This is a genomic window from Nonomuraea sp. NPDC049709 (assembly GCF_040674815.1).
In the GTDB taxonomy this organism is placed as follows: domain Bacteria; phylum Actinomycetota; class Actinomycetes; order Streptosporangiales; family Streptosporangiaceae; genus Nonomuraea.
Window position 1 is genome coordinate 166,486 of record NZ_JBFANM010000001.1, and the last position, 101,938, is coordinate 268,423.

The window sequence follows — 101,938 nt, forward strand, 5'->3', positions numbered from 1 at the left end:
CGGCGATGAGGACATACCGGTCACCCCCGATCGCTGGATGGGCACCAGAGACCGCAGCTGGGGCATCAGGCCCGTCGGCGAGCCCGAGCCGCCCGGCATCCAGGCCAAGAACTCCGGCACGTTCTACTGGCTCTACACGCCCATGCGGTTCGACGACCACGCCATCCTCTGCATCATCCAGGAGGACGAACGGGGCCGGCGGATGCTGGAGGAGGCCGTCCGCGTGTGGTCCGACGGCCGGGAGGAGGAATACCTCGGCAGACCGGAGTACCGCCCGGTCTACGCCCCCGGCACCCGCGACGTCGTCGAGGCCACGATCACGTTCGCGCCGCCCGGCGGGAAGCCGTTCGACGTGCGCTGTACGCCGCTGCTGCCGGTGCATCTCATGGTCGGCACCGGCTACGGGCTGGAGCAGGAGTGGCGCCACGGGATGTACCAGGGCGAGGGGCCCGTCGTGCAGGGCGTGACGTACCGGCTGCCCGACGACGCCGCCAGGATGTGGGGCCTGGTGGACGCCGTCGGGCGCTTCGAGTACGACGGGCTCGTGGGCCACGGGCTCTACGAGTACTGGGCCCTGGGGCCGCACCCGTCGTTCACCGGGTGACTACTCCGGCTTCTTGCAGATGATCTTGACGGTCTTGGCCAGGCCCTCCGGCGGGGCCTGGCCGTCGCCGAACTGGACCATGTCCCCCGGCTCGGCGGGCAGAGCGGGCAGGGCGGGCACCGCCTCCGCCTTGTCCCCCGGCTCGAGCACGTGCTTCTTGATCTCACCCGGCTCCACGCCCTCAGGGAGAGCCTCGACCTTGACCGCCTCGGAGGGAGTGCCGTCCGGCTCGACGGTCACCTTCCCGTCGCGCTTGACCACGATGCCCTTCTTGGCCGGCAACGCCTCCGTGAGCTCGATGGTCGTGCCGTCGCTGGTCGTGCAGACCGCCTTCGAGCCGGCCGTGGGAGCGGGCTCGTCGGCCATGGCCGAGCCGGCCAGGCCGGTGATGGCGAGCACGGCGACGGCGCCGAGCACCGCGAGACGACGCTTGAACATGGATTCTCCTCAATGGGGTGCGATCGAACGCCCCGAGCCTGGCGCGTGCTACCTGAAGCGACCCTGAAGAGGCCCTAAATGATCTTCAGGTTGGCTTTAGGTCCACTGAGGCACTCTGGACAGCGTGCGAGTCTTATTGGTGGAGGACGAGGAGCGGCTGGCCGACCTGGTCAAGGGCGGGCTGGCGGGCGAGGGCTTCGCGGTGGACGTGGCCCACGACGGGCGCGACGGGCTGTGGATGGCCACCGAGAACGCGTACGACGTGATCGTCCTGGACGTGATGCTGCCCAGGATGAACGGGTACGCCGTCTGCTCCAGGCTGCGCGAGGCGGGCGACTGGACGCCGATCATGATGCTCACGGCCAAGGACGGCATCTACGACGAGGCCGAGGCGCTGGACAACGGGGCCGACGACTACCTGGCCAAGCCTTTCTCGTACGTGGTGCTGCTGGCCAGGCTGCGCGCGCTGGTGCGGCGGGGCGGGCGGGAGCGGCCGGTGTCGATCAACGTGGGCGACCTCGTGATCGATCCGGCCGGGCTGCGCTGCCGCAGGGGCGAGGTGGACATCGGGCTGACGCCGAAGGAGTTCGCGGTGCTGCACGCGCTGGCGCGCCGGCCCGGAGAGGTGGTCTCCAAGAGCGAGCTGCTGGCCCAGGCGTGGGACTTCTCCTACGACGGCGACCCGAACATCGTCGAGGTCTACATCAGCGCCCTGCGCCGCAAGATCGACCTGCCCTTCGGGAGGACGACGCTCATGACGGTCCGCGGAGCCGGGTACCGGCTGGAGGCAGCGTGATCCGGCCGCGGATACCGGCGGGACTCGCCTCGCTGCGGCTGCCCGCGCCGGCGACGGGACTCTCCTCCGTGCGGCTGCGGGCGACCGCGGCGGCCACGCTCGTGGTGGCCCTCGCCCTGGGGGTGGCGGCGCTGGTGCTGGTGGTGGTGCTGCGCAGCAGCCTGGTGAGCAGCGCCGACGCCGAGGCGGCCAAGAAGGCCTCGGAGGCGGCACCGTACGCGCAGACGCTGCAGATGGGGCCCTTCAGCACGGAGCCGAAGAGGGCCCTGGCCCCCGGGGACATGGCGCCGGCCGCGAAGCTGGAGAAGGTCAACGGGCAGGTGTACCTGGTCGACGGGACGGTGGCGCGGTTCGTCGACAAGGACGTCCTGCTGACCGAGGAGAAGGTGGCATCGACCGCGGAGTGGGCCCAGCCGGGCGAGTACGCCGTCGCCGGGGTCAAGGTGGCCACCGCCGCCGGGCCCGCCATGGTGTGGGGTCGGGCCTCACTGGAGGGCGCGGAGCAGGCGCTGCACACGTTGTACGGCATGCTGCTGCCCGGTGTGCCGACCCTGCTGGCCGTGGTGGCCGGGATGACGTGGTTCTCCGTGGGCCGGGCGCTCAACCCCGTGGCGGCGATCCGGGCCAAGGTCGCCGACATCACGGCCCGCGACCTGAACCAGCGGGTGCCCGTACCGCGCTCGAAGGACGAGATCGCCGCGCTGGCGACCACCGTGAACGGCACGCTCGACCGGCTGGAGACGGCCGTGGAGCGGCACAAGCGGTTCGTCGCCGACGCCGCGCACGAGCTGCGCAGCCCCATCGCGACCCTGCGCGCCCGGCTGGAGCTGGCCGAGCCCAGCGAGCTCACCAAGGAGGCCCTGGCCGACGTCGAACGCCTGCAATCCCTGGCCGCCGACCTCCTCCTGCTGGCCAAGCTGGACGCGGGCGAGCCGCTGCGCACGAGGGAGCTGGACCTGGGCCAGGTGGCGGCCGAGGCGTCGCTGCGGGCCAGACGGCGGCCGGAGGTGCGGGTGGAGCTGGAGGTCGAGCCCGACGTGGTGATGAAGGGGTCGAGCGCGCACCTCGACCGCCTGGTGACGAACCTGGCCGACAACGCGGTGCGGCACGCCGCCTCGACCGTACGGGTGCGGGTGGCCGCCGAGGCGGGCCGGGCGGTGCTGGAGGTGCGCGACGACGGCCCCGGCATCCCGCCCGAGCAGCGGGAGGCCGTGTTCGACCGCTTCACCAGGCTGGACGAGGCTCGGGCCAGGGACGCGGGCGGGGCCGGGCTCGGGTTGCCGATCGCACGTGACATCGCGCTCCTGCACGAGGGGTCACTCGCGTACGACGGCTCCGGGTTCGTCGCGCGGTTCCCCCTGCACGGCGGTTAGGCCCCGGTCAGGCCAGCCGGGCCGGGCACCCGAGCCGGGTTCCGATGCGGGCCAGGCCGTCGGCGAACGCCGTACGCGTGCGCTCGTCGAACCCGATGAAGAACCGGTTGGCCAGCGGAACACCCCAGCGCATCCACTCGGCCACGTTGTAGACGCGGTGCACCACGCGCGTGCCCTCCGGGTCGGGGGCGACCGACCACTCGCCGCGGTACCACCAGCCGCCCTGGTAGGCGACGGTGTGCTCGCCGAGCTCGACCTTCATCTCGTGCTCCGGGCGGTCGCCGAGCAGGATCCGCCACACCTGCTCCACGGGCGCCTCGACCACGCCGGCGACCTCGGTGATCAGCGTCTTCCTCATGGCCGGCTCACCCGGGTGTTCTGGAAGGAGGCGAAGCGCCAGCCCTCGGGCGTGCGCAGCGCGGTCAGCGTGATCACCGAATCCCGGCCGGGGTCGGGCCGGCCGTCCACCGACGAGGAGCCGCCCGAGATCACCAGGGCGACGTCCTCCGTGAGCGGCCTGATCACCGGCTCGCCGCCGCCCCCGGTGAGCTTGATCGGGGTCTTGAACAGCTCCCGGTGGGTCTCCTCGATGGCCTGCCTGCCCCGCAGGTGCAGGCCGAAGAACGTGATGTAGTCGGCGTCCGCCGTGAAAAGGCCGGCGTAGCCCGCGGCGTCGCCGGCGTTCCAGGTCTCGGCCATCCGCCCGAGCAGGCGGACGATCTCTGTGGACATGGCACTGCTCCCTCTGTCGCGGCGCCTATCCTGTGAATGCGAGTTCGGGCAGGGCAGGCGCCTTGTTCGGATTTCCGGCCGCCGGGGTGTTGGCGCACCCTGGCGGCCGTTTCTTCTCCTACATCTCGATCGTGGTCTCCCAGTCGAGCTCGCCCTTGTCGAGGCGGTCGAACAGGTCCTTGATCCACTTCAGCTCGGCCGTGTAGAGCGCCCGCTCGATCTCGACCTCCAGCGTGAGGATCGCGGGCAGGCCGCTGTCGGCCACGGCGCGGAGGTGGGCCTCCATCCCGGCCAGCAGACCCTCGATGGTGGCCGCGCGGGCCCGGAGCGCGCGTTGCGCCTCCGTGAGCGGCAGGCAGCCGATGAGCGAGACCGCCGCGACGAACGCGCGCCGGTCGGGGTCGGGCTTCTCCAGGAGCTGCCGCAGCCGGGTGCGCAACTCCTCGCGGCCCTCGCCGGTGATCTCGTAGACCGTGCGCTCGGGCCTGCGGCCCTCGCGGCCGGTGCCGGCGGGGGCGATCAGCTCGTCCTTGGCCAGCCGCTCGACCGCGTGGTAGAGGCTGCGGGGCAGGCCGGTGATGTAGTCCTTGTGCGTGTCGACGATGAATCGGTGCAGCTCGTAGGGGTGGCTGGGACGGACGCTGAGCAGGGCCAGCACGGTCAGGCCGACCAGGTCGTGGCGTCTCGCCATAGCGCCTCCCTCCATATTGCAAAATGCACTATAACGCGGGCGCGCCGAGTCTGTCGAGCGGGTGAGAGGAGGGGCGAGGGGAGCGCGCGAGTCCGGGGAAGCGGGCGGATCCCGGGGAGCGGGCGGGTCCCGGGGAGCGGGCGGGCGAGGGGGACGGGCCGTGGGGTCAGGTGTCGAGTTGCATGAAGGCGCGGGCGATGGCCTGTCGGGAGACGTCCTCGGGGTAGGGGAAGTGCCTGATCACGTCGCGCAGCCCCTCCACGTGGGCCCGCTTGGCGAGGTCGGCCACGAGGGCCAGCTCGGCGTGCTGCGCCTGCGCGTACGCCCGGTCCACGACCGCGCCGTGCCCCGGCACGATCACCTGCTCGGGCATCTCCGCCAGCATGCCGGCGACGGTGGCGGGCCAGTCCAGCGGGTACGAGTCACCGAACGCCGGCGGTGCACCCTCCTCCACCAGGTCCCCGGCGAACACCACGCCCGCGTCCGGCACGTGCGCGACGATGTCGTTGCTGCTGTGCCCGAGCCCGAAGTGCCGCAGGTGCACGATGCGGCCGCCGATGTCCAGGCCGGCCGCGGCCGTGAAGGTCTGGTCCGGCGGCACGATCGTCACCTCCTCCAGCTCCTCGCGCCGCTCCGGCCGGTGCTCGATCAGGCCGGCGCGGTGCTCCTCGCCGTACGTCTCGATCTCCTCGGCGCACCTGGCGTGGGCCCAGATCTCGGCGGGGCGGAAGAGCGCGTTGCCGAAGTAGTGGTCGAAGTGGGAGTGGCTGTTGACGACCGTCCACGGGTAGGCGGTGACCTTCCGGATCGCCGCGATCAGGTCCGCCGCCTCCCTGTGGGAGCCGCGCGTGTCGAGCACCAGGCAGTGCCCGTCGCCCACGATCAGCCCCGTGTTCAGGTCGAACGACTGGTGACGCCGGACGTAGACCCGGTCGCCGACCTCCTGCCACTGCTCGTTCATGCCACTCGACTTTACTTTTCGGCCCCACTTTTGTCGTGATCAATCCCTTAGGTACGTCAGCACCGCCAGGACCCGCCGGTGCCCGTCGGCCGCGGGCGGGAGGTCGAGCTTGGTGAAGATGTTGGCGATGTGCTTGGCCACGGCCGCCTCCGTGACGAACAGCTCCTTGGCGATCGACGCGTTCGACCGTCCCTCGGCGATCAGGCCGAGCACCTCCTGCTCGCGCGGGGTGAGCCGGCCCAGCGGGTCGCGCCGCCGCCTCAGGAGCTGGCGCACCACCTCGGGGTCCACCACCGTGCCGCCGGCGGCCACGCGGTCGAGGGCGTCGACGAACTCGCGAATGTCTCCGATGCGGTCCTTGAGCAGGTAGCCGATGCCGGCGCCGGCGCCCGACTCGAGAAGCTCGGCCGCGTACGTCTGCTCCACGTACTGGCTGAGCACCAGCACCGCCAGCTCCGGGTGCCGCGCCCGCAGCTCCAGGGCGGCCCGCAGCCCCTCGTCGGAGAAGCCCGGCGGCATCCGCACGTCGGTCACCACGGCCTCCGGGCGGTGCTCGGCGACGGCCTCGATCAGGGCCGGCGCGTCGCCCACGGAGGCGACCACGGTGTGGCCGAAGCGTTCGAGCAGCCCTACCAGGCCCTCACGGAGGAGGACGGCGTCCTCGGCGATCACCACGCGCACGGGCTCTTCATCTCCATCATGGTCATGTGCCGGGAATCTCCACCCGGAGGAGGGTCGGGCCGCCAGCCGGGCTGGACAGTGACAGTCTCCCGCCGACCACGGCCAGCCGGTCCGCCAGCCCGGTCAGCCCCGTCCCCTTGCCCGGATCGGCACCGCCGATGCCGTCGTCGCGTACCTCGACGACCAGCGTGCCGCGCTCGACCCGGCCGGTGACCAGGCCGCGGCCGGCCCGGCTGTGCTTGGTCAGGTTGGTGAGGGCCTCGCTGACGACGTAGTAGGCGGTCACCTCGACCGGGGCGGGCAGGCGCCCCGGCAGGTCGATCCGCACGTCGACGGGCACGGGAGAGCGCCCCGCCACGTCGTGGACCGCCGCCGCCAGCCCCCGGTCGGTGAGCACCTGGGAGTGCACGCCCCTGATCAGCTCGCGCAGCTCGGCCAGCGCCTGCTTGGCCTCGTCATGGGCCTGCCCGATCAGCCGGCCCGCTTCGGAGTCGCCGGGCAGGTCCAGCCTGGCCAGGCCGAGCGTCATCGACAGGGCGACCAGCCGCTGCTGGGCGCCGTCGTGCAGGTCGCGCTCGATCCTGCGGCGCTCCACCTCGAACGCGTCCACCAGCCGCGCCCGCGACCGCAGCACCTCGTTGAGCTCGGTGCTCTGCGGGGCCAGCATCGCCCGCACCATGGCCCCTCGGGCGCCGCCCCAGGCGGTGATCGTGTACGCGGCGACGGGGAACAGCAGGAGGCCGGCGACGAAGGCCAGGACCCCGATCAGCGGCGCCACGCTGGGCTGCAGGATCGGGGACAGGGCCAGCACCAGCGGGCCGCCGATGGTGAACACCAGCATGACCAGGTCGATCCACCACATCGCCAGCACGGTCATGATCGCCAGCCCGGCCTCCCGCCTGCGCCGGTCCGGCGCCATGGGGAGAGGGGCGACGTCGACGAGGCGGAGCCGGAGGCGTTCGAAAGGGGTGATGAGCGGGACGAACAGGGCCAGGGCGGCCAGTCCCGCCGCGATGCCCAGCGCCGGGGAGACGAGCGTGCCGCTGACGGCGGCCGCGGCCGTGAGCCCGGCGGCCACGCCCGGGACGACGCTGGACATCAGGTACGCCGCGCTGCGCCACGGCCAGGCCGAGGCGAGGAACGGAATGGGTCGCTGAGTAAGGGCTTCCAGCGCGGTCCTGTTGAGCACATTGTGACCGTATCCGCTGGTGACAGGGACGGGCACTAGTGCTGGGTGTAGGTTTCACGGTGGTGCCGCTCGGAGGCGGCCGGTCATTCGTACGGCGCGTAACGCGAATCCAGTCGGCCGTTTCCCCCGCCGGCCGGGGAATTAATCCGGTTTTCTCCGGCCTTTCTGGCGTAGGGCAGGACGCCTATCTGGAATTCGTCTTCGTAGATGATCGTGCCGGGATCGGGCGAGCGTACGACGTCGTACGGCACGGCATATCGATGGAGGAGGTCCTCCAGGGGGGCCAGGGCGGCGATGAGGTCGGTCGCGTTCGGCTTGAACCACGGGACCGCGCGGACGGTGTTTCCGTCGGCGTAAAAGGGTGGATATGGCAAATGGGCGAGGAACCAGTCGTCCACCTCCGTGAACAACTCATCGTCCTCCGGGGTGAGGCGGCCGCCGTGGCGGAGGTGATGGCAGGCGGCGAAGATGCCCACCGGCACGCCCAGCCGTCCGTAATAGCGGACCTGGAACCGTACATAAAGGCGGCCGTTGACATCGCGCGCAGCTTTCCGGTTTCCATTAGTCACATTCTCGGTTTTACCCCGCCGGATCGCCGCGCGCACGAAATACACACCCCGCGGATATGTTTGTCGAACGCCGGAGTCAGGCTTTCAACCGGTGGTGGCGGGCAGCAGGAGGGGCTCGGCTGCGGCGCGCAACTCCGAGCTGAACGGCGCCGGGCGGAAGGTGGCGGGGTCGAGGTTGACGTTCACGCGGTAGCCCTCGGCGTGCACGACCGAGCGATCCGGGGACAGGACGCGGAAGCCGTAGACGCCGCTGGTGCGGCCCATGCGGTCCATCCAGAAGTCCACCAGGACCTCGCCAGCCCCCACGATGGGCGCGTTATAGGTGATCTTGAACTCGCGTACGGCGAGGTAGACGTCCTTGAAGCGGGAGACCGCCGGGTCGAAGTTCCAGCCCTGCTCGGCCCAGAAGGCCGAGATCGCGCGCTCGACGAGCAGGGCGTAGCGCGAGTTGTGCAGCAGGCCCATGGCGTCGAGGTCGTCGAAGTGGACCTGGGCGGGACGGGTTTCCGGCAACGTTCAGCCCTCCGGGAGGAGCGTGGGGTCGGTGGTCAGGGCCCGCAGCCGCCGCAGCACGGCGCGACGGGCCCGGTCGTAGGTGCCGCTGTCGCCGCCCAGCAGGCGCGAGTGGGTGATCGAGGCCTCGCCGAGCGCGTCGATCTCGTACGCGAGCTGCGCCGTGTCGGTGTCCGCCAGCAGCTCGCCCAGCTCCACCGCCTCGCGCACGACCCGCTCGACCAGGCCGAGCCAGTCGGTCAGCGCCTTGGCGACGCGCTCGCGCACAGGCCCGGGGCGGTCGTCGAACTCGACCTGGGCCACGAAGAAGAAGCAGCCGCCGGGCAGGACCTTCGCCTCGTAGAAGCGCAGGCGGGCCTCGTGGAGGGCCAGGACGCGGCCCACGCCCGGCGGTGTCAGCAGCGCGGGCTTGACGATCTCGTCCACCCACTGGCGGGCGGCCCATTCGACGGCGTCGAGCTGGAGCTGCTCCTTATCCCGCCAATGGGCGAAAAATCCGGACTTGCTCACCCCAACGGCGGCGGCCAGCCTGCCCAGGGTGAGCCCGTCGAGCCCGTCCACCGAGGCCAGCGACACCGCCTGCGCGAGTATCGCCTCCCGGCTGCGCCGGCCGCGCTCGCGCCGGCCGTCCTCTCTGGTCTCCGCCATGCCACGGAGTCTACATGAACGACCGATCGTTCATATATCTGCCTCCACGCTCCCCCGCCGCCCGAACCGGTCCGCCACGGCGTCGAACATCGCCACCGCCCGCCCCGGGTCCGTGACCTCCGACACCGGCGTCCCGAGCTGCGGATCGAAGCACTCGAGCCCGGACTCGCGCTCCACCACGGACGCCACCTCGTACAGCAGCCCGAGGACCCGGCGCGCCTCGTCGCCATGGGTCCAGTAGGGAACGCTCATCTCCCAGTCGCCCTCCCAGTGGTTCACCGAGATGCCGGTCGCCTCGTGGTCGAGCTCCCAGTTCGGCGGGTACTCCACGATGCGCACCTCGCCGAGCAGCTCGCGGGTGCGGGCGACGATCTTGTCCCAGGCGGCGAGGTCGGGCGGCAGGGGCTCCTCGCGCTCGTCGATCGCCTCCAGCGCCGCGTCCCAGGACTGGCCGGGCTCGCGGCGGGCGAAATAAAGGTCGTAGCTCATGCCGGACGAAGGTACTAGCCGGGGCCGGCTCCGGCGGATCTACAGGGTCCCGCTACGGCCGGAACTCGAGGCCCTCGAACGTGCCCGAGGTGCGCCACCGGTCGATGAAGGAGAAGTACGCCATCGCCCCGTGCGGGTGGCCGACGAAGAGGCTCCCCCTCCTGCCGAGATCCTGGCCCTCGTTGTTGTAGTAGCCGGGCGTGCAGTCCGGGGAGCCCAGGAGCCGGCCGGCCCCCGACAGGAGCAGCTCCACCCAGGCCTCCTCGGCCTCCGCCGTGGCCTCGACCTCCGCGTAGCCGTGGTCGAGGGCATGCCTGACCGTCGTGGCGATGGTCCTGCCCGCCTCCGTCAGGTTGTGCGGGATGTTGGAGATGAGGTTGGCGCCCTGCGTCGGCTGCACGAGGAAGGCGTTCGGGAAACCGTGCACGTGGATGCCGTGCAGCGTACGCATGCCCTCCGCCCAGTGGTCCGACAGCTTGGCCCCGTCGCGCCCGGTCATCTCGTGGCCGGCGCGGCGGGTGTAGTCGGTGCCGACCTCGAAGCCCGAGGCGTAGATGACGCAGTCGACCTCGTACTCCCGGCCCGCCGCCACCACGCCCTTCTCCGTGATCCGCTCGACGCCCTTGCCGTCAGTGTCGACGAGGTGGGTGCCGGGGACGTTGAACGCCTGAAGGTATTCGTCGTGGAAGCAGGGCCGCTTGCAGAGCTGGCGGTACCAGGCCTTCAGCCCCCGCGCGGTCTCCGGGTCGGCGACGACGGCGTCCACGCGGGCGCGGATCTCCTCCATCTTCTCGAAGTCCGCGTCCTCGAACGCGGCCAGCATGTTCTCCTGGGTCAGCTCCTCGGGCGGGATCGCCCCGATCTTGCTGCGGAAGCGGCGGGAGATGTCGGTCCAGCCGTCCATCACCAGGTCCTCGTCGGCCGGGCCGCCGGTCTGGTTGGCCGTGAAGTTCTCCAGCCAGCGCTGCTGCCAGCCCGGCGTCGCGATCGTGGCGAACCAGCCGGGGTCGATCGGCCGGTTGTCCCGCACATCCACGCTCGACGGGGTGCGCTGGAAGACGTACAGCTCCTCGCAGGCCCGCGCCAGGTGCGGCACGCACTGCACGCTCGTCGCGCCCGTGCCGATGACGGCCACCCGCTTGCCGGCCAGCCGGTCCATGGGCGCGCCCGAGGGGTCGCCGCCCGTGTAGGCGTAGTCCCAGCGGCTCGTGTGGAACGAATGGCCGCGGAAGTCCTCGATGCCCGGGATGCCGGGCAGTTTGGGCACGTGGAGGGGGCCGATGCCCATGGCGACGAACTGGGCGGTGAACGCGTCGCCGCGGTTGGTCCGCAGGGTCCAGCGTGAGCGCGTCCCGTCCCAGGTCAGGTCGACCACCTCGGTGTGGAACAGCGCGTTGTCGTACAGGCCGAAGTGCTTGCCGATGCGGCGGCAGTGCTCGAGGATCTCGGGGGCGTGCGCGTACTTCTCGGTCGGCATGTGGCCGGTCTCCTCGAGCAGCGGCATGTACACGAGCGAGGCCGTGTCGCACTGCGCGCCCGGGTAGCGGTTCCAGTACCAGGTGCCGCCGAAGTCGCCGCCCTTCTCCACGATGCGCACGTCCTCGATCCCGGCCTCCTTCAGGCGGGCGCCGGTGACGAGCCCGGCGAAGCCGCCGCCGATGAACGCGACCGTCACGTGGTCGGTCTTCGGGGCGCGTTCGGTGACGGGGGTGTAGGGGTCGTCGAGGTAGTGGGCGAAGCGGCCGGTGAGGCGGAGGTACTGGTCGTTGCCGTCCGGTCGGAGCCGCTTGTCGCGCTCTTCGCGATATTTCCGGCGAAGGGCGTCCTTGTCGATGCTGGGACGGTCGGCGACGGTCATGCATCCCTCCGGAGGATTGCGCGGGACCATACTCAATTCCAGAATGTCATTCGGTAATCTCCGCGACAAGGCTCTCCGGTCGGCAACGGCACCAGCCGATCGGCGGGTTCTGTCCACTATTGTGGGGGCCCGTACCGTGGGGGTTCCGTAGGGTGAGGGCTCCGACACACGAGGAAGCGGATCTGTCTTGTCCCATCGCGCCCTGGTCATCGCCATGTTGCCCGCGATCGGGCTGCGCGTGCTCGCCGTCCTGGGCTTCCCTCCGGCGCTGCTGTTCTACGGCGACTCCTTCGCCTTCCTGCGCGAGGAGCTGACGCCCGGGACGACGCGGCCCTCGGGATACTCCCTGCTCCTGGCGCTGCTGCGGCCCGCGCACAGCCTCACCCTGGTGACCGTCCTGCAACACCTGCTGGGGCTGGCACTCGCGGTGGCGGTGTACGCGCTGCTGCGCCGCCGCGGCCTGCCCGGCTGGGGCGCCGCGCTGCTGGTGACGCCGCTGCTGTACGACGAGTTCCTCGTGCTCCTCGAACACATGATCATGGCGGACGCGATCTTCGTCGCGCTCATCACGGTGGCGATCGCGCTGATCGTCTGGCGGGTCACGCCCACGACGGCCGCCGTGGGCGGGTTGCTGCTCGGCCTGGCCGGGATCACCAGGACGGTCGGCCTGCCGCTGCTGCTCCTGACGGCCGCGTACCTGCTGATCAGGCGGTACGGCTGGCGTCCGCTGGTCGCGCTGCTGGTGGCCGGGGCGATCCCGCTGGGCGCGTACGCCACCTGGATGAAGGTGGAGAAGGACAAGTTCGGCCTGACCGAGGCCGACGGGAACTTCCTGTGGTCCAGGACCATGAGCTTCGCCGACTGCGCGGTGATCAAGCCGCCCGAGCGGCTGGCCGTGTTGTGCCCGAACATGCCGGTCGAGCAGCGACCCTATCCGCCGCACTGGTTGTGGGAGAGCTTCTCGCCGCTGCTCAAGGTGCCCGGGACGGCCAACCGGAACCAGCTCGCCGGGGAGTTCGCCAGGGCGGCGATCCTCGCGCAGCCGGGTGACTACCTCGGGGCGGTCGCGACCGATCTCAAGCAGTTGCTGCGCTGGGAGCGTACGGCCGTGGACGAGAAGACGCCGTACAAGCTTCCCTCCTCCGAGCGTCCGCTGAGCGAGTCGGTGCGGGGCGTGGCGGAGTCGTACGAGGGGGGTCCGGCGGCCACGCGGGTGGTGGAGCCGTTCGCCGGGTGGCTGCGGGCGTACCAGCGGTTCGGGTACGTGCCGTTCCCGCTGCTCATGCTGGCCCTCGGCGGGACGCTGGTGGCCGCGCTGGTCCGGCGGCGGTGGGACGCGCTGCTGCCCGGGGTCGCCGCGCTCGCGCTGGTCGTCTCGCCGCCGTTCCTGGCGGCCTTCGACGTGCGGTACGTGATCCCGGCGATCCCGCTGGTGTGCCTGGCGGTGGGGCTGACGCTCGGCGCCCGGACGCCGTTCAGGGCCGGCCGCGCAGATGGTCGATCATCGGCGCCCGCTGCTACGGTTTCACGTGTACAGCAGCGCTGACACGTGACGGGATGCCATGACCGAGGCCGGGCCGACGGGCGACGCCCTGGTCGAGATGCTGGCGGCGCTGGCCAACCCGCTGCGGCTGCGCATCATCGCTGAGCTGGCCGAGGGGCGCGACTACGTGAGCCACCTGGCCCGCGTGATCGGGGTGAGCGGCCCGCTGCTGCACATGCACCTGCGCCGGCTGGAGGCCGCCGGTCTGATCACCGGCAGCCTGGAGCTGTCGGACGACGGCAAGGCCATGAAGTGGTACGAGGTCACCGACTTCAGTCTGCACCTGACCGCGCCGGCGCTGGCCGAGGCGGCCAAGACACTCACCAGACCGGACCCGGAAGAGGGCTCCTGATGGCACTGTCCTGGCCCGAGGTGATCTTCTACCTCGGCGTGCTGATCCTGGTCACGTTCCTGATCAGCCTGTTCGTCGTGGGCATGTTCGACGCCCGCAAGGCCAGGCTCCAGGCCGACCAGGCCGACCAGGCCGACGACCTGCGCCGCCTCGTGCAACGGTTCGAGCAGCTGGCCGAGAACACGATGGACGCCCAGCAGCGGGTGGCCGCCGACCTGGCGGAGCTGCGCTCCCGGGCGGCGGCGATCGAGAAGATCTTACGGACGGTCGAGTAGCCGGTCACGGGCTGTTCGTGGTCGGTGGCGGGGCAGTCCGTGGGTTGGTTGCGGGGCCGTCACGGGGCTTTCGGGCGGTCTGCGGGCTCGAATCGGGTGACGTAGCGGCGCTGCCACGGGGTCTCGACCGCCTGTTTCGCGTAGTGCTCGCGCACGTAGGCGACCGCCTGGTCGTTCGGCATCCCGTCGAGCACGGCCAGGCAGGCCAGGGCGGTGCCGGTGCGGCCGCGCCCGCCGCCGCAGGCGATCTCGACGCGCTCGGAGGCGGCCCGCTCCCACGCCTCGCGCAGGGCCTCGGCGGCAGCCTCGCGATCGGTGGGGAGCCGGAAGTCGGGCCAGCGCACCCACTGGTGCTCCCACTCGACCTGCGGCGGGCGCTTGCCCAGGAGGTAGAGGGCGAAGGTGGGTCGCGGGCCGGGCGGCAGCGGGTGTCTCAGGCCCCGGCCGCGGACGAGGCGGCCCGAGGGCAGGCGCAGCACGCCGGCTGCGGTGGGCTCCCAGATCATGCCGCGAGGCTAGCCGTCCGCCGCGGCCCGGCCGGAGGGCTTCATCGCAGGGCGAAAACGGCCTGCTGCCCGGCCTGGAGGTTCATCGACGGCGGCAAGCCGGAGTTCCTCCGGGCCAGGTTGTGCAGGGGTCGGGGTCAGAAGAAGGTCACCGAGTGGTCGTTCAGGCGGTGCCGGTTGACCCACCAGAGCACCGCCTGGGCGCCGAGCAGGAGCGGGAGGATCGGCAGCGCCATCATCGAGAGCTGACCGATCGTGCTGGGCTCCGCCACCGAGCCCAGCAGCCTGCCGGCGATCAGCGCCCCGACGGCCGGCGGCACAGAAACGGCGGCCACGGCCGTCGCCGCGAATGCCCGGCCGTCGCGGCCGGCCCTGAGGGCGAGCCAGGCCACGGCGACGGAGGCCGGGCCGGCGAGGCCGAGGACGAGCGCGACGGGAGTGACACCGGCCGGCGCCACGAGCGGGGCCGTGCCGATGAGTGCCACCAGGAGCACGAGGACGAGGGGCGCCAGCCGCCCGGCCGTGCGCCTGGCCCGGTCGCGCAACTCCCCCGTGGTGCGGGCGGTGAGGAAGGCCGTACCGTGCAGGGCGAAGAGCGCCGGCACGGCGACAGCGCAGAGCAGCGCGTACGGACTGAGCAGCCGGAGCCCTCCCTCCCCCGGAACCTGCACGGCGTTGCCGAGGAAGAGCCCGGCCGAAGCGGCGAACACCACGCTCGCCACCGCCTGCGTCGTCTCCCATCGTGCCCGCCAGGCCCGCCCCGGCCGCCGCGCGCGGAACCACATCGCCGCGTCCCGCACCAGCCAGGCGGCGACCATGACGACGATCACGGGATACGCCACCGTGAACAGCCTGGCCTCCGCCTCCGGGAACGTCACCGCCAGCACCCCCGCGAAGGCGATCAGCCAGACCTCGTTGGCCAGGAAGAACGGCCCGATCGCCGCGACCACCCGGCGCCGGGCCGGCGCGTCGCCCCTCAGTACGCCCAGGAACATGCCCGCGCCGAGGCTGAACCCGTCCAGCCCGTACCATCCGCCCAGCAGCAGCCCGACGACGACCAACCAGACGACCTCCATCAGCGCTCCTTGGCCAGTTCTGCGGTGGCGGACTCGTCGGCCTCTTCGGGTTCGCCCAGTGCCCGCCCGAGGAAGAGGGACGCCGGGCCCCTGCGGGCGATCCGGCCGATCAGCACGTACCCGACGATCACCAGCGTGACGTAGAGGGCGGTGAAGACGATGAGCGAGGCCAGCACGCTCGTGGCGCTCACCGTCGAGACGGCCGCGCTCGTGGGCAGGACGTCGTAGATCACCCAGGGTTGTCGCCCGACCTCGCGGACCAGCCAGCCGAGAATGACGGTCAGGAAGGGGAGCGGGATCGTCCAGACACCGATCCCCAGCAGGAGCCGGCGCCGCTCGATCCGGCCCCGCCCGAGCAGCACGATCGGGACGAGGGCGAAGAGCACGTAGAGGTAGGCGACCGACAACATCACCGTGAGGGCGATGGGGACCCAGAGGGGAGCCAGGTAGTCCCCCGGGCCGTGCTGGGCGATCATCTCCGCCTGCGCCCGTTCGGCCTCGGCGCCCGCCGCCAGCTTCGTCGGCTGGTTGCGCACGACCCACAACACCGACGCGTCGCCGAACCCGATCGTGAAGAAGGTGGCGACGTACCCGACGGTGAGGCCGAGCCGCATGGAGGTACGGAAGAAGCGCACCTCACCGGTGCCCCGGCGGAAGTGCCACGCGCTCACCCCGGCCATGAGGAACCCGCCGACCATGAGGGAGGCGGGCAGGATGTGCCCCACGGCGAGGAGGGCGGCGGGGTTGCCGAACACCGCACCCGCGTCGACGATCCGCAGCGCCTCGCCGTCGTTCCGGAAGCCCACGGGGTTCTGCAGAAATCCGTTCGCGACGACGATGAGGTACGCGGAGCCGATCGCCGCGGCGGCGACGACGTAGAACGTCAGCAGGTGCAGCACCTTCGGCATCCGCCCCCAGCCGAAGATCCACAGTCCGAGGAACGTGGACTCGACGAAGAACGTGTAGAGCGTCTCCATCGCCATGGGCGCCCCGAAGATCTCGCCGGCGAAGTGCGTCAGGCCGCTCCAGTTGAGGCCGAACTGGAACTCCAGCAACAGCCCCGAGATGATGCCGAGGCCGTAGTTGACGAGATAGATCTGCCCCCAGAACTTCGTCAACCGTTCGTAGTGGGGCTCACCCCGCACGACCCAGACGGTCTGCAGGAACGCGATCAGTGGCGCGAGACCGAGTGTCAGGGCGACGAACAGGAAATGCATGCTCGTCGTCAGCCCGAACTCCAGCCGGGCCAGGGAGAGCGCGTCCATGCCTCAGCGCCGGGCCCGCCGGAACACCAGGAACTCGATCAGCAGCCCCAGCGCCGCGCCCCCGCCGAAGGCGATCAGCTCGTCCAGCCCGAGACCCTGGTCGCGGTCGATCAGCAGGGTGACGACCACGTTGCCGACGATGATGCCCGCGATGATGAGGACAACGAGCCGCACCGTCTGCGAGACCGACCCCTTGACCTGGTCCTCACTCATGAATGCCCCTTCCTGACGCCTGATATGTAGGCAGTCTACATATATAGCCCAGCGCCACACACCTCCCCGAGAACGGAAAGCGCCTTGCGACCCGCCCGCGGGTTGATGGATGTCGGCGACGGGAGGGGACAAGTGTCCGAGTGCGAAGAGTGGGGGCACGATCGAGGACGAAGCCGTCGCCGTTCAGTTCGGTGCCGTGTCGGTCCACTCCGTGACCTCGTACGTCTCGTACTCCGACACCTCGCCAGGCTGGTGGAAGCGGTCCGGCCGGCTCCCCACCGTCAGGCGGCGGGGCCGGCCGTCGTCGCCCGGCGGGAGGTTCCGGGAGCCCCGGGGTGGGGTGGCCACGAGGTCCCGCATGGCCAGCAGCGTTCCGTCGTCGGGGTTGATGATCCACTGGCGTCGGTAGGTGCCCAGTTGCTCGGGGGCGGTGGAGAGGCCGAGGGGGATGGTGGTCTCCAGCGGGAGGGATACCACCACTCCGGGGCGGCCCAAGGGATCGGTCGTCCTGCCCTCGACGCGGACGCCGGGCAGGGTGGCGAGCATCCGGAACGCGGCCGCCCGCACCTCCGGCGGGACGGGTGCCCCGGCCAGCAGCGCGCCGGCCACGTCGCTCAGGGCCCGGACGCGCTTGTCCTCCGGCAGGGCCCGGATCGGCTGCCTCGTGACCTTCGGGGCGTACGCCTCCCAGTCGCCCTCGATGTTCAGCAGGGCGTTCTCCAGCTGCTCCGGCTGGGTGGGAAGGGCGGCGAGCTGCCGCGGTGTCAGGCCGAAGAATCGTTGATCGGCGACCCTGCGGCACGCCGGCTCCCCTTTCGCGGCTTCCAGGAAGAGGGTGCGCTGTCCCTGCGGGGTCGGGACCCGTACCTTCATGGGGGACCCCGCCTCCTGCCATTTCCGCCTGTCGTGGGCGGTCCACGGGCGGGCGGGCAGGTCCTCGTGGGTGAGGCAGGCCGCGCCGCTCCGGCCGGTCCACGTGTCGTACCGCATCCTCGACTCGACCTTGTAGTGGTCCGCCGCGCTGTCGCCGACCGCGTAGATCTTTCCGGCGATGCGGGTGGTGTGCCAGTACGCGCCGAGCGGACCCTTCCGTACGTTGGCGGCGGCCACCAGCAGGGCGTTGCCGGGCGCGCGAGGACTCTCGCTCGACCGGGTCGGCCGGTCGCCGGGCGGCGTCAGGGGGACGGCGGCCATGGTCCCCGCGACCAGGGCGGCCGTCGCGATCGCGCTCACCAGGGGGATGCTGAGCGTGCGGCGGGTGCGGGGCGGGGGGACGGATCGCCAGTTCGTACGCAGGGCGAGGTGTTCGGGGGGCTCCTCGCGGGCCAGGGTCGTCCGCAGTTGCCGGAGCGCGTCGAGCTCATCCATCGTGATTCTCCCCGGGTAGGGCTTTGCGGAGCTTCGTCCGAGCCCGATGAATCTTGGCCTTGACGGTGCCGAGGGGCAGCTCCAAGATCGTCGCGATCTCGGCGTACGACAGCTCACCCCAGGCCAGCAGCAGAACGGCGTTGCGGTCCTGGGAGCTCAGTGAGGCGAGCGCCTTCGCCAGGCGAGGGCCGTACGCCGCGGCGGCCATCCGGTCGCTGACCAGCTCGGCGACGCCGTCCTCCGCGGGGTCCACGCCCGTTCGGGCGAAGGCCCGGTACATCCGGGTCTCCTGCCGGTGGTGCTTGGCGATCAGGTTGCTGGCGATGCCCCAGAGCCACGCGGCGAACTCCGCCCGCCCGTCGAACCGCCCCCGCTGCCGGAACGCGGTGGCGAACGCCTCCGCCACGACGTCATCGGCGAGCGCGAGCCCGAGGCGGCGCTTGAGGTAGGCGTGGAGTCGCGGCGCGTGGCGGCGGAACAGTTCGCCGAACGCCTCGGGATCCTCCAAGGAGGCGGCGACGATTTCCGCGTCGTCGAGCTTCTCCGCGGGCCGACTCACCACTCTCGCCGTAGCCATGGGGTGGTGGGTCCCTTCATGGGCGCTTCCTCCGTGTTGAAGGTGCTGGTCACCTTCTCTATCCCGAAGGGGGCTCGCGGGTTGCGTTCCTTCGTGGGGCCGCGTGGCAGGCGGTCATCCGCCCTGTGTGCCGTACCAGCGCCACTCGGTGAGTCGCGGACGGTCGGGAAGGGCTACGCGGCCGGTCGCCCACAGCAGGACCACCCAGGCGTCACCGTCGATGGCGACATGGGGAAAGAGCGTCCTCAGCACCCGCTCGCACAGCTCCCTCGGCGGTGACCACTCGACGTTCAGCCCCTGAGCGACGTCATGGGTGTGGACGAGGGTCTCGACCACGCCCATCGCGGCGAAGCCCGCCGGGTCCGACGGGCCGAAGACGTGGTAGGCGACGGTGGTCGAGGGGGCGGTGCGCAGGACGGACGTGAGCAGGCCGGCACACGCCTCCACGATGGCCATGAGGCCCTCGGGGCCCGCGGCCCGGTCGACGAAGATGACGTTCGCCGGTCCGCCGGACCGGTCGCTGCTCGTCCGGAACGGCAACAACGCGGACATCGGCGGCTTCGCCGGCCCGAACCTCGCGGCATAGGTGAACAGGTCGTCGGCCAGATGTTCGAGCGTCTCCCAGCACGTCCACTCCAGGGTGCCGGCCTTGGCCTCCCACGCCTGGGGGTCGGCGCCCCACAGAGCGTCGATGGCCAGCATGACGATTCGACGCACGTCCTCTCCGTCGACCGCCGTGTCCGCGCTGCGCATGCGGAGGATCGTAACAACGTGGGAGCTTCTGGTCTGGCCGGTGCGACCGTCAGGTGCGGCAGGTGCGGAGCATGTTGAGCAGGGCGGTCCTCTCCTTCCGCGTCACGAACAGCCGGTAGTGGTGCTTCACCGTGATCCACGAGGTCGCGTAGCGGCACCAGTAGGCGCGGCGCGGCGGGCGCCAGCTCTGCGGGCCCTGGCCGCCCTTGGCGATGTTGGCGGAGTGGCTGACGGTGATCAGTTCGGGGCGGGCGAGGTCGTTGGCGAAGGCGCGGCGCCGGGCCGGGCTCCATCTCTTGGCGCCGGAACGCCAGGCGTACGCCAGTGGCACGACGTGATCGACGTCCACCAGCTTCTCGCTCTTGAGGCGCTTGCCGTCGTACGGGCTGTACCAGATGCCCTTCACCGGGTGGCAGGCGGCGTTCCTGCGGACGCGCCGCCCGTCCCGCGCCAGGACCGTCTCGCGGATGTCGCACTTGCCTTTGTGGTGTCCCCACAGGGGCTGGAACCGCTTGCGGCTGTAGCCGCGGATGGATAAGGGCTTGGCGACCTTCAGCTGGGCCAGTTGGCGGGCGGCCAGGGCCGCGGCGCGGGATCGCTCGTACGGCTCCGCCGCCGCCTGCCCGGCGGCGAGGACCACGGTGATCGGACTGATCAGAAGAGTGAGTACGACGACCTGGACTGCCCGCGTCAGAAGGCTCGCGCTTTTCCCCATGCCTAGCGACATCCCCGCGGGCGCCGATGATATTCGGCCGCCGTTGCGGGAGGTCCAGCTCGACGCCGCGTTCGACCAGGACCCGCTTATCGTTTATCATTGTTATCGATGGTCGATATACGAGCGAAGGAGCCGGCCATGGCCAAACCACCGACGAGCATCCGGATCCTCGAACTGAGCGTGTGGCTGGGACTGGCTTTCGCCATGGTCGTGCTCCTGGGCGCCATCTACGCGATCTTCAGCGAGTCCAGGACCAGCACGCGTTACGTCTCCACCGACATCTACGCGAACGTCACCACGGCCGACGCCCAGGCGCCCCTGGCCAGCAGCCCTCCGGGCACCGTCAGCCTCGTCAGACCCGCCTTCAACGCCACCTTGACCATCACCGAGCCGACCCCTTGGCAGAGCTTCCTCCTGATCCTGCCCGAGCTGCTGCTGACGCTGCTGCTCTGTGTCGTCGCGGTGTTCCTTCTCCGGCTGATGCGCAGCTTCCACACGGGCGATCCCTTCACGCCGAAAAATGCCACAAGGCTCGCCGTGATCGGCTTTCTCGTGCTCGGCATCGCCGCGATCCCAGGGGTGGACGAATGGGTCCTCCGCATGCTCGTCGCCGGCACCCCGCTGCGGGGAACGGCCCTGCACGCCGCGGAGGACTACCGCTGGGCCATGTTCGTCGGGTTCGGCGTCCTCGCCCTGGCCGAGTTCTTCCGCCAGGGCAGCAGGCTCCGCGCCGACCTCCAGGGTCTGGTCTGATGCCACCCGAGGACGACCACCGCATCACCGTCCACCTGGACAAGCTGCTGGCCGAGCGCGGGCTCACCCTGACCGAGCTGGCCGAGCGGGTCGGTGTGACGATCGTGAACCTGTCGATCCTGAAGAACGGTCGTGCGCGGGCGATCCGCTTCTCCACGCTCTCCGCGCTCTGCCGCGAGCTGGACTGCCAGCCCGGCGATCTCCTTCACTACGATTCCCTCGATTCCCCCGACTCCCCCGATTGACCGGAGCGATCGAGCGCCTTCGCGGTGAGCGCTCCGCGCCCGCCCAGCCGCCACCCGGCCGCCACCCAGCAGGCGCCCCACAGCAGGAAGAACGGCGACCACAGCAGCAGATCCCAGCGCGCCAGTTCACCAGCCAGTGCCGCATGCCCGGGCGGTGCGGGACGTACCCCGGTCAGCAGCAACGTGTCCCCGACGAAGCCGAACCCCACGACCCCGACAGCCCGGGCGATCATGAAGATCCCCAGCGTCCATGTCACCGCGAGCAGCAGCCGGCGCGGGACGACCGCACCCCAGGGCCGTACGGTGGCCAGCGCGACGATGATCCCGGCCACCGCGGCACCCGCCAGCAACCAGTGGCTCGTCACGAACAGCGGATCACGGGCGAGCAGCCGCTCGCGCAGCCCAGGTGGCAGCGGATCCTTGTCTGCCAGCGCGCCGGCCCCCAACGCCTGCGCGAGCTTCATCGCTCCGTAGACCGCGGAGCACACCGCCGCCCCGTACGCACCCAGCCCTGCCCCATCACACCGCGCCCCATCACGCCACGCCACGTCTGGTCCTCACCACGTAGGACCTGACCGTCTCCAGGGACAGCCCGATCGCGACCGCCCCAAGAACCCCGTGGTACCACTGCCACCCCACGCCGATGCCGACGAACGCGTCCACAGCCATGGTCCCCCCGCCACCGACCACGGCCAGCAGCATCACGCCCAGGACGAACACCATCAACCCTCTCGGCACCCTGCGCCCCGGCGCCGTGACCGTGGCGACGGCCACACAGGCCGCGAGCACGCCGGACGCGCTCGCCAGCCACTGGCCCACGGCCGCGTCCATGAAGTAGCCCGCGGTCTCGGCCGCCGACACGGGCGGCCCACCGGGAAACCCGAGCCGGGCCTGCAGGGCGAAGGCGGCCTTGCCGGCGGCGTACCCGAGGAAGAGCACCGCCAGCGCGTACGCCGGCCAGCGTCGCGAACGTACCTGTGGACGAACGGAATCAGCCATGCCTGCGACCGTAACCACCGCACGCGCGACCGCACTCCCGTGCAAGGGGGAGGCACCTCCCCTGTACGGGGGAATTGCCGCCACGTCCTGGCTACTGGACGTCCAGGCGTCCAGGCGTTGCGTGGCCGGCGGCCGGTTCACGACGGGGTGAACGACCGCGGCCGGTTCACGGTGAGGTAGATGATCGCGGCCGTGAAGCAGAGCAGGGCGGTCCAGTCGTTGAGGCGCAGGCCGAGGAGGTGCGGGGAGGGGTCGATACGGAGCCACTCGATCCAGGCGCGACCGGTGGTGTAGGCGGCGGCGTAGACCGCGAATGTCCGGCCACGGTCGAGCCGGAATCGCCGTTCGGCCCAGACGACGAATCCGGCCACGGCCAGGTTCCACAGCGACTCGTACAGGAAGGCCGGATGGTAGGTGGCCGTGGACTCCATGCCGGGGGGCCGGTGGGCGGGATCGATCTCCAGCGCCCAGGGCAGGGTCGTCGGCCTGCCGTACAACTCCTGGTTGAACCAGTTGCCCCAGCGGGCGATCGCCTGGCCGAGCGCGAGCCCGGGAGCGACGGCGTCGGCGAAGTCGCGTAACGGGATGCCCCGTCGACGGCAGGCGAGCCACGCGCCGACCGCGCCGCCGGCGACGGCGCCCCAGATGCTGATGCCGCCCTCCCAGATCGCCAGGGCGCGCAGCGGTTCCCCGCCGGGACCGAAATACTGCTGCCAGGCAGTGGCCACGTGATAGAGGCGGGCGCCGACGAGGCCGAACGGCACGGCCCAGGTGGCGATGTCGCCGATCGTGCCGCTTTCGCCGCCGCGAGCGACCCAGCGGCGGCGGGTCACCCAGATGCCGACGAGGACGCCGAGCAGCATCAGGAGGGCGTAGGCGCGGATCGGGATCGGGCCGAGGTGCCAGACGGCCTGGGTGGGGCTGGGGATGGCGATCACGGGATCGAGTCTGGTTCCGGTACGGCGACGCGCACATCGAGCGGTCCGCCGATTCACTGATCAGTCGACTGGTTGATGGCGGGCAGACGGGCAGCTGATTATGTTCAGCGGTGTGGAGACCTGGGAGCGGTCGCGGCGCCGGTGGCAGCATGCCTTCTTCGTCTCGTGGCTGGTGCTCACCTCGGCCGGGCCCCTGACGGAGGCCGGCCAGGTGCTGCCGGTGGTGCTCGTCGCCGGCCTGGCCGTCTGGTACGCCGTGTGGTTCGTGCTGCGCACCCCGCCCTTGGACGACGTGCCGCTGCCGTACGTGCTCGGCGGCGGGCTGATCTGGCTGGGGCTGTTCGCGATCGACTCCTCCTTCCTGGTGGTCGCGCTGACCGTGCTCGTGCCGTACTGCATGGACGCCGTGCGGGTCGGTCGTGTCGCGGTGGTGTCGTGCGCCGGTGGCTGGCTGTGGCATCGCTTTCACGCGACCGGGGCGGTCACCTGGAGCGAGATCGCCATCGCCAGCCTGATCGCGATCAGCACGGCGACCGCGGTCGGATACTTCAGTTCGGTGTCGCGACAGAGCGCCGAGCGCAAGCGGCTCATCGAGCAGTTGCAGGCCGCGCAGGAAGCGCGGGCGGCGGCCGAACGGCAGGCGGGTGTGGCGGCCGAGCGACAACGGCTGTCCCGTGACATTCACGACAGCCTGACCCAGGGGTTCGCGAGCGTGGTGATGTTGCTGGAGGCTGCGCAGGCCACCCTGCCCGACAACAGGCATCTGACCCAGGCGTTGCGGGCCGCGCGGGAGAACGTCGCGGAGAGCCGCCGGGTGGTACGCGCCCTGCGGCCGGGCCAGCTCGACGAGTGCGGCCTGCCGGAGGCGCTGCAGGGACTGTCCGGCCGCCTGTCGGACGAGACCGGCGTCGACGCGCACACCGTGATCACCGGTACGGTCCGGCCGCTGGACGCCCAGGTCCAGGAGGAACTGCTGCGCGTGGCGCAGGAGGCGGTCGCCAACGCCCGCCGCCACGCCCACGCCGGTCAGGTCACGCTCACCCTTTCGTACATGGAGGATCTGATCGTGCTGGACGTCCACGATGACGGCGACGGCTTCGAGCCCTTACGGGCTGCCTCCGGACACGGCCTTTCGATCATGCGGGAGCGCATGGAACGCCTCGGCGGCACCCTTCTCGTGGAAAGTGCCCCAGGGGCGGGCACCACGGTCGTGGCCCGCCTTCCGGCGGTGGCGCTGAGCGGGGCACGATGACGATCAGGGTCCTGATCGTCGACGACCACCCAGTGGTCCGCGACGGCATCCGCGCGATGCTCGGCACCCAGGAGGACATGGAAGTGGTCGGCGAGGCGATCTCCGGCACGGACGCGGTACGGCTGGCGTGCGCCCTGCGGCCCGACGTCACACTGATGGACCTGCAGTTGCCCGAGATCGACGGCGCCACGGCGACCAGCCGGATCCGTGAGCAAGACCCGGACGCCAAGGTCATCGTCCTGACCACCTACGACACCGACGGCGACATCTCCCGCGCCATCCACGCCGGAGCCATCGGCTACCTGCTCAAGGACACCGGTCGGGAGCAGCTGTTCGACGCGATCCGGGCAGCGGCGCGAGGCGAGAGCACCCTGTCGCCGCCCATCGTGACGCGGGTGCTGTCGTGGGCACGCGCCGACGCGCCCGACACGCTCAGCGGCCGGGAGATCGAGGTCCTCGGCGCGGTCGCCCAAGGGATGAGCAACAAGGCCATCGCCGGACACTTGTGCATCAGCGAGGCCACGGTCAAGACCCACCTGCTGCACGTCTTTGCCAAGCTTGGCGTGAATGACCGAACGGCCGCGGTGACAGTCGCCGCTTCCCGCGGCATCATCCGGCTCGGCGGTTAGCGGACGACGACCTGCCCATTCTCTCGGCACTTGCCGCCGACCGGCCGGGCTACGAACCATGGCGGTCTTTCCGCATGCCGGGCTGAAGGGCTGAAGGGCTGAAGGGCTGAAGGGCTGAAGGGCTGAAGGGCTGAAGGGCTGAAGGGCGAGCGAACAATCTGAGCGTCAGGACGGAAACCACGCCCCCGCACTGCAGATCTGATGATTGCCTGTGTGGCGATCGCGAACCGGCTTCCTCTGTACACCTGCAATCCCAAGGACTTCAAAGGCCTTGATCACCTGCTCACCGTAGTTCCGGTGACCCGTCCGCAGTAGGCCGGAGCGTGAATGGAAACGCTCAAGAAGCGGCAGCGGCGGTCGAGGGTTTCGTGCAGGTTGACTGCTTGAGCTGCGATGCCTTTGTGGATGTAGTAGTAGTCACGGGCGCCATTCAGGTCGTCGAGCAAATCGTCCGGGCACAACTCGTACAGGTCTCCCCACCAACGACGCGTTGTAATCGGCCATGAAAATTCTTGGTCGGCGGCCACATGAGTCCGGGCCGATGGCCATGCGGGTCCTGACCGGCGGCCATCGGAAATCCTGGTAGATGGCCAAGGAAATCACTCGCTCGCGCCCCTGTGCCGCAGTACGGTCTAACACTTGGCCGGATTGGAGAGGAAACCGCAATGAGCTCCGCCACCTACGTCGAACCTGCTGAATCCGAACCCGAGATCGCGCTGGTCGGCGGTGACGTCACCGAGGGCGTCGTGCGTGTCGGCGACACAGTGCGGCGTCCGGTCGGCTTCAACGCTCCGCTCGTCCATGCCTTGCTCCGCCACCTGGAGGCGGTCGGGTTCGCGGGTGCTCCGAGATTTCTGGGCATTGACGCGGCCGGACGTGAGGTGCTGACGTTCGTCGCCGGCGAGGTCGCCGGACGGCCGAGGCCTGCGTGGATCGCCGACGAGGCGCGGTTGGCTTCGGTCGGCCGCCTCGTCCGGGCCTACGACGACGCGGCCACCGGTTTCGTCCTCCCCGAAGGGGTCCGGCCCTTCTCGGGGCTCACCGAGCTCACCGAGCAGCCGGACATGCCGCCCGCACCGCCCTATCCAGCCGAACTGGTCGGGCACATGGACTTCACGCCTGACAACATCGTGTTCAGGGACGGCGAGGCAGCTGCGCTCATCGACTTCGACCTGGCCAAGCCGGTCTCCAGGGTCGATGAGGTGTGCAACGCGATGCTCTATTGGGCTCCGCTGGGTGATCCCGTCGACGCCGATCCGCTGCTGCAGGACGTCGATGCGCCGCGTCGCTGCCGGATCCTCGCCGACGCCTACGGGATGTCGGATACGGATCGGTCCCGGCTCGTCGAGGTGGCCGTGCTGCGGTCAAGGCGGGCGTGGTTCTCGATGAAGCAGATCGCCGAGACCCAGGGCGGGGGTTGGGCGCGGATGTGGCAGGAGGGCGTCGGCGATCAGATCAAGCGGCAGGAGGCGTGGTTGGAGCGAAACGGCGCGGCGATCGAAACGGCCTTGACCGCCCCATAGGTTCGTTCGCGAGGGGAGCAACGACGATCTCACCGGCATCGGATGAGCGCTATCGAAACTCAGTGACATCGATTTCGCCCTGAAGGGGCCCGCCCGGCAAGCAGACCTACTCCTCACCCACGAAAGCCAACCGCCAGGAAGCTACCTGGCCACCCAGCAGGAGTTCTGACGACCACCGACCTGGATCACGCTGGCCGCCCACCCGGAAAACCTCGTGTCCGTTCACACGCGTCTTGTTGTCCCAGATCCGGTAACCACCGGGAACGCCTCTGGCAACGTAACGCCTCCTGCCCATGCTTTCGTCACCCTGCAATCCGCTGGTTCACAGCTCAGCGATCAACCACGTGACTCAGCGAACCAGGGTGAGGAACGAACCCTGGATCGTCGACTACTCCCCAGCACGTACGGTGGCCGACCATGCCCTGGCGATCGTAAGGGCCGCATCCGTGCGGCGGCGTGGCGGCCCCAGTCGAAGAACTCGGTCAATACGGCGCGGCGGCAGACGTTCGGCGCACGCCGGCCGTACCAACGAAGGCGCAGGCGAAGCCTGCGCCTCTCAAATAAGCGGGTCTGAGCGAAGCGAAGGCCTACAGGGGTCGAGGCTCCGGCTCGACCGGAAGCAACGGCTGAGCCCTGTGCGCGAAAGCGCCCCATGGGAAGACCGTTCTGCGCGCCGGAGGCGCGCCCCAGGAAGAACAGCCCGAGCGATAGCGAGGACCGCTCGGGGCGGGCATCAGCCAGCCCACCGTGTAACCAGGCAACGGGTGGGTGAGCCCGGCCCACCTACCCGACCCCTTCGATGGTGGAGCCTAGGAGATTCGAACTCCTGACTTCCTGCTTGCAAACGTGGGCCAGTCACCACCTGAAACCCCCATCCCGCAGCTCAGAGAGCAGTTCACGACTGGCGGCGTGTGCTCGTGTAAGGCCCCGTTGCTGTACTTCTCTGCTGTACAGCAGACCACAGCGACCCGCCTGTCCGGTGGCAAGCCGACCCGGAGCGCAGGGCCGCCAGGCCCGAGCACCGGAAGCGGCGCGGCAGCCCGAACGTCCGCTTTCCAGGCGGAGCAATCGTCCTGCTCAGCTAGTCGAGGCCATAGTCAGGCGAGTGCGGATGGTGGCGCGATGCGTCGGCGCGTGAGGACGTTACTGTCGCTACGACCTTGCCACCGATGGTCTGATCAGAGTCGAAGTCAGCAATCGTCCGATTCACCATCTTTCACCTTCCTGTTTGGTGGCTCAGATTTCTCCCTGATTCCTCCACTACGCGTGGAATGTCGCTAGGTTTTCATGAGCGATCCAAGAACATGCTGTATGATTTGGTCATGCTAAAGAAGCGTATTCAGCTATCTCCTACAGAAGAACTTGCCAGAGCTAGCATTGAGCAAACCCTCGGGGTTTCGGTTGTCCAGCATGATGATCAGTCCAGAACAAGCATGCACGACTTGCGGATCATTTACCCGGATCGCCCGCCCGCCCCGGTCGAAGTCACTTCCGATGTAGACGGTGAAGCGCTTGGGACCCTGAATAGCCTTCCAAAGTTTGATGATGGCTTTTGGGAGGCACCTAGCCTGCGTAACTCGTGGATTCTTCATACAATCTCGAAGCCACCGTTGAAGCTTTTGCACAAACAGGCGGAAGGCCTCTTGTCCACTCTAGAGAAATGGAACGTTTCGAGGTTTGACGAGTGTCAGGTGCAGACATGGGATGTCGACCGTCGTCATGGAGTAGTGGGGGCTCAGCACCGAGCCAACACTGCTCGCCGACTCCGCGCTCTGGGAGTCCGTAGCGGTGATGCGATACCTATAGGACCCTATGGCCCGCGGATCGGCTTAATGATGGAGCTCGGCGGTGGAGTCTGGGATTGGTCAGCCGACGCTATAGTGCAGTGGATAGACGCCTTTATGGCGGATACAGCCAATCAGGACAACCGATCGAAACTCGCTTCTACGGAGAGCGTCGAGGCACATCTAGCTGTTTACGCACACATGAACAGCGTTGATTGGCCTGTATGGCGATCTCTCGAAGATCACACAGAGCTCGCTACTGTCCCTACGATGCCTCCTACTCTTGTCGCCCCCATAACGCACCTATGGCTCATCCCAGCACCGTGGCACAAGACCGGAATAGCGTGGGATAAGAAGCGAGGTTGGTACCGATTTTCGCTGGCAATTTGATTGAGACTCCGGTTCTGTGGGAGCACCTCGTCCTTGACGTGCTACTCGCGTCGCTTGCACCCGCTACCTCAAGCGTTCAGGCGATCCGGAAGCTGCGGGTGGCTCCTTTACTCAGAAGTTGAATCCGTCCAAGGTAGCTGTAGAGCATCGAGCGGAGCTCGAGAGAGACTGAGGCGCAGGTCAGCCCGATTGAACGGCAGTCCCGAAACAAGAAGAACACGAACATACCCATCTAGTACTTCTATCAGGCCAATCGGGACGCCAGTAGAAAGCGGAAGCATCCAAGCGTTAGCGAGAATCTTATCGAGTTCGTCCAACCTAGCGGGAAATAGGGTGTGAATCTTCCATGGTGGAACATCCCGGTATTGAGTGCGAAGGGATCGCCCACCCCGACGCGAAGGGATTCTTTTTCCTGCAAGCTCTAGGGCGCGTAGCACCATCAACTCACATACGCCCATAACTAGAGGTTCAGGCTTCCCTGCAGAGATATCCGCTGGCCTATGAATCATTTTTCCTGCCTCCCCTTGGGGTAAGTGTAACTCTGATCAATATCCGCATCCAGACTCCACTTAATCTGAGCTATACCCGTGAATGATTCACCATAGTGGTGCGTGAGCTTGCTGGCCGCGCCGGTACACAAGCGCTGGCCGTGTGCTTGTCGCGGCATATCGCGCTGCGCCTGCTGCTACGTCTGCCGCTGCCACCGATGTAGGTGCCTCGCGTGCTGGGCGTGGACGACTTCGCGCTGCGCCAGCGTTACACCACCATGCTCATCGAGGCCGAGACCCACCGGCCGCATCGACGTGCTGTCCGGCCGCACTGCCGATGTCCTGGAGGCCTGGCTGCGTGCCCATCCTGGGATGCAGGTATCTGCAGACGGCGTCGAGCCCGGACTGCTTCATTACGAGTCAAGCGGAGAGTCGTGGTCGAGAGCCGGCGCCGCTGCTCAACCGTGTGACGCCGTACGGGACAATCAGGCTGGGTGAGGCGGCGTTGCTGTACTTCCCTGCTGTACAGCAAACCACAGCAACCCGCGTGACCGATGGCAAGCCGACCCGGAGCGCAGGGCCGCCAGGCCCGAGCACCGGAAGCGGCGCGGCAGCAGCATTTATTAGGTGGCCTTGATCAGATCGGTGAGCTCGGACCAACTAATGGCGACTGCTGAATTTGATGGAATCACGTCCATCCGTCCGAGCGCTGCCGCCCCAGAATGGATGACCGTAGAATATTGATTCTGCGTGCGCTGATAATATGCCCGCCTATCCTTACCTTCTCCCATCCAAGGCGGAAGTCCTCCCCCTCTTTAGGCAAGGGTGGATTCTCGATTTTTTCTATGAGCTCTTGCAGAGAAGCAGCTGGCAGAAGCGCCTCAACCAGACGTAGACTCGTTGAGGGAATATCCGATTCTGTGACTCTCGAGTCCAGGTAGCGGGCCGTCCCAACAACCCAATTCCAGCGGACGCTTTGAAAGTCTGGCCAATCGCCAGGAAATTTTATCTTGACCGTCCCGTCGATCTTGGCCCGAAGTCGCTCTATTTGCGCCCTACCTTTATCGATCGCATCTTCCTGCTTGCGTGCGTCACCCAGAGTCCGGGCGTCAACTGGCCATTTGGCTTCAACTATTAGGCCCCGCTTTCTGCTAGCATCAAGGGCGACTATATCGAGATCGCCCAGTTTTTGATTATTTGCGCTTAGGATCTTTACTCCCTCGGCCACCTGAGCACCCGGCACCTCGCGCAGGCGAGTTGCCCATCTAGTGCATAGGCCACCTAGGGCGACTCCCAATCTTCCCGAACTTGACGGATCGGCCGACGCTGCCCGAAGAACCATTCGCTCAACTAGCGAATCATGCAACAAGTGGGGTGTCATAATAATATGGTCAGCCCATGAAAGAAGTGGGGCAGAGAAAGGCGATCGGCCGCTCTCGCCCGAATAGGTTACTATATCAAGGAAGCGCGCAATTTTACTGCTGCCATTATTGTAGCGAGCCATCATCCGCTCGAGATCGCTCCTCTTGAATGCCGGATTAGCCATCTCAAGACTTGGATATCGAATAAATACCTCGGCTCCAAGCTCCGAGATTCCTTTGATTGTGGCAAGCAACGGGATCAATTCTTCAAGGGTTAGCCCACCAAGATCAGTGGTTCGCGGAACCTCCCAGTGCTGATTCTGCAGGCGATTCTTCGCACGTTGGACGAATATTCCCATGACCCATCGGGGAACGGTCTCCGAGTCTCGCGAACTGAAGGAAGTCATGCCGTTCAGAAACCTGAGCGCAGGTGCTATATCGGGACCGAAGTCCGTCGTCGGCTGTGCAAAGGTATCGATACCTTCCAAGAGGATGTCTAGAACCTCCATTCGCGGATTGCTAAATGGATCAACCCAGAAGCCGCGCCTATTTTGTGATATCTTCGCTCGCCCCGACCTACCTCCCTGCAGGGCAATATCGACAACTTTCCAATTGCGTGCCATATCAACCGCATCGGTTATTTCTGGCCCCAGAAGTTCCCGTCCTTCCGAATACTGATCGCCAAACTGAAACGCCCATTCCGCCAAGCGAGCTGTAGTAGACGCCCACCTGCCTCCAACTTCCCCATCGTCACCGATAGGACCGCCGTTCCTGACCCGTTCAATCTTTTCTGCGAGTCGCCTTTTAGACACCTCGGCCAGAACGCCAGGAAGAGCAGAGCGCCCCCACCGCCAGACCTCCAAGTTCGCTGGAGCGGACTGCGCGATATCTCTGATTCGCTCGAACGGCGATTGGGTCGTCATCTCGACACTCCTAGAACTTGCTCTTCTCCGCACGGACATCGCATACGATGAATGATGACCGAATTGAGCTTGCCAGCGCCAGCCATTAGTCTCGAAGATCCATTTGGCTGTAGCGCAACTGATCTACTCGACGGACCGCCCCCTGTTGGAGTCACAGCCTCACGGGATATGGCGGAATCGAAGTGGCAAGCCCCCATACAGTGCGGGGCGGTGCGGACCGCGACCGGCCGAAGAGCCGCAGCGCGGCCCGCGACCGCCCGACGCGCGGCAGGCCGCCGTAGGCGGGTTGCCCTTGAAAACCGTGGAGAAAAGTCTCATCCAGTTGATCTAGCATCGCTGTCGGGGCTCATGACCTGCGTGACACATCGTGCTCAGGACGTGCGTGACACTTCACCGAGTGTTGGTGGAGTTGAGCGTGGTCGAGCAGAGGTACCAAGCCGTGCTGCAGGTGTTATCCGGGGCGAGTGTCACCGAGGTCGCCCGCAGGTTCGGAGTCTCACGTCAGGCGGTGCATCGATGGCTGAGTCGATACCGCGATCAGGGCCTGGCCGGGCTGTCGGATCGTTCATCCCGCCCGCGCACGTCACCGAGACGGACACCGGCCGAGATGGAAGCGCTGATCTGCGAACTGCGGCGTAATCACCCTCGTTGGGGTGCTCGCCGGCTGGTGTGGGAACTGACACGCCGGGGCTGCCCTGGGCCGATACCGTCCCGGGCGACGGTGCACCGGGTGCTGGTGCGGCACGGCCTGGTGCAGGTCACCCCCAGAGGCCGGCGGCGGGAGGACTACAAACGCTGGCAACGCTCCGAGTCGATGCAACTGTGGCAGATGGACATCGTCGGCGGAATCATGCTGGCCGACGGCACCGAGTGCAAGGTCGTCACCGGGGTCGACGACCATTCCCGCTACTGCGTCGCCGCCACCGTGGTGGCCCGCCCCACCGGCCGGGCCGTCTGCCTGACCCTCGCCACGGCACTGAGCCGATACGGAATCCCTGACGAGCTGCTGACCGACAATGGCAAGCAGTTCACCGCCCGGTTCGGTCGCGGCGGGGAGGTGCTGTTCGACCGGATCTGCCGCGAGAACGGCATCACCCATCGACTGACCCGCCCGCACTCACCCACCACCACCGGCAAGGTAGAACGCTTCCACCAGACACTGCGGCGGGAACTGCTCGATGACCACGGCCCGTTCACCAGCATCGAGCATGCCCAGCAGGTCCTGGACGCCTTCGTCGACGACTACAACACCAACCGGCCCCACCAGTCTCTGGACATGGACCGCCCCGCCGACCGGTTCCAACCCCGCCACGATGACCAGTTGCCGCTGCGGCTGCCACCGGCCCTGCACGCCCTCCCCGATCCGCTAACCAGACCTGAGCACGAACCTCAGGCTGAGCGGGTGGCGATGTCGCCAGTGCAGGCCGAGACAGAACAGCTGGCGATGCCAGCTGACGGGACCGACCCGGTCAATCTGGCCGTGGAGTTCACCCGGGTCGTGCCCGCTTCGGGCAACCTGGCCGTCTGCGGACAGCAGTTCTGGCTCGGCACCCACCGAGCCGGACTCACGATCACACTGCGGGCCGATGCCGGCACCGTCGAGCTGCTGGCCGCCGGGGTCAGGATCAAGAAAGTCCCGTCCCGGCTCACGCCCCGGCACCTGCGGCAGCTGATCGCTGAGGGCGGCACCCCCATCCGGCCGGCAGCCAAACCGGCCCGCCCCGGCACCGGTGAGGTAGTCGAGGTCGACCGGACCATCAACGCCAGCGGCCTGGTCGCCCTCGGCGGCCGACAGTACCCGGTCGGCTACCAGTTCGCCGGACGCCGACTGACCGTCCGCATCGACGGTGCCGTGCTGCACCTGACCGACGGGCACACGCTGCTGCGCACCCTGCCCAACCCGCTCACCAGCGACGAGATAGCCCGTCTCCGGGACGCCCGCCCCGCCGGCCCCGAACCCCGCCCAGCCGCTGAGCCGGTCCTCGTGCAGCGGCGCGTCAGCAGCCGCGGCCAGCTCTCCATTGCGGGCCAGCGCATCCGTGTCGGCATCGGCCACGCCGGAGCGACTGTGACCATCGAGGACACCGACGGAACCTTCCGCATCACCCACGCCGGCCAGATCATCGCCGAGGTCGCCCGCACCACCACCAAGCCGATCGCCCGGTTCAAGGTCCGCAAACCCCAGCGCTGACAGAAAGGTGCTTTGGGATCGTGAACGCGACCGCAGCTTGCCCCTACAGTCCAGCTGGGTGCGTAGACAGCCAATCTGCATGGCGATTCTTCAAGACATCACGGTCATAGGCGGTGGGGGCGATGACGTCGGCTCCGCCGTCGTAGGGATGGTAGAGCCACCGGAGATCCAAAGGAGCGATGATCACGTCGATCAGTTCCTCGTCGGCCGCGCCCCGCAGCAGCGGATCCAAGGTCTGCGGGTCGAAGGAGGTCATGCTGACATAGAGCCTCGCTGCGACGTCGAATGGCGAGTCGTCGCCAGGCTCGATCGTCAGCCATGGGACGGCGTCCGGATGACGCGGATCGGGTGAGATCCTCCCCTCCTCGTCCTCGAAGTAGACGGCGATCGCATAGAGACCTTCGTGCGCCCCGAGCTCTCCAAGTACCCGGCGATGACGATCAAGGATGATCTCGTACTCGTCTTCGGTGTCGGCATACCGCTTGGACCCGGGAAGACTGTGGAAGCGGACCCATCGGTCGGCATGCCAGCCGCGGAGCTGATAGGCGATCGGACTTCTGCCCCACCGCGTGCGCCACGCAATGGTGAGCGACTCCACCTCGTCTTCCGTCACGATCATCCCTCTCTGGAAAGCAACAGCGGTCGGCCTTATTCTCAGCAGCAGGAGAACGATAGATCATCTAGCCGGAGTGTCACCCATCTCCCGAGCCGGATCTGTCGCACGGGTCCTGAGACCTGACATTGATCTAGCATCGCGTTGTGTTATCCCGGGACATGCTTGACGGATGAGTCCCAGGACATGGGCGACAGGTGCTGTTTTCGGCCAGTCTGGCGTGCGTCGTTGCGGCGTCGTGCGTCGGGAGGCCGGGATTGGCCCTGGTGGATATGTCCGTTGTCGAGCAGCGGTATCGGGCCGTGCTGGCAGTGCTGGCCGGCGGTTCGGTGACCGAAGTCGCCCGCGAGGTCGGGGTGGCGCGGCAGACGTTGTCGGGCTGGGTGTCGCGTTATCGGGAGTCCGGGCTGGGCGGCCTGGTGGACCGTTCGCGGCGGCCGCATTCCTCCCCGTCGCAGATGAGTGCGCGGGTGGAGGTGCTGGTGTGTGAGCTGCGGCGCCGGCATCCGCGGTGGGGTCCGGTGCGGTTGGCGCATGAGGCGGGCCTGCGCGGGGTGGATCCGCCGCCGTCGCGGATGGGGGTTTATCGGGCGCTGGTGCGCCATGGGCTCATCGAGCCCGGTGCGGGGCGGCGCAAGAAGGTGTATCGGCGCTGGCAGCGTGAGGCGCCGATGGAGTTATGGCAGCTGGACATCGTGGGCGGGCTGTTCCTGGCCGACGGGCGCGAGGTGAAGGTGGTCACCGGCGTCGATGACCACTCTCGCTTCTGCGTGATCGCCAAGGCGGTGGTGCGGGCCACCGGCCGGGCGGTGTGTCTGGCCTTCGTCGAGGCGTTGCGGGCGTTCGGGGCGCCGGGTGAGGTGCTGACGGACAACGGCAAGCAGTTCACCGCGCGGTTCGGCCACGGTGGTGAGGTGTTGTTCGATCGGATCTGCCGGGACAACGCGATCGTGCATCGGCTGACGCAGCCGCGTTCACCGACGACGACGGGCAAGGTGGAGCGTTTCCACCAGACGCTGCGCCGTGAGCTGCTGGATGATGCCGGCCCGTTCGAGGACCTGGAAGCCTTCCAAGCAGCACTCGATGCGTGGGTGGAGCAGTACAACACCGCCCGGCCGCATCAGAGCCTGGACATGGCGGTGCCCGCTGACCGGTTCAGCCCGGTGGGTGCTGCGGAGCGGGAGTTGCTGCCGCTGCGCCTGCCGGCGATTCTGACCGCCGCGCCGGATCCGGCTCCTGCTGCCGACGCCGCTGCTGCAACGCCCAAGCGAAAGAGCAGCGACGAGGACATGCCGGTGGACAGGCGGTCGACGAGGACGGCGGCGTTCTGGCCGGGCGGGCCGGTCGAGTTCGAGCGGGTGGTGCCGGCCAGCGGCAATCTGGGGGTGGCGGGCAAGCAGTTCTGGCTGGGTCCGGCTCGCGCCGGTCAGGTGATCACGTTCTGGGCGGATGTGAATGTGATCCATCTGCTGGTGGGTGGGGTGCGGTTGAAGAGCCTGCGCTCGCACCTGTCGACCAGTGATCTGGCCCGGTTGTTCGCCGATGGTGGCCGGTCGGCGGGGCCGTCGCCGCTGCCGCAGGCGGAGAACGACGCGGTGGTGGAGGTGGAGCGGACGGTGAACAAGCACGGCATGGTCAGTCTGGGCGGCCGGTATCTGCTGGCCGCCGAGATCCTGGGCGGGCGCCGGGTCACCATCCGGATCGAGGAGAACACGCTGATGTTCCTCGACCCTGACACCCGGCAGCTGCTGCGGGTCCGGCCGAACCCGCTGATCTGGGCCAAGTGCCTGCAGTTGCGTGGTGCTCGCCCGGCCGGGCCGCCGCCGGTGCCGGAGCGGTCACCGGTTACGGTGCAGCGCCGGGCGAACGCCTTCGGTGTGATCATGGTGACCCGGCAGAGGGTCGCGCTCGGGCGGTTGTATGTCGGCCGGGTGGTCACCGTGCATGTCAGCGACACCACGTTGACCATCGATCTGGACGAGGGGCCGCGTACGGTGCACCGCACCACCGATCTCCCGGTCCGTAACGTCAAAGCTCATCGGCCGTACAAGGTCGACCATGTTTCCTAGATCACCTGTCACTCATGTCGTGGGACAGAAACGTCAGGCATCTCATGGGACTAGACACAGTGCTGCCCAATGTGTGCTGCCCCAAATGATCTTGACGAGTTTCAGCGCACTCGGCCCTGGAGCAGTGCCTGCCACAATGCGTTACCGTCTCGGATGAGCATGCGGTGGGTCTCGAAGACCTTGTCAGCGGCGCAATCTGTGCGGCGTAGGAAGGACTGTCCGCCTGCGGCGCACAGCTCGTGGATGACGTCCTGGCAGTGGCAGGTCCAGGCGAGCGTCCGCCGTCGTGACTCCTTGCACGCCTTGAACCAGGTCAACCGTTTGTGGTTCGGCTCCGGCTCGGGAAGGTGCGGGGATAGGCAGTCGCTCATGTGGTCTGGGCGAGTGGGATGAGTGCCCATACGGTGCGTCCGGCCTCATCGCCGTGGACGCCCCACCGTGTTGTCAGGCTGTCCACCAGGTGCAGGCCTCGGCCGCTTGGGTCCGTGCTGTCGGCCTGGCGTAGCTGTGGGGTGGAGGGGCCGCCTTCGTCGTGGACGGCGACGATCAGCAGGGCGGTGCCTGCGTGGAGGCTTACGCCGAATCGGCCGGCGGCCTGGCCGCTGCGGGTGTGGCGGATGGCGTTGGTGGCGAGTTCGGAGATGACGAGTTCGGCGGTGTAGGTCTCGGGGCGGTCGCCGAGGTAGCCGGCGACGAACCGGCGCGCTTCGCTGATCTGGACCTTGGTGCCGGGAAAGTTGCGACACCAGCGGTGGATTTCTTGGCCGCTGTTCAGCGTCAGAGACATCGCCGATTCCTTGCGTTCATGCAGGTCAACGCCCTGCGATCCGCTATCAATACTTAAAGTACTAGTGCTATACTTCAAGTACAAGCGACTTGATGTACTTGCGCCGCACAATAAGTACTGGTCGAGTGAAGACATCCCGACCCCAGCCCGTTACGGCGACCCAGGAGGCGCGCATGTTCGGACTAATGGTGCGATTCACCTGCAAGGACGAGGAGAGCGCGGCGGCGTTCGACACCCTCGTTGGTGAGACAATCGAGGCGATCCGCCGGCACGAGCCGGGAACGATCGTGTACGCCTCACACCGGGTGGACGGTCAGCCGCTCCAGCGGATCTTCTACGAGCTGTACCGGGACCGCGACGCCTTCGACGCCCACGAGCAGACCGAGCACACCAGGCGCTTCCTGGCGGCTCGCGAAGACCTGCTGGCCTCGGTCGAGGTCGATTGGCTGGATCTGCTGAGTGGGAAGGGCACGACGTCGTGAGCATGGAGTATCAGCGGGCGCTCGGACGGCGCATCGCTCAGGAACGCAAACGGCGCGGCCTGTCGCAAGTGGAGCTGGCTCGGCTGGTGGACCGGTCGGTCGCATGGATCTCGCAAGTAGAGCGGGGCGTGCGCAAGGTCGATCGCATGTCCGTGCTGGAGAAGGTCGCCGAAACTCTGGACGTGCCGCTGTCGGAGCTGGCCGCTGAGGCGCCGGTGGTGGCGGCCACGACCGAGGAAGTGCCTGGTACGGCCGGGCTGCGGCTGGTGCTGTCCGGGGCACACTCGTTGTACGCCATGTTGCACGCCACACCGGTGCCACCGACCGACCAGCTCAAGCCACGCGTGGACCACGCCTGGGAGCTGACGCATCAGAGCCGCTACGTCGAGCTGACGGAGCTGCTGCGTGGGCTCGTCCCGACGCTGGAGAACGCGGTACGGTCCGCGCCTGCTGAGCGGCAGGCCGAGTTGTTCGAGCTGCTGGCAGTCACCTACCAGGCGTGTTCGGCGTCGTTGGCCAAGCTGGGTGAGCCGGAGGCGGCGTGGATCGCGGCCGATCGGGCCATCAGCGCGGCCGAGCGTGCCGGCAACCCGTTGATGATGGCGGCCGGGGCGTTCCGGCTGGGGTTCGTGTTCCTGGGGGCACGTCATTTCGATCAGGTGGAGGAGACTGCGCGGACCGCTGCTGAGGCGCTGTGGTTCCTGACCGATCAGGGCAACGTGGAAGCGATGTCGCTATGGGGCGGACTGACCTTGCAGCGGGCGGTGGCGGCTTCGCGGCTTAATCAGGCCGATGTCGCCTACGAGCACCTCTCGCGAGCACGCGAGATGGCCACGCGGGTCGGTGAGGGGCGCAACGACTACAACACCGAGTTCGGGCCAGCCAACGTGGCGCTGCATGAGGTGGCGGTGGCCGTGGAGGTGGGTGACGCCGGGCACGCGTTGCGGGTCGGAACCGCGGTGGACGCCTCGACATTGTCGGCTGAACGACGGGCGCGCCTGGCTGTCGATCTCGCGCGGGCGCATGCGCAGCGTCGCCAGGTGGACGAAGCGGTCGCGCGACTCCTGGAGGCCGAGAACGTCACGCCGGAGCAGATTCGCAACCACCGGGTTGTGCGGCAACTCGTCTCTGACCTGGTGTCCATGCAGGATCCGGCGTCCTCTGAGCTACGGGAGCTGGCCGAGCGAGTGGGCGCGTAGAAAAAGTACGTGTCCACGTACTCTAAGTACTAGCGATTACTCTCAGTATCAGATAGCGTTCGTGTTGTAGCTGGAACTCTCCGTAGTCGGAGGGTGGCAGCTCAGCACGAACGCTCTTCGCGTTTCAGGGGTGGATCAAGGGGGTCCGCTCACGAAAGGCGGAGAGAGGGCCACACATGAAAGTGGCCTGAGCGGGAGACCCGCCCAGGCCGGATGCGATAAGCACCCTAGTTGGCGCTTCGATGCTATCGCCTCCGAGCTGACGGCACGGCCTCCCTCGTCCTGAAACGCCTGATCAACAGGCCGACGAGAGGTCATACAGCCATGCGTACCGTCCCCATTCCTGTGGACGTCAGCAAGCTCACCATCACCTGCGTGAAGGCCCCGCGCCCTCGCGTGCTCAACAAGGACACCGGCGAGATCAAGACCGACAAGAACGGCAACACCGTCTACGAGGTCACGGTCTCCGTGGAGGACGAGTTCGGCCGGATCGAACTGGTCAAGATCGGTATCACCGGCGAACCGCCCATCAAGGCCGGCGACGCCGTCCACGCGGTCGGACTGCTCGGCTACGTCTGGGAGATCGCCGGCCGCTGGGGCATCTCCTACCGCGCGACCGCCCTGCTTCCGCTGCAGGAGGCCGCCGATGTCTGACCAGTTCTACGCGGTGCTCGCAGTCCTGGCCGCCTCGGCGGCCGGGCTGTGGGCCTGGCGCCGCTGGCACTACCGCTCCTTCTGGCTCGTCATCGGCTTCCCGATCACGGCCATCACCATCCGGGCGACCTGGCGCAAGGTCGCTCTCGGATGCAACCTCACCAAGAAGCGGCAACGCTTCTGGTTCACCACCGTCCCCGGACTGGTCGCCTCCACCGGCGTCGTCCGCGTCCGGCGCAAGTGGCAACGCATCGCCGTGGACACCAAACCGTTCATGTGGCTGCCCCTGCCGACCCGGCACGGCTGGCGCGTCACCCTGCACACCCTGGAAGGACAGATCCCGGCCGACTACGCCGAGGCCGCCGAACGCCTCGCGCACTCCTGGGGCGTGCACGCCGTGCGCGTCTCCTCCGACAAGCCCTGCCGGGTACGCCTCGCCGCCACCGTCCGCGACCCGCTGGTCAAGGTCGATGAACTGCCACCGTCCACCGAACTGCTCAAGGTCACGGTGGGACGGCTGGAGACGGGCAAGCCGTGGGTGATCGACTTCCGGACCGTGCCGCACTGGATCAACGCGGGCGCGACGCAGTCCGGCAAGTCCAACCTGGCCAACGCGCTCATCGTCGGCCTCGCGCCGCAACCGGTCGCCCTGGTCGGCTTCGACCTCAAGGGCGGCGTCGAGTTCACCCCGTACACGCCGCGGCTGTCCGCGCTGGCCACCACGCGCGCCGAGTGCGGCGGGCTGCTGGATGACCTGGTGGCACTCATGACCGACCGGATGGGCGTGTGCCGGATGGCCGGCGCCCGCAACATCTGGCAGCTCCCGCCGCACCTGCGGCCAGTACCGATCGTGGTCCTGGTGGACGAGCTGGCCGAGCTGTACCTGATGGCCGACAAGTCGGAGAAGGACGAGATCGCCAAGACCTCGACAGCGCTGCTGCGGATCGCGCAGCTCGGCCGGGCGTTCGGCATCTACCTGTTCTGCTGCGGCCAGCGCATCGGCTCCGACCTCGGCCCCGGCGTCACCGCGCTGCGCGCCCAGTGCTCCGGCCGGATCTGCCACCGCGTCAACGATCCCGAAACCGCCACCATGACCCTCGGCGACCTCGACCCGGCCGCGCTCGACTCCGCCCGCGCCATCGCCGCCGAGACACCCGGCGTCGCTGTCATCGCCAACCAGGACGGCCAGTGGTACCGCGCCCGCTCCTTCTACGTCAGCGAACAAACCGCGGAACGCGCTGCACAGACCTACGCACACCTGGCACCGCCCTGGGCCGAAGTGATGACAGCTCAACCCGTACCAACACCCGACCAGCAGACCGCCTGACCCGGTCCGCCGCCAAGAGGAGTTGAGATACGCCGCATCACCGCCCGGCTCCTCGACACCGGCCCCGTCCTTGTCCTGGCACTCATCGCGGGCGCAGGCTCGTTCACCCACATCCGCGACACCGCCTGCGAACACGGACAGACCGGCTGGATGTCCTGGGCCATCGCCATCTGCATCGACCTGACCTGCGCCGCGAACGCCAACGCGACAAGAAGACCCACCGGACCAGGCGCGGCCCGATCTCCTGGCCCGTCCTCGTCCTGACCGGAGGAATCATCCTGTCCCTGGCCGCCAACCTCGCCCAAGCCACACCAACCGTCTGGGGCTGGATCACCGCCGCCACCCCGGCCGGCGCCTTCCTCGTCGCGGTCTCCATGCTCGAACGCCGCTCCGGCTCCGCATAGGACGTCCCACAGACGTCCTCAACAAGCACACAGACGTCCCAAGTGACCACCGAGAGGTCCCGCCACGTCCCGAACGAGGACCAGCCGGCCCTGGCCCCGGCTCACGAACCCGATCGTCAGCACGACGTTCCCGCACCTGATCCGGCCCTGGTCGACTACGCCCGCCGCGTCGCCGACGAACACCTCGCCAAGCACGGCAGGCCAGTCACGGCGGACCTCATCCGTACCCGCTTGGGCGTGTCAGACCAGCTCGCCACCGACCTGCTCCGCACCCTGCGCACCGCTCCGGAAGCCGGCTGAAGGGGGCGCCATGAACGCTCACCCTCAGCCATCCGCACGAAGGACTACCGGCATGAACGATGTCACGGGCCACTACGGCTGCTGCACCTGCAACACCACCGGCATCTACGACGACCAGACCTGCGCCGACTGCCACGGCACCGGCATCGACAACCACGGCGCATAGCCGCTGTAGCGCCCCCCGCCTGGCCACACATCCGCCAAGATCCGCGCCAGGCCGGGGGCCATCCACACCAGAGTGACTGGATAGGACAGGACCCATCTTGCCCCACCTTGCTCACAGCCACGCCGTGGCTGGAATGATCCACCGGCTCAACCAACCCGACTACGACCGCTGGGCCAGCCAGATCAAGCGCACCGGCGGCTGCCGCCAGCCCATCCACCTGCACGGCAAAGTCGAACACTACGACCAGGCCACCGGCCACCTCCTGCACCGCTACAGCACCACCCAGGAACCGAACGGCGTCCTGCGCCTCCCGTGCAAGACCCGCCGCGCCTCCCGCTGCCCCGCCTGCGCCGAGGTCTACCGCGCCGACACCTACCAACTCGTCCGCGCCGGCCTCGTCGGAGGCAAGGGCGTACCCGAGACCGTCAGCAGCCACCCGTGCCTGTTCATCACTCTCACCGCACCGTCCTTCGGGGCTGTCCACGTGCGGCGGGAGAAGAACGGCAAGGTCCTGCCCTGCCATGCCCGCCGCGATGCCCAGCCCTGCCCGCACGGCATCGTGCGGTCCTGCACCGAGCGGCACAGCGCCGACGATCCGCGCCTCGGCGAACCGCTGTGCCCCAACTGCTACGACTACGACGGCTCCGTCCTGTTCAACGCCTCAGCCCCGAGCTGTGGCGACGCTTCACCCTCGCCTTGCGCCGCCGATTCGCCAAGCTCAACGGCTTGACCGTCAAGGCCCTGCGCGAGCACGTCAGCATCGCCTTCGCCAAGGTCGCCGAATACCAGCGCCGTGGCGTCGTCCACTTCCACGCCGTCATCCGTCTCGACGGACCCGACGGCCCGCACGCACCGCCACCCGCCTGGGCCACCGCCGATGCCTTGACCCAAGCCGTCCAGCACGCCGCAGCAGCCGTGACAGCGGTGGTGAAACCGCTCAGCCGCACCTTCCGGTGGGGCACACAGCTCGACGTCCGCCCCATCACCATGAACGGCGACCTCACCGAGCAGGCAGTCGCCGCCTACATCGCCAAGTACGCCACCAAGGCGGCTGAATGCGTCGGCACCCTCGACCGCCGCATCCAACCGCTCGACAACCTCGACGCCCTACCGATCCGCGAGCACGCTCGACACCTGATCGCCGCCTGCATGCGCTTGGGCGAGCACCCCGGCCTGACCGATCTGCGGCTCACCCACTGGGCCCACATGCTCGGCTTCCGCGGCCACTTCTCCACCAAGAGCCGCCACTACTCCACCACCCTCGGCGAACTCCGCACGGCCCGCGAGGAACACATGCGCGCCCGGGAGATCACCACGGGCCGCCTGCCCCTGTTTGACGAGGACGCCGTCCTGGTCGTCGCCCATTGGGCCTACGCCGGACAAGGGCTCTCCGCCGGCGAACAGCTTCTCGCCGCCGCCATCACCGGCCGGCGGACACCACACCTCGGGGGACCAGATGACCGCTGAACTGCTCACCGTCCCGGAAGCGATGGCCGCCCTGAAGGTCAGCCGCTGGACGCTCTACAACCTCATCCGCTCCGGCGAACTCCAGTCCATCGTCGTCGGGACCCGGTGCCGCCGCATCCCCGCCTCCTCGCTGGAGGCGTACGTCACCCAGCTCTGTGAGGAGGCCGCCTGATGCCCGCCAAGACCACCACGGCGACCCCGGACGAGCCCGAGCGCGGCCCTCGCAAGAGCCGGCGAACCCGGGCCAACAACGAAGGCTCGATCTTCCCGTACAAGAACGGCTGGGCAGGCTACGTCTGGGTCACCACCCCAGAAGGCAAGAGGACCCGGAAATGGACCTACGGCACGACTCGCGAGGAGACGCACGAGAAGTGGCTCAAGCTCCACGAGCTGGCTCGCAGGGGACCGGTAGTCACGAAATCGCCGAAGCTCTCGGACTACCTGGCGTACTGGCTCACGCACGTCGTGGAACCCAAGCTCGCGCCCAAGACGGTGGCGAACTACGAGATGTTCTCCCGGCTCTACATCACGCCAGCACTCGGCTCCAAGCGGCTCGACAAGCTGACCGTCCGCGACGTCCAAGCCTGGCTGAACAAGCTGCGCCGGTCCTGCCTCTGCTGTGACCAGGGCAAGGACGCCGCTCGGCCTGAGAGCCACAGCAACCCGAAGCGGCGTCGGCACTGCTGCGCCATCGGCAAGTGCTGCCGGTCGCTGCCCTCGGAGTGGACGGTTCACGACGCCTATATGACGCTGCGGGCCGCGCTGAGCAACGCAGTGCGTGAAGAGACGTTGACGCGCAACGTCGCCGCCAACGTCAAGATGTCGGTTCCTAGGAAGCGCAAGGTCAAGCCCTGGTCCGTCGAGGAAGCACGTGCCTTCCTGGAGTCGGCGCGCAAGAACGAGGATCCGCTGTACCCGGCCTACGTCCTGGTGCTCGTCCTCGGGCTGCGGCTGGGTGAGACGCTCGGGCTGCGCTGGGAAGACGTGGACCTCGATCAGGCCGAGATGACGATCGGCTGGCAACTCCAGCGCGTGGGAGAAAAGCTGCTGCACCGCCAGACCAAGACGGATGCGTCCGACGCCACTCTGCCCTTCCCGGAGATCGTCACGACGGCCCTTCGTGCCCGTCAACAAGCGCGCAACACAGCCCAGGAAGCGGCTGGAGACGCCTGGCAGGACACCGGGCTCGTCTTCACCACGGCCAGTGGCCGGCCCATCGAGCCGTCCAACTTCCGGCGCAGCTTCGCGAACGCCTGCACCAAGGCCAGCGTGCGCAAAGTCCACGTCCACGCGACCCGCAAGACCTGCGCATCCTTGCTCGTCGCTCTCGACGTCCACCCACGCGTTGCCATGCAGATCCTTCGCCACTCACAGATCGCAGTGACCATGAACATCTACAGCGAGGTCTCCTCAGAGGAGACTCGCAAGGCGCTCAAGAGGCTGGGCGACAGTCTTAAGTCGTAGACCTTCCCAGGGCCACCTCCCAAGCAGACGGGGTGGCCCTCCTGCTCAGCATCGACGCCTGCACCGTGGGCATCGACACAAGAGTCGCCCTCGACGCTCACAGTCTCCGCATCAAAGCACTGGCGAAGGCCAAGTATTCCAAGGCTTCCTGCTCCGAATCCGGAAGATCAACTCCATGGGCGCGAGGGTTACGCAAGCCTCCCATAGCGCCAACGAACAAGAATCGGAAGCCTTCTTGCTCGTCTTGAGCATTCCGGCCTGTATGGCGAGCCACGTTGATCGGCGGAGATGCAGAGCCGAAAGCCTTGTGCATCAATGAGACGCCTGAGTCATTGAGCTGAGCCTTCTGCTGTACCTCGTGCTCGACAGCCTGAAATGCAGCGAGAACAGCGCGACTGTAGTGACCGTCTGCAAACAGAGCGCCCGCTGCATCTGAGATCTTGGGATGTAGGCCGGGAAGCTCCACACGACGGCGGGACACCTGTGCATGCGTTCTCACGGTCTCGATGCTCGCCGTCACGTGGTGCGCGTGGGCGGGCACGCCGGGGGCATTGTGATATGTGACATTGACGACCTTGTACCGCTTCGTTTTCCCCGAAGGCAAGGGCTTTTCGATCAGGTCGCCTTCTTCTACGTCAGCGTCTATCCCGAACAGCGCTTTGTTCTCCTGGACCGCACCATAGACTTCGATCTGCTCCTCACCGTTGGCTCCATGGCGAATGAGTGTGAGCTTTTCACTCACTCGAGCCAGGATGCCGCCGGGGCGTTGAGGTAGGGGCATGAAGATCTTCTCCGTGACTCTCAGGACACATGTGCCGATAAGAACCGTAGGAAAATCCATGCTAAGGGGAGATCAAAGCGACTGCGCCATGCGAACCCAGACCCACGGTGATCTTCGAGCGCAAGCCCCGAGCTGTACTCCAGATGACTCGCCACCGATCAGCGACTGTGTGGGCCCGTAGCTGTACTCTGCAGCTGTACAAGATCAAGAAGGCCACTTCCCGATCACAGGAAGTGGCCTTCGAAGTGCAGTGGAGCCTAGGAGATTCGAACTCCTGACTTCCTGCTTGCAAAGCAGGCGCTCTGCCAACTGAGCTAAGGCCCCTTCGACGAAGATAGCTTACCGGGCGGAAGAAGCCACCTGCGTCGTACCAAGGTCGTCACTAAGGACCAAGCTCGGGAAATCCGCGATCGAGTCCAGGATGTGCGTAGCCCCGCCCTTCAGCAGGCGTTCGCGGCTGTGCACCCCCGTCATCACCCCCGCCACGATCGAGGCCCCCGCGCGCTTGCCGCACAGCATGTCGCTCTCCGAGTCGCCGATGACGGCCACCTGGCGTACGTCGTCCACCCCCAGTCGGAGCACCGCGTGCAGGACCATGTCCGGCCAGGGGCGGCCGCGGCCGCCGGCGTCCTCGGGGGAGATGGCCAGGTCGATCTTGTCGTGCCAACCCAGGACGCTCAGGACCCGGCTCAGGGTCGTGCGGCTGAAGCCGGTGATCAGGGCGAGCTTGATGCCGGTGCCGCGGAGCTTGTCGAGGACCTCCAGGACTCCGGGCATGGGTACGAGACCCGCCCGCTCCAGCGCACCCTCGTAGGAGCGTTCGAACGTCAGGTTCGCCGCCTGCGCCTGCGCCTCGTTGCCAGGAAAGATCCCGCGGAAGACATCGATCTTGGGGCAGCCCCGGGACCGGTGCACGTGAACCATGGCACGCGCGTACGCTCCGGTCCCGGGCACTATGCCCTGGGTCGCGATCGCCTCGGCGAAGGCGCGCTCGACCATGGCGATGTCACCGACTGTGGTGCCTGCCAGGTCCAGGCACGCCAGCTTGATGGGGACGACGTCACTCATCGCCTCGCCGGTCGGTTAGTTCTCGCTGCCGGTCGCCTCGGTCCAGAGATCGAGCTCTGCGCGGTCGGCCTGCACCTTACGCCAGATCAGCAACCCCCCAAGGGCGATCAGCGCCAGTACGAGCAGCTTCTTCACGGTGTGACCCCACTTCTTCGACGGCCTCACCTGCCGGGGTGAGACCCAACGGTTGACAAGCAGCCTAGCAAGGTATGGCTGCGCTCCCTGTGTTGCGCACGGACCAGATGTGTGGAATGCGCGAAGGACGGGCGTTCAACCCCTGGTGGGGCTGCCATACCCGTCCCATCTTGGACAACATCCCAGTCAACAACGTTCCGGGCACCCCAACGTGGACAACAGCTCGATCATGCCAAATATCCAGCCGGGATGCGCAGTGCGGGGGTCGGCCCAGGGGGCCGACTTGGAGGCTTGACATACCCCATGGGGGTATATTACGTTCCTCGCGATCCGACAGATACCCCCTGGGGGTAAGGAAGGAGAGCAAGGAACATGACTGACAACAAGCGCTGGTGGGCCTTGGTCGTGCTGGCCGCCGCACAGTTCATGGTGATCATGGATACCTCGATCATCGGGGTCGCGTTGCCCGACATGCAGCGCGACCTGGGCTTCTCCCCCGGCGGCCTGCAGTGGGTGTTCAACGCCTACGTGGTCACGTTCGGCGGCCTGCTGCTGCTCGGCGGGCGGCTGGCCGACCTGTTCGGGGCGCGCAGGGTGTTCGTCACGGGATGGGCGGTGCTGATCGCCGGTTCCGTGGTCGCCGCGGCCGCCACGACCGCCTGGGTCGAGGTGGCGGGGCGCGCGGTGCAGGGCGTCGGCGGGGCGCTGATCGCGCCGGCCGCGATGACGCTGCTGATGATGCTCTTCGGGCACAACCCGCGCGAGCTGGGCAAGGCCATGGCCCTGTACGGCGCCGCGGCCCCGGCGGGCGGCACCGCGGGCGTGTTCCTGGGCGGCGTGATCACCGAGTACCTGAGCTGGCCCTGGGTGTTCATCATCTACATCCCGATCGGCCTGGCCACCCTGGCAGCGACCAGGCTGCTTCCCGCGGCCGCCGGTCGGCGCGGCTCGGTGGACCTCGTCGGCGCGGTCTCGGTCACGGCCGGCATCGCACTCGTCGTGTACGCCATCGTGGCCACGAACTGGCCCGCCGGGATCGCCGGCGCGGCACTGCTGGCCCTGTTCCTGCTCGTGCAGCGTACGGCCAGGAACCCCCTCATGCCCCTGCGGATCTGGCGCACCCCCGGCCTGGCCACGGCGAACCTGGCGATGGCCCTGCTCGGCGCCGCCTGGATCCCGATGTGGTACTTCCTCAACCTCTACCTGCAGCAGTCCCTCGGCTACGGCGCCTTCGCCGGCGGCGCGGCGCTGCTGCCGATGACGGTGGCCATCATGATCTTCATGATCGGCATCACGGCCCGGCTGCTGGGCAGGTTCAGGGCCAAGCCGCTCATCGTGACCGGGCTGGCGGTGCTCGCGGCTGGCGTGGCCGGGCTCCAGTTCACCGGCGGCTTCGTCACGAACGTGCTCCCGGCGAGCCTGGTCGCGGCGGTCGGCATGTCCCTGGCGTACATCCCGGCGATGATGTCGGCCATGTCCGGCGCGCGGCCGGAGGAGGCCGGGCTCGCCTCGGGCATCGTCAACACGACCTACCAGGTCGGCTCCGCGCTCGGCCTGGCCGCCATGACCGCCGTCTTCACCTCGCAGACCAGCGGTTTCCAGCCGGCCTTCGCGGGCGCGGCGGTGATCGCCGTAATCGGTGCCGTGCTCAGTGCCGCCTTCATGCGCCGGCCGGCCGTATCTGAAGTGGAGAGCACGATCTGAAGTGTTGGACCCGGAACGAGGTAGAGACGTGTCGAGGAGACGGACAGCGATGAGCACCGCGGCCATCGGCCACGACATGGCGGGCCGGTCATGAGGACGGCCGCCAAGCTCGGCTCGTACGCCCTGGGGCTTGCCGTCGTCTTCGGCGGCGCCCTGGGCGTGGGCAAGATGATCACGCCGACAGCGGCCGGCACCGCGACGGCGGCGGACACCCGGACCGGCGGCGACCAAGCCGCCAGTCACGCAGGTGACGGCCATGCCACCAGCCACACCGGTGACGGGCACTCCACACAGCAACCAGTTACCAGCGATACCCCCGGGGGGCTCCAAGTGTCGCAGAACGGCTACACCCTCAACCCGATCACCTCCATCACGACCGGCGTGCCGACGGACTTCAAGTTCACCGTGATCGCCCCCGACGGCAAGGCGGTCACCGACTACCAGGTCGAGCACGACAAGAAGCTGCACTTCATCGTCGCCTCCCGCGACCTGACGAGTTTCCAGCACGTGCACCCGGACCTGGCCCCCGACGGCACCTGGTCGGTCAGGCTGACGCTCCCCAAGGCGGGCGCGTACAAGGCCTTCGCCGACTTCGTCCCCAAGGGCGGGGAGAAGCTCACGCTCGGCGCGGACCTGCAGGCCGCGGGCGACTACCGGCCCGAGCCCCTGCCCCACGTCAGCCGTACGGCGGCCGTCGACGACTACACCGTCAACCTCGCGGGAGACCTGGTCCCCGGCCGGGCCGGCAAGCTCACCCTGACGGTCAACAAGGACGGCGAGCCGGTCACCGACCTGGAGCCCTACCTGGGCGCGTACGGTCACCTGGTCGCCCTCCGCGCCGGCGACCTGGCCTACCTGCACGTGCACCCGGAAGAGAGCGACAAGGCGGGACCGGAGATCACGTTCTACGCCGAGGCCCCCAGCCGGGGCGACTACCGCCTGTTCCTCGACTTCCAGCACGAGGGCAAGGTCCGTACGGCGGCCTTCACGGCCACGGCCACCCTGTCCGACGGGCACGCGCCCTCCGCCACCCACGACCACACGCACTGAGGAGGGGAGAGGTGATGTCCTCCGTCACGGCGAACGCCGAGGGCCGGGCCGTCGAGTCGGCGATCGGCGGCCGACGGCATGACGTGCGCGTCCCGCGCGAACCGGATCGAGCGCACGCTGAACAGGCTGGACGGCGTGACGGCGACGGTGGACTACGCGACGGGGCAGGCGCGGGTCAGCTTTCCGGGCGGGGTGGATCCGGCGGTTCAGCTTTCCGCGCGGGGTGGATCCGGCGGTGCTGATCGCGGAGGTGCAGAAGGCCGGGTACACGGCGGCGCTGCCGCAGGTGGACGAGCCGAAGGGAAGCGGGACGAGCCGCGGGTCGTCGCGGGACCGGTCGATCGGCTCGGTGGTGCCGGCGGCGCCGACGGACACGCTGGTGCGGCCGGTCATGGCCGGCGACAGCCTGCGGCTACGCCGGTTCAAGTGACCTGGCCCACCTGACGGCCGGTGCCATCGCGGCGCCGGCCGTCACGAACATGGCGCCGGTCAGCAGCCAGCCCAGCGTCCCGCCGTCCAGCACGAGCGTGGTGAGCACGACGGGCCCGAGCATCCTGGCCACGGCCACGCCGGTGCCGAAGAAGGCCTGGTACTGGCCCTGCCGGTCGTCGGGGGCGAGGGTGAAGCTGATCTCCCAGGCCCCAGAGGCCAGCAGCATCTCGGCGATCACCTGCAGGACGGTCGCCACGAGCAGGAACGCCCACCCGTACGGGCTCAGCGCGAACACCAGGCAGGCCGCGAACATCACCAGCCCCGCCTGCCGCACCGCCGCCGCGGCGTCCCGCAGCCCGTTCACCCGCTTGGCCACCCGGACCTGGAAGAGCACCACACCGCCCGTGTTGATCAGCAGCAGGACCGAGACCACCCAGGTGGGGGCGCTGGTACGGGCGGCGATCCAGAGCGGCACGACCAGGCTCAGCAGCGGCATGTAGAACAGCATCACCGCGTTGATCAGCGTGATGAGCGCGTAGGGCCGGTCCCTGAGCACCGCCAGCCGGGGCCCGGACGGAGCCCGCACCGCCCGTACCGGAGGCAGGGCGAGCAGCAGGGCGGCGGCGGCGAGGAAGCTGACGGCGTCGAGCGCGAGCACCGCCAGATAGCCCTCCCGCGTGCCGAGGTGCAGCGCGAGCCCGCCCAGCGCGGCGCCGACGGCCAGGCCGGCGTTGAGCGTGGCCTGCAGGACCGCCCGCACGGCCGTCCGCTCGGCGGGCTCGATCAGGGCGGCGAGCAGCGCCTGACGGGCGGCCGACAGGCCGGTCTGCGCGGTGCCGTACAGGCAGGCCACCAGGACGAACAGCGCGAACGAGCGGACGAACAGGAACGAGCCGACCGCCGTGGCGGTCGTGAGCGCGAGCAGCACGGCGACGCCGCGCGGGCCGCGCCGGTCGGCCAGGTGGCCGAGCGGTACGCCGGCCACCGAGCCGACGGCCCAGCCCAGCGTCAGGCCGAGGCCGATCTCGGTTGCCGACAGGCCGACGATCGTGGAGAAGTAGAACGCGGAGGTGACGAGGTAGACGCCGTCCCCGACGGAGTTCGCCAGCTGCGCCTGGGCCAAGATGCGCCGATATTTCGACATATGCTCATCATCGAAGCCATCTTGTCCCGGTGTAAGCTCCAATTTCCGGCGAGATGATTGGGCCAAGTTGGACGTTCACATCAGCCTCGAAGGCCGTGGTGACCTGGCCGCACAGGTCTACCGGCAGCTCCTCGACGCCATACTCGACGGCCGGCTCAGATCGGGCGAGCGGCTCCCCCCGACCAGGGAGCTGGCCGGCCGCCTGGAGATCTCCAGGAACACGGTCGCCCTCGCCTACGACCGCCTGGTCGCGGACGGGTTCCTGGTGGGGCGGGCGGGCGCGGGCACGTTCGTGTCGGCGGAGCCGGTCAGGGGCCGGGCCGCGCCGAAGGGCGTCGTACGCCCGCGTGCCGTCTGGCAGGACCTGGAACTCCCGAAGGGCATGACCCCCGCCCGGTACGACTTCCGCCCCGGCGTCCCCGACGCCCGCCTGTTCCCCATGGAGACCTGGCGCCGCCTGGTGGCCCGCGAGCTGCGGGTGAGCGCCGCCGGCTACGGAGACCCGGCCGGGCACGAGCCGCTGCGCGAGGCCATCTCCCGGCACATCGGGCTCAGCCGCTCGGTCCACGCGGGCCCCGGCGACGTGCTGATCACCAACGGCGCGCAGCAGGCGCTGGACCTCGTCGGCCGCGTCCTGATCGAGCCGGGCGCCGTCGTGGCCGTGGAGGAGCCGGGTTACCCGCCGGCGCGGCTGCTGTTCCGCTCGCTGGGCGCCCGGGTCGTCGGCGTGCCGGTGGACGGCGAGGGCCTCGACGTCGGGGCCCTCCCGCGCTCGGCCCGCCTGGTGTACGTCACCCCGTCCCACCAGTTCCCCCTGGGCACGCCCATGTCGCTGGCCCGCCGCGCCGCCCTGCTCGCCTGGGCCGAACGCCGCCGGGCGGTGGTGATCGAGGACGACTACGACAGCGAGTTCCGCTTCGGCGAGCGCCCGCTCGAACCCCTCCAGAGTCTCGACCGCGCGGGCCGCGTCGTCTACGTGGGCTCGTTCTCCAAGACGCTGCTCCCCATGCTCAGGCTCGGCTTCCTGGTCGCCCCGGCCTCGCTCGGCCCGGCGCTGCGCGCGGCCCGGCAGCTCTCCGACTGGCACGGCGAGCTGCCCACGCAGGCGGCCCTGGCCCGCTTCATCGACGAGGGCCTGCTGGCCAGGCACATCAGGAAAGCCACCCGCGAGTACGCCGCCCGGCACGCCCTGATCGCCGAGGCCCTGGCCGGGGACGAGCGCCTACGCCTTGTCCCGTCCACGGCGGGCCTGCACCTGTGTGCCCGGTTCGCGCCGGGCGTGACCATGGGTTCCGCGCCCGGCCTGGCGGTGGAGCCGCTGGAGGCGTACTGCGGCCAGCCCCCGGCCCAGCCGGGCCTGGTCCTGGGCTACGGCGCGATCGGCCGGGACGCCATCCCCGAGGGACTGCGCCTGCTCAGGTCACGGATGTCGGCGGGTCCAGAAGCGGCGGTTGCGCTCCCCTGACATCTCCGGGTCGTCGGGCGGCGACGGCTGCTGCACGATCACGACCGTCGTGCGCGCGTGGCGTGCGCAGTACATGCTGGTCGAGGGCAGGAAGATGCGGCTCAGCAGGCCGCGCCGCCCCCGTCCGAGCACCAGCAGGTCGCCTTCGCGGGCGAGGTCGACGAGGTGGTATCCAGGATCGCCGACCCGGCCGACCACGGCCACGGTGAGATCCTCGGGCACCCCGCCCGCCACGTCCTCGAACACGCCCGTGATCACCTCGTTGCAACGCGCCTCCTCGCCCAGCCTGACCGCGTGCTGCACGGGCAGCGCCTCGGGGAAGGGATGGACGGGGGCACGGCTGACGTGCACGGCCACGAGAGCCATCCGGTGCAGCCTGGCCGCGCCGATGGCCCAGGCCAGAGCCCAGCGCGCGGCCGGGGACTCGTCGACCCCGACGATGAGCCGCGCACCGCCGGGCAGATCCTGTTCCACGGTGCCTCCTGTCGAAGTACGACCATAGTGCGCCTACCCGCTGGTTACCGGGAGGTGGCAATTTGCGAACTCTGGAGTCCCTGGCGGGCCCCGCGTAGCATGCGGGGGGTGGAACGAGGGTGGGTGCATCCCCGTCCCGCCCTCGACCGGCGGCTCGACGGGGCTCTCGCGCACAGGCTCACCTCGCTCGTGGCCACCACGGGCTATGGGAAGACGACCGCGCTGACCGGCTGGAGCCGGGCCGTGGGCGGCGTGCTGCACCGGCTCGGGCCCGCCGACCGCGACCTGCCCACGCTGGCCGGCGCGGTGGCCTCCGCGTTGTCCGGCAAGGTGCCCGACCTGCCCGCCGATCTGGTGACCGCGGCCGCGGCCCCGCTCGGCCCCGACGCCGACGAGCTGTCCAGGGCCGCGGCGCTGGCGGGCGCGCTGGCCCAGGCGCTGGCCGGGCGGCTGCGGCGCGGGCTCGTCCTGGTCTTCGACGGCGTCGAGGCGATCGTGGGCGCGCCGGGCCCGGTGCGCTACGTGGAGACGCTGGTCCGGGCCGCGCCCAGGCACCTGCACCTGGTCACCGCGTCACGGGCGCCGCTGCCGTTCCCTACCGCGCGGCTGCGGCAGGACCACGAGGTGCTCGACCTCGACGCCATCGACCTCGCGCTCGCCCCCGACGAGACCGCCGCGTGGGCGCGGAACCTGCTGGGCGAGGCGGGCGCGGCCGTCGCCGCCGAGCTGCATCGCACCTGCGGCGGCTGGCCGGCCGCCGTGCAGGCCGCGCTCGACGCCCTGGTCCGCGAGGACCCCGCCACCTGGCCCGGCATCGTGGCGGGCCTGACGGCGGGCTCCGCCACGCTGGAACGCCTGACGCTGGCCGCGTACAAGGACTTGCCCGCCCCCATGCGGGAGCTGCTGCGGGCGGCCACCGTGCTGCCGGTGCTCACCCCGGGCCTGGCCGCCACGCTGGGCGCGCCGCCCGACACGCTCGACTCGCTGGCCGGCCGGGGCATCTTCCTCGAGCCCGGCCAGGACGGCCACCGCCTGACCTCCACCGGCGGGCACGTGCTGGCCAGGCACGCGCCCCTCGACCGGCACGAGGCCCACGACGTGGCGGCGGTCGCCGCCCGCTGGTACGCCGAGCACGACCGGCCCGAGCTGGCCCTGCGCGCGGCCGTCGAGACCGCCCACACCACCCTGGCCGCCTCCCTGCTCGACGCGCACGGCCCGGCCCTGGCCGAGCGCGGGGACGTGCTGGCCGCCCTGGAGCTGTTACCCGAGCCCGCCAGGCGCTCTCCCCCGATGCTCAGGCTGGCCGGCATCGCCGAGCAGAACCGCGGCCACTGGACGACGGCCCGCGAGCTGCTCGCCCAGGCCGCCGAGGGCCCCGCGTTCGACGCGTACGTGGCCCGGCGGCTGGCCTTCATCGACCACATGCGCGGCGAGCTCGACACCGCCCTGGCCATGTACGAGCGGGGCTACGCGCACGGCCTGCCGCCCGCCGACGCCGCCATGTGCGCCGCGTCCATGGCGTCGGTCCACTGGCTGAAGGGCGACCGCTCCGGCTGCGCCGAGCTGGCGGACAAGGCCATGGAGCAGGCCAGCAGCCTGGGCGACCCCGGCGCGCTGGCCATGGCCAACACGGTCCTGGCCATGCTCGCCGCCCTCGACGGCGACCGCCGCGCGAACGACGCCTACTACCTGCGGGCCCTGGCCTACGCCGAACGGGCCGGCGACATGGTGCAGCTCATCCGCATCCACGCCAACCGGGCCTCCCGCCACCTGGACGAGGCCGCGTACGCCGAAGCCCTGGCCGAGACGGAGATCGCCGGCCGGCTGTCGGACCTGGTGCCGTTCGCCCCCTTCGCCGCCCTGAACGTGGCCAACCGCGCCAAGGCCCTGATCGGCCTGGGCCGCCTGGAGGAGGCCGCGGCCGAGGCCGCCGACGCGGCGGCCAGATGGGAGACGATGGGCTCCAGGCTGACCGGCGCCGGCCTGAACCGGCTGGCCACCGTGCACGCCCTGCGCGGCGACCGCGGGACGGCGGCCGCCCTCTACCGGCGGGTCATCGCCGAGTCGGAGCCGTCGGGGGAGGTTCAGGCGCTGTCGCTGGCGCTCAACGGGCTCGCGGAGCTGCTCGCCGACGACGATCCCGAGGAGGCAGCCCGGGTGGCCCGGCGGGCGCTGGAGCACGTGGAGGGCATCGCCGGGGTGTCCGCCAGGGTCGTGGCGGCCCAGGTGGCGCTGGCCGCGGGCCGGCGGGAGGACGCCAGGGCGCTGCTCGACGAGGCCGAACCGGTCGCGGTGAGCCGACGGGACCACGCCGCCCAGGCCGCCGTCGCGGAGCTGCGGGCCGAGCTCGACGGAGACCCCGCGGCGGCCGACGAGGCGGTACGCCGGTGGGCCAGGCTCGGCGACCCGATCGGGCTGGCCAGGGCCGAGCTGGTCAGGGCCGCCCTGGCCGATCCGGCGACCGGCGGCGACGTGGCCGCGGCGGTGCGCGAGCGCATGCACGCGATCGGCTGCCGGGCCCTCGACGGCCGGATCGACGCGCTGGTCGCCCGGTCCGCTCCCCCGCGCGGGGCTCGGGTGGCCGTCGAGACCATGGGAACGTTCCGGGTGTCGCGGGGGTCCGTGCCGGTGCCGCGTACGGCCTGGCAGTCGCGCAAGGCCCGTGACCTGCTGAAGATCCTCGTCAGCCGCAGGGGGAGCGGGATCGCCAGGGAGCGGCTGGTCGAGATCCTCTGGCCGGAGCAGGAGGGCGAGGCGGTCGGGCTGCGACGGCTGAACGTCATGGTGTCCACGCTGCGGGCCGTGCTCGACCCGGAGCACGAGTGGCCGGCCGACGAGATCGTGGTGTCGGACGAGGGGACGCTGCGGCTGGACCTGTCCAACGTCGAGGTCGATGTCGAGAAATTTCTGGATCTGGTGGCTCAGGGCGTACGGCTCGATCAGGCGGGCAGGGCGGCCGAGGCGCTGGAGCGGTGGGCGGCGGCCGAGAGCGCGTACGGCGGGGAGTTCTGCGAGGAGGACCCGTACGCGGACTGGGCGGTCGGGCTGCGCGAGCAGGCCCGGCTGGCGTACGTGCAGGCGGCCGCCAGGCTCGCCACCGCCAGGACCGACGAGCACCGCTACGACGAGGCCGCCCGCTACTGGCTGCGGCTGCTGGAGCGCGACCGCTACGACGAGCGCGCCCACCTCGGCCTGGTACGCGTCCTCGACCTGGCGGGCCGGCGGGGCGACGCGCGCCGGCGCTACCAGCTGTACGCGGAGCTCATGCGCGAGCTGGAGGTCGAGCCCGCCCCCTATCCGGGCTGACCTGAACCAGACCTGAACCGCCCGGGGAGATCGTGCTCAGATGAGAACGGTCATCGTCCGGCTGGTCGAGCCCGAGCAATCCGGCGGCCAGCTCCGCGGGCTGCTCGAAGAGGTAGGGGGCGAGCCGGTGCCGTTCAGCGGCCCGGAAGCCGTCATCGACCTGCTGATGTCCGCCGCCGGGTTGAACCGGGATCCGGCCTGAACCTCCCGCGAACCTCGCTCGCCACGATGGGTGGCGAGAGGAGGCACGATGAGCGAGCAGGGGAGCTGTTGGCCGTTCGTCGGGCGAGGGGGGCCACTCACGACCGTGCGGGAGGCGTTGCGGTCGGGGGCGGGCATGATGATCGCCGGAGCGGCGGGAGTGGGCAAGAGCAGGCTGGCGGCGCAGTCGCTGGCCGGGTTACCGGGGTACTCGGTCGTGCGCGCGCTGGGCACGGAGACCGCGTCGATGATCCCGTTCGGGGCGTTCGCGCACGTCCTGACGGGGCCGCCGCGCAGCGGCGAGAACCTCCTTCGCTGGGCCGCGCGTCACCTGCGCGACCGGGCGGGACGCGGCCGGCTGCTGGTGAGCGTGGACGACGCGCACCGGCTGGACCCGGCCTCGGCGGCGCTGGTGCACTACCTGGCCGGGAACGGGCAGGCGCGGCTGCTGGTGACGGTCAGGTCGGGGGAGCCGCAGCCGGACCCGGTGACCGCGTTGTGGAAGGACGAGCTGCTGGAGCGGATCGAGCTGCCGCCGCTGACCGTGGAGGAGGTCGGGGAGGTGCTCGCGGGGGCGCTCGGCGGTGAGGTGGCGGCGGAGACCGTCCGGCATCTGGCGGGGGTCAGCGAGGGGAACGTGCTGTACCTGCGCGAGGTCGTGCACGCGGGGCGCGCCTCCGGCTGCCTGGCCGAGCGGGACGGCGTGTGGCGCTGGCGGGGTGAGGTGTCCATGACGACCCGGCTGCGCGAGCTGGTGGGCGACCGGATAGGACATCTCGACCCGGAGGAGCGCGAGGTGCTGGAGCTGGTGGCGTTCGGGGAGCCACTGGGCACCGAGCTGCTGGAGGGGCTGACCTCGGCGGCGGCCGTCGAGCGGGTCGAGGCGCGTGGCCTGGTCGTGGCCATGGGCGAGGGCAGGCGCGAGCACCTGCGGCTCGGCCACCCGCTCTACGGCGAGGTGGTCCGCGGCGACTGCGGCACGCTGCGGGCGCGGCGGCGGCTGCGAATGCTGGCCGGGGCGCTGGAGGCCACCGGGCTGCGGCGGCGCGAGGACGAGCTGCGGGCCGCCGTGTGGCGGCTGGACAGCGGCTCGGTCACCAACCCCGCGATGCTGGCCTCGGCCGCCAAGCTGGCCTGGGGCCGGCAGGACCCCCGGCTGGCCGAGCGGCTGGCCAGGGCCGCCATCGACGCCGGAGCCGGCGTGGCGGCGGTCGCGCTGCTCGGCGAGGTGCTCATGGTGCTGGGCGACGCGGACGCGGCGGTGACCGCGCTGCGGCTGGCGGCCAGGGACGCGGTGACCGAGAGCGAGCGTGCCCAGCACGCCTACAGCCTGGGCGTGAACCTGGCGTGGGCGGGCGCGGACGCCGAGGCGTGCCGGGTGCTCGACGTGGCCGCCGAGACGCTGACCGATCCCGGCTGGCGGCAGGAGGCGTACGTCTACCGCGCCGTCACCGACTGCTTCGCCGGCCGCCTGACCGGGGCGGCCCAGGCGCTGGCCAGGGCCCGCGCGTGCGAGCCGGGGACGCCGCGGGGCGGGGCGCACGCGGCCTCCCTGGAGGCGTGGGTGGACGCGTACGCGGGCCGGACCGAACGCAGCCTGGCCGTGGCCGATCGCACCATGGCGACCGTCGAGGACTGGCAGGACGATGCCCCGCACGCGCTGCCGACGTTCCTGGACGCGCTGTGCGCCGCGCAGACGTTCTCCGGGCGGCTGGAGGCGGCGGCGCGTACCGCGGAGCGCGGCATGGAGCTGCCCGCCGCCGAGCTGTCGGTGACCGGGTTCGCGGCCTACCGGGCGATGGTGGCCAGGTTGCGTGGCGACGCGGACGAGGCGGTGCGCTGGTGCCGGCACGACATGGCCCGGCTGCCCCAGCGGGAGCCGTACCTGGGGCGGTGCGTGGCCGAGCAGGCGCACGCGCTCGCGCTGCTGGGCCGGCTCGACGAGGCCAGGGAGTCGCTGGCCGAGGCCGAGGAGCTGACCGCCAGGTGGGCGTTCACCCGGCAGCACGTGCTGCACGCGGCGGTCTGGGTCGCGGCGGCGGCCGGCGACCTGGCCGAGGCGGTGCGGCTGTGCCTGGTGGCGGCCGAGCACGCGGAGCGGCACGAGCTGCGCGGCAACCTGATGTTCGCGCTGCACGACCTGGTGCGGCTGGGCGCTCCGGAGCCGGCGGTGGAGCGGCTCGGGGCGCTGGCCGGGCAGATGGAGGGGCCGCTGGTCGAGGTGCTCGCCCGGCACGGGCAAGCGCTCGGGGACGCGTCCGCGCTGCGGGCGGTGGCGGGCGAGTTCGAGCGGCTCGGCCTGCCGCTGTACGCGGCCGAGGCCACGGCGCACGAGGCCGCGGCGCATCGGGAGGCCGGCCGGGGCACCCTGGCCAGGGGCGCGCAGACGAGGGCATGGGCGCTGGCCCGGTGTTGCTCGGGGGTCTCGACCCCGGCGCTGGTCGAGCTGGCCGCGCCGGACCTGACGCCGCGGCAGCGGGAGATCGTCCAGCTCGCCGCGGCCGGGTTGACGAACCGGCAGATCGCCGACCGGCTGACGCTGTCCACGCGGACGGCGGCCAACCATCTGCAGGCCGCCTACGACAAGCTCGGCGTGAACGACCGCACGCAGGTGGGCCGCCTGCTCGCGGTGCTCTGACCGAGCCCGGCGACGGGCTGTTCTAGACGAGTTTGAGCAGCCCGTCGTGCAGGGTCTCGCGCTCCCCGGCGAACAGGGTCCGGTACGGCGCCGCGGCCCGCCGGTTCGTATCCGCCTCGATCCCCGCGCGCAGGGGCCCGTCCGCCAGGCCGACGATCTCGGCCGCGGACAACCCTGCCGCCCGCCAGGCCGCGGCGTGGGCGTCGGCGCGGTGGTAGCGGACGGCGGCGAGCCGGTTGAACAGCAGCAGCCCGGGCGCCGCTCCCTCCGGCTCGTACGGCGGCGACACCAGCTCCAGCGCCCCACCCGGCATCCGCTCGGCCCCGTCGAGCACCCTGCCCATCAGCCCGGCCAGCCCTGGCAGGTCGTTGCCCGCCCAGACGCGCTCGGCCGTGGCGGCGTGGATCTCGTACAGCCGGTGGACGAACTCCAGCCCCTTGCCCGTCAGCCGCAGCACCCCGTCTCCGTCCTCGGCCAGGGTGCCCTCGCGCAGGTGCTCCTGGAGGCCGCGCTCGCGGGCGGCCGCGTCGGCGTACCGGTCGATCGTGGCCAGTCCCGGCCGGGTCAGGGGGCGCAGGGGCAGCGTGAACCGCAGGTCGGACAGGAGTCCCGGGGTCACGCCCGACGTCTCGGCCAGCTCGGCGACGGCTCTGGCGGCCGAGGCGTGCACGTTGACGTGGACTGCGCCGGTGATCGGGGCGAGCGCCGCCGCATATTCCGACAGGTCGTGAAATTTCGGCATCGCGTTGATTATGCGGCGATCCGTAGCGGATCCGCAGGGAATCATAACGCTCCGGCTCCAGGGTGAGCTCAACCGTCCGCCGCCTGCCGGTGTTCTCCCACCGCCTCCCTCCGCTGTCTCCCCTTTCCCCTGTCTCCCTGGAGTCCTCATGACTGCCCGCCGCTGGGCGGCCCTGCCCGTGCTGCTGGTCGCGGTGTTCGTGACCACGCTCGACTTCTTCGTCGCGAACCTGGCCGTGCCCTCCATCCGCGCCGACCTGCGCGCGGGCGACGCCGCCGTCCAGCTCGTGATCGCCGGGTACGGGCTGGCGTACGCGGCCGGGCTGATCCTCTCCGGGCGGCTCGGCGACCTGTTCGGGCACCGGCGCGTGTTCGCCGCCGGGCTGGCGCTGTTCACGCTGGCCTCCGCCGGGTGCGGGCTGGCCGGCGACGCGACGGTGCTGGTGGCGGCCAGGGTCGCGCAGGGCGTCGCGGCGGCGCTGCTCGCCCCGCAGGTCCTTGCCCTGCTCGGCGTGCTGTACCAGGGCGCGGACCGGGCCAGGGCGTTCGGCTGGTACGGCACCGCCGTCGGGCTGGCCGGGGTGAGCGGCCAGGTGGTCGGCGGGCTGCTGGTGGCGGCCGATCCCCTGGGGCTGGGCTGGCGGGCCTGCTTCCTGGTCAACGTACCGATCGGTGTGGTGGCGCTGGCGGCGTCCCGGCGGCTGCTCCCCCGTACCGGCGGCTCGCACGGCTACCTCGACGTGGCCGGGGCGGCGCTGGTCGCGGCCGGGCTGGTGGCGGTGGTGCTGCCGCTGGCCGAGGGGCGCGAGCAGGGCTGGCCGCTGTGGACGTGGCTGTGCCTGGCCGCCGCGCCGCCGTTGTTGGCCGCCTTCGTACGCCGCCAGCGGCATCTGACCGCCTCCGGCCGGGTGCCGCTGCTCGATCTGGCCGTGTTCGCGGAGAAGGGGTTCGCCTGGGGGCTGGTGGCGGTGGGGCTGCTGTTCGGCACGTCGGCCGGGTTGTCGTTCGTGCTCGCCCTGTACCTGCAGGACGGGCTCGGGCTCGGCCCGCTCGCCGCCGGCGCCGTGTGCACCGCGCTGAACGCCGGCTTCTTCGTGGCCTCCCTGCGTCCTGGCCGCTTCGGGGCGCCGGTGCTGGTTCTGGGGCTGGGGCTGCTGTACCTCGTGGTGGCGGGCGCGGCGGAGCCGTACCAGGTGGGGCTGGCGCTGCTGGTGACGGGGGCCGGGATGGGGCGGATGATGTCGCCGCTGCTCTCCTCCGTCCTGTCAGCGGTACGGCCCTCGCGGGCGGGTTCGGCGGCCGGCGTGCTCGGGACCATGCAGGAGGCCGGGGGAGTGCTCGGCGGCACGGCCACCGGGGCGGTGTTCTTCGGGGCGCTGGGCGGTGGGTGGGACGCGGCGGCGCTGGCCGCACTCACGATGCTCCTCGCGGCGGCACTCGGCCTGCTGGCTCTCCGGCTTCCCCGAACCCCGGCGAACACGGAGTTTCACGTGAAGCACGATCAAAGCCGGGTCTGAGGCGGGAACGGGGATGCGGGTGGGATCGGCGCCCGGACCGCGTGGGTGGCGTGGAATGCTTGGCGTGTGGCAGTGCCGTTCCGTCTGGCCCGCACCGCGGTGTTCGCCGTGGTGTGTCTCGGGCTGGGCGTGGCGGCGCACCTGCTCGGCGGGGCCTCCGTGCCGGCTCCGGCCATGGTGGCGGCGTCAGGGCTGGCGTTCGCGGCGGCGTACCCGCTGGCCGGGCGCGAGCGGTCGCTCGCGGTGATCCTGCCGCTGCTCGCCGGGGTGCAGGTGGTGCTCCACCTGCTGTTCTCCCTGTCCCACGCCGCCTCGCCGCGGATGCCGGCGTCCCACCTGCACTCCGGGCTCGTGCCCGGTCTGGGCATGCTCGTCGCCCACGGCTTGGCGGTCGGGTTGACCGCGCTGTGGCTGGCGCGCGGCGAGGCCGCGCTCTGGGCGCTGCTGCGCCGCCTGGCCGTACGGCTGCTGGTCATCCGGCTGCCGCTCCTCACCACACCTTTCTCCACCTCCCTGGGTACGACCGAGCCACCCGTGCTGCGCTCGGCCGTGCTGCGGCACGTCGTCAGCAGAAGGGGCCCGCCAAGGGCCGTCACCGCCTGACCCCCTGGTCCGGCACGACGTTCCCCGTCGCCGCCTCGCTCATGGGCCCGGCCGGACGTTCCCCGTCCGGCCGCCTGGCCACGGGGCAGGCAGACGTCCCTCTCTCAGACGACCCCCGCCGCCCGGCAGGGTCTGCTTCGGCATGCCGGGCGGAGAAAGGCACTGCCATGTTCTCTCGTCATGCCCTCGTGCTCGCCGCCGCCGTCGTGGCGCTGGCCGGCTGCGGCTCCCCTGCCGCCGCCCCCGTCGCCGCTCCCGTCTCCGCTCCCACCGTGTCCGCCTCGGCCACCGCCGGGCTGAGCATCACCGACCCCTGGGTGAAGACCACCGAGAAGGGGATGACCGCGGCCTTCGGGACGCTGGTCAACAAGGGGGACTCGCCGATCACCATCGTGTCCGGCGCCTCGCCCCTCTCCCCGGTCATCGAGCTGCACGAGGTGGTCGAGTCCGGCGGCAAGATGGTCATGCGGCCCAAGGAGGGCGGGTTCGTCGTGCCCGCCCACGGCACCCACGAGCTCCAGCCCGGCGGCGACCACATCATGCTGATGGGTGTCACGAAGGAGGTGCTGCCGGGAGCCACGATCCCGTTCACCCTCCAGGTCAAGGACGGTGAGCCACTGGAGTTCACCGCCGTCGGCAAGGACTTCGCCGGCGGCGAGGAGGACTACCAGCCGGGGCACAAGTGATCAGCCGCAGAGGGCTGTTCGCCGGGGGCGCCGCCACCGCGGCCGGCGCCCTCGCGGCCGAATCCTCCGCGCGGACCGAGCCGCCCGCCCCGGCACGGTCGCAGGCCCAGGTCCGGTCGCCCGGACGCCTTGAGCCGTTCCACGGTGCGCATCAGGCGGGCGTGGCCACGACGCCGCAGGCCCACGCCGTGTTCCTGGGCTTCGACCTGCTGCCGGACACCCGCCGGGAGGCGATCGTACGGCTGCTGCGGCTCCTCACCGACGACGCGGCCCGCCTCACCCAGGGGCGACCGGCGCTGGCCGACACCGAGCCCGAGCTGGCCACGAACCCGGCCAGGCTGACGGTCACGTTCGGGTTCGGGCCGGGGCTGTTCACGGCGGCCGGGGTGGGATCGCCGGTCGCCGCGCTGCCCGCGTTCGGGACGGACCGGCTGGAGAAGCAGTGGAGCGGGGGCGATCTGCTCGTCCAGGTGTGCGCGGACGACGCCGTGACCGTCGCGCACGCCGTACGGATGATCGTGAAGGACGCGCGGTCCTTCGCCCGCGTACGGTGGACGCAGCGCGGGTTCCGCAGCGGCACGCGGCGCAACCTGATGGGCCAGCTCGAAGGCACGGTCAACCCCACCGACCGGCTGGACCAGGCCGTGTGGATCGGCAAGGGCCCATTGCGCGGCGGCACCACGATGGTGCTGCGCCGGATCCGGATGAAGCTGGAGACCTGGGACGCGGCCGACCGGGTGGCCAGGGAGTTCACCATCGGCCGCCGCCTCGGCACCGGAGCGCCGCTCACGGGCGCGGCGGAGACCGACGAACCCGACTACGCCCGGAAGAACCACCTCGGGTTCCCGGTCATCTCCGAGTACGCCCACATCAGGCGGGCCCACGTGACCGATCCCGCGCTGCGCCTGCTCCGGCGGCCCTACAACTACGACGAGGGCCTCACCGAGAAGGGCGAGTCGGACTCGGGGCTGCTGTTCGCCTCGTACCAGGCGGACCTTGACCGGCAGTTCGTCCCCGTACAGCGCCGGCTGGCCGAGGCTGACCTGCTCAACGAGTGGATCACCACCATCGGGTCGGCCGTCTTCGCCATCCCGCCGGGTTGCGCACCCGGCGGCTGGATCGGGGAGGGCCTCCTGACCTGACAACCAGGCGGCCGGGGAGAGGGCCGCCTCCCGCCCGCCTCCCCGGCCATGTCTCCGGCGCCCTCCCCCAGGCCCGCCGCCGAACCCCGCCTCCCCGGACGCCGCTCCCCCGGCCGGACCCCAGGCTTGGCCGCGTCTCCGGCTGGTGAGGAGGTGGAAGACCAGGCTGCGGCGGGTCTGGTCACCGCCGTCCGCTCCGGCGGCCTGTGGGACCACGCGGCGGGACTGCGGCCATGGCGGGCGGGCCTGGATCAAGCGGGGCACACGCGGACGCCCCGCCTACCCGTACCGCCCGGTCAGGGTGGGGCGAAGTGCGGCGGCCAGGTCGTCGGCGAGCGGCTCGATCTCCTCCGGGTCCAGGGAAGAGACGGTCAGGCGCAGCGCGGGCGGCGCGCCGATCCGGTTGCGGGCGCCCGGGGCGCACGCCCACCCGCGGGCCAGCAGCCGGGTGATCGCGGTGGCCTCGTCGGCGACGGGGATCCACACGTTCAGACCGCTGCGGCCGTGCGCCGGTACGCCGCGCCCGGCGAGCGCCGACACCAGGCCGTCCCGGCGCCGCGCGTACGACGCCGCCACCGCCGCCGTGTCCACCGCGCCCGTCCGCCAGAGGTGGGCCACGGCGCGTTGCAGCAGGTGGCTCACCCACCCGGCGGCCAGCCGCTGCCGCCCGCGCAACCGGTCGAGCGTGACCGGGTCGCCGGTGATCAGCGCCAGCCGCAGATCGGGCCCGAACGCCTTGGCCGTGGACCGGGTGAGGATCCACCGCGTCGTGACGCCGCCCAGCGGGTGCAGGGGCAGCTCCACGAACCCGGAGGCATGATCGTCCTCGATCAGCAGCACCTCCGGGTACGCCGCCAGCAGCCCCCGCAGCGCCCCGGCCCGTGTGGCGGAGACGGCGGCGCCCGTCGGGTTCTGGGCGCGGGCAGTGATCACCACGGCCCGGACCCCGGCTTTCAGCGCCCGGCCGAGCTCCTCCGGCAGCGGCCCCTCGTCGTCCAGCCGCATCGGCACCGGGCGCAACCCCAGGACGGCGACCAGGTCGAGCAGCGCCGTCCAGCCCGGGTCCTCGACGGCGATCGCGTCACCCGGGCGCAGGTGTACGGCCAGGACGCGTTCGACCGCGTCGAGGGTGCCGGAGGTGATCGCCGGCGACCCCGGGGGCACGCCGTCCGCCCGCAACCGCTCCCCGGCCAGGGCGATGAGCTCCTCGTCGTCGCCGGTCCCGTACATGGCGGGCCGCTCCTCGTGCGCCCGGGCCGCCGCGGCGAGCGCCTCGTGCAGCGGCGGCAGCAGCCGGGGGTCGGGGTTGCCCTTGGACAGGTCGCGCGCCCCGGCAGGCACATCGATACGGATCTCCTCGCGGAACGTGCTGGCGGGCCGGGGCCGCACCCGAGTCCCCCGCCGCCCGGCGGTCTCCACGACACCCCGCTCGCGCAACAGCCGGTACGCGGCCGCCGCCGTCCCGGGGCTGACCCCGGCCCGCGCCGCCACCTCGCGGACCGGCGGCAACATCGCCCCAGGCGGCAGTCGCCCTTCCGACACGGCGACCTCGACCCCCGCGGCGATCTCACTGGCTGTCTCACCAGCGATCGTGTATGTTCCTAGCACAAAATTTATTATGTACTAATACAAAGAGGTTCGTGTGCTCATTCACCCCTGGGACGCCGCCCGCGACCACGACGAGTGGCGGAGCTGGCTGCGCACGCGCGACTTCGGCCAGATCGCGGCCAACGGTGTGGACGGCGCGGCGCCCGTGGTGGTGCCGACCCATTTCCTGTTCGACGGGGCGAGCGAGGTGGTGCTCCACCTGGCCAGGCCCAACCCGATCTGGGCGGCGCTGGAGGCCAACCCGATGGCGGTGGTGAGCGTGCACGACGACTACGCCTACATCCCGTCCGGCTGGCGCGCCGACTCCCCCGAGGCCGGCGTGCCGACCAGCTATTACGCCTCTGTGCAGCTCGTCTGCCGGGCCGAGATCGTGGACGACAGGGAGGGCAAGGCGGAGATCCTGCGCCGCCAGCTCGCCCACCACCAGCCGGCCGGCGACCATGGCGAGGTGTCCGCCGCCGCGGGGCCGTACCACAAGATGTTGTCGGCGATCCGCGGCCTGCGGCTGCGGGTGCTGGACGTGCGGGCCAAGTTCAAGTATGACGACCACCGGCCCGAGCTCCGGGATCGCGTCGCCGCCGGGCTCACGGAACGCGCCCTGCCCGGGGACGCCGGCGCCCTGACCCAGCAGCGCCGCCGAAGCACCAGACCACCACCTGACCCCGCGCCGGCCTTCGGCCAGGCCCGAATCACCCGCCACCTCCCCGTCTGCCAGTTGTTTCAGCCCGGCCTGAAACAACTGGTGAGAACAACAGTGACGGTTAGGCTGATCGCATGAGTGCGCAGGACGGCCCCGAGCGCGAGCAGGTGCTCGAATGGGTCGAGCGGGTGGCGACGTTCGTCTCCGCGGAGTGGGGGCTCGCCCCGATCACCGGCCGCGTCCTGGGCTGGCTCATGGCCTGCGACCCGCCGGAGCAGACCGCCGACGACATCGCCGGGGCCATCGGCGCCAGCCGCGCGTCACTGACGACGAACCTGCACCTCCTGACGTCCATCAAGCTCATCCGCCGGTTCCGCAAGCCCGGGGAGCGCAACGTCTACTACCAGATCGAGGACGACGCCTGGTCCAAGGTCATCCGGCAGAAGCTCGCCGCGTTCACGGCGTTCGGCGAGCTGGCGGCCGAGGGCCTGCGGATGGGCTGGGCCGACGAGGCGCAGACCGCACGCATCCGCTCGGCCAGGACCTCCATGGCCGCCCTGGCCGAGGTGCTCGACCGGACCGCGGCCACGCACGACTGACCCCGCACGAGACCCTCCCGTCGGGACCCGGCAGGCTGAAGGCAGAGGAGTCGAAGATGATCGCCAGGGTCTGGCACGCCACCGCCACGCCGACGGGAGCCGAGGCCTATCAGCGTCACTTCAGGAACGCCGTCCTCCCCGAGCTCCAGGGCGTCCACGGCCACCGCGGCGCCTACCTCCTCCAGCGCGCCGCCGGAGCCCAGATCGAGCTCCAGGCCGTCACCCTCTGGGAGTCGCTCGAAGCGATCAAGGGCTTCGCCGGGGAGAGCATCGACACCGCCGTCGTCGAGCCGGACGCCCAGGCCGCCCTCCTGACCTACAGCACCACCGTCAGCCATCACGACGTCATCATCGCCGCACCGGAACCGCCCGGCGCCCACTGACCCACAACCTGTGGATAACACCCTCAGACTGTGGATAACCTCACGACGCCGCACCCCACGACAACGCCGCCCACCTGCCCGGCAGCGCCCGAACCGGGACGAAACTCGGCGCCTCCACCCGCTCCCCCGAAGCCGTCCGGAACCAGGCTCCCACGAGCCGCCCGCCACCCCGACCGACGGCACGTTTCCCCAGGTCAGAGACATGGTCGGAGCGCCGAAGAGCACCGTCGCACCGGCCATGGCGGCACGGCCGAGACGCCTTTTACCACACCTCCGCAGCCCTTCATCCCACCATCGGACGACGCCGGGTAACGCCCCCGCCACCCATCCCGGGAGCCTCGCCGCCCAGCACCCACACCCTGTGGACGACCGCACGCGCCGACGTGGTGAAAGACCACGCGGCGGGGTCGCACGACCCCGCCGCGTCATCGGAATGGGATCACCAGTTCCAGTACGACCGCGCCTCCGACTTCCACTCCTTCGGGAAGTACTGCTGGATCCTGAACGCCATCCCCTTCCCCCGGGCGATGTACTGGTCGCGCTCAAGCTTCCGGACGATCGGTTTGCCGGGACTGCCGTTGTTGTCCCACCACGACTCCCACTGCTTGATGCAGGTCTGGTTGCTCAGGTACCGGTTCGAGCAGGGAGCGGGCGGCGACCAGATCTGGGTGTGCCCGAAGTCGACGACCTTGCCCGAGGACTGCTCGGTGATCGTCCCCCACGCCTTCAGGCAGTACCCCTGCGGAGGAATGTCCCACTTGACGTAGTGCTGCCGACCGGAGGTGGCGAATGTCCGCAAATTTCCGCACTTGGCGTCGCCGATCTGTTCCTTGGTGACCCTGAGGGTGTAGTAGGTCCCGTTGTCCCGCCACCCGTCCAGGAGCAACCAGTCGCCACCGCGGACGAACTTCTCCGCGTAATCCGGCGGCCAGCTCTTCGGGTCACCCCAACTGATCTCGGACGTCGTGGACGAAAGCGGCTTCCACGTCCATTGCCCGGCCGCCTGCCCGTCAGCCCAGTGCTGCCCGGCACTGCGCTCGGCGAACCGGGAGTACTCGCCGTAGTTGTCCGCCGCCTGAGCGGGCCCGGTCATCCCCGCGAGCACCGTGGCCGCCACGGCCCCCACGACGGCGGCCGGCCTCATCCTCTGGATCATCACCGGCCGCACGTTACCGCCGCCCCGCGAACCGCCGGCTCAGATCGAAAATTTTCGAACAGACGGGCAGAGGCCCCGGCGGAACCGGAACCTCCTCCACTGACCCGACCAGGTCAGCCGGGGCGCCGCATGAGCGCGAAAACCCCCCAGCCAAGATATTCACGCTGGTAACGGGCATGCCGCACCGGAGCGGTCGTGAGCTCCGCCCGCATCTCGCCGGCCAGCTCGTCGTCGGGATGCCGATCGAGCCAGCGCCGGACGTTCAGCCACTGCGCCGCCGCGTACCTGTCCCAGCTGTCCTGATCGGCCAGGACCATCTCGACGACGTCCCAGCCGAGCTCCCCGAACCGTTCGAGCAGCCCGGGCAGGTCGCGCAGCTCGTCCTTGCGGCTCATGTGGCAGCCCTCGACGGTGGCCTGGTCCGGCGGGTCGAGCCGCCAGTACGGCTCGCCGATCAGCAGCGTCCCGCCGGGACGGAGGCTGCGTTCGAGCAGCTCGACGGTGCCCGGCACGCCGCCCCCGATCCAGGTGGCGCCGATGCAGGACGCGACGTCGACGGGCTCGTCGGAGACGTGACCGGACGCGTCACCGTGCACGAACGCGACGCGGTCGGCGACGCCCAGCCGCACGGCCCGTTCCCGGGCCGCCGCCGTGAACACGGTGCTGATGTCGACCCCGACGCCGGCCACGCCGTGGTCACGCGCCCAGGTGCACAACATCTCCCCCTTGCCGCTGGCCAGGTCGAGCATCCGGGTGCCGGCCGGCAGGTCCAGGGCGCGGCCCAGGACGGCGAGCTTGTCATCGGTGATGGGGTTGAGGACGCGGTGGCTGCTCTCGCGGATGGTGAAGCTACGTGGAAGGTCCACTTCTGAGGTTCCTTACGGTCGAAGACGCGATACGTACGAGAACCGGCCGGACGACACCGGCCGAGCGCGCCTGGACCTTCATGAAATGCACCTCTTCACATGGCAGACCTGTCGTCCGGGCGACGCTAGAGCAGCCGCCCTCCACCCGTCCACCGAATTAGCGCGGCGAAACCGGCTTGCGGAACTGCTCGATCATCGCCGCGTAGCCGTCGCCCCCGCGCCCTTCGGCCACCGCCCGTCCGGCCAGCTCCCTGACGAAGCGCGGCAGCTCGCCGCTGACACCGAGAGACTCGCTCTCGTGGACGAGATGCTCCATGGCGGCCCGATGCGTGTCGATCGTGGAATCAAGCGCCGGGTACGCCCCGTCGTCGATCTGCCGCGCGTAACCGGCCACCCACCCGGCCACCGTCCCGATCCCCGTCCGCGCGATCGGCGCGAACGCCGTCGCCTCCTCACCCGCCGCCCCCAGCAGCGCGGCACCCTGCAGGAACCCGTTCAGGATGCTCCACATCAACCCGAGCACGGCCACGTCGTACAACGACGACAGGCCGTGATCCTCACCGAGGTACGTCGTCCCCGCGCCCAGGCTCCTCAGGACCGGCTCGTACCGGTCGAAGGCCGCCCGCGGCCCGCTGTGCAGGATGACGGCCTCCGCCGTGCCGATGGCCTGGGGAATCGCCATGATCGCGCCGTCGAGGTAGACGCCGTCCCGCCCGGCGGCCCACTCGGCCAGCTCCCGGGCAGCCCGGCCGCGGCACGAACGGCTACCGCGAGTACGGCAGCGACGCCGTCCTGACCGTCACCCAGATCAGGAGGCTGCTCGAAGCCGGGCTGTCGACCCAGGAGATCGGCTACATGCTCCCCTGCGCCACCGGCTCGGGCCCCGATCTCGAGCCCTGTCCCGAGCTCCTGGACACCCTGCGGGCCCGCCTGCACGGGCTGGACGAGCACATCGGCACGCTCAGCCGCGCCCGCCAGACCCTCCACGACTACATCGACGCCACCGAACGACGCGAGTCACGGCACTATCCGAGCTGCGACTCCACCGCGCAGAAGGCGGCCCGCTAGACGAACGCGCCGGAGCCAACCGGTCAGGATTCGAGAAGCGCCGCCTCCCGTGCCGCGCCTAGCCTGGCTGTCAACGACCCCGGAAGAGACCGGTGACCCGGCACCCAGGCCATGAAGGGGCTGTCCTGGCGATGAGCGCCGCTGGCCGGAACAACCGAAAACCGGACGTACCCTGCTCGGAGCTGGTCAGCGAGGGCGGGCCCCGTGCAACAGATGGAGAAACGATGAGCATGGCCACGAGGACGGACACGCAGTCGCCGGCGCCGCACGTCGCCGACAGCCACGACCTGATCCGCGTGCACGGCGCGCGCGTGAACAACCTCAAGGACGTCAGCGTCGAGATCCCCAAGCGCCGGCTGACGGTGTTCACCGGCGTCTCCGGCTCGGGCAAGAGCTCCCTGGTGTTCGGCACGATCGCGGCGGAGTCGCAGCGGCTGATCAACGAGACGTACAGCGCGTTCGTGCAGGGCTTCATGCCCACGCTGGCGCGGCCCGATGTCGACGTGCTCGACGGGCTGACCACCGCGATCATCGTCGACCAGCAGCGGATGGGCTCCGACCCCCGCTCCACGGTCGGCACCGCCACCGACGCCCACGCGATGCTGCGCATCCTCTTCAGCCGGCTCGGGCAGCCGCACATCGGCTCGCCCCAGGCCTTCTCCTTCAACGTCCCCACGGTCCGGGCGAGCGGCGCGATCACGGTCGAACGCGGCGCCCGCAAGACCGAGAAGCAGACCTTCACCCGCATCGGCGGCATGTGCCCGCGCTGCGAAGGCCGCGGCGCGGTCACCGATCTCGACCTCACCCAGCTCTACGACGACTCCAAGTCGCTCACCGAGGGCGCGTTCACCATCCCCGGCTGGAAGTCCGACAGCTTCTGGACGGTACGCGTCTACGCCGAGTCGGGCTTCGTCGACCCCGACAAGCCGATCCGCGACTACACCGAGAAGGAGCTGCACGACTTCCTCTACAAGGAGCCGGTCAAGGTGAAGGTCGACGGCGTCAACCTCACCTACGAGGGGCTGATCCCGAAGATCCAGAAGTCGTTCCTCGCCAAGGACCGCGAGGCGATGCAGCCGCACATCCGGGCGTTCGTGGACCGGGCGGTCACGTTCACCACCTGTCCCGAGTGCAAGGGCACCCGGCTCAGCGAGGAGGCGCGCTCCTCCCTGATCAAGGGCGTCAACATCGCCGACGCCTGCGCGATGCAGATCACCGACCTCGCCGAATGGATCCGCGGCCTCGACGAGCCGTCGGTGGCGCCGCTGCTCACCGCGCTGCTGCAGAGCCTCGACTCGTTCGTGGAGATCGGGCTGGGCTACCTCTCGCTCGACCGGCCGGCGGGCACGCTGTCGGGCGGCGAGGCGCAGCGCGTCAAGATGATCCGCCACCTCGGCTCCTCGCTCACCGACACCACGTACGTCTTCGACGAGCCCACCATCGGCCTGCACCCCCACGACATCCAGCGGATGAACAACCTGCTGCTGCGGCTGCGCGACAAGGGCAACACGGTGCTCGTCGTGGAGCACAAGCCGGAGACGATCGCGATCGCCGACCACGTCGTCGACCTCGGCCCCGGCGCCGGTACGGCGGGCGGCACCATCTGCTACGAGGGACCCCTCGAAGGTCTGCGGGCCGCCGGCACCATCACCGGCTGCCACCTCGACGACCGGGCCTCGCTCAAGCCGTCGGTGCGCACCCCCACCGGCAAGCTGGAGATCCGCGGCGCCACCACCCACAACCTGCAGGACGTGGACGTCGACATCCCGCTCGGCGTGCTCTGCGTCGTCACCGGCGTCGCCGGGTCCGGCAAGAGCTCGCTGATCCACGGTTCCGTCCCCGCCTCGGCGGGCGTGGTCTCGGTCGACCAGGCGCCCATCCGCGGCTCCCGGCGCAGCAACCCCGCCACGTACACGGGGCTGCTCGACCCGATCCGCAAGGCGTTCGCGAAGGCCAACGGCGTGAAGCCGGCGCTGTTCAGCGCCAACTCCGAGGGCGCCTGCCCCACCTGCAACGGCGCCGGCGTCATCTACGTCGACCTGGGGATCATGGCCGGCGTCACCACTCCCTGCGAGGACTGCGAGGGCAAGCGGTTCCACGCCTCGGTGCTGGAATACCGCCTCGGGAGCCGCGACATCGCCGAGGTGCTCGCGATGCCGGTGACCGAAGCCGCGGAGTTCTTCGGCGCCGGCGAGGCGCGCACGCCGGCCGCGCACGCCGTCCTCACCCGGCTCGCCGACGTCGGGCTCGGCTACCTCAGCCTCGGCCAGCCGCTCACCACGCTGTCCGGCGGCGAGCGGCAGCGGCTCAAACTGGCCACCCACATGGCCGAGAAGGGCGGCGTCTACGTCCTGGACGAGCCGACCACCGGCCTGCACCTCGCCGACGTCGAGCAGTTGCTCGGCCTGCTCGACCGGCTGGTCGACGCCGGCAAGTCGGTCATCGTCATCGAGCATCACCAGGCGGTCATGGCGCACGCCGACTGGATCATCGACCTCGGCCCCGGCGCCGGCCACGACGGCGGCCGGATCGTCTTCGAGGGCACCCCCGCCGACCTCGTCGCCGCCCGCTCCACCCTCACCGGCGAGCACCTCGCGGCCTACGTCGGCGCCTGACCCAGCAGCCCGCGGGCCTGGCCCACGGGCTGCTACGCCGTCACCTGCCCCCTCCTGCCGGCCCGCCACCAGAACTGCGTTCCCTCTGGTAATCCGCGTTTCCCACCTCACCCCGGCCCCATCGCTACCATGCCGCCCCATGAAGGGACGCTTATCCAGCACGCTGGCCATCGCCGTCGCCGTCTTCCCCGCGACCACACCTGCCTCCGCCACCGCCCTCGCCGCGCCCAAGACGTACATGATCAGAAACGTCGGCACCACGATGTGCCTGACCTGGGGCCTGGCCCCGGTCGACAGCGGCGCGAAATACTCCCTGCGCACCTTCCACTGCCAGCCCAGGGGCACCAGGGACGGCTACGTGTGGACCCGCAACTCCCGCTCGGAGCTGCGCAGCCTCTACAGCGGGAACAAGCTGTGCGTCGGCCGGCCGAACAAGGACCCCGGCCTCGTACGGATGGAGCACTGCGGCATCGACCTCAAGAACCACCGCATCGCCTTCGTCACCGTGCAGAAGGCGTGGGGAGGCGACCGGATCGTGATCAAGTGGAAGGGCCGACCGCTCAAGTGGCAGGGCCCGGTCCAGGAGACGTGCCTGCACGCCGGCCAGCGGAACAAGGTCGTCGGCAGCCCGTGCGACCCCACGAACGGCGACCAGAACTGGACGCTCAGGCCGGCGTGATTGAATCGGCACTCTTCTGGCTAGGGAGAGTGTCATGACCGTGGACCGTGAGCGAAGTGTGGTGTTCGGCGAGGCGGTCGACCTGTACGAATCGGCCCGACCCGGATATCCCGAACAACTCATCACCGAGGTGCTGGCGTACGCGCCCGCCGGGCCAGTGCTGGAGGTCGGGGCCGGGACGGGCAAGGCCACGGCCGCCTTCGCCGCCCGCGGGGTCGACCTGACGTGTGTCGAGCCCGATGCCAGGATGGCGGCGACGCTGGCAGCGAAGTGCCCCAGAGCAAGGGTCGAAAACGGGATATTTGAGGACTACACCCCGGACCGGCAGTTCGCCCTGCTCTACTCGGCGCAAGCCTGGCACTGGGTCGACCCGGAGCGGCGCTGGGACCTGGCCCACGCGGCCCTGGCCCCTTCGGGGGCCCTGGCCCTCTTCTGGAACCGCTACCTCGTCAACGACCCGGGCCTGCGCGCCGCCCTCGCCGAAGCGGACCACCGCCACGGCGTGACCAGCTCCAGCCTCCACCAGGAAGAGCCGGATCGCGCCGACGAAACCCAGCACCTGCTGGCCGGCGACCCCCGCTTCACCGACCTCGACGAGCGCTCCTACTCGTGGACGGAATGGTATGCGGCCGACCGCTACCTGGACCTGGTCCGCACCATCTCCGCCTACCGAATCCTCGCCCCGGCCCTCCGGGAACCCCTGCTGCGGGAGCTGGCCGGGCTGCTGGGCGACGGCGTGGAGATGACCTTCGTCACCGACCTCAGCCTCGCCCGCCGAGCCGCTTGACCACCCTCACCCATCGACGGAGCCAGGCGGTCGGGTGAAACTCTCCCGTCGATCTCGTATGGGCGTCCTCAAACGACGGTTGCGGCCGCCCGCGTATGGAGATCTATGCAGCACAGCGCGCTGTGATCACCTTCCCTGAGGAAGCCACGATCTCGGGGGGCAAGATGTGTGAATATCCACCGTCCGCGTTCATCCGTAGTGCGCCGGCCGACCCCCGGCGAGCCCGTGGACCAGTCTGTGTCGCGCTCGCGTTCGCCGTAGGCATGGCCTTCAGCACCGGTCTCGGCTTCTCCGTCGGCCACGCCGTGCGACCGGGCCACGCCGTCGCCCGCCCCGCCCCGGCGAAACCGGCTCTCACCCCGCCTGCCTCCGACCCGGTCGCTGCCCGAACACCGATGGCCACGTCGAAACCCGCCCCGGTCCGGCAGTCGAAGCGGGCCGTGGCGCACAAGAAGAAGCGCGTCCGGCACGTCGAGATTCGCCGGCCCACAGTCGTCATCAAGCAACGTCCACGACACCGCGGAATCGGCGACCTGGGCAAGCACATCCGCCGGGTCATCCATGAACGAGTGCTGAGACACTTGGGCGCGCGGTTGGGCGGGTACATGCGTCGTCTGGAGCCGTGATCAGGCAAGGACCTCGTCGAGGAGCCTGGCGCGCCGTTCCAGGTCGGCAACCGGAAGCGGCTCGGCCAGACCAGGGGCGAGGTCGGCGACCGCTTCGCGGGTGGCCGAGATGAAGTGAACGGTGCCGTCGCCGTCGATGCGTTCCACCCCGTCGCCGCGCGCCTGCAGTTCGTTGAACGCGATCGCGTCCGCCTGCTCGACGCCGGGCGGCAGGTCGAGGGAGACGGCGCCGCTCTCGATCCGTACGGGATATCCGCCCGGAAGCCCGCCGGGCGAGGAGGTCGACCAGCGCAAACGAGATGCGCCGGGGAGGAGCGCGTGCAGCACGGGGAGGGCGCCGGCCGCCGTGACGTGGTTGTAGCGCGGCCCGGGAGCGAGCGGCGGCGCCTGGTAGGCGAGGCCGTCCTCGCGCCGTCCGTGCTCACCCAGGTGGACACGGCTGCGGTCGGCGGGATCGGCAGGTTCGTCGGCCTGCATCACCGCGGCGACCTGCGAGTGGTGGGCGATGACGCGGATGAGCGGCGTCTCGGTGTCGGGCGCGGAGGCGCGCAGCGCGGCGCGGACGCGGAGCTGGATCATCGCGGCGTTGCCGAGTCCGAGCGTGGGTGCGAGCCCGAGGCGGGCCAGGATGGGCCCGGTCACGTCGGGGAACGACAGGTTCGCGACCGGTCCCGCGTAGCCGGCGTCGCGGGTGGCTCGCATGACGGCCAGCAGCACCGACAGCTGGTACGGCAACCGCAGCGCCAGCCCGGCCCCCGCGACGGCCGTCGCCGCCGCGTCCCGCCGCCCGGCCATGGCCCAGGGCCCGCGTACCGCCGCGCATTGCACCACCAGGTCGGGCCGCTTGCGGGTGAGCAGTTCCGCGACCTCGTCCGATCTGGCCGCGTCGACCTGGGCCGGCTCGACCAGGCAATCGGCGGCACTGGCGACGGTGGCCGCGATGGCCGCGACCGTCTCGGGAGACCGCCCGGCCAGCACCAGGCGGCGTACCCTCCCACCTTCCGCCAAGCGGCTCGCCAGCCGCTCGCCCATGTCACCCATCCCGATGATCAGCACGGTACTCACCCGAGCAGCGTAAGCGCCCGTGCCGAGTTCGACCTCCGCACCGCCGCCCCGGACGTCGCGGCGGACCTCACGCGCCATGTCGCAGACCTGCTGGATCGCGCGCACGCAGCCGGCACGGTACGCCCCGACCTCACCGTCGAGGAGGTGATGGCACTGGTCGCCGGCGCCTTCGCCGCGATCCGCCACGCCGGCGCCGAAACCAGCCGCACGCGCTCCGCGCACATCGCCCAGCTCATCCTCGACGGGCTACGCCCCCAGTCCCGCCAGGCACCACACCGGAGCATCCACAACCCTGTGGACGACAACCGCGGGTAAGGCCGCTCTCCGAACCTCGAACAGCGTCCTCGCCCTCAGAAAACCAGATGAGCATCAGGCACCCGGACTGGGATGATCCGGGATCATGGCCAAGGGGGCGGCGCTCAAGGACCTGAAGAGGGCAAGAGGTTCCGGTGAACCCGTGAGAGTCAGCCGTGAGATCGACGGTGCGGATCGACTCGATGCTTACGTGGCGGGCATCGGCCGCAAGTGGGTGCTGCTGCACACCATCACCGATGAACTCCGTCTCGACGGCTACGCGGCCATCCGCCTCCGCGACATCGAGCGCGCAACGCGCTCGGGCTGGAAGGGCGCGATGATGGCCCACCGTGCCATCGCCGCTCGCGGGGAGCAATGCCGGCCGCTGCCCGACATCGACCTCGACTCCACCAAAGGCCTGATAGAAACCCTGACCACAGCATTTCCCCTTATAGGTGTCTACATCGAGAAGATCGACCCCCATGTCTGCTACATCGGTCGTGCCCGCGGGATCTCCCGGAAGAAGCGATTGCGTCTCCAGGAGATCGGCCCAACGGCGGACTGGGCGCTCACGTGCTTCACGAACAAGACGAAGGACATCACCCGGTTCGACGTCGGCGGCGGGTACATCGATGCGCTCCATGCGGTCGGCGGAGATCCACCAGACTGCTGATCACCGATAGAACGGCCTTGAGCCACCCTCAGCCGATGGGCCTGCCTTTCAGGAGCCGGCAACCAGTCGGCCGGTCGCCATCCGGCTAATCTTGCTCCGCATGACGCACACCGAGACCGAGATCACCGCGGAGTTGATCCGGGATCTGCTGCGCGACCAGCACCCCGACCTGGCCGATTACCCGGTGAGGCTCGGCGCGCGGGGCTGGGACAACCAGCTGTGGCGGCTCGGCGACGACCTCGCCGTCCGGCTGCCCTGGGCGACGGGGTCGGCGACCCTGCGCCGCGTCCAGGCGGCAAAACCCACCTGGGGCCCACCCGCTCAAGCCGCACTGCGACGCCTCATCGCAACGACCCATCGCTGATCAATCACTTCCCCACACGCGGTCCACCGCCATCCGAAGGGAGAGTTCCGCCCTTCTTGCGCCCCTGCAAGGTGATCAGGCCCCCCGTCCGTGGCGGTCGAACGAGGACCGCCTGCACACGAACAAGGAAGGCCACCGGACGGTCGCCGCGAAGGCGCTCGACGTGCCGGGGGTCCCGCCCGAAGACGACGGGCGCAAGGTACGGCCGCCCGGGAGCGGGTCCACCCGGCGGCCAAATGCCGGGAGGACGCGCAGTGGCTCCGTGAACCTTTCAGGCCGTGACTCGGACGGCGCCCGCGCGGAACCTCCTCCAGCGGCAACGTCACCGCGAAAAGACCGGAGCTCATCCCGTTCGAGACGGGCGACACCTGGCCAGGCGGCCTCCGGACGGTGAGCCGGGCAGTTGCCAACCCCCTCGTGAAAGGGCTCTCCCGGACGTACGGTGTCGGGATGGAGCTAGCTGAGATCCGGAAATATCCGGTGAAGTCGGTTTCGGGGTGGGTGGTGGATTCGGCGGTCGTGGAGCCCTGGGGGCTGGCGGAGGACCGCCGCTGGGCCGTCGTGGACGAGCAGGGGGACATTCACTGGCTCGGGGAGAATCCCCGGCTGCTGTCCGTCGTCGCCAGTGTCACGGACGAGGACGGGCTGCTGCTCGACGCGCCGGGGCTGCCCCAGCTGAAAGTCCCCCCGGCCACCGGAGAAAACGTTCCCGTGGGTTTCGCCGAGGTGGACAGTGTTGTGCTCGCGGACCCCGACGCGCACGCCTGGTTCACCCGGCTGCTCGGCAAACCGGCCCGCCTGGTCTGGCTCGACGACCCCAACCGCTGCGCCGTCCCGGCGTCCCACGGCGGCCTGCCCGGCGAAGTCGTCAGCCTCGCCGGGGACGCCCCCATCCTGCTCACCTCCCGCTCCTCACTGCGCCGCCTGGACGACTGGATCCTCGAAGGCGCCATGGAACGCCAGGACGACCCGCCCGCCCCCCTGGACATGGCCAGATTCCGCCCCAACCTCGTGATCGACGGCGCACCCCCGTACGCCGAGGACGACTGGCGCGAGATCCGCATCGGCCCGGTCGCCTTCCGCGTCTCGGAACACTGCGACCGCTGCGCCGCCACCACCTACGACCCGGTCACCTTCCAGAAGGGCAAGGAACCCCTGCGCACCCTCGCCCGCCACCGCCGCTGGGACGGCAAGACCTGGTTCGGCATCCGCCTGGTCCCCCGAGGCCGAGGCGAACTACGACGCGGCGACCCGGTCACCGTCCTGGCCTGAAGCGGATAGACATCGCAGGGCTTGCCGTACCCCGCCTTCACGCCATGGCAGTCGTCTGGGTCCGCGTCGACCCGACCGAGGCAGAACGAACAGCACAGCCGTCCGTCTGCCTCGGCGGAGAGCGTCGCGCCGACACCCCGGACCTACTGACCCGACTAAACCAGGACGAAGGAGAAATTCAGTGTCGTCCTGCGGTTCAGCGGGATATCGATCTTGACTCTGCGAGTGATCTCATGACGGCTGATGCCCAACCCATGAGCGATGAGCCGTTCGGGACGGACTGGCACGGGATCGTGGAAGGTGACCGTGACCTGAAGGGGCCACGGACCCTCGGGAACGGGAGGTGCGTCGAGCTCCCAGCACCCGTCCCAATCGAGCGCGAACCGGTTCCGCCGGGCGATCAACGGGTCGAGAAGGGTGTCCACGACGAGGGAAGGCGAGTTGGCCGAGTAACCGGCCAGCAGGTCAGCGGGCAGTGAGCGGACCGGGACGCGATCGTGGACGGTGAGCTTGCCGGTCCGGCCGCAGGAAACGCAGTTGACCAGGAGCCAGACGTCGAGCAGTTTGCCGTTGGCATTGACGCGGAACCTGCCGTTGCCGATGGTGGCGCGGTCGGAAGGGCAGGCCACGCACCGGAGGGCGAGCCGAGGCAGGCGGGTGCGCCGCACCACCCAGGGCAGCACGATATGAGGATGTGAAGACATGATCTCTCTGAAGACCTGACGAAGAGCACGGAAAACAGAGCCGACGGCGTCGTCGGCGACCGATGCGCAGGGAAGGTGTCAGGTCTAAAGAGCAGGCGGCGTCATGCGCGCGAAGTCCTCACATAGGGGTCGTTTGCCGGTGCGAGCCGATGCTCAGCTCAGGCGGGCTCGCAGAAGGCAGAATTCGTTGCCTTCGGGGTCGGCCAGGACGTGCCAGGGCTCCTCGCCGGTCTGGCCGATGTCGGCCGGGCGCGCCCCGAGCTTCGGGAGGCGTTCGAGTTCGGCGTCCTGATCGCGGTCGGTGGCGTTCACGTCGAAGTGCAGCCGCAGCGTGCCCGCCTTGGGCTCGGTGGTGGGACTGAAGACCAGAGTCGGTTGCAATCCGCCGAACCCTTCCCGCGGCCCGATCTCCACCGCGCCGGCGTCCTCGGTGTCGAGCACGATGAAGCCCAGCACCTCGCACCAGAACGCCACCAGCCGTTGCGGATCCCGGCAAGGGATTATCAGTTCGGAAATACGACAAGCCACGATCGGCACGATACCGAGCATCAACCACACGCAGCCAACCCTTAAACGGCCCAGGACCGCCACGCAGCGAAGCAGCGGGCCGCCCCGGACCTCGAGCCGTCCATCGGGGATGACCGGCTCGCCGTGCATCCGGGGCTCAAGGCCACCAGCCTCATCGACTTGAGATGACGGCGGTCGGCGCGACCGTGACACAACCATGACACGGCGCTGACGAGGCGGGGACACGGTCGGCCGACAGTGAATGGGTTGACCGGCGCCTGTTCCCAAGCGCTGGGTCCGGCTGTCTCCGTCCCGCTGAGGAAGGCTGATTGATCGTGACCGAACGCGTGCGCGTGGCTGTGCTGGCGGGTGGGCCGTCCGCCGAGCATGAGGTGTCGCTGCAGTCGGCGCAGGCTGTGCTCGACGCTCTGCCGAGGGATCTGTACGAGCCCGTCCCCGTCATCATCGACCGGCAGGGCAGGTGGCCGGTGGAGCTGCGACGCGATCTGGCGGACGTGGTCTTCCCCGTGCTGCACGGGCCGTTCGGCGAGGACGGCGTCGTCCAGGGTCACCTGGAGACGCTGGGCATCCCGTACGTGGGCTGCGGCGTCATGGCCTCTGCCGTGGCCATGAACAAGGTCGCGATGCGGCGCACCTTCCTGGCGGAGGACATTCCCGTCACCCCACATGTGTGGTTCACCGAGCACCAGTGGCGCACCACCACCGACCACTGGGGTCTGGTGAAGTCGCTCGGCTGGCCGATGTACGTCAAACCGGCCAACATGGGCTCCTCCATCGGCATCTCGCGTGTCACCTCCATGGAGGAACTGCGCGTGGGCGTGGATCTGGCGCTCACCTACGACCGGGTGGTCGTCGTCGAGCAGGGCGTGACCGCTCGCGAGGTCATCTGCGGCGTGCTCGGCGGCTACGACACGCCCGATGCTTCGGTGCCCGGCGAGCTCCTCGTGCCCGGCGACTGGCTCGACTACGAGGCCAAGTACCTCAGCCAGGCCGAGATCGCCACCATCCCTGCCGTGCTGCCGGAACGGGTGGCCGAGGACGTGCGCGAGCTGTCCCTGCGCTCCTTCCGGGCGATCGACGGCTACGGCCTGGCCCGCGTCGACTTCCTCTACGAGGAGGACACGGGACGCCTGTACGTGCTGGAGATCAACACCATGCCCGGATTCACCTCCCGTTCCGTCTACGCCAGGGCCTGGGCCGAAAGCGGTGTCCCGTACCCGGACCTGCTGCGCCGCCTCATCGACCTCGCGTTCGCCAGGAGCGGCTCATGATCCCCATGACGCTGAACACGATCGCGCAGGTCGTCGGCGCAAGCCTGCACGACGTACGCGACCCGCAGGCGCTGGTGACGGCGCCCTCGGCGGTCGACTCGCGCGAGGTGGTGCCTGGCGGCCTGTTCGTCGCGACGGTCGGCGCCCGCGTTGACGGTCACGACTACGCTGCCGGTGCCGTCGCGAGCGGCGCCGTCGCCGTGCTGGCATCGAGGCCCGTCGGCGTGCCCGCACTCGTGGTCGAGGACGTCGAGCTCGCGATCGGCCTGCTGGCCAGGCACCTGCTCGAACGCATCAGCCCGACCGTGATCGGCCTGACCGGCTCCGTGGGCAAGACCACGACCAAGGACTTGCTGGCCCAGGTGCTCGAACGGCACGCCGCGACGATCGCCACCGACAAGTCGTTCAACAACGAGCTCGGGCTGCCGCTCACCGTGCTGCGTGCCGATGCCGCCACCCGATACCTGGTGCTGGAGATGGGCGCAGGCCGGAAGGGCGACCTGACGTACCTGACCGGGCTCGCACCGCCCCAGATCGGGCTGGTGCTCAATGTCGGCACCGCGCACGTGGAGCGTATGGGAGCCGGGCTGGCCGACGTGGCCGAGGCCAAGGGCGAGCTGGTCGAGGCGCTTCCGGCGGACGGGTTCGCACTGCTCAACGCCGACGACCCGTACGTCATGGGCATGGCCGGCCGCACCAAGGCCCCGATCCTGTTGTACGGCAGGTCGTCGGAGGCGCAGGTGCGAGCCGAAGCCGTGCGGATGGACGGCCGGGCGCGAACCACGTTCGAGCTGGTGACGCCTTCCGGCCGCGCCCCGGTCGAGCTCGACCTCATAGGCGAGCACCAGGTGAGCAACGCCCTGGCCGCCGCCGCCGTCGCCACCGCGCTCGGGCTGGGCACCGCCGAGATCGCCGATGGGCTGAACGCCGCACGGCGGCGCTCCGCGGGCCGGCTGGAGATCGTCGAACGACCTGACGGCATCACCATCGTCAACGACGCCTACAACGCCAATCCCGAGTCCATGCGAGCCGGGCTGCGGGCGGCCAAGGCCCTGGCCGGCACCCGTCGTACCGTCGCCGTGCTCGGCGCGATGGGGCAGCAGGCGGACGCCTCCCGCGCCCGGCACGCGGAGATCGGCCGGCTCGTCGCCGACCTCCGCTTCGACGTGCTGATCGCGGTCGGAGCAGGAGATCCGCTCGCGATGGCGGAGGCGGCGAAATCCTCGGACCGGGGCGTGGCCGTCCACACCGTCGAGAACGTACCCGAAGCCATCAGGCTGGCCACCGCGCTTCTCGAACCGGGAGACGTGGTGCTCGTCAAGGCCTCCAGCGAGATCGGGCTCAGTGCCTGCGCCCGTGCGCTGGCCGGCGCCTGACTGTCGGGCGCATCGCCGATGGGCCCGTACGTCCGAGGCAACGGAAGCCCCGGCCACCAGCGCTCGGGACCTGACCAAGACCTACGGCCGAGGCGACGCCCAGGTGCATGCCCTGCGCGGCATCGACCTCGACCAGGCCAGTGGCGGCACCGTCACCGTGGCCGGCACCGACCAGCCGGACGGCACAAGCTAGCGAAACGGAGTTCCATGCGCACGATTGGTCTCATCGGCGGGTTGAGCTGGGAATCGACGGTGATCTACTACCAGATCATCAACCAGCGGGTACGCGAGCGACTCGGCGGCAGCCATTCCGCCAACAGTCTCATCTGGTCGGTCGACTACACGACCGTCGAGGACCTCATCTTCGCCGACCGCTGGGACGAGGTGAGCACGTTGCTGACTGGTGCGGGCCGGAAACTGGAGGATCTCGGCGCCGAGGTCCTGCTCGTCTGCAGCAACACCTTCAGCCGGGTGAGCGACGACGTGGCGCGGGCCGCGAGCGTGCCCGTGCTGCACATCGCCGACGCCGTGGGCGCCGAGGTCCGCGCCAGGGGGATGCGCAAGGTCGGCCTGCTGGGCACGACCTTCACCATGGAGCAACCCTTCTACCGGGACCGGCTGGCCGCCCACGGCTTCGACGTCGTCGTCCCACGACGTGAGCAGCGCGAACTGGTCCATCGAGTGATCTTCGACGAGCTGGTGCGCGGGGTGATCCGGGAATCGTCCAGGGACGCGTACGCCCGGATAGTCGCCGATCTCGCGGACGACGGCGCCGAAGGCGTCATCCTCGGCTGCACGGAGATCGAGCTCCTGATCAGCGAGAAGGACACCGCCATCCCGCTGCTGCCGAGCGCCCGGCTGCACGCGGAGGCAGCAGCCGGCTTCGCGCTGGCGGACTGACACACCCTCGGTGGCGACACGATGTGGCGGCTGAGGTGGATCACCACTGTGATCATCCAGTCGTGATGGATCTGAAGATCATGTGATGGCCGCGTTGGCCAGGTAGAACATCTCAGTGCCGCTCGTCCGCAGGCCGTCCTGGATGCCGCGTTCACGTGGGGTGGCCATACGAGCTCATCGCCCAGAAACGTGATGCCCGACTTCCACGGCCAGGCCCAGCCCACCCTCGACGCCAGGGGCCACGCCACGTAGGCCGGACAAGTACCGGTCCAAGGCGAACATCAAAGCGTGACGCGGCCCGAGTGGCGGCTCTCAGACGCGGTGGGTGACGCAAACGGCCGGGCTGCCACCCAGGATGTTGTTCTTCTCGCAGGCCTGGAACGTGTGATCAGCGCGGTACCGGTAGGCGACGCTGAAGGTCGTCCTCTTGCCGTTGATCGACGTCCACTTGGACACCTTCGCATTGCTGGTGCGATTGTGGACTCTGATCCAGAGATTGTCGCCGCCCATGTCCGAGTCGATGTCGGTGATCCGCGCCCAGATCCACCCCTTGCCCCCGTACCTGCCGGAGCGGAGCTGGAGGGTGTAGCTCCCGAAGTCCTTCTGCACCAGCGTGGTCACCTGCGTGGCCTGTGTCGGCGCTTCCACCGACCACGAGCCCGCCGCGGACGCCGGGGCAGCTCCGAATACGGAAGCCGCCACGAGCGACGCGCTCAGAATGGAGACGGCTTTCATGCTGCGGGTATATGTGAAGGATGCCATGGTGGCCCTTTCTCGCGAACGGCGCTGAAATCCGCCGCCAAGGCTACGAAGGGCCGGTATGTGTGCGACATGTGTGCGGTATGTCGCGTTGCAGGGCGCACCCATGTGTGTGGCGTCGCAGCTCGGCGCGCACGGCGACTGCACGGATTCGGCCGGCCCTGATGCGGCTGCTGTCGCTGTGGACTGATCCCAGTCACCGGATGCCGAATGATCCTGGTGGCAAACTGGTGGCAAACAAGCAAAAGGCCATCTCCCGATCTCCGGGAAACGGCCTCTGAACTGGGAAACTCTGTGGGGCTACCAGGACTTGAACCTGGGACCTCTTCCTTATCAGGGAAGCGCTCTAACCGTCTGAGCTATAGCCCCGCGCACCGAACGTTATCGCATCCGTCGGACGGAGGCGAACCAGTTGTTCGGACGAGGAAAAGCTTACCGCCTCCAGCAGGCTGCTCGCGCCGTGCCAATCGAAAGCACGGCGCGAGCATCCGGGCCTACTCGGCCTCGCTGAAGGTCACCTCAACGCCGCCCACCAGGTCAGAGGCGATGTTGTAGATGACCGCCCCCAACGTGGAAAGCGCAGTGATCAGTACGACATTCACGGCCCCGATCAGCGCCGTGTAGCCGAGGATGCGTACCGGCTCGAACCAGGAGGCGATGTCGATCGGGATCGAGCTCTGCCCCTGCTCGCCCTGGCCGAGCTGGTTGACCAGGTCGACGACCGAGTCGAACACGCCCAGGGCCGACAGCACGCCGTACAGCACGGCGACCGCCACGAACAGCACCACGAAACAGACCAGGGAGACCACGAAGCTGAACTTCATGGCCGACCACGGCTCGACGCGGCGCAGGACCAGGTGGGCCTTGCGGGGGAGCCTGCCCCCGCCTGAGTTCGACGACTTCTTCTTGGAGGACAGCTCGAGGGCCGGCGGGGCCTCGGTGGCCAGCGACGGACGGATGCGTACCGTGTCGTTGCCCTCCGGCTGCTGCCCGCCCTGCGGCGGGGCAGGCGGCGCGCCCGGCCCGGACGGGCCGGGGCCGGAAACAGGACCGGAGACAGGGCCGGGACCCGGGCCCGCACCGGGCGGGCCCGCCTGCTGCGGCGGCGAAGGCTTGTTGTCCTCCTTGCCCGGTCTGGGCCTGCCCTGTGCGGGCGAGGTGTCCTTACCTTCGTCGACCGCGTCGAAGATCTCGGGTTCTGTGGGCTTCTTCGGCTGCTGTCCGTTACCCGAAGCCGCCTTTGTCCTGGCGGTGCCACCCTGGGCGCTCATGAACTACTCTCCTCCCCCGTCTTCCTCACTCTCCACCGAAGTCTCCATCGACTCCGCATTCCGGGCGAGGGCCACCACGCTGTCGCCTTCAGCGAGATTCATCAATCGCACTCCCATGGTCTGGCGGCCGGACTGCTTGATCTCGCCGGCACTCGTCCGGATCACCCCGCCGGCGGACGTGATCGCGAAGACCTCGTCCTCTGGGTTGACCATGACGGCTCCGACCAGCTTGCCACGGGAAGATACGATTTTCGCAGTAAGCACGCCTCTACCGCCACGTCCTTGAACTGGATACTGCTCCACTGGCGTCCGTTTTGCGTACCCAGCCTTAGTGGCGATAAGCACATCTTGACCGTCGGCGATCCGATTCATGGCGAGAAGTTCGTCACCTTCGAGGAACCTCATGCCGATAACACCGCTGGTCGCCCGTCCCATGGGACGAAGTGCCTCGTCGGAGGCGGTGAACCTGATCGACTGCGCTCCTCTGGAGACGAGCAGCAGATCGTCGGATTCGGAGACCAGGCGGGCTCCGATGACCTCGTCGTCATCCCGCAGGTTGATCGCGATCAGACCGCCGGACCTGGGGGAGTCGTACTCGGCCAGGCGAGTCTTCTTCACCAGCCCGCTGCGGGTGGCGAGGACGAGGTAGGGGGCGACGTTGTAGTCGCGTAGGTCGAGAACCTCCATGACTGTTTCGTCGGGCTGCATGGCGAGAAGGTTCGCCAGATGCATGCCGCGGGCGTCGCGACCGGCGTCGGGCAGCTCGTACGCCTTGACCCGGTAGACGCGGCCCTTGTTCGTGAAGAACAGCAGCCAGTGGTGCGTCGTGGTGACGAAGAAGTGGTCGACGATGTCGTCCTGGCGCAGCTGCGCACCGCGTACGCCCTTGCCGCCGCGCTTCTGCGCCCGGTAGAGGTCGGTCCTGGTGCGCTTGGCGTAGCCGCCCCGGGTGATCGTGACGACGATCTCTTCCTCGGCGATGAGGTCTTCGATCGACATGTCGCCGTCGTAGGCGATGATCTCGGTCTTGCGCTCGTCGCCGTAGCGGCCGACGACCTCGGCGAGCTCGTCGTTGATGATCTCCCGCTGGCGGGACTCGCTGGCCAGGATCGAGTTGTACTCGGCGATCTGCGTCATCAGCGAGTCGTACTCGTCCTGGATGGCCTGCCGCTCCAGGGCGGCCAGCTTGCGCAGCTGCATGTCGAGGATGGCCTGCGCCTGCACCTCGTCGATCTCCAGCAGCGCCATGAGGCCCTGCTGGGCGTGCGAGGCGGACTCCGAGGCCCGGATCAGGGCGATGACCTCGTCGAGCCGCTCCAGGGCCTTCAGCAGGCCGCGCAGGATGTGCGCCCGCTCCTCGGCCTTGCGCAGCAGGTAGCGCGTCCGGCGGACGATGACCTCGATCTGGTGCGCCACGTAGTGCCGGATGAACTGGTCGAGCCGCAGCGTCCGCGGCACGCCGTCCACCAGCGCCAGCATGTTGGCGCCGAAGGTGTCCTGGAGCTGGGTGTGCTTGTACAGGTTGTTGAGCACGACCTTGGCGACGGCGTCGCGCTTGAGCACGATGACCAGGCGCTGCCCCACCCGCGAGGAGCTCTCGTCACGTACGTCCGCGATGCCGGTGAGCTTGCCCTCGCGGACCAGCTCGGCGATCTTCAGGGCGAGGTTGTCGGGGTTGACCTGGTACGGCAGCTCGGTGACGACCAGGGCCTGCCGCCCCTTCTCCTCCTCGACCTCGACCACGGCCCGCATGGTGATCGAGCCGCGCCCGGTGCGGTAGGCGTCCTCGATCCCGCGCCGGCCCACGATCAGCGCCTTGGTCGGGAAGTCGGGCCCCTTGACCAGCCTGATGGAGGCTTCGAGCAGGTCCTCGTCACCGGCCTCGGGGTTTTCCAGCGCCCACTTGACCGCGGCCGCGACCTCGCGCAGGTTGTGCGGCGGGATGTTGGTGGCCATGCCGACGGCGATGCCGCCGGAGCCGTTGACCAGCAGTTGCGGGAAGCGCGACGGCAGGACGTCGGGCTCCTGCGACTTGCCGTCGTAGTTGGGGCGGAAGTCGACGGTGTCCTTGTCGATGTCCCGCAGCATCTCCATGGCGATGGGCGCGAGCTTGCACTCGGTGTAGCGCATCGCCGCCGCCGGGTCGTTGCCGGGCGAGCCGAAGTTGCCCTGCCCGTCGACCAGCGGGTATCGCAGCGACCACGACTGCGCCAGGCGGACCAGCGCGTCGTAGATCGAGGTGTCGCCGTGTGGGTGGTAGGTGCCCATCACGTCGCCGACCACGCGGGCGCACTTGAAGTAGCCGCGGTCGGGACGGTAGCCACCGTCGTACATCGCGTAGAGCACCCGGCGGTGCACCGGCTTGAGGCCGTCGCGCACGTCCGGCAGCGCCCTGGACACGATGACGGACATCGCGTAGTCCATGTAACTGCGCTGCATCTCGGACTGGATGTCCACAGGCTCGATGCGGTCAGCCGGGGGAGTGGTGTTCACGTCCGTCACAGGTAAAGGTCCTTCTAGTGGCTAAACATCGAGGAAGCGCACGTCGCGGGCATTACGGATGATGAAGTCTCGCCGCGCCTCGACGTCCTCTCCCATCAGCACGCTGAACAGGTCGTCGGCCTGCGCCGCGTCGTCGAGCGTGACGAGGCGCAGCAGCCGGGTCGCCGGGTTCATCGTGGTCTCCCAGAGCTGGCCCGCGTTCATCTCGCCCAGACCCTTGAAGCGTTGTACGTTGTCCCGCGGCCGCGGGTCCGGCTTGCCGTTGGCCATGCCCTCCGCGATGACGGCGTCGCGCTCGCTGTCGGAGTAGGCGTAGGAGGCGTCCTCGCCCTTGCGGTCCCACTTGATCTTGTACAGCGGCGGGCACGACAGGTAGACGTGACCGGCCTCGATCAGCGGCCTCATGAACCTGAACAGCAGCGTCAGCAGCAGCGTGTTGATGTGCTGCCCGTCGACGTCGGCGTCGGCCATGAGGATGACCTTGTGGTAGCGCAGCCTGGCGATGTCGAACTCGTCGTGCACGCCGGTGCCCAGAGCCGTGATCAGCGCCTGGACCTCGTTGTTCTTGAGGACCTTGTCGATCCGCGCCTTCTCGACGTTGAGGATCTTGCCGCGGATGGGCAGGATCGCCTGGAAACGCGAGTCGCGGCCGCCCTTGGCCGAGCCGCCGGCCGAGTCGCCCTCGACGATGAACAGCTCGCACTTCTCCGGGTCGTTCCACTGGCAGTCGGCCAGCTTGCCCGGCAACCCGCTGCCCGACTCCAGCAGCGACTTGCGCCTGGTCAGGTCGCGGGCCTGGCGGGCCGCGATGCGGGCGCGGGAGGCCTGCAGGGACTTGTAGATGATGTCCTTGGCCTCGCCGGGGTTGCGCTCGAACCAGTCGCGCAGGTGGTCGTTGCAGGCCTTCTGCACGAACGACTTGGCCTCGGTGTTGCCGAGCTTGGTCTTGGTCTGGCCCTCGAACTGCGGGTCGGAGAGCTTGACCGAGATGATCGCGGTCAGCCCCTCGCGGACGTCCTCACCGGAGAGGTTGTCGTCCTTGCCCTCCTTGAGGAACTTCTGCTCGCGCGCGTAGCGGTTGACGATCGACGTCAGCGCCGCGCGGAAGCCCTCCTCGTGGGTGCCGCCCTCCGCGGTGTTGATGACGTTGGCGAAGCTGTAGACCGACTCCGAGTAGGAGTTGTTCCACTGCATCGCGATGTCGACCGCGAGCCCGTCGCCCTCTTCCTCGAAGGAGATGATCGACGCGTGCGCCGGCTCCTTCTTGGCGTTGAGGTGCTGCACGAAGTCGGCCAGGCCGCCCTCGTAGTGGTAGGTGACGGTGTGCGACTCGCCGTTGATGTGGTCAGGACGCTCGTCGGTGAGCGTGATCGTCAGGCCCTTGTTGAGGAAGGCCATCTCCTGGAAGCGGCGCGAGAGCGTCTCGTAGTTCCACGTCGTGGTCTCGAAGACGTCGGGGTCGGGCCAGAACGTGATCGTGGTGCCGGTCTCGTCGGTCTCCTCGCCCTTGGCCAGGGGGGCCGTGGGCTTGGACAGCTCGTAGCGCTGGCGCCAGTAGTGGCCGTTCTGCTTGACCTCCACCTCCATGGCGGTGGACAGCGCGTTGACGACGGCCGAGCCGACGCCGTGCAGGCCGCCGGAGACCGCGTAGGACTGGCTGTCGAACTTGCCACCCGCGTGCAGCGTGGTCAGCACGACCTCGACGGCGGAGCGCTTCTCCACCGGGTGGATGCCGGTGGGGATGCCGCGCCCGTCGTCGATCACGCGAACGCCGTTGTCGGCGAGCAACGTGATGTCGATCCTGCTGGCATAACCCGCCAGGGCCTCGTCCACCGCGTTGTCCACGATCTCCTGGACGAGGTGGTGCAGGCCGCGCTCACCAGTGGAGCCGATATACATACCCGGGCGCTTGCGAACCGCCTCAAGCCCCTCGAGTACGGTGATTGAGCTAGCGTCGTAGGACAACTGCGAAATCCTCCTGCCGCGGACACGCGGCGGGGGAGGCGATCGATTGCAAAAGCTGCCCCTGCCGTGCCCGTCACCGTCGTGAGTGCCCCGATGCGCGGTCACCCAGGGGAGTCGGCTTGCTGCCGGGGTGACACGCAAGCGGACGTGTCCGGAATCCTTTTTCATTCTACCGCTTCCGGAGGGCCAAAGTGGCAATGAACGCGCCTGTGATGCCCTCTAGCTCGTTTTGCCCCCAGCCAAGCATCCCCCCTCCGGAAAGGGGGCTTCTCGCGTCTGCGGCTGTCTGATCGCCCCTCGGCGCCTAACCGTGGCGCTGGAAGCGCCTGCTGCGGGCAGCAGCTCGACGCTGCTATCCATAGGTGTCGCCGGGGCCTCGGCTTCCGGTCACCCGCAATCCACCTGATGGACGCGGAGCGTTCTGCGGGCCTCTGACCTTGACTTTCTTGACCGTTCCGTCGCCGAGCTCCTCGTTCAGCCGGCGTACGAGGGTGCGCGCGAGCAGCCGCACCTGCGTCGCCCACGCCGTCGAATCGGCCACCACCAGCACCTCGCCGTCGTCGAACGACTCGGGCTTGGTGTGGGCGGCCAGGTCAGGGCCGACGATGTCGATCCAGCGCCCGAACACCGCGCCGACCGCCGCCGACTGCTCCCAGCCGCGATCGGCCAGCAGGTCGGCGATCGCGCGTCCGAAAAGCTGGGGATCGCCGCCCTCCCGGCTCGGCCCCCTGCTCTTGCGCCTGGGCTCGCGCCGGGGGAGCTGGCCGCGCTTGGCCGCGTCGGCCTTGGCCTGCGCGAGCTTCTCCCTGGCCATGGCCACACCCTTGGCCGTCGCGTTCTCCCCGCCCCGGCCCTCACCACGCCCGGTACGCGCTGCACCCGCCGGCCCGTCGGCACGCCCGTCAGCACGCCCGGTACGCGCCGAACCCGCCTGACCGTCACCGGACCCAGGACGCACGCTCGACGAACCGTTCACGTCGTCACCGGACACGGGTCACGCTCCCCTCCGCGACGTCGAACCTGCCCCCGGCCAGCTCCTGCGGCACGTCGTCCGGCACGGCCGCCGTGATCAGCACCTGCTCGGCCGGCGCGACGATCTCGGCGAGCCGCCGCCTGCGCTGGCTGTCGAGCTCGGCGAACACGTCGTCGAGGATCAGCACGGGATCACCCCCGTCGGCCCGCAGCAGGTCATAGGCGGCCAGCCGCAGCGCCAGTGCGAACGACCACGACTCCCCATGGCTGGCGTAGCCCCGGGCGGGCAGATCGCCGAGCCCGAGGACCAGGTCGTCGCGGTGCGGCCCGACGAGCGTCACGCCTCGTTCGAGCTCCGCCGGGCGGACCTCCAATAGCCGCTCCCGCAGACGTTCTTCAAGGGTTTTCCCCAAGTCTGTGGATAACGTCTGTGTATCGAAAGATCCCCGCTCACCGGGGACTTCGCCCTCCGATTCACCCTCGGCCGCATCCCCACCTGTGGACAACGTGCTGCGGTAGGCCAGCGTCGCGGGAGCGCTCGCCGGGGCCAGCGCGGCATAGGCCCCGGCCACCAGCGGGCGCAGCGCCTCGATGAGCTCCAGCCGCGCCCGCAGCAACTCCGCGCCGTGCCGGGCGAGGTGGGCGTCCCACACCTCCAGGGTGCTCAGCACGTCTCCCGCGCCCGCCGAGGCGAACCCGCTGTCGCTCTCCTGCCGCCGGGAGCTCCTGGCGCCCCTGCGGGCCTGCGCGGCCGTGCGCAGCAGGGCGCCGCGCTGCTTGAGCACCCGGTCGTAGTCGGCGCGCACGCCGGCGAACCTGGGAGTCCTGGCCACCAGCAGGTCGTCGAGGAAGCGGCGGCGCTCGGACGGGTCGCCCTTGGACAGCGACAGGTCCTCGGGCGCGAACAGCACCGTGCGCAGCAGGCCGACGACGTCGCGGGCCCTGGGCACGGGGGAGCGGTTGAGCCGGGCGCGGTTGGCCCGGCCCGGGTTGATCTCCAGCTCGATCAGCGCCCGCCGGTCGTCCCTCTGGACGGCGCAGCGCACGATCGCCCGCGCGGCCCCCTGCCGCACGAGCGGCGCGTCGCTCGCCACCCGGTGGCTGGAGTGCGTCGCGACGTAGCCGAGGGCCTCGACCAGGTTGGTCTTGCCCTGGCCGTTGGGCCCCACGAACGCCGTGACGCCCGGCTCCAGGCCGAGCTCCACGGACGCGTAGGACCGGAAGTCGGTCAGCGAGAGGTGGGCGACATGCACCCCACGAAGGTTAGTGGGCCCCGCGGGTCACCGGGGTCACCGGCATGCGTTCCTGTGGAAAACCGTTAGCGATCGATCTCGCGCGGCGGCGTCACGTCAGCGCCGGGCGCGTCGGCGCCCTTGCCGGTGCTGCCCTCCGCCGAGGTGATGGCGTGGCCGCCGAACTGGTTGCGCAGCGCCGCCACGACCTTCATCGCCGGGGAGTCGTCCTGGCGGGAGGCGAACCTCGCATAGAGCGCGGCGGTGATGACCGGCAGCGGGACCGCGTGGTCCACGGCCGCCTGGACCGTCCACCGGCCCTCGCCGGAGTCCTGTGCGTAACCGCGGAGCTGTTCGAGGTGCTCGTCGTCGTCCAGCGCCCGCACCAGCAGGTCGAGCAGCCAGGAACGGATCACGGTGCCGGTGCGCCAGCTGCTGAACGAGCCCTTGACGTCCTTGACGACGTCGGAGGCCTCGAGCAGCTCCCAACCCTCCGCGAACGCCTGCATCATGCCGTATTCGATGCCGTTGTGGACCATCTTCGCGAAGTGCCCGGCACCGACCTCGCCCGCGTGGACGAAGCCGTCCTCGCCCTCGGGCTTGAGCGTCTCGAAGATCGGCATGAGCCGGTCGACGTTGGCCTTGTCGCCGCCGCACATGAGCGCGTAGCCGTTCTTCAGGCCCCAGACGCCGCCGCTGACGCCGCAGTCGACGAAACCGATGCCCTTCGTGGACAGCTCGGCGGCGTGCTTCTGGTCGTCGACGTAGTGGGAGTTGCCGCCGTCGACGACGATGTCGCCCTCGCTGAGCAGCTCACCGAGGTCGTCGACGGTGGTCTGGGTGGGCTTGCCGGCGGGAACCATGACCCAGATCGCGCGCGGCGCCTCCAGGCGCTCCACGAGCTCCTTCAGGCTGCCCACGTCGCTGATGGCGGGATCGCGGTCGTAACCGACGACGTCGTGGCCACCGCGGCGCAGGCGCTCGGCCATGTTGCCGCCCATCTTGCCGAGTCCGACCATGCCGATCTGCATGTCTCCTACCCCCTTGTCAGACTTCCATCATCCCCGATGACAGGTTCAGCCTGACAGGCGGATGGGCATGATCAGGTAACGGTAGTCGGTGACGGCTCCGTCCTCCACAGGCTTGCCACCGGTGAGGATAGCGGGCTTCGTCGATGTGGTCATCTGCAGCCGCGCGACGTCGGAGTCGATCGCCCCCAGCCCTTCCAGCAGGAACTGGTGGTTGAAGGCGATGTTCATCTCCTCGCCCTCGTAGTCCACCGGCAGCGCCTCCACGGCCTGCGCCTCGTCGCCGCTGCCGGCCTCCAGGACGACCTCGCCGCTCCTGAACGCCAGGCGTACCGGGGTGTTGCGCTCGGCGACCAGGGCCACTCGCTTGACCGCCTCGACGAACGGGCCTGTGGACAAGTCCGCGCGGGCGGAGAACTCGGTGGGCAGCAGCGAGCGGTATTTGGGGAACTCGGGGTCGAGCAGGCGGGTCGTCGTACGCCGCCCGGCGCTGGAGAAGCCGATCATGCCCTCGCCGGTGCCGCCGGCCGAGCTGAGCGCGACCTCCACCTCGGCACCGGTCGCGCCCAGGGCCTTGGCCGTGTCGGCGAGCGTCTTGCCGGGGATCATCGCGATGGCGGCGAAGTCGGGCTGGCCCGGCTGCCACTTCAGCTCGCGTACGGCCAGCCGGTAGCGGTCGGTCGCGGCGAGGGTCACCGTGTCGCCCTCGATCTCCATGCGTACGCCCGTGAGCATCGGCAGCGTGTCGTCCCGGCCCGCGGCGACGGCGACCTGGCCCACGGCCGAGGCGAACACGTCGCTCCCGACCCGGCCCGCGGCCGGCGGCATAGCCGGGAGGGAGGGGTAGTCCTCCACAGGCATGGTGAGGAGTGTGAATCGCGCGCTGCCGCACGTGACGACCGCCTTGGCGCCTTCCACCACGAAATCCACAGGCTGTGCGGGAAGCGCGCGCGTGATCTCGGCGAGCAGCTTGCCCGAGACCAGGACGACGCCGGGCTCGCCGGTGTGGAGCTCCAGCGTCACCTCGGCGGAGACCTCGTAGTCGAAGCCGGACAGCTTGAGCCGCTGCTCCTCCGTGACCTCCAGGCGCATGCCGGCGAGTACGGGCACCGACGGACGCGCCGGAAGACTGCGTGCCGTCCATGCCACCGCCTCAGCGAGGACGTCTCGCTCGATTCGGAACATCACGGTCATCAGCCTCCTGGGTTCGTCGTTGATTCAAGGATCTCAAGGATCCACCCTCCCGGACTCGCGCTCCGGGAGAACCCCTCTATGGGTCTTTGAGTTTCTTAGTTAGAGAGATAAGAGGTCATCACACTAGGGGCTGTGGGAACTGTGGACAACCGGCGTCCTTGCTGGTCAGCGGCCCTATTTTCATCCACTGGGGATGTGGGTGAAGCCTGGGGAGAACTCTCGCGCCTGGGGATGGAGATTCTTCGCCCACAGGCCGTCCCCAGATCTTGGTGCCTTCATCCACGGCCAACCGGGGGTTATCCACGAGGTTTCCACAGGTTGTCCACGGGGTAAAAGGGGCGCTTTTGGAGCCCCAGATCGACTGTTCACAGTCCGTCCACACGTTGTCCACTGGTAGTCCCCAAGTTCTCCCCAGGATGTCCCCAGCACTGTCCCCAACCAATGTGGACGGATTTTTCCCGGCATTGTGGGGCGAACGTCGGCCGTCTTTTCGCGTTTGCGCTGGTCCACAGTGTTTTCCACAGGCTGTGTATGACTTCAAGATCCACGCTGTGTCTGCTTGATCCGCATTGTCAGCTCGTTGACCTGGTTGTACATCGACCTGCGCTCCGCGATGAGCGACCGGATCTTGCGCTCGGCGTGCATGACGGTGGTGTGGTCGCGGCCGCCGAACTGCTGGCCGATCTTCGGCAGCGACAGCTCGGTCAGCTCGCGCGCCAGATACATGGCGATCTGCCGGGCGTTGACGAGTGCCCGGCTGCGCGAGGTGCCGCACAGATCGTCGATGCTGATGCCGAAGTACTGGGCGGTCTCGCTCATGATGGCCGCGATCGTGATCTCGGTGTCGGACTCCGAGGTGATCAGGTCCTTCAGCACCACCTCGGCCAGCTGCAGGTCGACGCCCTGCCGGTTGAGGCTGGCGAACGCGGTCACCCTGATCAGCGCGCCCTCGAGCTCGCGGATGTTGGTGGAGATGCGGCTGGCGATGTATTCGAGCACCTCGGGCGGCGCGGCCAGGCCCTCCTGGATGGCCTTCTTCCTGAGGATGGCGATGCGGGTCTCCAGCTCCGGCGGCTGGACGTCGGTGATCAGGCCCCACTCGAACCGGTTGCGCAGCCGGTCCTCCAGCGTGATGAGCTGCTTGGGCGCCCGGTCGCTGGAGATGACGATCTGCTTGTTGGCGTTGTGCAGCGTGTTGAAGGTGTGGAAGAACTCCTCCTGCGTCTGCTCCTTGCCCTCCAGGAACTGGATGTCGTCCACGAGCAGGATGTCGATCGCCCGGTAGCGGCCGCGGAACCCGTCGGCCTTGTGGTCGCGGATGCTGTTGATGAAGTCGTTGGTGAACTCCTCGGAGCTCACGTATCTGACCCGCGCGCCGTCGTAGAGGCTCTGGGCGTAATGCCCGATCGCGTGCAGCAGGTGCGTCTTCCCCAGCCCCGAGTCTCCATAGATGAAGAGGGGGTTGTACGCCTTCGCCGGCGACTCGGCCACGGCCACGGCCGCCGCATGGGCGAACCGGTTGCTGGCACCGATGACGAATGTCTCAAATGTGTACTTTTGATTGAGCCTGGCCGGTTCGCTGGGCTTGTTGCTCTTCGCCTCCCACCGGTTCGGCGCCGGTTCCGGCGTCTTCTCCACAGGCGGTGTGTACGGCTGCGCCTGTTCAAAAGAGAAGCCCGGCTGTGGATATTCGGTGGATATCTGGGGTGGCTCCGGCTGTGGAGAATAGAACTGCGGCGGCTCGGAAGCCTGGTTGTGCTGCGGTTGCACCGGCTGTGCATAACGCAGCTGACTCTCCACACCTTGGGGATAACTCTGAGTCACAGGCTGTTGATGGGGGTCGACGGCCGACTGCTCCGGGGCCGTCGTGTCGATCATCACGGCCAGCCGCATGGTCCGGCCGAGCTCCTGCGACAGCGCGTGCGCGACCAGCGGGCGCAGTTTGCCCTCGATGAGGTCCTTGAGGAAGTCGTTGGGGACGCCGAGCACGATCGTGTCGTTGGCCAGCGCGATCGGACGCACCATCGACAGCCAGGTGCGCTGCTGGATCGGCACGTTCTCGTTGAGGAAGTTGCCCAGGGCCCTCGCCCATACCGTGCCGAGGTCGACACCGTTCATGGTGCGGCTCCCCCTCCTTCCTCTCGCGGCCCCCCGCGATCGTTTATCCACATGGCACGGCCGCCCACGATGCTCGGCGACCCCTTCGTCCACACGTGGCGGCCGGGCTTCCCGCCCACGCCCTCCACAGGAGATCCACAAGCTGTCCACAGGGGTTGAGCGGGCCCGGAAGGGCCGACAGTATCTATGTGCACAGCTGTGTTCAAGACGTTGTCCACAGCCTAGTGGCACGAGGGTGCACATACTGTGGACGTGGGGCCACCGGTGGAAAAGTGGCCTGTGGAATAGTGGATGACCCGTCCGGTTTGACCTGGGCGGTGCTTGGCCCGTAACGTACGACGGTCGGCTTGTCACGCGACGGCTATTTCGCGTGCCCTCGCTTCTTTGGCAGGCCACCCATGTGTGTTAGGCGCCCCCGCGGCGCACCATCAAGCCTGGAGCCCACCCGTGAGCAAGCGTACTTTCCAGCCGAACAACCGTCGCCGCGCGAAGACCCACGGCTTCCGGCTGCGGATGCGCACCCGGGCCGGTCGCGCCATCCTCGCCTCTCGTCGCCGTAAGGGCCGCGAGAAGCTGTCGGCCTGATCGCCCTGCGCGACAACAGCCCGCCGGCGGTTCACGCCGGCGGGCGTTAGACGTATACGGTGCTGTCCCGTCAATCCCGCATGCGACGCGGGGAGGAGTTCGAGGCGGCGGTCAGGCGCGGCAAACGCGCCGGTCGCCCGACTCTCGTGGTGCATTTCACCATTTCCGGGGAAGACCAACCTCTGGTGGGTTTCGTGGTGAGCAAGGCCGTCGGTGGCGCCGTGACCCGGAACAAGGTCAAACGACGGCTCCGACACCTGATGCGGGACCGTCTCGACCGGCTGCCGCGAGGTAGCCTGCTTGTGGTACGCGCCAACCCACCGGCCGCGTCCGCGCGATTCGAGCAACTGGCCGCCGAACTCGACGTCGCGCTGGATCGTTTGCTCAGGCGGCGCGAGTCCTCGACGGGTGGACAAATATGACGGAGCAACCGCTAGGGGTGGCACCGAGCCTCGCTGCTCGGGTGCTCATCATCCCCATCCGGTTCTATCGGGCGTTCATCAGCCCGCTGCTCGGTCCACGCTGCCGGTTCTATCCGTCGTGTAGTGCTTACGGACTCGAGGCGATTGCCGTACATGGAGCATTGCGCGGCACATGGCTGACTGTCCGGCGCATCGGGCGGTGCCACCCATTCCATCCCGGAGGTATAGACCCGGTGCCCCCACGCCCGGTCCGGTCCCACGAAACGCAAGGGAGATAGCTCGGTGGAGCTGTCCTGGCTGAGCTGGCTGTACCAAGCCGTAGCCCAAGTCATCATCTGGATCCATACTGCATACAGCACGGTCCTCAACCCGGACAGCGGGCTGACCTGGGCGTTGACGATCATCACGCTTACCGTGTTCATGCGGATCCTGATCTTCCCGCTCTTCCTGAAGCAGATGCGCTCGTCGCGGAAGATGCAGGAGCTCGCCCCCAAGGTTCAGGAACTGCGTAAGCGCTACAAGAACGACAAGCAGCGCATGAACCAGGAGGTCATGGCGCTCTACCAGGGCGCGGGCGCCAACCCGCTCGGCGGCTGCCTCCCTGTCGTCGCCCAGTTCCCCATCTTCATCTCCATGTTCACTGTGCTGCAGAACATGGCCAACGGTCACGCCAAGTACGGCATGACCAAGGAGCTGGTCGACAGCGCCCGGTCCGCGCACATCTTCGGCGCGCCGCTGCCCGCCAACTTCTTCATGTCCTCCGCGGACATCGCGGGCTTCGACGCGGGTGTCGTACAGACCAAGGTGGTCCTGGCGATCTTCGTCGCGGTCAGCTCGCTGACCACGTTCCTCACCGTCCGGCAGAGCGTGACCCGCTCCATCGCTCAGATGCCGGACAACCCCATGGCGCAGCAGCAGAAGATCCTGATGTACATCTCGCCGCTGTTCGCGTTCTTCAGCCTGAACTTCCCGCTCGGTCTGATCCTGTACTGGGTCACCACCAACGTGTGGACGCTCGGTCAGCAGCACTGGTTCTACAGCCGGCACCCGATGCCGCAGTACGACGCCAAGGGCAACGTGATCCCGGTTCAGGAGAAGCCCGGTCTGCTCGCGAAACTTCGCAAGACCACTCCGGAAGAACAGGCCCCTCCGCCCCCTCCGGAGCCTAAGATCATCAGGCAGCAGCCGAGCAGGCAGTCCCGCAGCAAGCGCACCGGCAGCAAGAAGTCTTGAACACGAAGGAGAGGCCGGCCATGACCGAGGCCGAGCAGGAGAAGGCTCCTGATCTCACTGCGCTGGAGCAGGAGGGCGAGATCGCTGCCGACTACGTCGAGGGCCTTCTCGACATCGCCGACATCGACGGCGACATCGACATGGACGTCGAGGGCGACCGCGCCCTGGTCTCCGTCGTGGGGCTCAAGGGCACTGAGCTGGTCGGGCCCGCGGGAGAGGTCCTGGAGGCGCTGCAGGAGCTGACCCGTCTGGCCGTGCACCGGCAGACGGGGGAGCGTTCGCGGCTGATGCTCGACGTGGCCGGTTACCGCGAGCGCCGGCGGGCGGAGCTGACCAAGCTCGGCACCGAGATCGCCAGCCAGGTCAAGGAGCGGGGGGAGCCGAAGTCGCTGCACCCGATGACCCCGTTCGAGCGGAAGATCGTTCACGACGCGGTGGCCGCCGCCGGGCTCCGGAGCGAGTCCGAGGGCGAGGAGCCGCAGCGGTACGTCGTGGTGATGCCGGCCTGAGGGCCGGTGGGTTCGCCTCGTCGCCTGAGGGCGTGGTGGCTCCACTCGATGCCCGCCACCTGTCTTCGATCCGGCCGTCTGCCCGCTGTCGCGCGGGGTAGACGGCCGTTTCGCATTTGTATGCCTTCATGCCCATGTAGGCGCCTGCTGTGCTTATGCGCTCTTATATGCGGACATGTCGTTGTTAACGCTCCCGCGCGGAGCCGTGCGGACGGCGCGCTCACAGGCCACCTTTACCCTGGCCCGCTAGTCTTCCCTTGTGATCTCACCCTTAGCCTTGGGTAGAGACCGGACTCGAATCCTTAGACCTGTCCCTGAATTATCGAAGCCGGGCGACGATCCCGTGCCGACACGCCGATCAAAGGGCCACCAGCCCCAGAAAGGGCCACCGACCAGTGAGCGATCAGCTTCCGGAGCCGCCGGACATAGCGCGGGACGTCTTCGCGGGGGAGGCTTGGAATCGTGCCAACGCGTTCGCCGAGCTGCTGGCGGGCCCCGGTGTCGTCCGCGGGCTGCTGGGTCCGCGGGAGGTGCCGCGGATCTGGGATCGCCACCTGCTCAACTGCGCGGTCGTGGCCGAGGTCGTGCCGCCGGACGTACAGCTGGTGGACATCGGCTCCGGTGCCGGGCTGCCCGGGTTGGTCCTGGCCATCGTCCGGCAGGACATCAGGGTGACGCTGCTGGAGCCGTTGCTGCGCCGTACCGTGTTCCTGGAGGAATGCGTCGAGGCGCTCAAGCTGGACAACGTCGAGGTGCTGCGCGGCCGGGCCGAGGAGCTGGCGGGCAAACGTGAGTTCGACGTCGCCAGCGCTCGTGCGGTGGCGCCGCTCGAGCGCCTCCTGACATGGGCCATGCCGCTGCTCCGTGAGGGCGGCGAGCTGATCGCCATGAAGGGGGAGCGGGCCGCCGGCGAGCTCGCCGAGGCGGAGGCGCAATTGCGGGCCAGCGGAGCCCGAACGGCCGAGCTTGTGACCGTCGGGCACGGTAAGGTCGAGCCGCCTGCAACATTGGTTCGGGTGGTAGCGGGTCGCGCGCCGGAGCGAGATAGGCGGCGACGAAGGAGGTGACGGTTGTGCCAGTCGCGTCAAGCGGTCTTGGCTGGCCGGACAGCCGTCCGTCTGAGAGTCCAACCGGGGTTGGCTGGCCCGAAATGGGCGTGTCGCGACAGCAAATTCCCGGCACCGGCACACCACTGGTTGAAAGGATGGCCATCGTGACCCAGACCCCCCTGAACCCCGGTGATTCGCCGTTGGTACGAGAGGCGCTCAGCTCAGTGGTTTCACGTGAAACATCTGCAACCCAGACGGCCGCTCAGCCCGGCGAGACAGCTGGCGACGGAGACGGCATCTGGCCGCGCCCGGCCAAGACGAGAGTGATCGCGGTGGCCAACCAGAAGGGTGGCGTGGGCAAGACGACCACCTCGGTCAACATCGCCGCCGCCCTTTCCATGCATGGCCAGCGCGTCCTTGTGGTGGACCTCGACCCGCAGGGCAACGCCTCCACGGCTCTGGCCACGGAGCACCGCGGTGACGTTCCAGATGTGTACCAGGTGCTTGTTGACGACCTGCCCATGGCGGACATCGTCAAGCAGGTGCCGGAAATGCCGAACCTCTATTGCGCCCCGGCCACGATCGACCTGGCGGGTGCCGAGATCGAGCTGGTCTCCTTGGTTGCCAGAGAGGCCCGCCTTCGGCGCGCGCTGGCGGCGTACGAGGCGATGGACTTCGACTACATCATCATCGACTGCCCGCCCTCCCTCGGCCTCCTGACCGTCAACGCGTTGGTGGCCGCGGACGAGGTCATGATCCCGATCCAGTGCGAGTACTACGCCCTGGAGGGCCTCGGTCAGCTCCTCAGGAACGTGGACCTGATCAAGGCTCACCTCAACCCGACGCTGCGGCTCTCGACCATCGTCCTGACGATGTACGACGGCCGTACCCGGTTGGCTTCGCAGGTGGCGGACGAGGTGCGGGCGCACTTCGGGGACACGGTGCTCAACACGGTGATCCCGCGCAGCGTCCGGCTGTCGGAGGCGCCCAGCTATGGGCAGTCGGTGATGACGTACGATCCGGGGTCCAGCGGGGCGATGGCGTACATGGACGCGGCCCGCGAGATCGCCCACCGCGCCATGGTCGCCTGACCTTCCCTTGGGGGATCCTTCTCTGAGCCGGTGTCGCTTCTCCCTCTGGGCAGGCCGCACGGCAGCTTCGGCGACGGCCTGAACACTCCGGCCGCCGGGCCTGCCTCAGGCCTTCTTTCGGTCTCGGTCGGTGGCCGGGGCGCGGGGGTCGTGCGAGCATGCCCGAGGAGTTGGCTCAGGAGGGGGTTGGGCTGGGCGGCGGCGATGAGGTGTGGCGAGGAGTAGGGCGAGGCGAGTCGGGCGCGTACGGAGGACTGGGCGCCCGCCAGGCACGCCACGACGGGCGGGGGTCTCACGTGACCTCCGTGACGCTTGCGACGGGGCAGGGGAGTACGGCGGCCTGGCCGGCCCGCCAGCCAGTGAGGCTGGGCGGGCGCCGGATGGGCGCCTGCCACGGGGGCGTCGTGAGGTGCTGTCTGCCACGCGCGATGGACAGTGTGAACTGCAGGCACGACGAACCGGGCCGGCGCGATACCGGCCTTGCGCCCTGAGTGGTGACGGGTAGAACGTCGTCGGGTGCGTTTGAGTGCTTGCGGTGTCGATGGCGTGCTGATGGCGGTGACCGTGGAGTCGCGTGGCGGTCGCTGTCGTTGGCAGGGGCGTGGCGAGGCCGGGGTCAGGCGTGCGCGACGGCGCAAATGGCGGTGCGTAGATCATCCAGGACTGTGTTGACATGCGCGCCGCCAGCAGCCCAGCACCGCCGGCCGGGCTACTCTCATCCGGCCGTTTCCCCCCGACTTCCGCCTCCGACTTCCGCCTCCGTCCGGCCGGCTCCCGTCCGGCCGGCTCCCGTCCGGCCGGCTCCCGTCCGGCCGGCTCCCGTCCGGCCGGCTCCCGACCGGCCGGCTCCCGTC

Annotated in this window: 98 protein-coding genes, 2 tRNA genes and 6 pseudogenes (1 of these 106 cut by a window edge); 55 read left to right on the forward strand and 51 right to left on the reverse strand. The window is 69.4% G+C overall.

The genetic code is table 11. The features are described from left to right. Positions 1–604 carry the 3' portion of a hypothetical protein gene (locus tag AB0J69_RS00870; RefSeq protein WP_364111409.1) on the forward strand. Its footprint begins 473 nt before the window's first position, so 604 of the gene's 1,077 nt are visible here — the last part of the coding sequence; its start codon lies off the left edge, out of view; the stop codon is at positions 602–604. On the opposite strand, the gene AB0J69_RS00875 is transcribed toward AB0J69_RS00870, so the two are convergent. Beyond that, entirely contained in the window at positions 605–1,042 is a 438-nt protein-coding gene (locus tag AB0J69_RS00875; RefSeq protein ID WP_364111411.1) for a hypothetical protein, read from the reverse strand. A 124-nt stretch (positions 1,043–1,166) separates the two neighbouring features. Between AB0J69_RS00875 and AB0J69_RS00880 the strand changes: the two genes are divergently transcribed. Next, positions 1,167–1,838, forward strand: coding sequence for a response regulator transcription factor (locus AB0J69_RS00880; RefSeq protein WP_364111413.1), 672 nt, complete (start codon positions 1,167–1,169; stop codon positions 1,836–1,838). Then, positions 1,835–3,211, forward strand: a complete 1,377-nt coding sequence (locus tag AB0J69_RS00885; protein WP_364111415.1) for a HAMP domain-containing sensor histidine kinase — start codon at positions 1,835–1,837, stop codon at positions 3,209–3,211. The genes AB0J69_RS00880 and AB0J69_RS00885 overlap by 4 nt, the downstream gene beginning before the upstream one ends. A gap of 7 nt (positions 3,212–3,218) precedes the next feature. On the opposite strand, the gene AB0J69_RS00890 is transcribed toward AB0J69_RS00885, so the two are convergent. The 11 genes from AB0J69_RS00890 to AB0J69_RS00940 form a co-directional block, all read right to left on the reverse strand. Then, on the reverse strand, positions 3,219–3,569 hold the full coding sequence (locus tag AB0J69_RS00890) for a hypothetical protein (protein ID WP_364111417.1): 351 nt from the start codon (positions 3,567–3,569) through the stop codon (positions 3,219–3,221). Continuing rightward, positions 3,566–3,943, reverse strand: a complete 378-nt coding sequence (locus AB0J69_RS00895) for an SgcJ/EcaC family oxidoreductase (protein ID WP_364111419.1) — start codon at positions 3,941–3,943, stop codon at positions 3,566–3,568. Before AB0J69_RS00895 ends, AB0J69_RS00890 begins: the two co-directional genes overlap by 4 nt. Before the next feature lie 118 nt (positions 3,944–4,061). Further along, complete coding sequence (locus tag AB0J69_RS00900) at positions 4,062–4,634, reverse strand: PadR family transcriptional regulator (protein WP_364111421.1); 573 nt, start codon at positions 4,632–4,634, stop codon at positions 4,062–4,064. Between the two features lie 166 nt (positions 4,635–4,800). Further along, on the reverse strand, positions 4,801–5,595 hold the full coding sequence (locus AB0J69_RS00905; RefSeq protein WP_364111423.1) for an MBL fold metallo-hydrolase: 795 nt from the start codon (positions 5,593–5,595) through the stop codon (positions 4,801–4,803). 39 nt (positions 5,596–5,634) lie between these two features. Beyond that, positions 5,635–6,276 (reverse strand): response regulator transcription factor, encoded by a 642-nt coding sequence (locus AB0J69_RS00910; protein WP_364111425.1) that lies wholly within the window; start codon positions 6,274–6,276, stop codon positions 5,635–5,637. A gap of 22 nt (positions 6,277–6,298) precedes the next feature. After that, on the reverse strand, positions 6,299–7,465 hold the full coding sequence (locus tag AB0J69_RS00915; protein WP_364111427.1) for a histidine kinase: 1,167 nt from the start codon (positions 7,463–7,465) through the stop codon (positions 6,299–6,301). A gap of 83 nt (positions 7,466–7,548) precedes the next feature. Next, positions 7,549–8,070: a hypothetical protein gene (locus tag AB0J69_RS00920; protein ID WP_364111429.1), complete on the reverse strand. Its 522-nt coding sequence runs from the start codon at positions 8,068–8,070 to the stop codon at positions 7,549–7,551. A gap of 48 nt (positions 8,071–8,118) precedes the next feature. Next, on the reverse strand, positions 8,119–8,547 hold the full coding sequence (locus AB0J69_RS00925) for a thioesterase family protein (RefSeq protein ID WP_364111431.1): 429 nt from the start codon (positions 8,545–8,547) through the stop codon (positions 8,119–8,121). 3 nt (positions 8,548–8,550) lie between these two features. Next, a complete protein-coding gene (locus AB0J69_RS00930) occupies positions 8,551–9,195 on the reverse strand; it encodes a TetR/AcrR family transcriptional regulator (RefSeq protein WP_364111433.1) in 645 nt (214 codons plus the stop codon). Between the two features lie 30 nt (positions 9,196–9,225). After that, positions 9,226–9,684, reverse strand: coding sequence for a hypothetical protein (locus AB0J69_RS00935; RefSeq protein ID WP_364111435.1), 459 nt, complete (start codon positions 9,682–9,684; stop codon positions 9,226–9,228). Between the two features lie 52 nt (positions 9,685–9,736). Next, entirely contained in the window at positions 9,737–11,542 is a 1,806-nt protein-coding gene (locus AB0J69_RS00940) for an NAD(P)/FAD-dependent oxidoreductase (protein WP_364111437.1), read from the reverse strand. A gap of 187 nt (positions 11,543–11,729) precedes the next feature. On the opposite strand from AB0J69_RS00940, the gene AB0J69_RS00945 reads away from it, so the two are divergent. From AB0J69_RS00945 to AB0J69_RS00955, 3 genes are read left to right on the forward strand one after another with little or no spacing between them, the layout of a single operon-like run. Further along, entirely contained in the window at positions 11,730–13,088 is a 1,359-nt protein-coding gene (locus AB0J69_RS00945) for a hypothetical protein (protein ID WP_364111439.1), read from the forward strand. 16 nt (positions 13,089–13,104) lie between these two features. After that, complete coding sequence (locus AB0J69_RS00950; RefSeq protein ID WP_364111441.1) at positions 13,105–13,437, forward strand: winged helix-turn-helix domain-containing protein; 333 nt, start codon at positions 13,105–13,107, stop codon at positions 13,435–13,437. Continuing rightward, complete coding sequence (locus tag AB0J69_RS00955; RefSeq protein ID WP_364111443.1) at positions 13,437–13,712, forward strand: hypothetical protein; 276 nt, start codon at positions 13,437–13,439, stop codon at positions 13,710–13,712. The genes AB0J69_RS00950 and AB0J69_RS00955 overlap by 1 nt, the downstream gene beginning before the upstream one ends. Before the next feature lie 59 nt (positions 13,713–13,771). On the opposite strand, the gene AB0J69_RS00960 is transcribed toward AB0J69_RS00955, so the two are convergent. From AB0J69_RS00960 to AB0J69_RS00995, 8 genes are all read right to left on the reverse strand, one after another. Further along, positions 13,772–14,218, reverse strand: a complete 447-nt coding sequence (locus tag AB0J69_RS00960; RefSeq protein ID WP_364111445.1) for a protein-tyrosine phosphatase family protein — start codon at positions 14,216–14,218, stop codon at positions 13,772–13,774. A 137-nt stretch (positions 14,219–14,355) separates the two neighbouring features. Beyond that, the gene (locus AB0J69_RS00965; protein WP_364111447.1) at positions 14,356–15,294 is read right to left on the reverse strand and encodes a cytochrome d ubiquinol oxidase subunit II; all 939 of its coding nucleotides are present in this window, start codon (positions 15,292–15,294) and stop codon (positions 14,356–14,358) included. Then, a complete protein-coding gene (locus tag AB0J69_RS00970) occupies positions 15,294–16,559 on the reverse strand; it encodes a cytochrome ubiquinol oxidase subunit I (RefSeq protein ID WP_364111449.1) in 1,266 nt (421 codons plus the stop codon). Before AB0J69_RS00970 ends, AB0J69_RS00965 begins: the two co-directional genes overlap by 1 nt. 3 nt (positions 16,560–16,562) lie before the next feature. After that, positions 16,563–16,772, reverse strand: a complete 210-nt coding sequence (locus tag AB0J69_RS00975) for a hypothetical protein (RefSeq protein ID WP_364111451.1) — start codon at positions 16,770–16,772, stop codon at positions 16,563–16,565. 183 nt (positions 16,773–16,955) lie between these two features. Next, entirely contained in the window at positions 16,956–18,140 is a 1,185-nt protein-coding gene (locus tag AB0J69_RS00980; protein WP_364111453.1) for a CU044_5270 family protein, read from the reverse strand. Further along, the gene (locus AB0J69_RS00985; RefSeq protein ID WP_364111455.1) at positions 18,133–18,699 is read right to left on the reverse strand and encodes an RNA polymerase sigma factor; all 567 of its coding nucleotides are present in this window, start codon (positions 18,697–18,699) and stop codon (positions 18,133–18,135) included. The genes AB0J69_RS00980 and AB0J69_RS00985 overlap by 8 nt, the downstream gene beginning before the upstream one ends. 132 nt (positions 18,700–18,831) lie before the next feature. Next, positions 18,832–19,470, reverse strand: coding sequence for a maleylpyruvate isomerase N-terminal domain-containing protein (locus AB0J69_RS00990; RefSeq protein ID WP_364111457.1), 639 nt, complete (start codon positions 19,468–19,470; stop codon positions 18,832–18,834). Between the two features lie 49 nt (positions 19,471–19,519). Then, positions 19,520–20,185: an HNH endonuclease family protein gene (locus AB0J69_RS00995; protein WP_364111459.1), complete on the reverse strand. Its 666-nt coding sequence runs from the start codon at positions 20,183–20,185 to the stop codon at positions 19,520–19,522. Positions 20,186–20,323: 138 nt separating this feature from the next. Here AB0J69_RS00995 and AB0J69_RS01000 point away from each other — a divergent pair, with 138 nt between their 5' ends. Beyond that, on the forward strand, positions 20,324–20,938 hold the full coding sequence (locus AB0J69_RS01000; protein ID WP_364111461.1) for a hypothetical protein: 615 nt from the start codon (positions 20,324–20,326) through the stop codon (positions 20,936–20,938). Next, a complete protein-coding gene (locus tag AB0J69_RS01005; RefSeq protein ID WP_364111463.1) occupies positions 20,938–21,183 on the forward strand; it encodes a helix-turn-helix transcriptional regulator in 246 nt (81 codons plus the stop codon). The genes AB0J69_RS01000 and AB0J69_RS01005 overlap by 1 nt, the downstream gene beginning before the upstream one ends. Here the strand turns inward: AB0J69_RS01005 and AB0J69_RS01010 are convergent. The 3 genes from AB0J69_RS01010 to lgt form a co-directional block, all read right to left on the reverse strand. Then, positions 21,147–21,647 carry a DUF3995 domain-containing protein gene (locus AB0J69_RS01010; protein ID WP_364111465.1) on the reverse strand — a complete coding sequence of 167 codons (501 nt, stop codon included), beginning with the start codon at positions 21,645–21,647 and terminating at the stop codon, positions 21,147–21,149. The two genes, AB0J69_RS01005 and AB0J69_RS01010, sit on opposite strands and share 37 nt — an antisense overlap. A 70-nt stretch (positions 21,648–21,717) precedes the next feature. Next, a complete protein-coding gene (locus AB0J69_RS01015; RefSeq protein WP_364111467.1) occupies positions 21,718–22,182 on the reverse strand; it encodes a hypothetical protein in 465 nt (154 codons plus the stop codon). Positions 22,183–22,319: 137 nt separating this feature from the next. Then, the gene (gene lgt, locus AB0J69_RS01020; protein WP_364111469.1) at positions 22,320–23,120 is read right to left on the reverse strand and encodes a prolipoprotein diacylglyceryl transferase; all 801 of its coding nucleotides are present in this window, start codon (positions 23,118–23,120) and stop codon (positions 22,320–22,322) included. Positions 23,121–23,232: 112 nt separating this feature from the next. Between lgt and AB0J69_RS01025 the strand changes: the two genes are divergently transcribed. Both AB0J69_RS01025 and AB0J69_RS01030 read left to right on the forward strand, forming a co-directional pair. Then, a complete protein-coding gene (locus tag AB0J69_RS01025) occupies positions 23,233–24,372 on the forward strand; it encodes a sensor histidine kinase (protein ID WP_364111472.1) in 1,140 nt (379 codons plus the stop codon). After that, positions 24,369–25,001: a response regulator transcription factor gene (locus tag AB0J69_RS01030; RefSeq protein WP_364111474.1), complete on the forward strand. Its 633-nt coding sequence runs from the start codon at positions 24,369–24,371 to the stop codon at positions 24,999–25,001. Before AB0J69_RS01025 ends, AB0J69_RS01030 begins: the two co-directional genes overlap by 4 nt. A 275-nt stretch (positions 25,002–25,276) precedes the next feature. Here the strand turns inward: AB0J69_RS01030 and AB0J69_RS01035 are convergent, their stop codons facing one another. Next, on the reverse strand, positions 25,277–25,528 hold the full coding sequence (locus tag AB0J69_RS01035) for a hypothetical protein (RefSeq protein WP_364111476.1): 252 nt from the start codon (positions 25,526–25,528) through the stop codon (positions 25,277–25,279). Between the two features lie 138 nt (positions 25,529–25,666). On the opposite strand from AB0J69_RS01035, the gene AB0J69_RS01040 reads away from it, so the two are divergent. Together AB0J69_RS01040 and AB0J69_RS01045 are read left to right on the forward strand one after the other, a co-directional pair. After that, entirely contained in the window at positions 25,667–26,524 is an 858-nt protein-coding gene (locus tag AB0J69_RS01040; RefSeq protein ID WP_364111478.1) for a phosphotransferase, read from the forward strand. Positions 26,525–29,302: 2,778 nt separating this feature from the next. Continuing rightward, a pseudogene (locus AB0J69_RS01045) lies at positions 29,303–29,666 on the forward strand (hypothetical protein); the annotation flags it as partial. 208 nt (positions 29,667–29,874) lie between these two features. Here the strand turns inward: AB0J69_RS01045 and AB0J69_RS01050 are convergent. Then, positions 29,875–31,470, reverse strand: coding sequence for a hypothetical protein (locus AB0J69_RS01050; RefSeq protein WP_364111480.1), 1,596 nt, complete (start codon positions 31,468–31,470; stop codon positions 29,875–29,877). Between the two features lie 415 nt (positions 31,471–31,885). Between AB0J69_RS01050 and AB0J69_RS01055 the strand changes: the two genes are divergently transcribed. Continuing rightward, on the forward strand, positions 31,886–33,661 hold the full coding sequence (locus tag AB0J69_RS01055) for an IS481 family transposase (protein WP_364111482.1): 1,776 nt from the start codon (positions 31,886–31,888) through the stop codon (positions 33,659–33,661). A gap of 43 nt (positions 33,662–33,704) precedes the next feature. Here AB0J69_RS01055 and AB0J69_RS01060 read toward each other — a convergent pair whose 3' ends face one another. After that, positions 33,705–34,274 carry a hypothetical protein gene (locus tag AB0J69_RS01060; protein WP_364111484.1) on the reverse strand — a complete coding sequence of 190 codons (570 nt, stop codon included), beginning with the start codon at positions 34,272–34,274 and terminating at the stop codon, positions 33,705–33,707. Between the two features lie 266 nt (positions 34,275–34,540). Between AB0J69_RS01060 and AB0J69_RS01065 the strand changes: the two genes are divergently transcribed. Next, entirely contained in the window at positions 34,541–36,343 is a 1,803-nt protein-coding gene (locus AB0J69_RS01065; protein WP_364111864.1) for an IS481 family transposase, read from the forward strand. A 367-nt stretch (positions 36,344–36,710) separates the two neighbouring features. On the opposite strand, the gene AB0J69_RS01070 is transcribed toward AB0J69_RS01065, so the two are convergent. After that, positions 36,711–37,130 (reverse strand): ATP-binding protein, encoded by a 420-nt coding sequence (locus AB0J69_RS01070; protein ID WP_364111486.1) that lies wholly within the window; start codon positions 37,128–37,130, stop codon positions 36,711–36,713. A 173-nt stretch (positions 37,131–37,303) separates the two neighbouring features. Here AB0J69_RS01070 and AB0J69_RS01075 point away from each other — a divergent pair, with 173 nt between their 5' ends. From AB0J69_RS01075 to AB0J69_RS01115, 9 genes and pseudogenes are all read left to right on the forward strand, one after another. Further along, positions 37,304–37,612, forward strand: coding sequence for an antibiotic biosynthesis monooxygenase (locus AB0J69_RS01075; protein WP_364111488.1), 309 nt, complete (start codon positions 37,304–37,306; stop codon positions 37,610–37,612). 2 nt (positions 37,613–37,614) lie between these two features. Continuing rightward, entirely contained in the window at positions 37,615–38,811 is a 1,197-nt protein-coding gene (locus AB0J69_RS01080) for a helix-turn-helix transcriptional regulator (protein WP_364111866.1), read from the forward strand. 324 nt (positions 38,812–39,135) lie between these two features. Next, on the forward strand, positions 39,136–39,465 hold the full coding sequence (locus tag AB0J69_RS01085) for a hypothetical protein (RefSeq protein ID WP_364111490.1): 330 nt from the start codon (positions 39,136–39,138) through the stop codon (positions 39,463–39,465). Beyond that, on the forward strand, positions 39,458–40,792 hold the full coding sequence (locus AB0J69_RS01090; RefSeq protein ID WP_364111493.1) for an FtsK/SpoIIIE domain-containing protein: 1,335 nt from the start codon (positions 39,458–39,460) through the stop codon (positions 40,790–40,792). Before AB0J69_RS01085 ends, AB0J69_RS01090 begins: the two co-directional genes overlap by 8 nt. A 111-nt stretch (positions 40,793–40,903) precedes the next feature. Further along, entirely contained in the window at positions 40,904–41,056 is a 153-nt protein-coding gene (locus AB0J69_RS01095) for a hypothetical protein (protein WP_364111868.1), read from the forward strand. Between the two features lie 182 nt (positions 41,057–41,238). After that, positions 41,239–41,496, forward strand: coding sequence for a hypothetical protein (locus tag AB0J69_RS01100; protein ID WP_364111495.1), 258 nt, complete (start codon positions 41,239–41,241; stop codon positions 41,494–41,496). A gap of 299 nt (positions 41,497–41,795) precedes the next feature. Beyond that, positions 41,796–43,129, forward strand: a pseudogene (locus AB0J69_RS01105) (replication initiator). Then, positions 43,119–43,301: a helix-turn-helix domain-containing protein gene (locus tag AB0J69_RS01110; RefSeq protein WP_358072875.1), complete on the forward strand. Its 183-nt coding sequence runs from the start codon at positions 43,119–43,121 to the stop codon at positions 43,299–43,301. The pseudogene AB0J69_RS01105 and the gene AB0J69_RS01110 overlap by 11 nt, the downstream one beginning before the upstream one ends. After that, positions 43,301–44,593: a site-specific integrase gene (locus AB0J69_RS01115; protein ID WP_364111498.1), complete on the forward strand. Its 1,293-nt coding sequence runs from the start codon at positions 43,301–43,303 to the stop codon at positions 44,591–44,593. Before AB0J69_RS01110 ends, AB0J69_RS01115 begins: the two co-directional genes overlap by 1 nt. A 97-nt stretch (positions 44,594–44,690) precedes the next feature. On the opposite strand, the gene AB0J69_RS01120 is transcribed toward AB0J69_RS01115, so the two are convergent. The 4 genes from AB0J69_RS01120 to AB0J69_RS01135 all read right to left on the reverse strand — a co-directional run bounded on the left by AB0J69_RS01120 (position 44,691) and on the right by AB0J69_RS01135 (position 46,577). After that, on the reverse strand, positions 44,691–45,335 hold the full coding sequence (locus AB0J69_RS01120; protein ID WP_364111500.1) for a TIGR02391 family protein: 645 nt from the start codon (positions 45,333–45,335) through the stop codon (positions 44,691–44,693). Between the two features lie 290 nt (positions 45,336–45,625). Further along, a tRNA-Ala gene (locus AB0J69_RS01125) sits at positions 45,626–45,698 on the reverse strand. 15 nt (positions 45,699–45,713) lie between these two features. After that, positions 45,714–46,442: an HAD-IA family hydrolase gene (locus tag AB0J69_RS01130; protein WP_364111502.1), complete on the reverse strand. Its 729-nt coding sequence runs from the start codon at positions 46,440–46,442 to the stop codon at positions 45,714–45,716. Between the two features lie 15 nt (positions 46,443–46,457). Beyond that, a complete protein-coding gene (locus AB0J69_RS01135) occupies positions 46,458–46,577 on the reverse strand; it encodes a DLW-39 family protein (protein WP_020542320.1) in 120 nt (39 codons plus the stop codon). 372 nt (positions 46,578–46,949) lie between these two features. On the opposite strand from AB0J69_RS01135, the gene AB0J69_RS01140 reads away from it, so the two are divergent. The 3 genes and pseudogenes from AB0J69_RS01140 to AB0J69_RS01150 all read left to right on the forward strand — a co-directional run. Continuing rightward, positions 46,950–48,281, forward strand: coding sequence for an MFS transporter (locus AB0J69_RS01140; protein WP_364111504.1), 1,332 nt, complete (start codon positions 46,950–46,952; stop codon positions 48,279–48,281). Between the two features lie 90 nt (positions 48,282–48,371). Beyond that, a complete protein-coding gene (locus tag AB0J69_RS01145) occupies positions 48,372–49,331 on the forward strand; it encodes a hypothetical protein (RefSeq protein ID WP_364111506.1) in 960 nt (319 codons plus the stop codon). A gap of 78 nt (positions 49,332–49,409) precedes the next feature. Continuing rightward, positions 49,410–49,614, forward strand: a pseudogene (locus tag AB0J69_RS01150) (heavy metal-associated domain-containing protein); the annotation flags it as partial. Between the two features lie 129 nt (positions 49,615–49,743). On the opposite strand, the gene AB0J69_RS01155 reads toward AB0J69_RS01150, so the two are convergent. Further along, the gene (locus AB0J69_RS01155) at positions 49,744–50,907 is read right to left on the reverse strand and encodes an MFS transporter (RefSeq protein WP_364111508.1); all 1,164 of its coding nucleotides are present in this window, start codon (positions 50,905–50,907) and stop codon (positions 49,744–49,746) included. A 67-nt stretch (positions 50,908–50,974) separates the two neighbouring features. Between AB0J69_RS01155 and AB0J69_RS01160 the strand changes: the two genes are divergently transcribed. Continuing rightward, a complete protein-coding gene (locus AB0J69_RS01160; RefSeq protein WP_364111510.1) occupies positions 50,975–52,372 on the forward strand; it encodes a PLP-dependent aminotransferase family protein in 1,398 nt (465 codons plus the stop codon). Here AB0J69_RS01160 and AB0J69_RS01165 read toward each other — a convergent pair. Next, on the reverse strand, positions 52,328–52,846 hold the full coding sequence (locus AB0J69_RS01165) for a universal stress protein (RefSeq protein WP_364111512.1): 519 nt from the start codon (positions 52,844–52,846) through the stop codon (positions 52,328–52,330). The two genes, AB0J69_RS01160 and AB0J69_RS01165, sit on opposite strands and share 45 nt — an antisense overlap. Positions 52,847–52,954: 108 nt before the next feature. Here AB0J69_RS01165 and AB0J69_RS01170 point away from each other — a divergent pair, with 108 nt between their 5' ends. From AB0J69_RS01170 to AB0J69_RS01180, 3 genes are read left to right on the forward strand one after another with little or no spacing between them, the layout of a single operon-like run. Then, a complete protein-coding gene (locus tag AB0J69_RS01170) occupies positions 52,955–56,152 on the forward strand; it encodes a BTAD domain-containing putative transcriptional regulator (RefSeq protein ID WP_364111514.1) in 3,198 nt (1,065 codons plus the stop codon). Between the two features lie 40 nt (positions 56,153–56,192). Continuing rightward, complete coding sequence (locus tag AB0J69_RS01175; RefSeq protein WP_364111516.1) at positions 56,193–56,354, forward strand: hypothetical protein; 162 nt, start codon at positions 56,193–56,195, stop codon at positions 56,352–56,354. A 48-nt stretch (positions 56,355–56,402) separates the two neighbouring features. Continuing rightward, positions 56,403–58,991, forward strand: a complete 2,589-nt coding sequence (locus AB0J69_RS01180) for a LuxR C-terminal-related transcriptional regulator (RefSeq protein ID WP_364111518.1) — start codon at positions 56,403–56,405, stop codon at positions 58,989–58,991. A 22-nt stretch (positions 58,992–59,013) separates the two neighbouring features. Here AB0J69_RS01180 and AB0J69_RS01185 read toward each other — a convergent pair whose 3' ends face one another. Further along, complete coding sequence (locus AB0J69_RS01185) at positions 59,014–59,733, reverse strand: hypothetical protein (RefSeq protein ID WP_364111520.1); 720 nt, start codon at positions 59,731–59,733, stop codon at positions 59,014–59,016. Positions 59,734–59,881: 148 nt separating this feature from the next. Here AB0J69_RS01185 and AB0J69_RS01190 point away from each other — a divergent pair, with 148 nt between their 5' ends. The 4 genes from AB0J69_RS01190 to AB0J69_RS01205 all read left to right on the forward strand — a co-directional run bounded on the left by AB0J69_RS01190 (position 59,882) and on the right by AB0J69_RS01205 (position 63,680). Then, complete coding sequence (locus AB0J69_RS01190) at positions 59,882–61,249, forward strand: MFS transporter (protein ID WP_364111522.1); 1,368 nt, start codon at positions 59,882–59,884, stop codon at positions 61,247–61,249. A 66-nt stretch (positions 61,250–61,315) separates the two neighbouring features. Beyond that, complete coding sequence (locus AB0J69_RS01195; RefSeq protein WP_364111524.1) at positions 61,316–61,852, forward strand: MFS transporter; 537 nt, start codon at positions 61,316–61,318, stop codon at positions 61,850–61,852. Between the two features lie 167 nt (positions 61,853–62,019). Beyond that, the gene (locus tag AB0J69_RS01200; RefSeq protein ID WP_364111526.1) at positions 62,020–62,538 is read left to right on the forward strand and encodes a copper chaperone PCu(A)C; all 519 of its coding nucleotides are present in this window, start codon (positions 62,020–62,022) and stop codon (positions 62,536–62,538) included. After that, positions 62,535–63,680, forward strand: coding sequence for a Dyp-type peroxidase (locus tag AB0J69_RS01205; protein WP_364111528.1), 1,146 nt, complete (start codon positions 62,535–62,537; stop codon positions 63,678–63,680). The genes AB0J69_RS01200 and AB0J69_RS01205 overlap by 4 nt, the downstream gene beginning before the upstream one ends. 279 nt (positions 63,681–63,959) lie before the next feature. Here the strand turns inward: AB0J69_RS01205 and AB0J69_RS01210 are convergent, their stop codons facing one another. Next, the gene (locus tag AB0J69_RS01210) at positions 63,960–65,288 is read right to left on the reverse strand and encodes an aminotransferase class I/II-fold pyridoxal phosphate-dependent enzyme (protein ID WP_364111530.1); all 1,329 of its coding nucleotides are present in this window, start codon (positions 65,286–65,288) and stop codon (positions 63,960–63,962) included. 34 nt (positions 65,289–65,322) lie between these two features. Between AB0J69_RS01210 and AB0J69_RS01215 the strand changes: the two genes are divergently transcribed. The 3 genes from AB0J69_RS01215 to AB0J69_RS01225 are packed head-to-tail and all read left to right on the forward strand — an operon-like array spanning position 65,323 to position 66,910. Continuing rightward, positions 65,323–66,066, forward strand: a complete 744-nt coding sequence (locus AB0J69_RS01215; protein ID WP_364111532.1) for an FMN-binding negative transcriptional regulator — start codon at positions 65,323–65,325, stop codon at positions 66,064–66,066. After that, positions 66,063–66,527, forward strand: a complete 465-nt coding sequence (locus tag AB0J69_RS01220; RefSeq protein ID WP_364111534.1) for a transcriptional regulator — start codon at positions 66,063–66,065, stop codon at positions 66,525–66,527. Before AB0J69_RS01215 ends, AB0J69_RS01220 begins: the two co-directional genes overlap by 4 nt. Positions 66,528–66,583: 56 nt before the next feature. Beyond that, positions 66,584–66,910 carry a hypothetical protein gene (locus AB0J69_RS01225; RefSeq protein WP_364111536.1) on the forward strand — a complete coding sequence of 109 codons (327 nt, stop codon included), beginning with the start codon at positions 66,584–66,586 and terminating at the stop codon, positions 66,908–66,910. 439 nt (positions 66,911–67,349) lie between these two features. On the opposite strand, the gene AB0J69_RS01230 is transcribed toward AB0J69_RS01225, so the two are convergent. The 3 genes from AB0J69_RS01230 to AB0J69_RS01240 all read right to left on the reverse strand — a co-directional run bounded on the left by AB0J69_RS01230 (position 67,350) and on the right by AB0J69_RS01240 (position 69,614). Further along, positions 67,350–68,054, reverse strand: coding sequence for a hypothetical protein (locus tag AB0J69_RS01230; RefSeq protein WP_364111538.1), 705 nt, complete (start codon positions 68,052–68,054; stop codon positions 67,350–67,352). A gap of 125 nt (positions 68,055–68,179) precedes the next feature. Continuing rightward, a complete protein-coding gene (locus tag AB0J69_RS01235; RefSeq protein WP_364111540.1) occupies positions 68,180–68,932 on the reverse strand; it encodes a methyltransferase domain-containing protein in 753 nt (250 codons plus the stop codon). Positions 68,933–69,089: 157 nt separating this feature from the next. Continuing rightward, a complete protein-coding gene (locus tag AB0J69_RS01240) occupies positions 69,090–69,614 on the reverse strand; it encodes a hypothetical protein (protein ID WP_364111542.1) in 525 nt (174 codons plus the stop codon). Positions 69,615–69,688: 74 nt separating this feature from the next. Here AB0J69_RS01240 and AB0J69_RS01245 point away from each other — a divergent pair. From AB0J69_RS01245 to AB0J69_RS01260, 4 genes and pseudogenes are all read left to right on the forward strand, one after another. Further along, positions 69,689–70,000: pseudogene (locus AB0J69_RS01245) on the forward strand (MerR family DNA-binding protein); the annotation flags it as partial. 224 nt (positions 70,001–70,224) lie between these two features. Further along, positions 70,225–72,615 (forward strand): excinuclease ABC subunit UvrA, encoded by a 2,391-nt coding sequence (locus tag AB0J69_RS01250; RefSeq protein WP_364111544.1) that lies wholly within the window; start codon positions 70,225–70,227, stop codon positions 72,613–72,615. Positions 72,616–72,754: 139 nt separating this feature from the next. Further along, positions 72,755–73,294, forward strand: a complete 540-nt coding sequence (locus tag AB0J69_RS01255; RefSeq protein ID WP_364111546.1) for a hypothetical protein — start codon at positions 72,755–72,757, stop codon at positions 73,292–73,294. Positions 73,295–73,328: 34 nt separating this feature from the next. Next, on the forward strand, positions 73,329–74,081 hold the full coding sequence (locus AB0J69_RS01260; RefSeq protein WP_364111548.1) for a class I SAM-dependent methyltransferase: 753 nt from the start codon (positions 73,329–73,331) through the stop codon (positions 74,079–74,081). Between the two features lie 626 nt (positions 74,082–74,707). Here the strand turns inward: AB0J69_RS01260 and AB0J69_RS01265 are convergent. Beyond that, complete coding sequence (locus AB0J69_RS01265; RefSeq protein WP_364111870.1) at positions 74,708–75,772, reverse strand: saccharopine dehydrogenase NADP-binding domain-containing protein; 1,065 nt, start codon at positions 75,770–75,772, stop codon at positions 74,708–74,710. Positions 75,773–75,799: 27 nt separating this feature from the next. On the opposite strand from AB0J69_RS01265, the pseudogene AB0J69_RS01270 reads away from it, so the two are divergent. From AB0J69_RS01270 to AB0J69_RS01285, 4 genes and pseudogenes are all read left to right on the forward strand, one after another. After that, a pseudogene (locus AB0J69_RS01270) lies at positions 75,800–76,087 on the forward strand (hypothetical protein); the annotation flags it as partial. Positions 76,088–76,172: 85 nt separating this feature from the next. Beyond that, positions 76,173–76,739, forward strand: coding sequence for a hypothetical protein (locus AB0J69_RS01275; RefSeq protein ID WP_364111550.1), 567 nt, complete (start codon positions 76,173–76,175; stop codon positions 76,737–76,739). 100 nt (positions 76,740–76,839) lie between these two features. Further along, positions 76,840–77,001: pseudogene (locus AB0J69_RS01280) on the forward strand (aminoglycoside phosphotransferase); the annotation flags it as partial. 552 nt (positions 77,002–77,553) lie between these two features. Further along, positions 77,554–78,375: an MOSC domain-containing protein gene (locus AB0J69_RS01285; RefSeq protein WP_364111552.1), complete on the forward strand. Its 822-nt coding sequence runs from the start codon at positions 77,554–77,556 to the stop codon at positions 78,373–78,375. 155 nt (positions 78,376–78,530) lie between these two features. On the opposite strand, the gene AB0J69_RS01290 is transcribed toward AB0J69_RS01285, so the two are convergent. Both AB0J69_RS01290 and AB0J69_RS01295 read right to left on the reverse strand, forming a co-directional pair. After that, a complete protein-coding gene (locus tag AB0J69_RS01290; RefSeq protein WP_364111554.1) occupies positions 78,531–79,058 on the reverse strand; it encodes a DUF1062 domain-containing protein in 528 nt (175 codons plus the stop codon). 174 nt (positions 79,059–79,232) lie between these two features. Continuing rightward, positions 79,233–79,607: a VOC family protein gene (locus AB0J69_RS01295; protein ID WP_364111872.1), complete on the reverse strand. Its 375-nt coding sequence runs from the start codon at positions 79,605–79,607 to the stop codon at positions 79,233–79,235. A gap of 314 nt (positions 79,608–79,921) precedes the next feature. Between AB0J69_RS01295 and AB0J69_RS01300 the strand changes: the two genes are divergently transcribed. The 3 genes from AB0J69_RS01300 to AB0J69_RS01310 all read left to right on the forward strand — a co-directional run bounded on the left by AB0J69_RS01300 (position 79,922) and on the right by AB0J69_RS01310 (position 83,154). After that, positions 79,922–80,878, forward strand: a complete 957-nt coding sequence (locus tag AB0J69_RS01300) for a D-alanine--D-alanine ligase family protein (RefSeq protein ID WP_364111556.1) — start codon at positions 79,922–79,924, stop codon at positions 80,876–80,878. Beyond that, positions 80,875–82,254 (forward strand): UDP-N-acetylmuramoyl-tripeptide--D-alanyl-D-alanine ligase, encoded by a 1,380-nt coding sequence (murF, locus tag AB0J69_RS01305; protein ID WP_364111558.1) that lies wholly within the window; start codon positions 80,875–80,877, stop codon positions 82,252–82,254. The genes AB0J69_RS01300 and murF overlap by 4 nt, the downstream gene beginning before the upstream one ends. A gap of 207 nt (positions 82,255–82,461) precedes the next feature. Then, entirely contained in the window at positions 82,462–83,154 is a 693-nt protein-coding gene (locus tag AB0J69_RS01310; protein WP_364111560.1) for an aspartate/glutamate racemase family protein, read from the forward strand. A 312-nt stretch (positions 83,155–83,466) separates the two neighbouring features. Here the strand turns inward: AB0J69_RS01310 and AB0J69_RS01315 are convergent, their stop codons facing one another. The 10 genes from AB0J69_RS01315 to dnaA all read right to left on the reverse strand — a co-directional run bounded on the left by AB0J69_RS01315 (position 83,467) and on the right by dnaA (position 96,195). Next, on the reverse strand, positions 83,467–83,916 hold the full coding sequence (locus AB0J69_RS01315) for a hypothetical protein (RefSeq protein WP_364111562.1): 450 nt from the start codon (positions 83,914–83,916) through the stop codon (positions 83,467–83,469). 292 nt (positions 83,917–84,208) lie between these two features. After that, a tRNA-Ile gene (locus AB0J69_RS01320) sits at positions 84,209–84,282 on the reverse strand. Positions 84,283–84,407: 125 nt separating this feature from the next. Next, positions 84,408–85,184, reverse strand: coding sequence for a DUF3566 domain-containing protein (locus AB0J69_RS01325; RefSeq protein WP_364111564.1), 777 nt, complete (start codon positions 85,182–85,184; stop codon positions 84,408–84,410). A 3-nt stretch (positions 85,185–85,187) separates the two neighbouring features. Next, a complete protein-coding gene (gyrA, locus tag AB0J69_RS01330) occupies positions 85,188–87,686 on the reverse strand; it encodes a DNA gyrase subunit A (protein WP_364111566.1) in 2,499 nt (832 codons plus the stop codon). Between the two features lie 21 nt (positions 87,687–87,707). Next, positions 87,708–89,651: a DNA topoisomerase (ATP-hydrolyzing) subunit B gene (gene gyrB / locus AB0J69_RS01335; RefSeq protein WP_364111568.1), complete on the reverse strand. Its 1,944-nt coding sequence runs from the start codon at positions 89,649–89,651 to the stop codon at positions 87,708–87,710. Between the two features lie 352 nt (positions 89,652–90,003). Continuing rightward, positions 90,004–90,465, reverse strand: a complete 462-nt coding sequence (locus tag AB0J69_RS01340; protein ID WP_364111570.1) for a DciA family protein — start codon at positions 90,463–90,465, stop codon at positions 90,004–90,006. A 166-nt stretch (positions 90,466–90,631) separates the two neighbouring features. Beyond that, positions 90,632–91,876: a DNA replication/repair protein RecF gene (gene recF, locus AB0J69_RS01345; protein WP_364111572.1), complete on the reverse strand. Its 1,245-nt coding sequence runs from the start codon at positions 91,874–91,876 to the stop codon at positions 90,632–90,634. Positions 91,877–91,941: 65 nt separating this feature from the next. Continuing rightward, positions 91,942–92,886: a phosphogluconate dehydrogenase (NAD(+)-dependent, decarboxylating) gene (gene gnd / locus AB0J69_RS01350; protein ID WP_364111574.1), complete on the reverse strand. Its 945-nt coding sequence runs from the start codon at positions 92,884–92,886 to the stop codon at positions 91,942–91,944. Between the two features lie 45 nt (positions 92,887–92,931). Further along, on the reverse strand, positions 92,932–94,071 hold the full coding sequence (gene dnaN / locus AB0J69_RS01355; RefSeq protein ID WP_364111874.1) for a DNA polymerase III subunit beta: 1,140 nt from the start codon (positions 94,069–94,071) through the stop codon (positions 92,932–92,934). A gap of 543 nt (positions 94,072–94,614) precedes the next feature. Continuing rightward, the gene (gene dnaA, locus AB0J69_RS01360; protein WP_364111576.1) at positions 94,615–96,195 is read right to left on the reverse strand and encodes a chromosomal replication initiator protein DnaA; all 1,581 of its coding nucleotides are present in this window, start codon (positions 96,193–96,195) and stop codon (positions 94,615–94,617) included. Positions 96,196–96,642: 447 nt separating this feature from the next. Here dnaA and rpmH point away from each other — a divergent pair, with 447 nt between their 5' ends. From rpmH to AB0J69_RS01395, 7 genes are all read left to right on the forward strand, one after another. After that, positions 96,643–96,780 carry a 50S ribosomal protein L34 gene (gene rpmH / locus AB0J69_RS01365; RefSeq protein WP_020547366.1) on the forward strand — a complete coding sequence of 46 codons (138 nt, stop codon included), beginning with the start codon at positions 96,643–96,645 and terminating at the stop codon, positions 96,778–96,780. A gap of 59 nt (positions 96,781–96,839) precedes the next feature. Next, on the forward strand, positions 96,840–97,202 hold the full coding sequence (rnpA, locus tag AB0J69_RS01370) for a ribonuclease P protein component (RefSeq protein ID WP_364111578.1): 363 nt from the start codon (positions 96,840–96,842) through the stop codon (positions 97,200–97,202). Continuing rightward, complete coding sequence (gene yidD, locus AB0J69_RS01375) at positions 97,199–97,480, forward strand: membrane protein insertion efficiency factor YidD (RefSeq protein WP_364111580.1); 282 nt, start codon at positions 97,199–97,201, stop codon at positions 97,478–97,480. The genes rnpA and yidD overlap by 4 nt, the downstream gene beginning before the upstream one ends. 4 nt (positions 97,481–97,484) lie before the next feature. Further along, on the forward strand, positions 97,485–98,435 hold the full coding sequence (gene yidC, locus AB0J69_RS01380; RefSeq protein ID WP_364111582.1) for a membrane protein insertase YidC: 951 nt from the start codon (positions 97,485–97,487) through the stop codon (positions 98,433–98,435). Between the two features lie 20 nt (positions 98,436–98,455). Beyond that, positions 98,456–98,944, forward strand: coding sequence for a R3H domain-containing nucleic acid-binding protein (locus tag AB0J69_RS01385; RefSeq protein ID WP_364111584.1), 489 nt, complete (start codon positions 98,456–98,458; stop codon positions 98,942–98,944). Positions 98,945–99,339: 395 nt separating this feature from the next. Next, the gene (gene rsmG, locus AB0J69_RS01390) at positions 99,340–100,011 is read left to right on the forward strand and encodes a 16S rRNA (guanine(527)-N(7))-methyltransferase RsmG (protein WP_364111586.1); all 672 of its coding nucleotides are present in this window, start codon (positions 99,340–99,342) and stop codon (positions 100,009–100,011) included. Positions 100,012–100,148: 137 nt separating this feature from the next. Further along, entirely contained in the window at positions 100,149–101,084 is a 936-nt protein-coding gene (locus AB0J69_RS01395) for a ParA family protein (RefSeq protein WP_364111876.1), read from the forward strand. The last annotated feature ends 854 nt before the right edge of the window (positions 101,085–101,938 follow it).

What these genes read in the sequence shown, in the direction of transcription:
- AB0J69_RS00875 (WP_364111411.1), bottom strand. Translation starts at nt 1,042, where the DNA reads ATGTTCAAGCGTCGTCTCGCGGTGCTCGGCGCCGTCGCCGTGCTCGCC.
- AB0J69_RS00890 (WP_364111417.1), bottom strand. Translation starts at nt 3,569, where the DNA reads ATGAGGAAGACGCTGATCACCGAGGTCGCCGGCGTGGTCGAGGCGCCC.
- AB0J69_RS00895 (WP_364111419.1), bottom strand. Translation starts at nt 3,943, where the DNA reads ATGTCCACAGAGATCGTCCGCCTGCTCGGGCGGATGGCCGAGACCTGG.
- AB0J69_RS00900 (WP_364111421.1), bottom strand. Translation starts at nt 4,634, where the DNA reads ATGGCGAGACGCCACGACCTGGTCGGCCTGACCGTGCTGGCCCTGCTC.
- AB0J69_RS00905 (WP_364111423.1), bottom strand. Translation starts at nt 5,595, where the DNA reads ATGAACGAGCAGTGGCAGGAGGTCGGCGACCGGGTCTACGTCCGGCGT.
- AB0J69_RS00930 (WP_364111433.1), bottom strand. Translation starts at nt 9,195, where the DNA reads ATGGCGGAGACCAGAGAGGACGGCCGGCGCGAGCGCGGCCGGCGCAGC.
- AB0J69_RS00935 (WP_364111435.1), bottom strand. Translation starts at nt 9,684, where the DNA reads ATGAGCTACGACCTTTATTTCGCCCGCCGCGAGCCCGGCCAGTCCTGG.
- AB0J69_RS00940 (WP_364111437.1), bottom strand. Translation starts at nt 11,542, where the DNA reads ATGACCGTCGCCGACCGTCCCAGCATCGACAAGGACGCCCTTCGCCGG.
- AB0J69_RS00950 (WP_364111441.1), top strand. Translation starts at nt 13,105, where the DNA reads ATGACCGAGGCCGGGCCGACGGGCGACGCCCTGGTCGAGATGCTGGCG.
- AB0J69_RS00955 (WP_364111443.1), top strand. Translation starts at nt 13,437, where the DNA reads ATGGCACTGTCCTGGCCCGAGGTGATCTTCTACCTCGGCGTGCTGATC.
- AB0J69_RS00960 (WP_364111445.1), bottom strand. Translation starts at nt 14,218, where the DNA reads ATGATCTGGGAGCCCACCGCAGCCGGCGTGCTGCGCCTGCCCTCGGGC.
- AB0J69_RS00965 (WP_364111447.1), bottom strand. Translation starts at nt 15,294, where the DNA reads ATGGAGGTCGTCTGGTTGGTCGTCGTCGGGCTGCTGCTGGGCGGATGG.
- AB0J69_RS00970 (WP_364111449.1), bottom strand. Translation starts at nt 16,559, where the DNA reads ATGGACGCGCTCTCCCTGGCCCGGCTGGAGTTCGGGCTGACGACGAGC.
- AB0J69_RS00975 (WP_364111451.1), bottom strand. Translation starts at nt 16,772, where the DNA reads ATGAGTGAGGACCAGGTCAAGGGGTCGGTCTCGCAGACGGTGCGGCTC.
- AB0J69_RS00980 (WP_364111453.1), bottom strand. Translation starts at nt 18,140, where the DNA reads ATGGATGAGCTCGACGCGCTCCGGCAACTGCGGACGACCCTGGCCCGC.
- AB0J69_RS00990 (WP_364111457.1), bottom strand. Translation starts at nt 19,470, where the DNA reads ATGCGCAGCGCGGACACGGCGGTCGACGGAGAGGACGTGCGTCGAATC.
- AB0J69_RS00995 (WP_364111459.1), bottom strand. Translation starts at nt 20,185, where the DNA reads ATGGGGAAAAGCGCGAGCCTTCTGACGCGGGCAGTCCAGGTCGTCGTA.
- AB0J69_RS01000 (WP_364111461.1), top strand. Translation starts at nt 20,324, where the DNA reads ATGGCCAAACCACCGACGAGCATCCGGATCCTCGAACTGAGCGTGTGG.
- AB0J69_RS01005 (WP_364111463.1), top strand. Translation starts at nt 20,938, where the DNA reads ATGCCACCCGAGGACGACCACCGCATCACCGTCCACCTGGACAAGCTG.
- AB0J69_RS01010 (WP_364111465.1), bottom strand. Translation starts at nt 21,647, where the DNA reads ATGAAGCTCGCGCAGGCGTTGGGGGCCGGCGCGCTGGCAGACAAGGAT.
- AB0J69_RS01015 (WP_364111467.1), bottom strand. Translation starts at nt 22,182, where the DNA reads ATGGCTGATTCCGTTCGTCCACAGGTACGTTCGCGACGCTGGCCGGCG.
- AB0J69_RS01030 (WP_364111474.1), top strand. Translation starts at nt 24,369, where the DNA reads ATGACGATCAGGGTCCTGATCGTCGACGACCACCCAGTGGTCCGCGAC.
- AB0J69_RS01040 (WP_364111478.1), top strand. Translation starts at nt 25,667, where the DNA reads ATGAGCTCCGCCACCTACGTCGAACCTGCTGAATCCGAACCCGAGATC.
- AB0J69_RS01050 (WP_364111480.1), bottom strand. Translation starts at nt 31,470, where the DNA reads ATGACGACCCAATCGCCGTTCGAGCGAATCAGAGATATCGCGCAGTCC.
- AB0J69_RS01070 (WP_364111486.1), bottom strand. Translation starts at nt 37,130, where the DNA reads ATGTCTCTGACGCTGAACAGCGGCCAAGAAATCCACCGCTGGTGTCGC.
- AB0J69_RS01075 (WP_364111488.1), top strand. Translation starts at nt 37,304, where the DNA reads ATGTTCGGACTAATGGTGCGATTCACCTGCAAGGACGAGGAGAGCGCG.
- AB0J69_RS01080 (WP_364111866.1), top strand. Translation starts at nt 37,615, where the DNA reads ATGGAGTATCAGCGGGCGCTCGGACGGCGCATCGCTCAGGAACGCAAA.
- AB0J69_RS01085 (WP_364111490.1), top strand. Translation starts at nt 39,136, where the DNA reads ATGCGTACCGTCCCCATTCCTGTGGACGTCAGCAAGCTCACCATCACC.
- AB0J69_RS01090 (WP_364111493.1), top strand. Translation starts at nt 39,458, where the DNA reads ATGTCTGACCAGTTCTACGCGGTGCTCGCAGTCCTGGCCGCCTCGGCG.
- AB0J69_RS01110 (WP_358072875.1), top strand. Translation starts at nt 43,119, where the DNA reads ATGACCGCTGAACTGCTCACCGTCCCGGAAGCGATGGCCGCCCTGAAG.
- AB0J69_RS01115 (WP_364111498.1), top strand. Translation starts at nt 43,301, where the DNA reads ATGCCCGCCAAGACCACCACGGCGACCCCGGACGAGCCCGAGCGCGGC.
- AB0J69_RS01130 (WP_364111502.1), bottom strand. Translation starts at nt 46,442, where the DNA reads ATGAGTGACGTCGTCCCCATCAAGCTGGCGTGCCTGGACCTGGCAGGC.
- AB0J69_RS01140 (WP_364111504.1), top strand. Translation starts at nt 46,950, where the DNA reads ATGACTGACAACAAGCGCTGGTGGGCCTTGGTCGTGCTGGCCGCCGCA.
- AB0J69_RS01145 (WP_364111506.1), top strand. Translation starts at nt 48,372, where the DNA reads ATGAGGACGGCCGCCAAGCTCGGCTCGTACGCCCTGGGGCTTGCCGTC.
- AB0J69_RS01155 (WP_364111508.1), bottom strand. Translation starts at nt 50,907, where the DNA reads ATGTCGAAATATCGGCGCATCTTGGCCCAGGCGCAGCTGGCGAACTCC.
- AB0J69_RS01175 (WP_364111516.1), top strand. Translation starts at nt 56,193, where the DNA reads ATGAGAACGGTCATCGTCCGGCTGGTCGAGCCCGAGCAATCCGGCGGC.
- AB0J69_RS01180 (WP_364111518.1), top strand. Translation starts at nt 56,403, where the DNA reads ATGAGCGAGCAGGGGAGCTGTTGGCCGTTCGTCGGGCGAGGGGGGCCA.
- AB0J69_RS01185 (WP_364111520.1), bottom strand. Translation starts at nt 59,733, where the DNA reads ATGCCGAAATTTCACGACCTGTCGGAATATGCGGCGGCGCTCGCCCCG.
- AB0J69_RS01190 (WP_364111522.1), top strand. Translation starts at nt 59,882, where the DNA reads ATGACTGCCCGCCGCTGGGCGGCCCTGCCCGTGCTGCTGGTCGCGGTG.
- AB0J69_RS01200 (WP_364111526.1), top strand. Translation starts at nt 62,020, where the DNA reads ATGTTCTCTCGTCATGCCCTCGTGCTCGCCGCCGCCGTCGTGGCGCTG.
- AB0J69_RS01220 (WP_364111534.1), top strand. Translation starts at nt 66,063, where the DNA reads ATGAGTGCGCAGGACGGCCCCGAGCGCGAGCAGGTGCTCGAATGGGTC.
- AB0J69_RS01225 (WP_364111536.1), top strand. Translation starts at nt 66,584, where the DNA reads ATGATCGCCAGGGTCTGGCACGCCACCGCCACGCCGACGGGAGCCGAG.
- AB0J69_RS01230 (WP_364111538.1), bottom strand. Translation starts at nt 68,054, where the DNA reads ATGAGGCCGGCCGCCGTCGTGGGGGCCGTGGCGGCCACGGTGCTCGCG.
- AB0J69_RS01240 (WP_364111542.1), bottom strand. Translation starts at nt 69,614, where the DNA reads ATGGCGATTCCCCAGGCCATCGGCACGGCGGAGGCCGTCATCCTGCAC.
- AB0J69_RS01250 (WP_364111544.1), top strand. Translation starts at nt 70,225, where the DNA reads ATGAGCATGGCCACGAGGACGGACACGCAGTCGCCGGCGCCGCACGTC.
- AB0J69_RS01255 (WP_364111546.1), top strand. Translation starts at nt 72,755, where the DNA reads ATGAAGGGACGCTTATCCAGCACGCTGGCCATCGCCGTCGCCGTCTTC.
- AB0J69_RS01260 (WP_364111548.1), top strand. Translation starts at nt 73,329, where the DNA reads ATGACCGTGGACCGTGAGCGAAGTGTGGTGTTCGGCGAGGCGGTCGAC.
- AB0J69_RS01275 (WP_364111550.1), top strand. Translation starts at nt 76,173, where the DNA reads ATGGCCAAGGGGGCGGCGCTCAAGGACCTGAAGAGGGCAAGAGGTTCC.
- AB0J69_RS01285 (WP_364111552.1), top strand. Translation starts at nt 77,554, where the DNA reads ATGGAGCTAGCTGAGATCCGGAAATATCCGGTGAAGTCGGTTTCGGGG.
- murF (WP_364111558.1), top strand. Translation starts at nt 80,875, where the DNA reads ATGATCCCCATGACGCTGAACACGATCGCGCAGGTCGTCGGCGCAAGC.
- AB0J69_RS01310 (WP_364111560.1), top strand. Translation starts at nt 82,462, where the DNA reads ATGCGCACGATTGGTCTCATCGGCGGGTTGAGCTGGGAATCGACGGTG.
- AB0J69_RS01315 (WP_364111562.1), bottom strand. Translation starts at nt 83,916, where the DNA reads ATGGCATCCTTCACATATACCCGCAGCATGAAAGCCGTCTCCATTCTG.
- AB0J69_RS01325 (WP_364111564.1), bottom strand. Translation starts at nt 85,184, where the DNA reads ATGAGCGCCCAGGGTGGCACCGCCAGGACAAAGGCGGCTTCGGGTAAC.
- AB0J69_RS01340 (WP_364111570.1), bottom strand. Translation starts at nt 90,465, where the DNA reads ATGGCCAGGGAGAAGCTCGCGCAGGCCAAGGCCGACGCGGCCAAGCGC.
- gnd (WP_364111574.1), bottom strand. Translation starts at nt 92,886, where the DNA reads ATGCAGATCGGCATGGTCGGACTCGGCAAGATGGGCGGCAACATGGCC.
- dnaA (WP_364111576.1), bottom strand. Translation starts at nt 96,195, where the DNA reads ATGAACGGTGTCGACCTCGGCACGGTATGGGCGAGGGCCCTGGGCAAC.
- yidD (WP_364111580.1), top strand. Translation starts at nt 97,199, where the DNA reads ATGACGGAGCAACCGCTAGGGGTGGCACCGAGCCTCGCTGCTCGGGTG.
- AB0J69_RS01385 (WP_364111584.1), top strand. Translation starts at nt 98,456, where the DNA reads ATGACCGAGGCCGAGCAGGAGAAGGCTCCTGATCTCACTGCGCTGGAG.
- AB0J69_RS01395 (WP_364111876.1), top strand. Translation starts at nt 100,149, where the DNA reads ATGGCCATCGTGACCCAGACCCCCCTGAACCCCGGTGATTCGCCGTTG.